The sequence below is a fragment of the Motilibacter deserti genome, assembly GCF_011250635.1.
Taxonomy (GTDB): domain Bacteria; phylum Actinomycetota; class Actinomycetes; order Motilibacterales; family Motilibacteraceae; genus Motilibacter_A; species Motilibacter_A deserti.
The window spans coordinates 590,933-704,985 of the sequence record NZ_JAANNP010000001.1; the positions used below are offsets into that span (position 1 = coordinate 590,933).

General features: G+C 73.7%; 99 protein-coding genes, 3 tRNA genes, 2 pseudogenes and 2 riboswitches. Of the genes and pseudogenes, 40 read left to right on the forward strand and 64 right to left on the reverse strand.

Annotated features, from left to right (window positions below):
• The 13 genes and pseudogenes from G9H71_RS23030 to G9H71_RS02775 form a co-directional block, all read right to left on the reverse strand.
• Positions 1-498 (reverse strand): annotated as a pseudogene (locus G9H71_RS23030) (hypothetical protein); the annotation flags it as partial.
• Between the two features lie 129 nt (positions 499-627).
• A complete protein-coding gene (locus G9H71_RS02720) occupies positions 628-1,488 on the reverse strand; it encodes a TIGR03936 family radical SAM-associated protein (RefSeq protein ID WP_166277385.1) in 861 nt (286 codons plus the stop codon).
• A gap of 1 nt (position 1,489) precedes the next feature.
• On the reverse strand, positions 1,490-3,418 hold the full coding sequence (locus G9H71_RS02725) for a TIGR03960 family B12-binding radical SAM protein (protein WP_166277388.1): 1,929 nt from the start codon (positions 3,416-3,418) through the stop codon (positions 1,490-1,492).
• Between the two features lie 40 nt (positions 3,419-3,458).
• A complete protein-coding gene (locus tag G9H71_RS02730) occupies positions 3,459-4,724 on the reverse strand; it encodes an MFS transporter (protein ID WP_166277392.1) in 1,266 nt (421 codons plus the stop codon).
• On the reverse strand, positions 4,721-5,302 hold the full coding sequence (locus tag G9H71_RS02735; RefSeq protein ID WP_166277396.1) for a winged helix-turn-helix domain-containing protein: 582 nt from the start codon (positions 5,300-5,302) through the stop codon (positions 4,721-4,723). The genes G9H71_RS02730 and G9H71_RS02735 overlap by 4 nt, the downstream gene beginning before the upstream one ends.
• 692 nt (positions 5,303-5,994) lie before the next feature.
• Positions 5,995-6,921, reverse strand: coding sequence for a hypothetical protein (locus G9H71_RS02740; protein WP_166277399.1), 927 nt, complete (start codon positions 6,919-6,921; stop codon positions 5,995-5,997).
• 424 nt (positions 6,922-7,345) lie between these two features.
• Positions 7,346-8,548, reverse strand: a complete 1,203-nt coding sequence (gene rodA / locus G9H71_RS02745; RefSeq protein WP_166277402.1) for a rod shape-determining protein RodA — start codon at positions 8,546-8,548, stop codon at positions 7,346-7,348.
• Positions 8,548-10,755, reverse strand: coding sequence for a penicillin-binding protein 2 (mrdA, locus tag G9H71_RS02750; RefSeq protein ID WP_166277405.1), 2,208 nt, complete (start codon positions 10,753-10,755; stop codon positions 8,548-8,550). The genes rodA and mrdA overlap by 1 nt, the downstream gene beginning before the upstream one ends.
• 114 nt (positions 10,756-10,869) lie before the next feature.
• On the reverse strand, positions 10,870-11,385 hold the full coding sequence (gene mreD, locus G9H71_RS02755; protein ID WP_166277408.1) for a rod shape-determining protein MreD: 516 nt from the start codon (positions 11,383-11,385) through the stop codon (positions 10,870-10,872).
• Positions 11,382-12,281 carry a rod shape-determining protein MreC gene (gene mreC, locus G9H71_RS02760; RefSeq protein ID WP_166277411.1) on the reverse strand — a complete coding sequence of 300 codons (900 nt, stop codon included), beginning with the start codon at positions 12,279-12,281 and terminating at the stop codon, positions 11,382-11,384. Before mreC ends, mreD begins: the two co-directional genes overlap by 4 nt.
• Positions 12,282-12,367: 86 nt before the next feature.
• Entirely contained in the window at positions 12,368-13,399 is a 1,032-nt protein-coding gene (locus G9H71_RS02765) for a rod shape-determining protein (RefSeq protein ID WP_166169464.1), read from the reverse strand.
• Positions 13,400-13,689: 290 nt separating this feature from the next.
• Positions 13,690-14,124 (reverse strand): nucleoside-diphosphate kinase, encoded by a 435-nt coding sequence (gene ndk, locus G9H71_RS02770; protein ID WP_166277414.1) that lies wholly within the window; start codon positions 14,122-14,124, stop codon positions 13,690-13,692.
• A gap of 11 nt (positions 14,125-14,135) precedes the next feature.
• The gene (locus G9H71_RS02775; protein WP_166277417.1) at positions 14,136-14,489 is read right to left on the reverse strand and encodes a DUF4233 domain-containing protein; all 354 of its coding nucleotides are present in this window, start codon (positions 14,487-14,489) and stop codon (positions 14,136-14,138) included.
• A gap of 198 nt (positions 14,490-14,687) precedes the next feature.
• Here G9H71_RS02775 and G9H71_RS02780 point away from each other — a divergent pair, with 198 nt between their 5' ends.
• The 5 genes from G9H71_RS02780 to G9H71_RS02800 all read left to right on the forward strand — a co-directional run bounded on the left by G9H71_RS02780 (position 14,688) and on the right by G9H71_RS02800 (position 19,923).
• On the forward strand, positions 14,688-16,358 hold the full coding sequence (locus G9H71_RS02780; protein WP_166277420.1) for an efflux RND transporter periplasmic adaptor subunit: 1,671 nt from the start codon (positions 14,688-14,690) through the stop codon (positions 16,356-16,358).
• The gene (locus G9H71_RS02785) at positions 16,355-17,098 is read left to right on the forward strand and encodes an ABC transporter ATP-binding protein (protein ID WP_166277423.1); all 744 of its coding nucleotides are present in this window, start codon (positions 16,355-16,357) and stop codon (positions 17,096-17,098) included. The genes G9H71_RS02780 and G9H71_RS02785 overlap by 4 nt, the downstream gene beginning before the upstream one ends.
• Positions 17,095-18,393 carry an ABC transporter permease gene (locus G9H71_RS02790; RefSeq protein WP_166277426.1) on the forward strand — a complete coding sequence of 433 codons (1,299 nt, stop codon included), beginning with the start codon at positions 17,095-17,097 and terminating at the stop codon, positions 18,391-18,393. Before G9H71_RS02785 ends, G9H71_RS02790 begins: the two co-directional genes overlap by 4 nt.
• A gap of 14 nt (positions 18,394-18,407) precedes the next feature.
• On the forward strand, positions 18,408-19,271 hold the full coding sequence (locus tag G9H71_RS02795) for a hypothetical protein (RefSeq protein WP_166276085.1): 864 nt from the start codon (positions 18,408-18,410) through the stop codon (positions 19,269-19,271).
• 124 nt (positions 19,272-19,395) lie between these two features.
• A complete protein-coding gene (locus tag G9H71_RS02800) occupies positions 19,396-19,923 on the forward strand; it encodes a hypothetical protein (RefSeq protein WP_166277460.1) in 528 nt (175 codons plus the stop codon).
• 119 nt (positions 19,924-20,042) lie between these two features.
• Here the strand turns inward: G9H71_RS02800 and G9H71_RS02805 are convergent, their stop codons facing one another.
• The 7 genes from G9H71_RS02805 to G9H71_RS02835 all read right to left on the reverse strand — a co-directional run bounded on the left by G9H71_RS02805 (position 20,043) and on the right by G9H71_RS02835 (position 29,118).
• Positions 20,043-21,413: a bifunctional folylpolyglutamate synthase/dihydrofolate synthase gene (locus tag G9H71_RS02805; protein WP_331272703.1), complete on the reverse strand. Its 1,371-nt coding sequence runs from the start codon at positions 21,411-21,413 to the stop codon at positions 20,043-20,045.
• A 115-nt stretch (positions 21,414-21,528) separates the two neighbouring features.
• Positions 21,529-24,150, reverse strand: a complete 2,622-nt coding sequence (locus G9H71_RS02810; RefSeq protein WP_166277481.1) for a valine--tRNA ligase — start codon at positions 24,148-24,150, stop codon at positions 21,529-21,531.
• A 77-nt stretch (positions 24,151-24,227) separates the two neighbouring features.
• Positions 24,228-25,523 carry an ATP-dependent Clp protease ATP-binding subunit ClpX gene (gene clpX, locus G9H71_RS02815; protein ID WP_166277484.1) on the reverse strand — a complete coding sequence of 432 codons (1,296 nt, stop codon included), beginning with the start codon at positions 25,521-25,523 and terminating at the stop codon, positions 24,228-24,230.
• Between the two features lie 379 nt (positions 25,524-25,902).
• On the reverse strand, positions 25,903-26,514 hold the full coding sequence (locus G9H71_RS02820; RefSeq protein WP_166277487.1) for an ATP-dependent Clp protease proteolytic subunit: 612 nt from the start codon (positions 26,512-26,514) through the stop codon (positions 25,903-25,905).
• 32 nt (positions 26,515-26,546) lie between these two features.
• On the reverse strand, positions 26,547-27,173 hold the full coding sequence (locus G9H71_RS02825; RefSeq protein ID WP_166278981.1) for an ATP-dependent Clp protease proteolytic subunit: 627 nt from the start codon (positions 27,171-27,173) through the stop codon (positions 26,547-26,549).
• 330 nt (positions 27,174-27,503) lie between these two features.
• The gene (gene tig / locus G9H71_RS02830; protein WP_166277490.1) at positions 27,504-28,937 is read right to left on the reverse strand and encodes a trigger factor; all 1,434 of its coding nucleotides are present in this window, start codon (positions 28,935-28,937) and stop codon (positions 27,504-27,506) included.
• 108 nt (positions 28,938-29,045) lie between these two features.
• A tRNA-Pro gene (locus G9H71_RS02835) sits at positions 29,046-29,118 on the reverse strand.
• A gap of 170 nt (positions 29,119-29,288) precedes the next feature.
• On the opposite strand from G9H71_RS02835, the gene G9H71_RS02840 reads away from it, so the two are divergent.
• Positions 29,289-29,362 (forward strand) — tRNA-Gly (locus tag G9H71_RS02840).
• Between the two features lie 88 nt (positions 29,363-29,450).
• Here G9H71_RS02840 and G9H71_RS02845 read toward each other — a convergent pair.
• The 4 genes from G9H71_RS02845 to G9H71_RS02860 form a co-directional block, all read right to left on the reverse strand.
• On the reverse strand, positions 29,451-29,885 hold the full coding sequence (locus G9H71_RS02845; RefSeq protein ID WP_166277492.1) for a PPOX class F420-dependent oxidoreductase: 435 nt from the start codon (positions 29,883-29,885) through the stop codon (positions 29,451-29,453).
• Positions 29,886-29,983: 98 nt separating this feature from the next.
• On the reverse strand, positions 29,984-31,012 hold the full coding sequence (locus G9H71_RS02850; protein WP_166277495.1) for a class I SAM-dependent methyltransferase: 1,029 nt from the start codon (positions 31,010-31,012) through the stop codon (positions 29,984-29,986).
• Positions 31,009-33,057 carry a glycosyltransferase gene (locus G9H71_RS02855; protein ID WP_166277498.1) on the reverse strand — a complete coding sequence of 683 codons (2,049 nt, stop codon included), beginning with the start codon at positions 33,055-33,057 and terminating at the stop codon, positions 31,009-31,011. The genes G9H71_RS02850 and G9H71_RS02855 overlap by 4 nt, the downstream gene beginning before the upstream one ends.
• Positions 33,054-34,283, reverse strand: coding sequence for an ABC transporter ATP-binding protein (locus G9H71_RS02860; RefSeq protein WP_331272704.1), 1,230 nt, complete (start codon positions 34,281-34,283; stop codon positions 33,054-33,056). The genes G9H71_RS02855 and G9H71_RS02860 overlap by 4 nt, the downstream gene beginning before the upstream one ends.
• Before the next feature lie 197 nt (positions 34,284-34,480).
• Between G9H71_RS02860 and G9H71_RS02865 the strand changes: the two genes are divergently transcribed.
• Complete coding sequence (locus tag G9H71_RS02865; RefSeq protein ID WP_166277500.1) at positions 34,481-35,005, forward strand: OsmC family protein; 525 nt, start codon at positions 34,481-34,483, stop codon at positions 35,003-35,005.
• A gap of 9 nt (positions 35,006-35,014) precedes the next feature.
• Here G9H71_RS02865 and G9H71_RS02870 read toward each other — a convergent pair whose 3' ends face one another.
• A complete protein-coding gene (locus G9H71_RS02870) occupies positions 35,015-35,710 on the reverse strand; it encodes a DUF5995 family protein (RefSeq protein WP_166277503.1) in 696 nt (231 codons plus the stop codon).
• Between the two features lie 194 nt (positions 35,711-35,904).
• On the opposite strand from G9H71_RS02870, the gene G9H71_RS02875 reads away from it, so the two are divergent.
• From G9H71_RS02875 to G9H71_RS02885, 3 genes are read left to right on the forward strand one after another with little or no spacing between them, the layout of a single operon-like run.
• Positions 35,905-36,726 carry an ABC transporter permease gene (locus tag G9H71_RS02875; protein WP_166277506.1) on the forward strand — a complete coding sequence of 274 codons (822 nt, stop codon included), beginning with the start codon at positions 35,905-35,907 and terminating at the stop codon, positions 36,724-36,726.
• Positions 36,723-37,574 carry an alpha-1,2-fucosyltransferase gene (locus G9H71_RS02880; RefSeq protein ID WP_166277509.1) on the forward strand — a complete coding sequence of 284 codons (852 nt, stop codon included), beginning with the start codon at positions 36,723-36,725 and terminating at the stop codon, positions 37,572-37,574. The genes G9H71_RS02875 and G9H71_RS02880 overlap by 4 nt, the downstream gene beginning before the upstream one ends.
• Positions 37,571-38,533 (forward strand): glycosyltransferase, encoded by a 963-nt coding sequence (locus G9H71_RS02885; RefSeq protein ID WP_166277512.1) that lies wholly within the window; start codon positions 37,571-37,573, stop codon positions 38,531-38,533. Before G9H71_RS02880 ends, G9H71_RS02885 begins: the two co-directional genes overlap by 4 nt.
• Here the strand turns inward: G9H71_RS02885 and G9H71_RS02890 are convergent.
• The 6 genes from G9H71_RS02890 to G9H71_RS02915 form a co-directional block, all read right to left on the reverse strand.
• A complete protein-coding gene (locus G9H71_RS02890) occupies positions 38,530-40,116 on the reverse strand; it encodes a glycosyltransferase (protein ID WP_331272705.1) in 1,587 nt (528 codons plus the stop codon). The genes G9H71_RS02885 and G9H71_RS02890 overlap by 4 nt on opposite strands.
• Positions 40,113-40,847, reverse strand: coding sequence for a polysaccharide deacetylase family protein (locus tag G9H71_RS02895; protein WP_166277515.1), 735 nt, complete (start codon positions 40,845-40,847; stop codon positions 40,113-40,115). The genes G9H71_RS02890 and G9H71_RS02895 overlap by 4 nt, the downstream gene beginning before the upstream one ends.
• Positions 40,844-42,493, reverse strand: a complete 1,650-nt coding sequence (locus tag G9H71_RS02900; protein ID WP_166277519.1) for a glycosyltransferase — start codon at positions 42,491-42,493, stop codon at positions 40,844-40,846. Before G9H71_RS02900 ends, G9H71_RS02895 begins: the two co-directional genes overlap by 4 nt.
• Positions 42,490-43,590, reverse strand: coding sequence for a glycosyltransferase family 2 protein (locus tag G9H71_RS02905; RefSeq protein ID WP_166277523.1), 1,101 nt, complete (start codon positions 43,588-43,590; stop codon positions 42,490-42,492). Before G9H71_RS02905 ends, G9H71_RS02900 begins: the two co-directional genes overlap by 4 nt.
• A 233-nt stretch (positions 43,591-43,823) precedes the next feature.
• A complete protein-coding gene (locus G9H71_RS02910) occupies positions 43,824-44,291 on the reverse strand; it encodes a ribose-5-phosphate isomerase (RefSeq protein WP_166277526.1) in 468 nt (155 codons plus the stop codon).
• Between the two features lie 65 nt (positions 44,292-44,356).
• Complete coding sequence (locus tag G9H71_RS02915; RefSeq protein WP_331272706.1) at positions 44,357-44,995, reverse strand: mycothiol-dependent nitroreductase Rv2466c family protein; 639 nt, start codon at positions 44,993-44,995, stop codon at positions 44,357-44,359.
• 84 nt (positions 44,996-45,079) lie between these two features.
• Between G9H71_RS02915 and pepN the strand changes: the two genes are divergently transcribed.
• Positions 45,080-47,641, forward strand: coding sequence for an aminopeptidase N (gene pepN, locus G9H71_RS02920; RefSeq protein ID WP_166277529.1), 2,562 nt, complete (start codon positions 45,080-45,082; stop codon positions 47,639-47,641).
• Positions 47,642-47,739: 98 nt separating this feature from the next.
• Here pepN and G9H71_RS02925 read toward each other — a convergent pair whose 3' ends face one another.
• Entirely contained in the window at positions 47,740-48,219 is a 480-nt protein-coding gene (locus G9H71_RS02925) for an SRPBCC family protein (RefSeq protein ID WP_166277532.1), read from the reverse strand.
• A gap of 14 nt (positions 48,220-48,233) precedes the next feature.
• Positions 48,234-48,572, reverse strand: coding sequence for an ArsR/SmtB family transcription factor (locus G9H71_RS02930; RefSeq protein WP_166277535.1), 339 nt, complete (start codon positions 48,570-48,572; stop codon positions 48,234-48,236).
• Between the two features lie 218 nt (positions 48,573-48,790).
• Between G9H71_RS02930 and G9H71_RS02935 the strand changes: the two genes are divergently transcribed.
• Complete coding sequence (locus G9H71_RS02935) at positions 48,791-50,596, forward strand: glycoside hydrolase family 3 protein (RefSeq protein ID WP_331272707.1); 1,806 nt, start codon at positions 48,791-48,793, stop codon at positions 50,594-50,596.
• 55 nt (positions 50,597-50,651) lie between these two features.
• On the opposite strand, the gene G9H71_RS02940 is transcribed toward G9H71_RS02935, so the two are convergent.
• From G9H71_RS02940 to G9H71_RS23340, 4 genes are all read right to left on the reverse strand, one after another.
• Positions 50,652-51,500 (reverse strand): DUF4394 domain-containing protein, encoded by an 849-nt coding sequence (locus G9H71_RS02940; protein ID WP_166277538.1) that lies wholly within the window; start codon positions 51,498-51,500, stop codon positions 50,652-50,654.
• A 209-nt stretch (positions 51,501-51,709) separates the two neighbouring features.
• A complete protein-coding gene (locus G9H71_RS02945) occupies positions 51,710-51,982 on the reverse strand; it encodes a hypothetical protein (protein WP_166277541.1) in 273 nt (90 codons plus the stop codon).
• A 28-nt stretch (positions 51,983-52,010) separates the two neighbouring features.
• Positions 52,011-54,155, reverse strand: coding sequence for a 4-alpha-glucanotransferase (malQ, locus tag G9H71_RS02950; RefSeq protein WP_166277544.1), 2,145 nt, complete (start codon positions 54,153-54,155; stop codon positions 52,011-52,013).
• Positions 54,156-54,253: 98 nt separating this feature from the next.
• Positions 54,254-54,760: an HNH endonuclease gene (locus G9H71_RS23340; RefSeq protein WP_166277547.1), complete on the reverse strand. Its 507-nt coding sequence runs from the start codon at positions 54,758-54,760 to the stop codon at positions 54,254-54,256.
• Between the two features lie 196 nt (positions 54,761-54,956).
• Here G9H71_RS23340 and G9H71_RS02960 point away from each other — a divergent pair, with 196 nt between their 5' ends.
• The 3 genes from G9H71_RS02960 (at position 54,957) to G9H71_RS02970 (ending at position 58,529) form a co-directional block, all read left to right on the forward strand.
• Positions 54,957-57,053 carry a prolyl oligopeptidase family serine peptidase gene (locus G9H71_RS02960; protein WP_166277549.1) on the forward strand — a complete coding sequence of 699 codons (2,097 nt, stop codon included), beginning with the start codon at positions 54,957-54,959 and terminating at the stop codon, positions 57,051-57,053.
• Between the two features lie 83 nt (positions 57,054-57,136).
• Positions 57,137-58,186 carry a mechanosensitive ion channel family protein gene (locus G9H71_RS23345; protein WP_331272708.1) on the forward strand — a complete coding sequence of 350 codons (1,050 nt, stop codon included), beginning with the start codon at positions 57,137-57,139 and terminating at the stop codon, positions 58,184-58,186.
• A 28-nt stretch (positions 58,187-58,214) separates the two neighbouring features.
• The gene (locus G9H71_RS02970; RefSeq protein WP_166277586.1) at positions 58,215-58,529 is read left to right on the forward strand and encodes a DUF2470 domain-containing protein; all 315 of its coding nucleotides are present in this window, start codon (positions 58,215-58,217) and stop codon (positions 58,527-58,529) included.
• A 22-nt stretch (positions 58,530-58,551) separates the two neighbouring features.
• Here the strand turns inward: G9H71_RS02970 and G9H71_RS02975 are convergent, their stop codons facing one another.
• Both G9H71_RS02975 and G9H71_RS02980 read right to left on the reverse strand, forming a co-directional pair.
• A complete protein-coding gene (locus G9H71_RS02975) occupies positions 58,552-59,091 on the reverse strand; it encodes a hypothetical protein (RefSeq protein ID WP_166277589.1) in 540 nt (179 codons plus the stop codon).
• Positions 59,091-60,470: a hypothetical protein gene (locus tag G9H71_RS02980; protein WP_166277592.1), complete on the reverse strand. Its 1,380-nt coding sequence runs from the start codon at positions 60,468-60,470 to the stop codon at positions 59,091-59,093. The genes G9H71_RS02975 and G9H71_RS02980 overlap by 1 nt, the downstream gene beginning before the upstream one ends.
• 193 nt (positions 60,471-60,663) lie before the next feature.
• Here G9H71_RS02980 and G9H71_RS02985 point away from each other — a divergent pair, with 193 nt between their 5' ends.
• The 7 genes from G9H71_RS02985 to G9H71_RS03015 all read left to right on the forward strand — a co-directional run bounded on the left by G9H71_RS02985 (position 60,664) and on the right by G9H71_RS03015 (position 66,626).
• The gene (locus tag G9H71_RS02985) at positions 60,664-61,353 is read left to right on the forward strand and encodes a biliverdin-producing heme oxygenase (RefSeq protein WP_166277595.1); all 690 of its coding nucleotides are present in this window, start codon (positions 60,664-60,666) and stop codon (positions 61,351-61,353) included.
• Positions 61,350-62,030 (forward strand): hypothetical protein, encoded by a 681-nt coding sequence (locus G9H71_RS02990; RefSeq protein ID WP_166277598.1) that lies wholly within the window; start codon positions 61,350-61,352, stop codon positions 62,028-62,030. Before G9H71_RS02985 ends, G9H71_RS02990 begins: the two co-directional genes overlap by 4 nt.
• Entirely contained in the window at positions 62,023-63,039 is a 1,017-nt protein-coding gene (locus G9H71_RS02995) for a heme/hemin ABC transporter substrate-binding protein (RefSeq protein ID WP_166277601.1), read from the forward strand. Before G9H71_RS02990 ends, G9H71_RS02995 begins: the two co-directional genes overlap by 8 nt.
• Positions 63,039-64,100 carry a FecCD family ABC transporter permease gene (locus tag G9H71_RS03000; protein ID WP_166278996.1) on the forward strand — a complete coding sequence of 354 codons (1,062 nt, stop codon included), beginning with the start codon at positions 63,039-63,041 and terminating at the stop codon, positions 64,098-64,100. The genes G9H71_RS02995 and G9H71_RS03000 overlap by 1 nt, the downstream gene beginning before the upstream one ends.
• The gene (locus tag G9H71_RS03005) at positions 64,097-64,927 is read left to right on the forward strand and encodes a heme ABC transporter ATP-binding protein (protein ID WP_166277604.1); all 831 of its coding nucleotides are present in this window, start codon (positions 64,097-64,099) and stop codon (positions 64,925-64,927) included. The genes G9H71_RS03000 and G9H71_RS03005 overlap by 4 nt, the downstream gene beginning before the upstream one ends.
• A gap of 60 nt (positions 64,928-64,987) precedes the next feature.
• Positions 64,988-65,506: a hypothetical protein gene (locus tag G9H71_RS03010; protein ID WP_166277607.1), complete on the forward strand. Its 519-nt coding sequence runs from the start codon at positions 64,988-64,990 to the stop codon at positions 65,504-65,506.
• 193 nt (positions 65,507-65,699) lie between these two features.
• Positions 65,700-66,626, forward strand: a complete 927-nt coding sequence (locus tag G9H71_RS03015; RefSeq protein WP_166277610.1) for a HEAT repeat domain-containing protein — start codon at positions 65,700-65,702, stop codon at positions 66,624-66,626.
• A 7-nt stretch (positions 66,627-66,633) separates the two neighbouring features.
• On the opposite strand, the gene G9H71_RS03020 is transcribed toward G9H71_RS03015, so the two are convergent.
• The gene (locus G9H71_RS03020) at positions 66,634-67,338 is read right to left on the reverse strand and encodes an SDR family oxidoreductase (protein WP_166277613.1); all 705 of its coding nucleotides are present in this window, start codon (positions 67,336-67,338) and stop codon (positions 66,634-66,636) included.
• A gap of 137 nt (positions 67,339-67,475) precedes the next feature.
• Here G9H71_RS03020 and G9H71_RS03025 point away from each other — a divergent pair, with 137 nt between their 5' ends.
• Positions 67,476-67,841: a MerR family transcriptional regulator gene (locus tag G9H71_RS03025; protein ID WP_166277616.1), complete on the forward strand. Its 366-nt coding sequence runs from the start codon at positions 67,476-67,478 to the stop codon at positions 67,839-67,841.
• 36 nt (positions 67,842-67,877) lie between these two features.
• On the opposite strand, the gene G9H71_RS03030 is transcribed toward G9H71_RS03025, so the two are convergent.
• Positions 67,878-69,575, reverse strand: coding sequence for a long-chain-fatty-acid--CoA ligase (locus G9H71_RS03030; RefSeq protein WP_166277621.1), 1,698 nt, complete (start codon positions 69,573-69,575; stop codon positions 67,878-67,880).
• A 176-nt stretch (positions 69,576-69,751) separates the two neighbouring features.
• On the opposite strand from G9H71_RS03030, the gene G9H71_RS03035 reads away from it, so the two are divergent.
• Positions 69,752-71,287, forward strand: coding sequence for an SDR family oxidoreductase (locus G9H71_RS03035; protein WP_166277624.1), 1,536 nt, complete (start codon positions 69,752-69,754; stop codon positions 71,285-71,287).
• Positions 71,288-71,514: 227 nt separating this feature from the next.
• Here G9H71_RS03035 and G9H71_RS03040 read toward each other — a convergent pair whose 3' ends face one another.
• Complete coding sequence (locus G9H71_RS03040; protein ID WP_166277627.1) at positions 71,515-71,940, reverse strand: OsmC family protein; 426 nt, start codon at positions 71,938-71,940, stop codon at positions 71,515-71,517.
• A gap of 96 nt (positions 71,941-72,036) precedes the next feature.
• Here G9H71_RS03040 and G9H71_RS03045 point away from each other — a divergent pair, with 96 nt between their 5' ends.
• The 6 genes from G9H71_RS03045 (at position 72,037) to G9H71_RS03070 (ending at position 76,907) form a co-directional block, all read left to right on the forward strand.
• On the forward strand, positions 72,037-72,471 hold the full coding sequence (locus G9H71_RS03045) for a globin (protein ID WP_166277630.1): 435 nt from the start codon (positions 72,037-72,039) through the stop codon (positions 72,469-72,471).
• Positions 72,468-74,060 (forward strand): glycoside hydrolase family 13 protein, encoded by a 1,593-nt coding sequence (locus G9H71_RS03050; protein ID WP_331272710.1) that lies wholly within the window; start codon positions 72,468-72,470, stop codon positions 74,058-74,060. The genes G9H71_RS03045 and G9H71_RS03050 overlap by 4 nt, the downstream gene beginning before the upstream one ends.
• A 29-nt stretch (positions 74,061-74,089) precedes the next feature.
• Positions 74,090-74,497, forward strand: coding sequence for an ASCH domain-containing protein (locus tag G9H71_RS03055; protein ID WP_166277633.1), 408 nt, complete (start codon positions 74,090-74,092; stop codon positions 74,495-74,497).
• A gap of 115 nt (positions 74,498-74,612) precedes the next feature.
• A complete protein-coding gene (locus tag G9H71_RS03060; protein ID WP_331272711.1) occupies positions 74,613-75,563 on the forward strand; it encodes an endonuclease/exonuclease/phosphatase family protein in 951 nt (316 codons plus the stop codon).
• A gap of 61 nt (positions 75,564-75,624) precedes the next feature.
• Positions 75,625-76,497, forward strand: a complete 873-nt coding sequence (locus tag G9H71_RS03065; RefSeq protein ID WP_166277636.1) for a DUF72 domain-containing protein — start codon at positions 75,625-75,627, stop codon at positions 76,495-76,497.
• Between the two features lie 44 nt (positions 76,498-76,541).
• Positions 76,542-76,907 carry a hypothetical protein gene (locus G9H71_RS03070; protein WP_166277639.1) on the forward strand — a complete coding sequence of 122 codons (366 nt, stop codon included), beginning with the start codon at positions 76,542-76,544 and terminating at the stop codon, positions 76,905-76,907.
• A gap of 76 nt (positions 76,908-76,983) precedes the next feature.
• Here the strand turns inward: G9H71_RS03070 and G9H71_RS03075 are convergent, their stop codons facing one another.
• The 17 genes and pseudogenes from G9H71_RS03075 to G9H71_RS03150 form a co-directional block, all read right to left on the reverse strand.
• Positions 76,984-77,400 carry an acyl-CoA thioesterase gene (locus G9H71_RS03075; protein ID WP_166277642.1) on the reverse strand — a complete coding sequence of 139 codons (417 nt, stop codon included), beginning with the start codon at positions 77,398-77,400 and terminating at the stop codon, positions 76,984-76,986.
• 83 nt (positions 77,401-77,483) lie between these two features.
• A complete protein-coding gene (ettA, locus tag G9H71_RS03080; protein ID WP_166277645.1) occupies positions 77,484-79,160 on the reverse strand; it encodes an energy-dependent translational throttle protein EttA in 1,677 nt (558 codons plus the stop codon).
• 138 nt (positions 79,161-79,298) lie between these two features.
• Positions 79,299-79,757: a single-stranded DNA-binding protein gene (locus tag G9H71_RS03085; protein WP_166277648.1), complete on the reverse strand. Its 459-nt coding sequence runs from the start codon at positions 79,755-79,757 to the stop codon at positions 79,299-79,301.
• A 215-nt stretch (positions 79,758-79,972) separates the two neighbouring features.
• The gene (locus tag G9H71_RS03090; RefSeq protein WP_166277651.1) at positions 79,973-81,283 is read right to left on the reverse strand and encodes an MFS transporter; all 1,311 of its coding nucleotides are present in this window, start codon (positions 81,281-81,283) and stop codon (positions 79,973-79,975) included.
• Between the two features lie 71 nt (positions 81,284-81,354).
• The gene (locus G9H71_RS03095) at positions 81,355-82,998 is read right to left on the reverse strand and encodes a type III PLP-dependent enzyme (protein WP_166277655.1); all 1,644 of its coding nucleotides are present in this window, start codon (positions 82,996-82,998) and stop codon (positions 81,355-81,357) included.
• 99 nt (positions 82,999-83,097) lie between these two features.
• Positions 83,098-84,765: a zinc carboxypeptidase gene (locus G9H71_RS03100; protein WP_166277659.1), complete on the reverse strand. Its 1,668-nt coding sequence runs from the start codon at positions 84,763-84,765 to the stop codon at positions 83,098-83,100.
• A gap of 186 nt (positions 84,766-84,951) precedes the next feature.
• Entirely contained in the window at positions 84,952-85,770 is an 819-nt protein-coding gene (cobA, locus tag G9H71_RS25440) for a uroporphyrinogen-III C-methyltransferase (RefSeq protein WP_407939669.1), read from the reverse strand.
• Positions 85,771-85,776: 6 nt separating this feature from the next.
• A pseudogene (gene cobC / locus G9H71_RS25445) lies at positions 85,777-86,730 on the reverse strand (Rv2231c family pyridoxal phosphate-dependent protein CobC); the annotation flags it as partial.
• Positions 86,720-87,478, reverse strand: a complete 759-nt coding sequence (locus tag G9H71_RS03110; RefSeq protein ID WP_166277665.1) for a sirohydrochlorin chelatase — start codon at positions 87,476-87,478, stop codon at positions 86,720-86,722. The pseudogene cobC and the gene G9H71_RS03110, both read right to left, overlap by 11 nt.
• Complete coding sequence (locus G9H71_RS03115) at positions 87,475-88,050, reverse strand: precorrin-8X methylmutase (protein WP_166277668.1); 576 nt, start codon at positions 88,048-88,050, stop codon at positions 87,475-87,477. The genes G9H71_RS03110 and G9H71_RS03115 overlap by 4 nt, the downstream gene beginning before the upstream one ends.
• Positions 88,047-89,717, reverse strand: coding sequence for a precorrin-3B C(17)-methyltransferase (gene cobJ, locus G9H71_RS03120; RefSeq protein ID WP_166277671.1), 1,671 nt, complete (start codon positions 89,715-89,717; stop codon positions 88,047-88,049). The genes G9H71_RS03115 and cobJ overlap by 4 nt, the downstream gene beginning before the upstream one ends.
• Positions 89,714-90,898, reverse strand: coding sequence for a precorrin-6y C5,15-methyltransferase (decarboxylating) subunit CbiE (cbiE, locus tag G9H71_RS24345; RefSeq protein ID WP_166277674.1), 1,185 nt, complete (start codon positions 90,896-90,898; stop codon positions 89,714-89,716). Before cbiE ends, cobJ begins: the two co-directional genes overlap by 4 nt.
• Positions 90,895-91,716, reverse strand: coding sequence for a precorrin-4 C(11)-methyltransferase (gene cobM / locus G9H71_RS03130; protein ID WP_166277677.1), 822 nt, complete (start codon positions 91,714-91,716; stop codon positions 90,895-90,897). Before cobM ends, cbiE begins: the two co-directional genes overlap by 4 nt.
• Positions 91,713-92,450, reverse strand: coding sequence for a precorrin-2 C(20)-methyltransferase (gene cobI, locus G9H71_RS03135; protein ID WP_166277680.1), 738 nt, complete (start codon positions 92,448-92,450; stop codon positions 91,713-91,715). The genes cobM and cobI overlap by 4 nt, the downstream gene beginning before the upstream one ends.
• Positions 92,447-93,814, reverse strand: a complete 1,368-nt coding sequence (locus G9H71_RS03140) for a cobyrinate a,c-diamide synthase (protein WP_166277683.1) — start codon at positions 93,812-93,814, stop codon at positions 92,447-92,449. Before G9H71_RS03140 ends, cobI begins: the two co-directional genes overlap by 4 nt.
• Complete coding sequence (cobO, locus tag G9H71_RS03145; protein ID WP_166277686.1) at positions 93,811-94,425, reverse strand: cob(I)yrinic acid a,c-diamide adenosyltransferase; 615 nt, start codon at positions 94,423-94,425, stop codon at positions 93,811-93,813. Before cobO ends, G9H71_RS03140 begins: the two co-directional genes overlap by 4 nt.
• Positions 94,425-96,545, reverse strand: a complete 2,121-nt coding sequence (locus tag G9H71_RS03150; protein WP_166277690.1) for a putative cobaltochelatase — start codon at positions 96,543-96,545, stop codon at positions 94,425-94,427. Before G9H71_RS03150 ends, cobO begins: the two co-directional genes overlap by 1 nt.
• A gap of 59 nt (positions 96,546-96,604) precedes the next feature.
• A riboswitch (cobalamin riboswitch) is annotated at positions 96,605-96,781 on the reverse strand.
• A gap of 124 nt (positions 96,782-96,905) precedes the next feature.
• On the opposite strand from G9H71_RS03150, the gene G9H71_RS03155 reads away from it, so the two are divergent.
• From G9H71_RS03155 to G9H71_RS03175, 5 genes are all read left to right on the forward strand, one after another.
• On the forward strand, positions 96,906-97,556 hold the full coding sequence (locus tag G9H71_RS03155; RefSeq protein ID WP_166277693.1) for a trimeric intracellular cation channel family protein: 651 nt from the start codon (positions 96,906-96,908) through the stop codon (positions 97,554-97,556).
• Positions 97,557-97,649: 93 nt separating this feature from the next.
• Positions 97,650-98,234, forward strand: a complete 585-nt coding sequence (locus tag G9H71_RS03160; protein WP_166277696.1) for a PadR family transcriptional regulator — start codon at positions 97,650-97,652, stop codon at positions 98,232-98,234.
• The gene (locus tag G9H71_RS03165) at positions 98,231-98,971 is read left to right on the forward strand and encodes an ABC transporter ATP-binding protein (RefSeq protein WP_166277699.1); all 741 of its coding nucleotides are present in this window, start codon (positions 98,231-98,233) and stop codon (positions 98,969-98,971) included. Before G9H71_RS03160 ends, G9H71_RS03165 begins: the two co-directional genes overlap by 4 nt.
• Positions 98,968-101,769 (forward strand): hypothetical protein, encoded by a 2,802-nt coding sequence (locus tag G9H71_RS03170; RefSeq protein WP_166277702.1) that lies wholly within the window; start codon positions 98,968-98,970, stop codon positions 101,767-101,769. Before G9H71_RS03165 ends, G9H71_RS03170 begins: the two co-directional genes overlap by 4 nt.
• Positions 101,766-101,921, forward strand: a complete 156-nt coding sequence (locus G9H71_RS03175; protein WP_166277705.1) for a hypothetical protein — start codon at positions 101,766-101,768, stop codon at positions 101,919-101,921. The genes G9H71_RS03170 and G9H71_RS03175 overlap by 4 nt, the downstream gene beginning before the upstream one ends.
• On the opposite strand, the gene G9H71_RS03180 is transcribed toward G9H71_RS03175, so the two are convergent.
• The gene (locus tag G9H71_RS03180; RefSeq protein WP_166277708.1) at positions 101,905-102,456 is read right to left on the reverse strand and encodes a hypothetical protein; all 552 of its coding nucleotides are present in this window, start codon (positions 102,454-102,456) and stop codon (positions 101,905-101,907) included. The two genes, G9H71_RS03175 and G9H71_RS03180, sit on opposite strands and share 17 nt — an antisense overlap.
• Before the next feature lie 178 nt (positions 102,457-102,634).
• On the opposite strand from G9H71_RS03180, the gene G9H71_RS03185 reads away from it, so the two are divergent.
• Positions 102,635-103,753 carry a PqqD family peptide modification chaperone gene (locus tag G9H71_RS03185; protein WP_166277711.1) on the forward strand — a complete coding sequence of 373 codons (1,119 nt, stop codon included), beginning with the start codon at positions 102,635-102,637 and terminating at the stop codon, positions 103,751-103,753.
• Between the two features lie 3 nt (positions 103,754-103,756).
• Here G9H71_RS03185 and G9H71_RS03190 read toward each other — a convergent pair whose 3' ends face one another.
• The 4 genes from G9H71_RS03190 to G9H71_RS03205 all read right to left on the reverse strand — a co-directional run bounded on the left by G9H71_RS03190 (position 103,757) and on the right by G9H71_RS03205 (position 110,642).
• A complete protein-coding gene (locus tag G9H71_RS03190) occupies positions 103,757-104,302 on the reverse strand; it encodes a twin-arginine translocation signal domain-containing protein (protein ID WP_166277714.1) in 546 nt (181 codons plus the stop codon).
• A 159-nt stretch (positions 104,303-104,461) separates the two neighbouring features.
• The gene (gene cobN, locus G9H71_RS03195) at positions 104,462-108,106 is read right to left on the reverse strand and encodes a cobaltochelatase subunit CobN (RefSeq protein WP_331272713.1); all 3,645 of its coding nucleotides are present in this window, start codon (positions 108,104-108,106) and stop codon (positions 104,462-104,464) included.
• A complete protein-coding gene (locus G9H71_RS03200; RefSeq protein WP_166277717.1) occupies positions 108,103-109,650 on the reverse strand; it encodes a cobyric acid synthase in 1,548 nt (515 codons plus the stop codon). Before G9H71_RS03200 ends, cobN begins: the two co-directional genes overlap by 4 nt.
• The gene (locus G9H71_RS03205) at positions 109,647-110,642 is read right to left on the reverse strand and encodes a cobalamin biosynthesis protein (protein WP_166277721.1); all 996 of its coding nucleotides are present in this window, start codon (positions 110,640-110,642) and stop codon (positions 109,647-109,649) included. Before G9H71_RS03205 ends, G9H71_RS03200 begins: the two co-directional genes overlap by 4 nt.
• A 61-nt stretch (positions 110,643-110,703) precedes the next feature.
• A riboswitch (cobalamin riboswitch) is annotated at positions 110,704-110,873 on the reverse strand.
• Between the two features lie 207 nt (positions 110,874-111,080).
• Here G9H71_RS03205 and G9H71_RS03210 point away from each other — a divergent pair.
• From G9H71_RS03210 to G9H71_RS03225, 4 genes are all read left to right on the forward strand, one after another.
• A complete protein-coding gene (locus G9H71_RS03210) occupies positions 111,081-111,959 on the forward strand; it encodes a transporter substrate-binding domain-containing protein (protein ID WP_166277726.1) in 879 nt (292 codons plus the stop codon).
• An 18-nt stretch (positions 111,960-111,977) separates the two neighbouring features.
• A complete protein-coding gene (locus tag G9H71_RS03215; protein WP_166277729.1) occupies positions 111,978-112,796 on the forward strand; it encodes an amino acid ABC transporter permease in 819 nt (272 codons plus the stop codon).
• Positions 112,797-112,807: 11 nt separating this feature from the next.
• A complete protein-coding gene (locus G9H71_RS03220; protein WP_196791669.1) occupies positions 112,808-113,689 on the forward strand; it encodes an amino acid ABC transporter ATP-binding protein in 882 nt (293 codons plus the stop codon).
• Positions 113,690-113,696: 7 nt separating this feature from the next.
• Positions 113,697-113,769 (forward strand) — tRNA-Arg (locus tag G9H71_RS03225).
• Positions 113,770-114,053 lie beyond the last annotated feature (284 nt).

The window sequence follows — 114,053 nt, forward strand, 5'->3', positions numbered from 1 at the left end:
CGCGGCGAGGTCCGCGCCTCCAGGCTCGCCCGCCGCGGCAGCGGTGGCCGCGTCGGTGGCGGGCGCAGCAGCAGCGGTCTTGCGGGCCGCCGTCTTGCGCGTGGCCGTCTTGGCCGGAGCCTTCTTCGCCGCGGTCTTGCGGGTGCGGGCACGAGGCGCCGGGGCCTCGGCAGCGGCGGGCGCGTCGGAGCTCGCCGCCCCGTCCCCGCCGGCAGCGGCGTCCGCTCCGGCAGCGCCGTCTGGGACCCCGGTCACGCCGCCGTCGGGAGCGGGAGGCGCGGCGGGAGCGCCACCGGCAGCCGCCGCGTCAGCGCCACCAGCAGCACCGGAGGCCGCCCCAACGGTGTCGGCCTCTCCCCCGGCACTGGGCGGCCCCGCGGGCCGGCTCGCGGCGCGACGTCGGCGCGGTCGCGCCGTCGCCTCAGGACCGCCGGCCGCGGCGTCGCTCGAAGGGGTGGCGCCGGCCATGCCGTCGCCCGGGTTCTCTGTGTCGACCATGAACGGCCGCTCCTGTCCACCCCCGGGCGCCGTGGGGCGCCGCACAGGGGCGCGTCGTGCCGCCGGCAAGCCGGCGGAAGCCTGTTCGGACGCACGCGCGGCGTCGGCTCCTCCGGCGACGGTCGTCGCTCAGGCGGTGCTCGGAATGCCGGACGCGCCGACGGCGTCCCGGTCGTGGGCGAGGGGATCACCCACGATGCCCGTCGCCTCGTCCAGCGGCCCCTGCGCCAGCCGCACCGCGCGGGGCGGCTCCGGCGGCACGAGGTCGGCCACGGAACGGAGTCCAGACAGGACGTCGTCGGGTCGCACAGTCGGGATTCCGTGCCGTACGACCACGTCGAGTATCGCACACGGGCCCTCGCGGCCCTCGCGCTGCGCGCCCGGCGCGTCGAGCGGGCCGCGAGCGGAGTCGTCGAGCGGACCGCGAGCGGAGTCGTCGAGCGGGCCGCGGGCCGAGCCGTCGAGGACGCCGAGCCGCGCGACCGCGCCCCGGGCGTCGAACGTACGGACCCCGTCCTTGGTCAGCCGTTCGACCTTCACCTCGGGCGCCACGAGGAACGCCTCGGCCGCCGCCTCCGCGACTCCGACGCCAACGCCCGGCAGCTCGATCCGCCAGTGCGAGGCCTCGAGCCGGTCGGCAAGCGCCCCCGGCGCCGCCTCGACGATCTCGAGGATGTCCAGGCCCGGGGCGAGCGCGGCGTCCAGCGCGGCCCGGACGGGCTCGAGCTCGACGCGCTCCTGCAGGCCGACCTCCACGTACTCCGCCTCGCTCGCGGTGCCGGTCGGCGCCGCCCCCGCGTACGAGATCTTCGGGTGCGGCGAGAACCCGGCGGAGTACGCCACGGGCACGTTCGCGCGGCGCAGCGCCCGCTCGAACGCGCGCTGGAAGTCGCGGTGGCTGGTGAAGCGGAGCCGGCCGCGCTTGGCCCAGCGGATGCGCAGGCGCTGGACGACGGGCGGCGGCGGCGGGCCCTCGGGCGTACGCGCCAACTCAGCGGCCCACGGGAGTGAGCGGGAGCAGAGTGCGGCCGGTGGGGCCGATCTGGATGTCCGTGCCCATCTGCGGGCAGACGCCGCAGTCGAAGCACGGGTTCCACCGGCAGTCGTCGACCTCGACCTCGTCGACGGCGTCCTGCCAGTCGTCCCACAGCCACTCCTTGTCCAGCCCCGAGTCCAGGTGGTCCCAGGGCAGGACCTCGGCCTTGTCCCGCTCGCGGGTGGTGTACCAGGAGACGTCGACGGGCTCGTCGGCGAGCGCGGAGTCGGCGCAGGCCATCCAGCGGTCGAAGGAGAAGTGCTCGCTCCAGCCGTCGAAGCGGCCGCCGTCCTCGTAGACCGCGCGGATGACCTTGCCGACGCGGCGGTCGCCGCGCGAGAGCAGGCCCTCGACGATGCCGGGCTTGCCGTCGTGGTAGCGGAAGCCGATGGCCTTGGCGTAGTCGCGGTCCGCGCGGATCGCGTCGCGCAGCTTGGCCAGCCGGGCGTCGGTCGTCTCGTGGTCGAGCTGGGCCGCCCACTGGAACGGCGTGTGGGGCTTGGGCACGAACCCGCCGATCGAGACCGTGCAGCGGATGTCGCGCTTGCCGCTGACCTGGCGCCCGGTCTCGATGACCCGCTTGGCCACGCGTGCGATCGCGACGACGTCCTCGTCGGTCTCGGTCGGCAGGCCGCACATGAAGTAGAGCTTCACCTGCCGCCAGCCGGCGCCGTACGCCGCGGCGACCGTGCGGATGAGGTCGTCCTCGGTGACCATCTTGTTGATCACCTTGCGCATGCGGTCCGTGCCGCCTTCCGGGGCGAACGTGAGACCGGAGCGGCGTCCGTTGCGGGTGAGCTCGTTCGCGAGGTCGATGTTGAACGCGTCGACGCGCGTGCTCGGCAGCGACAGCGAGGTGTTGGTGCCCTCGTAGCGGTCGGCCAGGCCCTTGGTGACCTCGGCGATCTCCGAGTGGTCGGCGCTCGAGAGCGAGAGCAGGCCGACCTCCTGGAAGCCGGTCGCCTTGAGCCCGGCGTCGACCATCTCGCCGATCGTCGTGATCGAGCGCTCGCGGACGGGGCGCGTGATCATGCCGGCCTGGCAGAACCGGCAGCCGCGCGTGCAGCCGCGGAAGACCTCGACGCTCATGCGCTCGTGCACGGTCTCGGCGAGCGGGACCAGCGGCTGCTTCGGGTAGGGCCACTCGTCGAGGTTCATGACGGTGTGCTTGCTGACCCGCCACGGGACGCCCGGGGTGTTCGGGACGACGCGGCGGATGCGCCCGTCCTCGAGGTATTCCACGTCGTAGTAGCGCGGGATGTAGACGCTGCCGGTCCTGGCCAGGCGCAGCAGCAGCTCGGCGCGGCCGCCGGGGCTGCCCTCGCCCTTCCACGCGCGGATGACGTCGGTGATGAGGAGAACCGCCTCCTCCCCGTCGCCGAGGACCGCGGCGTCGATGAAGTCGGCGATCGGCTCGGGGTTGAACGCGGCGTGCCCGCCCGCGAGCACGACCGGGTGGGACTCGTCGCGGTCCTTGGCCTCGAGCGGGATCCCCGCGAGGTCCAGCGCCGCGAGCATGTTGGTGTAGCCGAGCTCGGTCGCGAAGCTCAGGCCGAACACGTCGAACGCGCCGACGGGGCGGTGCGCGTCGACCGTGAACTGCGGCACGCCGTGCTCGCGCATCAGGCCCTCGAGGTCCGGCCAGACGCTGTACGTCCGCTCGGCGAGGGTCCCCTCCCGCTCGTTGAGGACCTCGTACAGGATCTGCAGGCCCTGGTTCGGCAGGCCGACCTCGTAGGCGTCGGGGTACATCAGCGCCCAGCGGACGTCACACGCGTCCCAGTCCTTGACCTGCGCGTTCAGCTCGCCACCGACGTACTGCACGGGCTTCTGCACCTGGGTCAACAGGGGCTCGAGCCGTGGGAAGACGGACTCGACAGGCATGGGTGCGTACCTCGAGAGCTCGGGGGCGAATCGTCCCAGCCTAACCCGCGGGCAGCGGTTCGAGCCGGTCCACGGCGTCCGGCTGGCGCGGCGGCTCACCCGACCGGAGGTAGAGCGGAGCGGCCGTCGCCAGCAGCAGGCCGGCGAGCAGCAGGGCCGTCGACGTGCCCCAGCGGCCCGCGACGGCCGGGAGCGCGAGGGTCGCCGGCAGTGCGCCGGCCCGGCTGACGAGGGAGTTCAGCGACAGCACGCTCGCCCGCACGGCCGAGTCCGCTCGAGCGTGCAGCAGCGTCTCGTGGCACGGGCCGCTCGTGCCGTGGACGAGGTAGAACGCGACGAACGCCGTCACGAGGCCCGCGGGGCCGGTCGCGTACGCGAACGCGACCACCGTGCCGCCCTGGAGCACTCGCCCCGCCATGGCGACCGGCACCACGCGGCCCCCCGCGCAACGGACCAGCAAGGGGACGAGCAGCGCCCCACCGGCGCCGACCACCCAGGCCGACGCGCCCATCACGCCGAAGAGCCAGGGATGCTCCTGCCCCGTCGCCGCCTGCACGTGGGGCTGCCAGAGCAGCTCGACCACCGCGAGTCCCGCGCCCCAGGACAGCTCGACGGCCAGGACCAGCCGGAGCGGGCGCAGCGTCCATCCCCGCTTCGCGGCAAGGGCGACCGTGGCGGGCGCGTTCGTGACGGCGGTGCGCAGCGCCGCCCATCCGCGAGCGGGCCGGCGCTCGCGCACGAGCATGACGACCGCGGCCAGGTGCAGCGCCTCCAACACCAGGCACGCGACCACGGCGTTCGCGCGCGGCGTCCCCGCTACTGCTGGAAGCAGGGCGAGGCCGGCTGCAGCGAGCGCGCCCGTGGCGATACTGGTGTAGAGCACGACGCTCGCCCGCGACAGGTCCCGGTGCAGCTCACGGGCGGGCTCGGCCGCAAGGGCCGCGTCGACGTACCACGCCTCCAGCGGCCCGGAGTCGAGCGCGCGGTAGGCCCCTTGCAACGCCCACGCCAGCACGAACGCCTCTGGCGAGCGCGCGACCAGCAGCACCCCGACGCTCGCGATCGCCGTCGCGGAGGCCAGCGCGAGGACGGGGCGGCGGCCCCACGCGTCCGCCAGGCCGCCCGTCGGCAGCTCGAGCAGGACGACGACCACGCCCTGCGTGGCGCTAACCAGGCCGATCTGCGCGAGCGTGAGCCCGCGGTCGAGCTGCAGCAGCACGACGGTCGGGATCAGCAGCCCCGTCGGCAGCCAGCGCAGCGCGGTCACCGTGAGGAACGCGCGGCGGGTCGCGCGCAGGTCGGTCACGGCGTCACGTCGCTGCGCGGGAAGGCCCGGAAGTACGCGACGACGCGCTCGCCGCCGGGCTCGCTCCGGCCCTCCTCCCGGTAGCGCTCGACGACGGCCTCGACCTCGTCGGCCATGGCGCGCAGCCGGTCCGGGGTGAGCCGTAGCACGTAGTCCGCCGCCTCGGACGCCTCCACCCACTCGCGTGGCCACTCGGCCTGGCCCGCGAGCCAGCGCTGGGTCTGGCGCACCTCGTTCTCGAGCTGGCTGCGCAGCAGGAAGTCGGCCGCCTCCGCAGAGCCGGGGTCGCCCAGGAAGTCGGCCGTGCTCCACCGCGTCGACTGGTGGCTCGCCCGCCACCACCGCTCGCGCGCGGTCCCCCGGCCCTCGACCTCCTCCACGAACCCGTGCCGCGCCAGCTGACGCAGGTGGTAGCTCGTCGCGCCCGTCGTCTCGTCGAGCCTGCGGGCCAGCCCCGTTGACGTGGCCGGGCCGTCCAGACGGAGCAGGGCCAGCAGGCGGACGCGCAGCGGGTGCGCGAGCGCTTTGAGGCTGCGCGGGTCGAGCTGCTTGACGCTCTCGCTGCCGTCGGCGGGCATGGTGCAAAGTTATCTTTGCAAAGAAGTGTCGGCAAGAGGGTGAGCCTGGGGCGGGTGCGGGTCGGGGCGGCTCGGTACGGCTCGGTGCGAGGCGGCGAGGCGGCAGCTCCGAGGTGCTCGGTACGGCACAGTCCGACGTGCGCGGTCCGGCGAGGTCCGAGGTGGCACGGCCCAGGCTTCGCAGTGATCACGGGCTTTGGCTGCGACATGCCGGCGTGTCTCGAGCCGAGTCCCCTGCTCGAGCGGACTCGGCGCCTGCGGCACTCCCCGGAGCGCGCGGACGAGCCGTCGTGTGGGCCGGACACGGAACGCAGGACGTGCCCGTCGTTGATCAGGGGACTTGGCTCAACGACACCGGCGCGTCGTCGGCCAAGTCCCGTGATCAACGGGCATATCGCTCGGGCCGGAGGCGGACCTGGGGGCGAACCACGCGTGCGCGCCGGAACGTGAGCGGGCCGGGACGTGAGCGCGCCGGGACGTGAGCGGGCCGGGACGTGAGCGCCCGCAACATGAGCGGCCGCGACATGACCGGCAGAGGGCGGACAGCGGGGACCTCCTGAGCCGAGTCTGAACGAGCGCCGCGTCGTTGGGGCACGCCGTCCACCCGTCGTCGAGCGGAAGCCGCCGGACACCTTCTGGACCGACGGGTCGCGAACAGAGACCGCATGGAGCGCGAGGTGCGGGAAGTGGCGTCAGGCGCTCAAGGCGCGGCGCACCGTCGAGGCGACGTACGGGGGCCGGAGGGCGTCTGCCCACGTGAACCGGACGGTGTCGATACCCAGGATCGTCATCTCGTTCGACCGGTGCCGGTCCCAGCGGACGGAGCGCGCCGAGTCGTGGACAGCGCCGTCCGCCTCGCCGAGGAGGAGCCCGCCGCCCGGCCGTCTCCAGCCCAGGTCACCGATCGCGATCAGGACCCCGTGGTCGTCGCGGACAGCGAGCTGCAGGTGGTCGGGCGGCACGTTCCCGTCCACGCACGCGAGGCGTACCCGTGACTCGATCGGGCTTTCGGCCCGGCCGTCCGCGAGGCCGAGAAGCGCACGCAGCTGCACACAACCCCGTCTGCCCTGGGCCAACTGCTCGACCTCCGGCAGGCCCGTCGGCAGGATCAGGCCCTTGTGCAACGCCGAGTCCAACAGCGACAGCGCCTCGGGGCGCGACACCGACAAGCAGGCGTCAGCGAGAGTCCGCGCGACACCCGTCACCGGCACACCGCGTACGACCTCCCACTGGCTCTGCGTCGACTGCCATTGGCGAACGCGGATGTGCAGCAGGCCCTGACGGACCGGTCGGTGCAGGGGGCGGGGCAGGACCAGCTCGATCTCGTCGTCGTCCGTCCTCAGCCCCTCGACGCCCCACCACCGGGCCGCCGACGTGCCGGCGAGGGCGGCCCCGGGGTGGGCCAGCAACGCTGCTCTCGCCTTGACCTCGAACGACAGCGACTCGTAGCGCGCGGGATCGACGAGATACAGGCCTCGCACGAGCGGCAGCCAGACACGAGCGCTCAGCCGCGCCTTCACCTGGCCCGGCGTCATCCCGAGCTCGATCGCTCGACGCCTCGAGACGAGGCCCGAGTGCAGCTCGGCCCACGCATAGACAGCGGCTTCAGCTTCCCGCACCGCTCGAGCCTTCCGGCGCCGCGGTACGCGTGGTGGCGGGGGGCCGTCAGCTGTGGACGGCCGCGACCCGGTGACCACCTGTGGACGGCCGCGACGCTCCGGCATTACGTGACGGTCTGGCCTTCGGCCGGCCCACATCACAGGCGTCGCACCGCCCTGGCCACCCCGTCCCGCGTCGACACCGCGCCGAGCACGGGTCTTGGCTCCTCGACACCGGCGTGCCCTAGGCCAAGTGCCGTGATCGACGCTGAAGAAGGTCGAGCGCCCGACCCGTCCGGCAGCCGGCCCCAGCGCCCGCCCCGTCCGGCAGCCGGGCCCGCGCCCGGCCCGTCCGGCAGCCAGACCCCAGCGCCTCCCTTGCCTGCCCCGCCCGCCCCGCCCGGCGCGCCTGGCGCGCCCGGCGCGCCTGGGACACGAGCCGCCCTCAGTCCGGCAGCAACGACCGCCTCACGTGGACGTTCTGCAGGAGCCCGATGGCGACGAGGTTCGCGAACATCGACGACCCGCCGTAGGACACGAACGGCAACGGCACGCCAGTGACGGGCATGATCCCGAGCGTCATCCCGATGTTCTCGAACGCTTGGAACGAGAACCAGCACACGACGCCGACCGCGACGAGCCGGCCGAACAGGTCGTCGGCGTGCCAGGCGATCCGGCAGGCGCGCCACAGGATGAGCCCGAGCAGCGCGATGAGCAGGATCCCGCCGCGGAACCCGAGCTCCTCCCCTGCGGTCGTGAAGATGAAGTCGGTCTGCTGCTCGGGGACGAACCCGCCCTGGGTCTGCGGGCCGTGGAAGAGCCCGTGCCCGTCGAGGCCGCCGCCACCGATGGCGATGACGCCCTGGGAGACGTTGTACGCCGCACCGCCCGGGTCGTCGCCCGGGTTGACGAAGGCGGTCAGCCGCTTGACCTGGTAGTCGTCGAGCAGCCCGGCCTGCACCACCGCGAAGGCCACGACGGCGGCCGCGAGCAGCAGCCCCACGACCCAGCGGATCCGGGCACCCGACACCGCGATCATCCCGATGACGATCGAGGAGACGACGAGGGCCGTGCCGAGGTCGGGCTGGAGCATGATGAGCGCCAGCGGCACGGCCGCGCCGACCAGCACGAGCAGCACGTCGGTGTCGCGCGGGGAGTCCTCCGCGTCGCGCTTCTCCGACAGCAGCATCGCCAGGCCGACGACGAGCGCGACCTTGGCGAACTCCGACGGCTGCAGCGAGAAGCCGCCCGGCAGCAGGATCCACGAGTGCGAGCCGCGGATCGTCGCGCCGAGCGGTGAGAGGACGACGAGCAGGCCGACGATCGAGAGCCCGTAGACGATAGGGGCGTACATCCGCAGCGTGCGGTAGTCGAACATCGCCGCACACACGCCGAGCCCGGTGCCGATGAAGATGTTGAGCACGTGCTTCTTGAGGTACGCCTGGGGGTCCCCGCCGGAGTCGATCGCGGCCTGCCGGGTGGCGGACCAGACGAGGAGCGAGCCGACGACGAGCAGCCCGACGACCGCGGCGAGCAGCACCCAGTCCAGCCGGCGCAGCGGGGCGTCCCGGTCGAGCGCGGCCCAGCCGATGCGACGTGGCGGGACGCGGGCCGAGCCTCCGTACGGCGTCTGCGGGTACGCGCTCATCACCCGGTGCCCGCGGACGCGGTCGAGCGCGGGGTGCGGGCGGGGGTCTTCGGCTTCGCCGCGGCCTTGCGCGCCGCGGACGCGGGCGGCAGCACTCGTCCGTCCTCGGTGATCCGCGGCAGCCCCTTCGGCGGGGCGGCGCCCGGCTGCAGCGCGGTCGCCGGCCGCACCGTCGAGCCCGAGACGCCCAGCAGCTTCTCGTAGATCTTGCGCACCTGCGGGCCGGAGGTCCCGGAGCCGGTGCCGCCCTGGGTCACCATCATCACGATCGCGTACTGCGGCTTGTCGGCCGGTGCGTACGAGGCGAACCACGACGTCGACTGCTTGCCGAAGACCTCGGCGGTCCCGGTCTTCGAGGCCATCGGGACCTGGTCGAGCGGCCATCCGCGGAAGACGCCGGCGCCGGTACCGGTGACGCTGACCTTGGTGAGCGCGCGCTGCAGGAAGCTCAGCGTGTCCTTGCTGACCGGGAGCTTGCCGGCGCTCTTCGGGGCGAACTGCTTGACGACGGTCCCGTCCGGGCGCATCACCGACTTGGCCACCTGCGGCACCCAGAGCGTCCCGCCGTTCGCGACGGCGGCGTAGACGCGGGCCATCTGCAGCGGCGTCACGAGCACGTCGCCCTGCCCGATGGCGAAGTTCGCCTCGTCGCCGGGGCCGTAGCGCCAGCCGTCGGTGCAGTTCTCCTTCGCCAGCTGCAGCAGGAACGCGGCCCGCGCCCGGTCCTCGACCTCCGGGTAGCCCTTCTTGGCGCGGACGCACGCGGCGGCCTTCGTGGCCTTCCAGTACGCCTGCTTCCACTCCCGGCCGGGGATGCGGCCGCCGGCCTCGGCCGGCAGGTCGATGCCCGTCGCCTCGCCGAGCCCGTAGCCCTTGGCGGCCTGGACGAACGGGTCCTTGGCGTCGCTTCGCTGCTCGTAGCCACCCAGCCGGTTCCAGACGGTGTCTGCGAAGTAGTACCAGTTGGTGTCGCAGGACACCTCGATCGCGCGCTCGAAGGAGATGACGCCGTAGGCCGCGGACTCGTAGTTCTTCTTCAGGTGGTTGCCGACGTTGTACGTGCCCGGGCAGTTGTACGACCGGTGCACCGAGAAGCCGGCGTCCACCGCCGCCGCCGTGGACACGGCCTTGAAGATCGAGCCGGGGGCGTACTCACCCTGGGTGGCGCGGTTGAGGATCTTGTAGTTGCCGGCAGCCCCGGTGATGCCCTCGTACTCGTCCTGGCTGATCCCGCCGACCCAGATGTTCGGCCGGTAGGTCGGGTAGCTCGCCATCGCGACGACGCCGCCGGTGCGTACGTCCATGACGACCGCCGACGCCGAGTCGGCCTTGAACTTCTGCCCGCCCTTGTTGGGGTCGCCCGTCGTCCGCGCGCCCTTGACCGCCGCGGCGAGCGCGTCCTCGGTCGCCTTCTGCACGGCCGCGTCGAGGTGGGTGACGACGTAGTCGCCCGGTGTGGCGTCCGTCTCGCTGATCGTGCCGGTGACCCCGCCCTGAGAGTCGACGGAGAGGCGGCGTACGCCCGGCGTCCCGCGCAGGTAGGCGTCGTACTCCTTCTCGATCCCGGCCCGCCCGACGAGGTCGCTGCTCTGCAGCGGGCGCCCGTCGGCCTGTGCCTGGGCGACCTCGTCCTCGGTGACCGGGCCGAGGTAGCCGAGCACGTGCGCGGCGTTGGCGCCGACCCCGCCCCCCGCGTAGTCGCGGACGGACTGCTGCTCGGCGGTGACGCCGGGGAAGTCCTCGCGCCGCTCGAGGATCTGCTGGACCGCGTCCATCATGTCGTCGTCGGCGCCGTCGGCGACCGGGATCGGCTGGTAGGGCGAGCCGTTCCAGCACACGTTGCGCACGGCGCCGGGCTGCCCGCACACGGTGGTGCGCGCCTTGAGGTCGGCGTAGTCCACGTCGAGGACCTCGGCCAGCCGCGTGAGCAGGCTCTTGCCCCCGTCGCTCTGGCGCAGCAGCTCGGTCCGGCTGACCGAGACGACGAGCGCGGTGCGGTTGCGGGCGAGCGGACGGCCGCTCACGTCGACGACCAGGCCCCTCGTCGCGGGCGTGACGATGTCGCGTACGCGGTTGCTGGTCGCCGCGGCCTCGTAGGCCTCACCGCTGTGGACCTGGAGGAACCAGAGGCGCCCGCCCAGCGTCGCGATGAGCGAGAGCACCAGGACCTGCAGGACGACGAGCCGCAGGCCGGACCGCTCATTCACGGGCACATTCCTTCACTGGCTCAGAAGTCTGGGCATACGCCGATCACGACGAGCTGCGGTGCCGGTCCGTTCCCGGGGTGGCGGGCACCACCGGAGGCTCTCGGGGAGGCAGCTTCAACGTCGGAAGTCTGGTTCAGGATCGATGCGTCGTGCCAGCCCCCCGACGACGGGGACGACGACCGCCGTCAGCACCACATCGTAGATGACCGAGGACGTCACGAGGCTCGGCACGCGGGCCCACTCGACCCCGTCGTCCCCCACGAGCGAGGCGAGCGCGGCGTAGCCCAGCACCGAGGCCGCGCTGGCCAGCGTGACCGCGAAGAGCGCCACGACGGGCGTGTCGTCGGCGTCCTCGAAGACGCGCCCGACAGCGAACCCGACGAGCAGGAAGACCGCCGCCCAGCGCCCCGCCCCGCCGTCCGACGGCGGAGTCAGGTCGACCACGAGGCCGGCGGCGAACCCGACGACCGCGCCGTCCAGCGGCCCCCACCGCAGCGCGAGCGCGACCACGACGAGCAGGACGACGTCGGGCGTCGCGCCCGGCAGCCCGAGCGGGGCCAGGACGGCGAGCTCGAGCACCGCCCCGCAGAGCACGAGCAGCGCGGCGAGCCCGACGCGCGGCAGGCTCACCGCGAGGCCCGGGCGGACGCCGACGGCGACGGCGTGCCGGCAGCCCGGCGGCGGGCGGGCGCGCTCGCGCTGGGCGTCGCGGCCGGCACCGGGCCGCGGGCCTCCCGCTCGCCCGGCAGGACGACGGCGACCGTGTCGAGCGCGGCGAAGTCGACGGCCGGGGTGACCGTGGCGCGCGTGGTCAGCGTGCCGGGGACGCGGCGTACGTCCGCCACCCGGCCCACGAGCACGTCGGCCACCAGCGGCGCCTCGCCGACCGAGCCGACCGTGACGAGCGCGGTCCCGGGCTCGAGGGTCACCGGCTCGTAGATCGTGAGCGCCAGCGGCTTGCCCTCGCCCTGGCCCTCGACGAAGCCGGTCGTGCCGGTCGTCCCGACGCGGACGCGCGCGACGAAGTCGGGGTCGGTCGCGAGCAGCACCGTGGAGGTCGAGCGCGCGGCGCCCTTCACCCGGCCGACCAGGCCGTCGCCGTTGATCACCGTGGTGTCGTCGCGTACGCCGTCGACGCTCCCGACGTCGATCGAGGCCGTGGTCGTGAACCCCTGCGCGCGCGAGAGCGCCGTCACGCGGGCGGCGACGTTGGCGAACCGGCGCAGGGTCGGCTGCCGGGAGAGCTCGTCGTACTCGGCCAGGCGGCGCAGGTCGTTCGCGCGCGTCGCCGCGTCCTGGCGCAGCTGCTGGTTCTCCGCCTCGAGCCGCTCGATCTGCGCGTCCTTCGACCCCAGCTCGCGCAGGTCGTCGACCAGGCCGGTCACCGGGCGGACAGCGGCGGAGACCCCCGACTGCACGGGGCCGAGCACGTCCGCGAGGACCGAACGGACCGGCGCGAGCGGGCCGTCGCCGGACGTGCGGTCGTCCAGCATGACCAGGGTCAGCGCGGTGAGCAGGAGGAGCACGAGAACGATCCGGGTCCGCCGGGTGTCACGTCCCATCCGGTGCCGCCAACGGTCCTGCCCTCACGCCCGCGCGGCCGAGCGCCCCGTCAATGACGCGGCTCGGACAGCAGGACCTGCTGGAGCTCCTCGAACTCCTCGACGCACTTGCCCGAGCCCATGGCGACCGAGTCCAGCGGCCGGTCCGTGACGTGGATCGGCATGCCGGTCTCGTGGCGGAGCCGCTCGTCGAGGCCGTGCAGCATCGCGCCGCCGCCGGCGAGCACGATGCCGCGGTCCATGATGTCGCCGGACAGCTCCGGCGGGCACTTGTCGAGGGTGGTCTTGACCGCGTCGACAATCGCGTTGACCGGCTCCTCGATCGCCTTGCGGACCTCCTCCGCGCTGACCACGATCGTCTTCGGCAGCCCGGAGACGAGGTCGCGCCCGCGGATCTCGGCGTTGGGCTCGTCGGGCAGCGGGAACGCCGACCCGATCGCCATCTTGATCTCCTCGGCGGTGCGCTCGCCGAGCATGAGGCTGTATTCCTTCTTGACGTACTGGATGATCGCGTTGTCCAGCTCGTCGCCGCCGACGCGGATCGACTGGCTGGTGACGATGCCGCCGAGCGAGATCACCGCGACCTCGGTCGTGCCGCCGCCGATGTCGACGATCATGTTGCCGGTCGGCTCGTGCACGGGCAGCCCGGCTCCGATCGCCGCAGCCATCGGCTCCTCGATGATGTAGACCTTGCGCGCGCCCGCGGCGTAGCCCGCGTCCTTGACCGCTCGCTGCTCGACCCCGGTGATCCCGCTGGGCACGCACACGACGAGCCGCGGGTGGGAGAAGCGCCGCCGCCGGTGCACCTTCTGGATGAAGTAGCGGAGCATCTTCTCGGTCGTGTCGAAGTCGGCGATGACGCCGTCCTTCAAGGGCCGGATGGCGACGATGTTGCCGGGCGTGCGCCCGATCATCTTCTTCGCCTCGGCGCCCACCGCGAGGATGCCGCCGGTGCCGGTGTTGATGGCGACCACGCTCGGCTCGTTGAGCACGATGCCGCGGCCCCGGACGTAGACGAGGGTGTTGGCCGTTCCGAGGTCGACGGCCATGTCACGGCCGATGAAGCCAAGCTTGTTCGCCATGGAGTGTGGGGCGGCCTTCCGGGTCGCTAGGGCGTTGGTGCGCGGTCCTCGCCGTCCGCGGACGGCCCGCCCATGCTAGCCCGGTCGGGGGACACCTCCAGCGCCTCGACAGGCCGGTTGTGGACGTACGCACCACCACCGCGCCGCCTGTGGGTCAACGCCGACCGAGGCCTCGATCCCGGGGAAGCGGCCGCTGTCAGGCGGCGTGTCGCGGCCGCCTTCCTCCGAGGTTCGCGAGCGTCGGCTCGGGGCCGCGGTGCGCCCGCGGGGACCGGGTGCCGCCGGCCGCGTCAGAGCGAGGGGAAGTAGATCGCGATCTCGCGCTCGGCCGACTCCGGGGAGTCCGAGCCGTGGACGATGTTCTCAATGACCTTCTTGCCCCAGTCGCGGGCCAGGTCTCCCCGGATGGACCCGGGGGCCGCGACGGTCGGGTCGGTCGCGCCGGCGATGGACCGGAAGCCCTCGATCACGCGCTGGCCCTCGACGACGGCCGCGACGATCGGGCCGGAGGTGATGAACTCGAGCAGGGGCTCGAAGAACGGCTTGCCCTCGTGCTCGGCGTAGTGCCGGCTCGCGGTCTCGCGGTCGAGCTGGCGCAGCTCGAGGGCGACGAGCCGGTAGCCCTTGGCCTCGATCCGGCGGAGCACCTCGCCGGTGAGGCCGCGGGCGACGCCGTCGGGCTTGACGAGGACGAGGGTGCGCTCGATCTGCTGGGTGTCGCTCACGCCGCCGGAGCCTAGCGAGCGCCGGCCGCCCGCTCGACCCCGGCCGCGGACCGGGCCATCCGCTCGACGCGCGCCGAGAGCACGAGGAAGACGAACCACATCGCGGCGAAGAGCGTGCCCAGCAGCCACATGGCCGGCACGACCAGCCCGCTCGCGACGACCGCGACCTGCAGCAGCGAGCCCAGGACGTACGCCCAGCGGTGGCGCAGCAGCCCCACGACGAGCAGGCAGGCGATCGCGAGCGACCCGCCCATCGCCACGACGGAACCCGTCGGCAGGTCCGAGAGGTTGGCGGCTACGAGCATCGCGAAGAAGACGACGAACGCCTCGAACGTGAGGACGATCGCGGCGAGGGAACGGCGCACCCGCTGAGCGTACGGCGCGCCCGGGCGTACGGCACGGCCACTGCCCGCCGCGGCGCCCGGCTGCTCCCAGGCTCCTCCCAGGCTGCCCACATCAGCTGCTCATCCGCCTCCCGGACAGTGCTCGCAGTCGAGCAGCCGGGGGGTTGGAGGCGTCATGCGTACGGTCCGAGCAGAGTTCCGGGATCCAAGGGTGCCGCGGTGAGCCGCCGCCTGCTCGTGATCAACTGCGTGCTCGCGCTGGCGCTCGTCGCCTCGGGGATCGGGGCGTACCTGCTCGTCAGCGGGCCGGCGGAGGCCGAGTCGGGGGACGTGCGCACCGCCCGGGTCGCCCGCGCGACGGTGACCTCGACGGTCTCCGCGAGTGGCAACGCGGCCTCGGTGGCCACCTCGGAGCTGAGCTTCAGCAGCAGCGGCGAGGTCACGGCGCTGCGCGTGAAGGTCGGCGACGTGGTCGACGAGGGCGAGGTCCTGGCGACGATCGACACCGCCGTCGCCGAGCAGGCCGTGGCGTCGGCCAAGGCCCAGCTGGAGTCCGCGCAGGCGCAGCTGGAGACCGTGCAGCAGGGCCAGAGCGACGCCGAGGCCACGAAGGACGCGCTGGCCGTGGAGTCGGCCCAGCTGGCGGTCGAGAGCGCGCAGTCGGCCCTCGCCCAGGCGAAGAAGCAGGCTGCGTTGGACGCGCAGCAGCAGGCACAGAACGTCGCGGCCGCGGAGAAGGCGGCCAAGGCCGCGTCCGCGTCGAGCGTGAGCCGCAGCGCGGCCCAGCCCTCCCCCTCGGCCGGCAGCGGGAGCGGCTCGTCCGGGTCGGGCAGCTCGTCCGGCACGGGCGGGTCCGGCAGCTCCAGCGGGTCCGGCTCCACGGGCTCCGGCACCTCCACCGGGACGTCCAGCGCGTCGTCCGCCGTCGATGCCGTCACCGCCGCGAAGCAGCAGCAGGCGCAGTCCGCGCTCGCGAACGAGCAGGCCGTCACCAAGGCCGAGGAGCAGCTGGAGTCCGCGCAGAACTCGCTCGCGCAGCAGAAGGCCTCCGCTGCGACGAATGCCGAGGGGCCGACCGCCGCCGAGGTGGCGTCCGCCGAGGCGGACGTGGAGTCCGCCCGGTCCCAGGTCGAGGAGGCGGAGGAGGCGCTCGAGGGGACGACCCTGCGCGCTCCGCATGCGGGGACGGTGACGCAGGTCAACGGCAAGGTCGGTGACGAGGTGTCGGCCGGGTCGACATCCTCGACGTCGGGCTCCGCGTCCGGCGGCAGCTCCGCAGCGGGCGGCACGGCCGGCGCCGGCAGCAGCACGACGTCCACGTCCTCGTCGGCCGCGTCGTCCTCCGGCGCGTTCCTCGTCGTCAGCGACCTCGCGGCGCTCGAGATCACCGCAGACGTCGCCGAGGCGGACGCCGCCTCGGTGAAGGTCGGGCAGACGGCGAGCGTGACGTTCTCGGCCACGAGCACCACCGTCGACGGCACCGTGACCGCCGTCGCCCTGGAGGGCACGACCAGCAACAACGTCGTGCAGTACCCGGTCACGGTCCGCGTCGACGCCGCGCCGGAGGACGTCCGGCCCGGTGCGTCCGCGAGCGTGACGATCACCACCGGGAGCGCCGACGACGTGCTGGCCGTCGCCAGCAGCGCGCTCACCACGGTGGGCAACCGCTCCACCGCGACGGTCGTCCGGGACGGCCGGCAGCAGGTCGTCAGCGTGCAGACCGGCCTCGTCGGCAACACCACCACCGAGGTCACCAGCGGCCTGGCCGAAGGGGACACCCTCGTGCTGCCGACGACCACGAGCGGCACGACGGGCACCACCGGGTTCCCCGGCGCCGGCCGCGGGCTGACCGGCGTCGGCGGCGGCTTCGGGGCCGGGGGCCGGTCGTGAGCACGCGCCCTGTGGTCGACCTGCGGGCGATCACGAAGACCTACGGCGAGGGCGAGACGTCCGTGCACGCGGTCGCGGGCGTCGACCTCCTGGTCGAGCGCGGCGACTACGTCGCGATCATGGGCGCTTCGGGCTCCGGCAAGTCCACGCTGATGAACATCATCGGCTGCCTGGACGCGCCGTCGTCCGGCCGCTACCTGCTCGACGCCGTCGACGTGCGGCGGCTGGTCGAGCGCCAGCTCTCGATCGTGCGCAACCGCAAGATCGGCTTCATCTTCCAGTCCTTCAACCTCATCCCGCGCACCAGCGCGCTCGCCAACGTCGAGCTCCCACTGGCGTACGCGGGGGTGAAGCCGGCCGAGCGGCGGCAGCGGGCGCTGGCCGCGCTCGAGCAGGTCGGGCTCGCGGACCGGACGACCCACCTGCCGTCCGAGCTGTCCGGCGGCCAGCAGCAGCGCGTCGCGGTCGCGCGGGCGATCGTCACCGCCCCAGTCCTGCTGCTCGCGGACGAGCCGACCGGGGCGCTGGACTCGCGCTCCACCGCGGACGTCCTGGCGCTCTTCGACGAGCTCAACGTCTCCGGCCGCACCCTCGTCGTCATCACGCACGAGGACGAGGTGGCCGACCGGGCCAAGCGCGTCGTCCGGATGCGCGACGGGCTGGTCCAGTCGGACGTACGCCGTGCGCCGGTCGCCGGGCCGCCGCCCGGGCCGTCCGTGCTCGCGGCGGCCGCGTCGTGAACCTGCGCGAGAGCGCCCGCTTCGCGGTGCGCGGCGTCGCGGCGAACAAGCTGCGCTCGGCCCTCACCACGCTCGGCATCCTCATCGGCGTCGCCGCCGTGATCATCCTGGTCGCCGTCGGGACGGGCTCGAGCAAGGCGGTGGCCGACTCGATCAGCGCCCTGGGCAGCAACGTCCTGACGGTCAGTGCGTCGGCCGGCGGTACGGGCGGGCGCGGCGGGGCGGGCGGCTTCGGCGGTGGAGGGTTCCCGGGAGCACCCGGCGGCGCCGCGGGCGGCACCGGCGTGGACTCGGGCACGCAGACCCGCAACGCCGCACTGACGCTCGAGGACGCGCAGGCGCTCGTGGACGACGAGCTCGCGCCCAGCGTGCTGTCGGTCGCGCCGGTCGTGTCCGCGTCGTCGGTCACCGCGACGTACGAGGGCGCGACGCACACGGTCTCCACGTTCACGGGGACGTCGCCGAGCTACCTGCGGAACGACAACGACACCGTGCAGGCGGGGTCGGCCTTCTCCGACTCGGACTACTCGCAGCGCCGCCGAGTGGCCCTGCTCGGCGTGACCGTCGCGGAGGAGCTGGTGGGCGGCACCGGGCTCGATGCGGTCGGCAAGACTGTGCAGTTCAACGGCGTGGAGTTCACGGTGCTCGGGGTGCTGGCGCAGAAGGGCAGCACCGGACCACAGGACTCCGACGACCGCGTCATCGCGCCGCTGCCGGCGGTGCAGGACACCCTCACCGGCTACGGCAGCCTGAACAGCATTTCGGTGAAGGCAACATCGGCCGACACGGTCGATGCCGCGCAGAGCGAGGTGGCGTCGATCCTCAACGGACGGCACCACGTGACCTCGGCGACCGCCGACTACACGATCCGCTCGTCGTCGTCGATCCTCTCGGCCGCGACGTCGAGCAACCAGACCTTCACGGTCCTGCTCGCGTCGGTCGCGGCCATCAGCCTGCTCGTCGGCGGGATCGGCGTCATGAACATCATGCTCGTGACCGTCACCGAGCGGACCCGGGAGATCGGCATCCGCAAGGCCATCGGCGCCGGCAAGGGCGACATCGTGAGCCAGTTCCTGCTGGAGGCGGTGCTGCTGTCGGTCCTCGGCGGCCTGGCCGGCGTCGCCGTCGGCATCGTCGGGTCGAGGTTCGAGATCGTCGGCGTGCAGCCGGTGGTGGCGCCGTACTCCGTCGCCCTCGCCTTCGGCGTCTCCGTCGCGGTCGGCCTCTTCTTCGGCCTCTACCCCGCCAACCGCGCCGCCTCGCTGCGGCCCATCGACGCCCTCCGCTACGAGTGACCCCGGGAAGAACGATGCAGGAAACCCCTCTCGACAGGCTGCTCGGCGGCGCCGAGCCCCAGCCGGCTACGACGGACCCGACCGGAGCGACGGACCCGCCGTCCGCGACGGATGCCGCCCACTTCACGGATCCGCCGGGCTTCACGGGCCCGCGGGTCGCGATGGGCCCGGCCGCCGCAACGACCCCCCAAGACGCCCAGACCGAGGTCATCGACACCCGGGAGATCGCTGCCCCGGTCGAGGACGACCTGAGCGAGCTGCTCGCCAGCACCGGCCGGCGCCGGCTCGCGCCGGTCACCGCGGCCCTGCTCGGCGGGCTGGTGCTCGTCGGCACGTTCACCGGCGGCGTCCTCGTGCAGAGGCACTACGGCGACGACGCGGCCGGGGCGGGGCCTGCCGGGTTCGCCGCGGCGGGCGCCGGTGGGCAGGGCGCGCGCGGCTTCGGCGGGTTCGGTGGAGCCCCGGGCGGCACCGGCACCGGGGACACCGGGGGCGGGAACGGCGCAGGGAGCGGCACGGAGGCGGGGGCCGCGGCGCCGGGTGCGGCCGCGGACGCAGCTCCGGGGGCCGGGTCGACCGGTACCGGCACCGGGGGCACCGGCACAGGGGGCACCGGCACAGGGGGCACCGGCACCGCGGCCGCCTCCGCCCCAGCCGTCGTCGGCCAGGTCGTCTCCGTGCAGGGCGACACGCTGACCGTCAAGAACTTCGCGGGCAAGACCGTGACGGTGAAGGTGCCGGAGGGCACCGCGGTGACCAGCAGCTCGAGCGTCGACCTGTCGCAGCTCGCGGCCGGCACCTCGGTCTCGGTGACCGGTACCACCGCCGACGACGGCAGTGTGACCGCGAGCTCCGTCACCAGCCGGCCCACCGGCTGACCGACTCACCGGCCGACCCGCCGACCCGCCGACCCGCCGACCCGCCGACCCGTTGACCCGCCGACCCGCCGGTCCGCCGGTCGAGGCATCTCCCAACCCTCCTTCAGCGAACGGAAAATCTCTGATGCGCACTTCGGCCCTGCTCGCCACCCGGGCGGTCGCCGCCGCGACCGTCCCGGTCTCCGTCCTCGCGCTCGCGGCGTGTGGCGGGGGCGGCTCCTCGTCCGGCACCGATGCCGCGGCGGCGCCGGCCGCCTCCAGCGCCGCGGACGGGGCGGCCCCTCCGGACGGTGCGGGCATGCCGGGCGGCGGGCGCGGCGGCTTCGACTCCGAGCAGTTCACCCAGATCCGGGACTGCCTCACCGCCGCCGGCATCTCCGTGCCGACGCCGACGGCCCGCCCGGACTTCACCCCCGGCACCGGCTTCACCCCGCGCCCGGACATGACGGGCCGTCCGACGGCCCGGCCGACCGACCTCCCGACCGGCGCTCCCGGGCAGGGTGGCCGCGGCTTCGGCGGGGGCATCGGCGCGGTCCTGCAGGACCCGCAGGCGCAGGCCGCGATCACCGCGTGCGGCCTCGAGGTGCCGAGCGTCGGGTCGCGGGGCGGGGCGACCGTCGCGGCGCCACAGAGCGGGTCGTCTCAGAGCTGACCCGGAATCGCCGACCCGAGCCGACGCTGACCCGAGCCGACGCTGACCCGAGCCGACGCTGACCCGAGCCGACGCGGAACCAAGCCGACGCGGAACCAAGCCGAAGCACGTCGCGCAGCTCAGCGCCCGTCGGCCCTCAGCAGCGCCCGGGCCTGGGCGACGGTCACGATGCTCCCGGTCACCAGCACGCCGGCCCCGCCGAGCTCGCCCTGGTCCTCGGCGAGCGCCACGGCGGTGTCCAGCGCGCTGTCGAGCCGGGGCGCGACCTCGACCCGGTCGGCGCCGAAGACCTCGACGGCCAACCGGGCCAGCTCGTCGACGGGCATCGCCCGCGGCGTACGGGCCTCGGTGACCACGACCTCCGCGAGCACCGGCTCGAACGCCTCGAGAATGCCGCGTACGTCCTTGTCGGCCATCGCGGCGACGACCCCGACCAGGTGGGTGAAGGAGAACGCGTCGGGGATCGCGGCCGCGGTGGCCAGCGCGCCGGCGGGGTTGTGCGCCGCGTCGACGAGGATCGTCGGAGAGCGGCGCACGACCTCGAGCCGTCCGGGGGACCGCACGCCGGCGAAGGCCGAGCGCACGACGTCGATGTCGACGGTGTCGGCTCCCCCGCCGAAGAACGCCTCGACGGCGGCCAGCGCGACCACGGCGTTCTGCGCCTGGTGCGCGCCGAACAGCGGCAGGAAGACGTCCTCGTAGTCGCCCCCGAGCCCGCGCAGGGAGATCAGCTGCCCGCCCACGGCCTGCGTGCGCGACAGCACCCCGAACTCGAGGCCCTCGCGCGCGACGGTGGCGCCGGCCTCGGTCGCGCGGCGCAGCAGCACCTCGGCGACCTCGACCTCCTGCTGGGCGAGGACGGCGACCGCCCCGGGCTTGATGATGCCGCTCTTCTCCGCGGCGATCTCGGGCGCGGTCGAGCCGAGGAAGCGCTCGTGGTCGACGGCGACCGGCGTGACGACGGAGACCTGCCCGTCCGCCACGTTCGTCGCGTCCCACTCCCCGCCCATGCCGACCTCGACGACCGCGACGTCCACCGGGGCGTCGGCGAAGGCGGCGTACGCCATGGCGACGAGCACCTCGAAGAACGACAGCGTCGGCCCGCCGGACTCCTTGCTCCGCGCGTCGACGAGGTCGAGGTAGGGCGCGATGTCCTCGTAGGTCGACACGAAGCGCTCTTCGTCGATCGGCTTGCCGTCGAACGAGATGCGCTCGCGGACGCTGTGCAGGTGGGGGCTGGTGAACCGGCCCGTCCGCATCCCGAAGCCGGCGAACAGCGCCTCGACCATCCGCGCGGTCGAGGTCTTGCCGTTGGTGCCGGTGACGTGCACGACGGGGTACGCCCGCTGCGGGTCGCCGAGCAGCTCGACCACCGCGCGGATGCGGTCCAGCGACGGGACGAGGTCGTGCTCCGGCGTCCGCGCCAGGATCGCCGCCTCGACCTCGCGCATGCGGGCGGCGAGCGCCTCCCGGGCCTCACTGCTGGTCACGGTGGACCGCCTCTCCCCTACCTCAACCGCTGATCATGCGATGTTGGCGAGTTGTCCACAGGCCGCCCGCTGTGGACAACTCGCCACATGTGCATGATCAGCGGGGGGGTGGGGGTCAGGCCGCGGGCAGCGTCGCCAGCTGGGCCTCGATGCGCTCGATGTCCGCCTCCGCCGACGCGAGCTGGGCCTTGACCTTCTCGACCACGGGCGGCGGGGCCTTGCCGAGGAACGCCTCGTTGCCCAGCTTGCCCAGCGCCTTGGACCGCTCGGTCTCGGCGGCGGCCAGGTCCTTCTCCAGCCGCGCGCGCTCCTTGGCGAAGTCGACCGAGCCGCGCAGGTCGAGCTCGACGACGACCCCGCCGATCGGCAGCGACGCGCTCGTGTCGAACTCCTCCCCCGCGGCGGCGAGCCGCGTCAGCGAGCGCACCGCCTCCTCGTGCGCCGCGAGGGCGCCCTCGGAGAGCCCGGCGAGCCGCGCCGGGACCCGCTGGCCCGGCTTGAGCCCCTGGTCGCTGCGGAAGCGCCGGACCTCGGTGACCAGCCGCTGCAGCTCGGCGACCTCCGCCTCCGCGGTGGGGTCGCTCCAGCGCGGCTCCGCCTCCGGCCAGTCGGCGACCACGATCGACTCGCCACCGGTCAGCGCGGTCCAGAGCGCCTCCGTCACGAACGGCACCACGGGGTGGAGCAGCCGGAGCAGCCGGTCGAGGACGTGGCCGAGGACCAGCCGGGTGACCTCGGCCTCGCGCCCGCCGTGGGCCAGCGGCACCTTGGCCAGCTCGACGTACCAGTCGCAGAACTCGTCCCACGCGAAGTGGTAGAGCGCGTCGACGGCCTTGGCGAACTGGTAGTCCTCGTAGTAGCCGTCGACCTCGGCGATCGTCGCGTGCAGCCGGGACAGGATCCACCGGTCGGCGGCCGACAGCTCCTCGGCCGGCGGCAGCTCCCCGACGCGCGCGCCGTTGCGCAGCGCGAACCCGCCGGTGACCTGCCAGAGCTTGGTGCAGAAGTTGCGCGAGCCCTGGACCCACTCCTCGCCGATCGGCACGTCGGTGCCGGGGTTGGCCCCGCGGGCCAGGGTGAAGCGCAGCGCGTCCGAGCCGTACGCGTCCATCCACTCGAGCGGGTCGACGGCGTTGCCGAACGACTTGCTCATCTTCTTGCCGAACTTGTCGCGCACCATCCCGTGCAGGGCCACGGTCTTGAACGGCGCCTCGCCGTCCATCGCGTAGAGCCCGAACATCATCATCCGGACGACCCAGAAGAAGAGGATGTCGTAGCCGGTGACGAGGACCGAGTTCGGATAGAACTTCTCCAGCGCCGGGGTCTTGTCCGGCCAGCCGAGGGTCGAGAACGGCCAGAGCCCGCTGGAGAACCACGTGTCGAGGACGTCCGGGTCCTGCGTCCAGCCGTCGCCGGGCCGCTCCTCGTCGGGGCCGACGCAGCGCACCTCGCCGGCCGGGCCGTACCAGACCGGGATGCGGTGCCCCCACCACAGCTGACGGCTGATGCACCAGTCGTGCATGTTGTCGACCCAGCCGAAGTAGCGGGACTCCAGCTCCTTGGGGTGGATCTGGACGCGGCCGTCGCGGACCGCGTCACCGGCCGCCTTCGCCAGCGGGGCGACGTTCACGAACCACTGCAGCGACAGCCGGGGCTCGACCGTGGTGCCACAGCGCGAGCAGTGGCCGACGGCGTGGACGTAGGGCCGCTTCTCGGCGACGATGCGCCCCTCGGCGCGCAGTGCCGCGACGACGGCCGGGCGCGCCTCGTAGCGGTCCATGCCCTCGAACGGCCCGTGGACCGTCACCCGCGCGCTCTCGTCCATCATCGTGAGGTTGGGCAGCCCGTGACGCTGGCCGATCTCGAAGTCGTTGGGGTCGTGGGCCGGCGTCACCTTGACCGCGCCGGTGCCGAAGGCCGGGTCGACGTGCTCGTCGGCCACGACGGGGATGCGCCGGTCGGTCAGCGGCAGCGTAACCGTCTTGCCGATGAGGTGCCGGTAGCGCTCGTCGTCCGGGTGCACCGCGACGGCCGTGTCGCCGAGCATCGTCTCCGCGCGCGTGGTGGCGACCACGATCGACTCGTCCCCGTCGCCGTAGCGGATCGAGACGAGCTCTCCGTCGTCGTCGGTGTGCTCGACCTCGATGTCGGAGAGCGCGGTGCGGCAGCGCGGGCACCAGTTGATGATCCGCTCGGCGCGGTAGATCAGCCCGTCGTCGTAGAGCCGCTTGAAGTGCGTCTGCACGGCCTTGGACAGGCCCTCGTCCATCGTGAAGCGCTCGCGCGACCAGTCGACCCCGTCGCCCAGGCGGCGCATCTGGCCGAGGATCTTGCCGCCGGACTCGGCCTTCCACTGCCAGACCCGCTCGACGAACGCCTCGCGGCCGAGGTCGTGGCGCGACAGCCCCTGCTTGGCCAGCTCACGCTCGACGACGTTCTGCGTGGCGATGCCGGCGTGGTCCATGCCGGGCTGCCAGAGGGCCTCGTAGCCCTGCATCCGGCGCCGGCGGACGAGCGCGTCGATGAGAGTGTGCTCGAACGCGTGCCCGAGGTGCAGGCTGCCGGTGACGTTCGGCGGCGGGATGACGATGCAGTAGGGCGGCTTCTCGCTCGACGGGTCGGCCACGAAGTAGCCGCGCTCCACCCAGCGCTCGTAGAGGACGCCCTCGACGTCGGCGGGGACGTACTGCGAGGGGAGCTCGGGCTGCTCGGCGGGCCGGGAGTCGATCGACGTCACCCCGCGAGTCTATGGAGCCGGAGCGCGTGCCCCCCAACCGGTTCTCGCGAGGAGAACAGGCCGGGGGTACGCGGGCGTCAGGCGCTCTTCTCGCGGCGCTCGCGCTTGGGGGCGGGGGCGGCGTCGCGCGGCACCAGCGTCGGGTTGACGTGCGAGAGCACCACGTCGCGGTCGATGACGACCTTGGCGACGTCCTTGCGGCTCGGCACGTCGTACATCACCGACTGCAGGACCTCTTCCATGATCGCGCGCAGCCCGCGGGCGCCGGTGCCGCGCAGGATGGCCTGGTCGGCCACCGCGCTGAGCGCGTCCTCGGTGAACTCGAGCTCGACGCCGTCGAGCTCGAAGAGCTTGCGGTACTGCTTGAGCAGCGCGTTGCGCGGCTCGGTCAGGATGCGCATCAGCGCCTCCTGGTCGAGGTTGTGCACGCTGGTCAGGACCGGCAGCCGGCCGATGAACTCGGGGATCATGCCGAACTTGAGCAGGTCCTCGGGCATGACCTCGCCGAAGGAGTCCGGCCGGTCCACCTCGGTCTTGCTACGCAGCTGGGCGCCGAAGCCGAGCCCCTTCTTGCCGGCCCGGGACTCGATGATCCGCTCCAGCCCGGCGAAGGCGCCGCCCACGATGAAAAGGACGTTCGTCGTGTCGATCTGGATGAACTCCTGGTGCGGGTGCTTGCGCCCGCCCTGCGGCGGCACCGAGGCCGTCGTCCCCTCCAGGATCTTGAGCAGGGCCTGCTGCACGCCCTCGCCGGAGACGTCGCGCGTGATCGAGGGGTTCTCGCTCTTGCGGGCGATCTTGTCGATCTCGTCGATGTAGATGATGCCCGTCTCGGCCTTCTTGACGTCGTAGTCAGCGGCCTGGATGAGCTTGAGCAGGATGTTCTCGACGTCCTCGCCGACGTAGCCGGCCTCCGTCAGCGCGGTCGCGTCCGCGATCGCGAACGGCACGTTGAGCATCCGCGCCAGCGTCTGGGCGAGCAGCGTCTTGCCGCAGCCGGTGGGCCCGAGCAGCAGGATGTTGGACTTGGCCAGCTCGACCGAGTCGTCGCGGCCGTGCTTGCCGCTGGAGTTCTCGCCGGCCTGCACTCGCTTGTAGTGGTTGTAGACGGCCACGGACAGCGCCTTCTTGGCGGTGTCCTGGCCGATGACGTACTGGTCGAGGTATTCGAAGATCTCGCGCGGCTTGGGCAGCTCGTCCCAGCTGAGCTCGGAGCTCTCGGAGAGCTCCTCCTCGATGATCTCGTTGCAGAGGTCGATGCACTCGTCGCAGATGTAGACGCCGGGGCCGGCGATGAGCTTCTTGACCTGCTTCTGGCTCTTCCCGCAGAAAGAGCACTTGAGCAGGTCGCCGCCGTCGCCGATGCGTGCCACGCGGTGCTCTCCCTCTCGTCGCCGAACCCTGCCGCTGACGCCTCCGGCGCCAGCGTTCCCGGGCTCCCCTGACCTGCTCCGGAATTCCCCGGTGTGTCCGGGAGCTTCCGGGCCGTGCATCCCGACGGTACCCCGTGCAGCCCCGCTTGTGGGCGGACCCGGGCGTAGCGGCGCGGGTCGCCCTTGGGGACAGGACCAGCACCCCTTCGGCCGGCACGCCACGAACCTGAGCCGACCGAAGCCTGCCATCTGGACAAACCGCCCACAAGCGGGTTGCCCACACCTACGGGCCGCCCGTACGCGACGCGGGGGCTGCCGGCGCGACTGCCGGCAGCCCCCACGGAGCGTCGCGTGCCGTCGGTGCGGCCCGTGGCCCGGCTCAGGCGCGGGTCGTCAGCACCTGGTCGATGAGGCCGTACTCGAGCGCCTCACCCGGGGTGAGGATCTTGTCGCGCTCGATGTCCTTGCGGATCTCCTCGATGCCACGGTTGCCGTGCTTGGCCAGCGTCTCCTCGAGCCACTCGCGCATGCGCAGGATCTCGCGCGCCTGGATCTCGATGTCCGAGCCCTGGCCACCGCCCTCGCTGTAGGGCTGGTGGATCAGGATGCGGCTGTTGGCCAGCGCATAGCGCTTGCCGGGCGCGCCGGCCGCGAGCAGCACGGCCGCGGCGCTGGCGGCCTGCCCGAGGCAGGTGGTCTGCACGTCCGGCTTGATGAAGGTCATCGTGTCGTAGATGGCCGTCAGCGCCGTGAAGGAGCCGCCCGGGGAGTTGATGTAGATCATGATGTCGCGGTCGGGGTCGGCCGACTCGAGCACCAGGAGCTGGCTCATCACGTCGTTGGCGACGGTGTCGTCGATCGCCTGCCCGAGGAAGATGATGCGCTCCTCGAACAGCTTGGTGTAGGGGTCGAGCCGCTTCCAGCCGTAGGACGTCCGCTCCTCGATCTGGGGCAGGACGTAGCGGCCGGAGGGCGCGTACAGGTCACTCATGTGAGTTCTTCCTCGGTCGCCGGGGTGGGGGCTCAGGCCGTCGGGCCGTCGTCGGTGCCCACCTGGCGGGCGTGCCGGACGACGTGGTCGACGAAGCCGTACTCCTTGGCCTCCTCCGCGGTGAACCAGCGGTCGCGGTCGGAGTCGCGCTCGATGGTCTCGACCGGCTGCCCGGTGTGGGCGGCGATCAGCTCGGCCATCTGGCGCTTGGTGTGGAGCATCTGCTCGGCCTGGATCTTGATGTCGGACGCCGTGCCGCCGAAGCCGCCGGACGGCTGGTGCATCATCACGCGGGCGTGCGGTGTCGCGTAGCGCTTGCCGGGCGCGCCGGCGCAGAGGAGGAACTGCCCCATCGAGGCGGCGAGGCCCATCGCCACGGTGGCCACGTCGTTCTCGACGTACTGCATCGTGTCGTAGATCGCCATGCCGGCGGAGACCGAGCCGCCGGGCGAGTTGATGTAGAGCGTGATGTCGCTCTTGGGGTCCTCCGCCGCGAGGAGCAGCATCTGCGCCACGATCGCGTTGGCGTTGGAGTCCTCGACCACCGAGCCGAGCACGATGATGCGCTCGCGCAGGAGCCGGTCGTAGACACGGGCGTCGAGCCCGGCCTCGGGGGCGCCGGTGCTGGCGTAGGTCGAGTAGGCGTTGCCGGCGGACATCGTGGCGGGCACCAGGCCCCCACCGATGCCGGGCACGACGAGCGGGCTGCCCTGCCCGCCCGGGGTCATAGCTGCGGTCACTGCGGCTCCCTCGCACTGAATTCGAACGGCTGATGCCGCCGACCGGGGATCTTCTCTACCGGCACCGACACTAACCGTGGGGGCGGTCGCGCTCGTCCCCGGCTGGGGCGTTGTTCGCCAGCGGCTTATGGAGCGCAGACCCCGCCCAGATATACCGGGCGAATCGCTCCTGCCGTCGCCCGGGGCCCGGCCGCGACGACAGCGCCCCCGGCCGAAGCTCGGCCGGGGGCGCTCGTCGTGCTGGCGGGGTCAGGCGTGGTTGTGCCCGTAGTGCTCGTGGTCGGGCTCACGGCCATGCTGGTCCGGGTTCTCGCCGTCGGCGCCGCCCTGCGCCATGAAGGCGGCCAGGTCCTCGGCCGACGGCACGGTCGCCGGGCGCAGGTCCTCGAGGTCGACCGCGGCACCCTCGGTGTCGGTGATCGTGGCGGCCTCGAGCAGAACGGCGAGCGCCTTGCCGCGCACGACCTCGCTGACGAGCAGCGGCACCTGGCCGTTCTGCATCAGCTGCTGGGCGAACTGCTCGGGCGCCATGCCGTACTGCTGGGCGCGGCGGAGCAGGTGCTCGCTGAGCTCCTCCTGCGAGACGCCGATCTGGTCGCGCGTCGCGATCGCGTCGAGGACGAACTGGGCCTTGACCGCCTCGCGGGCGCGCTGCTCGACCTCGGTGTCGAAGTCGGCCTCCTCGCGCTCCTCGCTCTTGAGGAACTGCTCCTTGGTCATGCCTGCGTTCTCGAGCTGGTGCGCGAGGTCGTGCATCCGGGCGTCGACCTCGGCCTTGACCACGCTGTCGGGCAGCGGGAGCTCGACCTGCTCGAGCAGCGCCTCGAGGACCTTGTCGCGCGCCTGGACGCCCTGCTCGAGCTTCTTCGAGCGCTCGAGGCGCGTGCGCAGGTCGGCGCGGAGCTCCTCGAGGGTGTCGAACTCGCTCGCCATCTGTGCGAAGTCGTCGTCGGCCGCGGGCAGGTCGCGCTCCTTGACGGAGGCGACGGTCACCGTGACGTCGGCCTCCTCGCCGACGTGCGGGCCGCCCGCGAGCTTGGTCGTGAAGGTGCGCGACTCGCCTTCGGACAGCCCGATCACGGCCTCGTCCAGGCCCTCGAGCATGCCGCTGCCGATCTCGTAGGACTGGCCCTTGGTGGCGAGCTCGGGGACGTCCTCGCCGCCGATCGCGGCGGCCAGGTCGATCGAGACGAAGTCGCCGTCCTGGGCCGGGCGGTCCACGCCCTGCAGCGAGCCGAAGCGCGCCCGCAGGCTCGTGAGCTGCTCCTCGACCTCCTCGTCGGTGACCGCGACCGAGTCGACGGTCGCCTGCACGCCGGCGAGGTCGGGCAGCTCCACCTCGGGCCGGACGTCGACCTCGGCGGTGAACTTCAGCGGCTGGCCGTCGGCGAACTCGGTGACGTCGACCTCGGGCTGGCCCAGCGCCTGGGTGCCGCTCTCCTGCACCGCCTGGCCGTAGAACTTCGGCAGCGCCTCGTTGACCGCCTCCTCCAGCACCATCGCGCGGCCGAAGCGCTGGTCGATGATGCGGGCGGGGATCTTGCCGCGGCGGAAGCCGGGGATCGTCACCTGGCCGGCGATCTTCTTGTACGCGGAGTCCAGGCTCGGCTTCAGCTCGTCGAAACCGACCTCGACGGTGAGCTTGACCCGCGTCGGGCTGAGGTTCTCGACGTCGGTCTTCACTGCTTGGCTCTCCTCGCGGGATTCGGATGACGCGGCTGGCGGTGCTCGGGCGCGGCCGAGCCGCTCCGGACGGCTCGGAGTCGATCCGAGCCGGTCGGAGCGGCGAAGTCGGGGCGGGGAGAGTCGAACTCCCGATCTCCTGCCCCCAAAGCAGGCGCGCTAGCCACTACGCTACGCCCCGCGGCGCGCATGGCAGTCTAGGGCCTCGCGCGCGCACCGATGCCGCACTCGGCGAGGGCTGCCCCCGTGGCGGCCCGCGCGATGGGGCATGCTGTGTCGTGCCGGGCCGCGGCTCCGGGCGTGTGGACGTGGGATGCGTCGTCACTCGTCCGGGGGCGGGTGCTCGTCACTGCGGGTGTAGCTCAATGGTAGAGCTCCAGCCTTCCAAGCTGGCCATGCGGGTTCGATTCCCGTCACCCGCTCCACTCTTCGGACTGCGGGCTCCGGACGAGCCCGTCGGAGCAGCGCCGAGCGCGGCGGGGCCGCCTGGCGAGGCAGCCGTCGGCGCACGCGTCAGCCGTGCTCCACATCGGTGTTCTCCGCCGCGCCCCACCCGTGCCAGCGCTCGATTCGGATGCGCGCGCTCACCCGCCCCCGGTCGCGCGTCGGGTACGCCGCTCCGGTGTAGTGCGCGCTGATGCGGTCGATGTCGGCGAGGCCGGCGTCGTCGTACGTCTCGACGACGCGGCCCTGGACGCTGACGTGGGTGTACCACCCGTCCGCGTCGAGGACGGTGAGCGAGACCCGCGGGTCGTTGCGGAGGTACTCCAGCCGCTTGCGCCCCTCGTCCATGTTGACCAGCAGCTCGGCCGCCTCCGGCCGCTCCTGCAGGACGTACCACGTCGCGACGGACACCGGCTGCCCGTCGGGGCGCAGGGTGGTGATGACCGCCGGGTTGGGCTTGCGCAGCAGCTCGAGGACGTTCGGGGGCAGCGGAGGCTTGGGCATGGCCGGACGCTACCCGGCGACGGGTCGCCGACTCGCGACGGGCACAGGGAGGGCACGGCGAGGGCAAGGGGCGGGATGCGGACGGCTCGCGGCCGCGCTCACCCGGGCCACGGGTTGGACCGGATGGGCCGGGCCTTCCCGGTCATGCGGGCCGCGGCGTAGCCCGCCATCGCCGCCGCGACCGCGCGGCGCGCCTCGCCCGGCGTGCGCGCCGGGCGCAGGACGAAGGAGTTGAAGCCCTCGTAGATCACCTGGCGGCCGGTCCGGACGAGCCCGGCCTTGGCGAAGAGGTAGTACCACTCGGACCGGCGCCGGCAGTTGATGTGCGTGGGATCGACGTGGGGGTCCTCGCTCGTCGACACCAGGACGCGCCCCTCGGGCCCGGTGACCCGCGCCAGCTCGACGAGGAACGGCTCCGTCAGCGGCGGCGGCAGATGCTCGAGCACCTCCATGCACACGGTGAGGTCGAAGGCCGCGCTCGGGTAGTCGTTGGAGGTGAAGTCCCCGACCGTGATCGCGGGCAGGTGGTAGCGGTCGACCGTGTGCGTGATCGCGAGCGGGTAGGAGATGTCCGTCCCGTAGACGTGCACCACGCCCGCGCGGCGCAGCGACTCCATGACGTAGCCGTTGAGGCAGCCGACGTCGAGGACCCGCACGGACGAGGCGTCGTGGCCGGCAGGCAGGTGGGCGAGGATGTCCCCCGCCGTCACCTCGGCGTTGGCGAGGAAGTCGTTGTCGCCCCAGCGCGCGAGGTAGTCGTCGCCGTACTCCTCGGGGCCGGGGTCCCCCCGCTTCACCCAGAGCCCGGCGGCTCCCGCCGGCTCGAAGCCGCTCGCCGTCATGGTGCCAGCCTCGAGGGAAGGGCAGTGCACGAATCCAGCCTCGTGCGTCAGCCGGTGCAGCAGAGGACCGTCCGCGCCGTCGGCGTCCGCGAGCACGACGAGGTCGAACCGGAGCAGCGGGTCCGGCGAGGCGAGCTCGCCCGGTGTGCGCGCGGACACGAGCGACTCGGCCCCGGGCAGCGGCACCGCCGGCTCCCCCACCACGCCGAGGAGGCGCAGCCGTGCGGGCAGGACGTCGGCGAGGCCCGCGACCGGGCGCTCGGACGGCACGGCGGCGGAGCTCATCGCCCGTCCCCCTTCAACGCAGTGGTGACGCGCCCGAGATGGAAGGCCAGCGCGGCCGGGACCCGACGCGGCTCGCGGGCCAGCCGCGCGAGCTTGACGACCGGCTCGGGTGCACGGGCGCGCAGCTCGTCGCGGAGCGGCAGCCGGCGCGGGTCGGCGACGGGGACCCGCTCGACCTGCAGGTAGTCCTTGTCCACCGACGGCGTCCAGCGCGAGTAGAACAGGTCCGCCCCCGCGCGGATCGTGCGCTCCCAGAACTCGTTGCGCGCATCGTCGTAGTTGGCGATCGTGAGCGAGCGGTTCTCGACGTCCCCGAGCATCGCGTAGACCTGGTAGCCGAGCGACGTCGCGCGCATCGCGATGTCCATGTCGTCCATGTAGAACGGCGCGTAGGCCTCGTCGAGGTAGCCGTGCTCCTCGAGGAAGCTCTTGCGCAGCACGAGCGGCCCGCGCATGCAGGCGTCGACCTGGAAGAACTTGCGGCCCAGCGCGGGGTCGGTCCGCGCGTCCTGCCGCCAGTAGACCTCGACGTCGGACATGACGACCTGCCCGGGGCCGTCGAGCCCGGTGGTCCCCCGCGGGTAGAGGTTCACCCCGGCGAGGCACCCCAGAACCGCGATTCGGGGGTTCTTGTCGAGGAACGTGACGGCCTCGTAGAACAGCGACCGGTCGTAGACGTAGTTGTCGTCCTGCAGGATGACGCAGTACTTGCCGGTCGACTTGCGCAGCCCGATGTTGTTGGTGCGCACCTCGAAGATGTCGGGCGTCACCTCGAAGGTGACGGGGTAGCTGCGGCGGCCGGCGTAGAACCGGCGCACCACCTGCTCGGTCTGGTCCTTGCACCCGTCGAGGACCACGTGCAGCTCGCCGGCCGGGTAGGCCTTCAGGGCCCGGTCCAGGTAGCCGAGCAGCCCGCGGATCGTCCCCTCCTTGTTGAAGACCGGCAGCGTGACGCTCACCTTCGGGTGCAGCTCGCCGTGCAGCGCGCCGCGCACCGCCTCCTCCAGCGGCCCCTCGAACTCCTCGTGGAAACCGCGGTAGTAGTCCAGCGTCTTCGCCCGCAGCCGCGCGAGCCCGGCGGGATCGAGGCCGACGGCCTGCCGGAGGGCCTCGGCGTTGGCGGCCGAGCCGAGCCTCGGCTCCAGCCAGCCCAGGGGGCTGAAGTCGATGCCTGTCTGCGGTGTGAGCAGCGGCACGGCGCCGCGGCGCATCGCGTCGAGCACGGCGCCGGCCTGGCCCTCCTCGAGCGCGGGGGACACGACGAAGGCCGCACGTCGCAGTGCCCGGTCGTACGCCGCGGACGAGGACTCGACCCAGCCCGCCGCGGTCAGGCGGTCCCCGAGCACGTCCTGCAGGTGCGCGAGCTTCTGCTCGTGGAAGGGCGTGACGGGCCGGCCGATGACGGTGAGCCGGGCGCTGGAGGAGACGAAGCCCTGGCTGGTGAACAGCTCGTGGACGATGTCGAAGCCCTTGCGCAGCCCGATCTCGGATGCGACGTGGACGAACTCGCTGGGCTCCGCTCCCCCTGCGGCGTCCGGCAGGCTCGGCCCCGTCCCGTAGTTGACGACCTTCACCTTCGCGGGAGGCACGCCGTTCGCGAGGTAGGTGTTGAGGACCGTCGTGTTGCCGACGCAGATCACCGCGTCCGCGCGGGAGATCGCCGTGGACATCGCGGCCGCGTCCGGCAGGTCCCATTCGGCGAGCGCCGTCTCGGGCAGGCCCCAGTCGGCCACGGCCGCGCGCAGCGCCGCGGTGCGGTGGCGAGGGTGGGAGTTGACCGCGAGCACGACGTTGACGCGGGCCCCGCTCGCCCGGCTGATCTCGTCGAAGCGGTCGACGATGCCGACGCAGACGTCGAACTGCTGCGCGGCAAGGGTCTCGAGCGGGACGGTGAAGGCGTCGACGTAGATGACCTCGCCCATGCGCCCGAGGATCGCGTGGAGCGTCCGGGCCAGGATGCTCGCGGAGGACGCCCAGTGCTCGTGCTCGTCCGGAGGGCGCTCGGGGTCGAAGTGGTAGGTGCTGTAGCTGAGCAGGATCCTCACGGAAGCTGTTCCCACGTCGAGCGCACGAGCAGCATGGACGGGAAGTTGGAGAAGACCGCTCCGTCCGCGAACGGCACGAGCGGGTCGATGAACACCTTGCCCAGCGGCGAGGAGTCGAGCACGTACGACTCGTTCGCCCACATGCTCAGCTCGAGGACGTACTCGCCCGGAGCGATGCGCGGCAGCTCGAGGGTGAAGCGGAACTGCGCGGGCGCGTCCACGTGCATGCGGACGGCCTCGAGGTCGCTGTGGGTGAAGGCGATCAGCGACCCTTCCTGCACCGAGCGCAGCCCCAGCCCGAAGACCACCCGCTGTTGTTCCTTCGGCTCGTACGCGAGCTCGACCCGCAGCGGCGTCCCACTGTCGAGGTGGTGCAGCAGGCCGCTGGCGCCGTTGATGCGCACCCCGTCGACGCGGCCGGAGTCGGTCACGATCGTCTCGGCGTCGTAGCTGTCCTGCATGCTGTCGTTGTAGCGGGCGATGACCTCCTCGACCGGCCCGGAGGCTACGAGCCGCCCCCGCGAGAGCAGCACTCCCCGGTCGCACAGCTGCTTCACCGACGCCATGCTGTGGCTCACGAAGAGGACGGTGCGCCCGTGCGTCGACACGTCCTTCATCTTGCCGAGGCTCTTCTTCTGGAACGCCGCGTCGCCGACCGCGAGGACCTCGTCCACGATGAGGATGTCCGGCTCGAGGTGCGCGGCGACCGCGAACGCGAGCCGGACGTACATCCCCGAGGAGTAGAACTTGACGGGGGTGTCGAGGAACTTCTCGACCTCGGAGAACGCGACGATCTCGTCGAACTTGCGCATGATCTCGCGCCGCGTCATGCCGAGCAGGGCGCCGTTGAAGAAGATGTTCTCGCGGCCGGTGAGCTCGGGGTGGAAGCCGGTGCCCACCTCGAGCAGGCTCGCGACCTTGCCCTCGAGGGTGACGCGGCCGGCCGACGGCTCGACGATCCGGGAGAGGACCTTGAGCAGCGTCGACTTGCCCGAGCCGTTGCGCCCGATGATCCCGACGACCTCGCCGGGCTCGACCGTCAGGTCGATCTCGTTGAGCGCCCAGAACTGCTCGTGCTCGGTCCGCCGGCCGGTGAACGGGTGCAGCGGCCGCCTGGCGGCGCGGGCCAGGACGTCGCGCAGGGTGTCGGCTCCGGCGGCAGCGCGCTGCTCGTGGCTGATCCGGTAGACCTTCGACAGCTTCTCGACCTCGATGGCCGGGGTCACCGGCCGCCCCAGGCCGTGCCGGAGCCGCTCGTCCGCGCGGGACGGTCCTGCCGGCCGACGACGTCGGCGGGCAGTGCGGTCGTGCGTTGGGACATGCCCCCTCCACGAGCCTCGGCTGGGCCGATGCTATCGCCACAGATCGCACCGGACCGGGTTTTAGGCGGGGACATCCCCGAGACCGCTGACAGGATGGCGGGATGAGCGGGACGCACTCCTATGCGGTCGACGTCACGTGGACGGGCAACCTGGGAAGCGGGACCTCGGCCTATCGCGCGTACTCCCGCGACTGCGTCCTGCAGGCAGAGGGGAAGCCGCCCGTCGAGGCGTCGGCGGACGTCGCCTACCGCGGTGCGGCGGACCGCTGGAACCCCGAGGAGCTGCTGGTGGCAGCGCTCTCGCAGTGCCACCTGCTGTGGTACCTGCACCTGTGCGCGGACGCCGGTGTGCACGTGACGGCGTACCGGGACGGCGCATCGGGGACGCTGGCGCTCACGCCGGACGGCTCCGGCGCCTTCCGCGAGGTGGTCCTGCGCCCGCACGTCGTGGTGGCCTCGCCCGACAGCGTCGTGACAGCGCGGGCGCTGCACGCCGAAGCAGGGCGGATGTGCTTCCTCGCGCGGTCCATGGCCTTCCCGGTCCGGCACGAGCCGACCGTCGTGGCGGCGGGGCCGGACGAGCAGGACGGGCAGGACGGGCCGGCACCGGCAGGCGCCGGCTCCTGAGCCCCGCCCTCAGTCGATCGAGGCGAGCAGCATCGAGCTCGTCATGGCCACCCCGCCGCGCAGGATCTTCAACGCCTGCTTGTTCAGCCCGGGCACCCGGCGCAGGTCCCACAGCAGGTTCGCCTGCACCCACGCCGCGTCCCGGGCCGCCTCGATCGACCAGTTGCAGACGAGGTCGAGGACGGGCGAGAGCTTGCGGTCGACCTTCAGCGCCGGGCCGTCGAGGAAGGACTGCCGGATGGGCCGCTCCTTCTCGGCCAGGAGCTCGTTGATGCGGTCGTAGTCCGCGCGCACGGCGTCGTCCTCCGGCGAGCGGCCCATCAGGCGGCACGTCTCGATGACGGCGACGGGCAGGTCGGCGTTGATGTGCGCGTTCATGCCGGCCAGCGCGAACTGGATCGGCTCGATGCCGCTCTTGTGGCGCGCCGCGAACAACGGCGCCCACGGCTTGGGCATCGACCCGACCGGCGGTCCGGCCGCGACGTGGGCCTCGAGGAACAGCCCGGCGAACACCACGTCGAGGCGCTCGGTGAACACCGGGTCCGCGAAGCTGCCGTCGCGCACCCAGTCCCGGACGGTCTTCGTCACGTCGAGGTACATCCGGCTGAAGACGTCGACCCCGTCGGTGTCGGTGAGCGTCGCGCACACGGTCTCCAGGTCGGTGACCACGTCGTCGATGGTGCGGTCGAAGGCAGCGTCGGTCATGACCCTCAGTCTCTCGTCGCTCGCACTGCGCCGCCCGGCATTTGCGCTCAAACGCCGAAGCGCGGCCGCGGAAGGCCCGCGGACGCTAGGGTCCGGAGCGAGCAAGCGCACCGCCCGTCCCGGCCGGCGCCGGCCCGGGCGCGCCGGGCGGGCGCGGTCGACGAGCAAGGAGCTGTTGTGGAGCGGGAGCTGCCGTGCGAACGGTGATCGAGCCGAAGCAGACGCTGCGCATCGACTGGCGCGAGCTGCACAGCTACCGCGAGCTCTTCTACTACTTCGCCTGGCGCGACATCAAGGTGCGCTACAAGCAGACGGTCGTCGGCGCGTCCTGGGCGGTCTTCCAGCCGTTCGTCACGATGATCGTCTTCACCGTGTTCTTCCACCACGTCGCCGGGGTCGAGTCCGGCAACGACGTCCCCTACGCGGTGTTCTCCTTCACCGGCCTGCTCTTCTGGCAGCTCTTCTCGGGAGCGCTCAGCCGCTCGAGCAACTCCCTCACGGACAACCAGGGGGTGATCACCAAGATCTACTTCCCGCGCATCATCCCGACCGTCTCGGCGACGATCGTCTCGCTGGTCGACTTTCTCATCGCCTTCGGCTTCCTCGTCGTGCTCCTGGCGTGGTACGGCATCATGCCCGGCCTCGGCGGCATCCTCTTCTTCATCCCGGCGGTCCTGATAACGGTGGTGTCCGCGACCGGCATCGGGCTGCTCTTCGCGACCCTCAACGTGAAGTACCGCGACGTCCGCCAGGCCCTGCCGTTCTTCGTCCAGATCGGGCTCTTCCTGACGCCGGTCATCTACCCGATCACCGCTGTCCCGGACCGCTACCAGTGGCTGCTCTACCTCAACCCGCTGGCGGGGGTCATCTCGGCGCTGCGGGCGTGGTCGTTCGAGGACAGCGGGGACGTGGACGCGTGGATGATCGGGCTCGGGCTGCTCACCACGCTCGTGCTGACGGTCATCGGCCTGTTCTACTTCAAGGCCAAGGAACGCGAGTTCGCGGACTACATATGATCGTCACCCGGCTCATGGGCGGCCTGGGCAACCAGATGTTCCAGTACGCCGCGGGCCTGCGCCTCGCTCACCGGCGCGGCGTGCCGCTGCGGATCGACACCAGCTGGTTCGACAGCGCGGAGGGCCGGGGGTCCGCCACTCCCCGCACGTACGCCCTCGACTGCTTCGCGGTCACCTCGCCGCGGTGGCGGCTCGCGCGGCTCCGGCACACCCGCTGGGGCCGCCGTGCCGGGCTGCTGCCACCGGTGCTGCGGGAGAAGTCCTTCGCGTTCGACCCCGGCGTCCTCGACGCACCGGACGGGGTCGTCCTCGAGGGCTACTGGCAGAGCGAGGACTACTTCGCGGACGCGGCGCAGATCGTGCGGCGCGAGCTCACGTTCTGCACTCCCCCGTCCTCCCGCACGCGCGAGCTGCTCGAGGAGGTCCGGTCCCGGGAGTCGGTCTCGCTGCACGTGCGGCGGGGTGACTACGTCACCAGCCGGGCGACGAACGACTTCCACGGCACCTGCTCCCCCGACTACTACGCGGCCGCCGTCGCCCGGGTCGCCTCGGCTGTGCCCGACCCGCACTACTACGTGTTCTCCGACGACCCCCAGTGGTGCAAGGACAACCTCGTCCTCGACGCGCCGACGACGTACGTCGACCACAACCCGCCCGAGCGCGGCGCCGAGGACCTGCGGCTGATGGCGGCGTGCCGCCACCACGTGCTCGCGAACAGCTCGTTCAGCTGGTGGGGGGCGTGGCTGGAGGACGACGCGTCGCACGTCGTGGTGGCCCCGCGCACCTGGTTCCGCGACCCCTCGATCGACACCGGCGACCTCGTCCCCGCGCGCTGGGAGCGCGTGTGACGCCGCCCGAGCCGCCGCTCGTGTCCGTCCTGCTCGCGGTCTACAACGGCGAGCGCTACGTCGCGGCCGCGGTCGAGAGCGTGCTGGCGCAGACCTACGGCAGGCTCGAGCTGATCGTGATCGACGACGGGTCCACCGATGGCACGCTCGCGATCCTCAAGGGCTTCGAGGACCCGCGGGTCCGGCTCGTCTCGCGGGAGAACCGCGGGCTCGTCACGACCCTCGCCGAGGCGGCCTCGCTGGCGCGGGGGACGTACCTCGCCCGCATGGACGCGGACGACCTGTCGCGCCGGGACCGCCTCGCGCGGCAGGTGCAGTTCCTGGAGTCGCACCCCGACGTGGTGCTCGTCGGCAGCGACTACACCCTGATCGACGAGCACGGGAGCCCGGTCCACGTGACCTCGTTCCTGGCACATCCGCATGACCTCAAGACCGCGCAGGTGGTCGGCAACCAGTTCGGCCATGGGTGCGTGCTGATGCGCGCCGACGCCTACGCGGCCGTCGGGGGCTACGACACCGGCCTCCCGCAGGCCGAGGACATGGACCTCTGGAGCCGGCTGTCGCACGTGGGCGAGGTGGCGAACCTGCCCGAGCCGTTGTACGCCTACCGCGACAACCCCGACGGCATCAGCAGCACCCAGACCGACGAGCAGCGGGCCTACGCGCTCGCCCTGCGCGACAGGGCCTTCGCGCACTTCCTCGCCCACCGGCGCAGCTACCGCGTCCTCGGCTACCACCCCGGGTCCACACGCGGCAGCCTGCGCGACTACCACGAGCGCCGCGCGATGGTCCTGCGCGACCTCGCCTGGCTGCACCTGCGGGCGGGACGCCGGGTCGCCGGCACCGGGCTCCTGCTGGCGGCCGCGGCCTTCGCTCCCTGGGCCTCGAAGACCTACCGCTGCTTCGCCGGGGTGGCGAGCCCGCGGCTACGCCGGCGTTGGGCGTACGAGCACCTCTAGGCCGGCTTGAAGGCGCGCACCGCGACGGTCACGGGGTACTGCGGGTCGACCCGGTCGAGCTCTTGGGGGCGCAGCTCCTGCGCGGACAGCCCCTCGACGAACGCGACCGCCGACAGCACGTTGCCCCACTGCCGCACCTCCACGAGGTCGGGCTCGAACGCCTCCTCGAAGAGCAGCCGCGCCGACAGCGGGGTCAGCGACCAGTACCACGTCTCGGCCCACCGGTCCGCGCTCACCGGGCTGATGCCGGGCACCGTCGCGAGCACCGTGCCGCCGGGGCGCAGGATCCGGTGCAGGGTGCGCACGGCGGCGGCCATGTCGTAGACGAGGTGCAGCGTCTGGGTCAGGACGACGCAGTCGAAGGCCTCCGACGGGAGCTCCGGCGCGTCCGCGAGGTCGGCGGCGAACGTGGTCCCCGGCATCGCAGCATCGACGTTGAGCACGTCCGCGCGGGTGACGCGGTCGCCGCCGAACCGGAGCGTGTAGGAGGAGTCCCCCACCTCGAGGACGCGGCCGCCGACGTTCTCGGCGTTCTCCGCGAGGAACCCCTCGATGTAGTAGCGGTCGACGGGCAGGCCGCGGTCGAAGCCGAAGAAGCGGCTGACCGGCTCGGTGGACGCGAGCGAGCCGAGGCGTACGAGCCCGGGCCGACGCGGGCGCGCGACCCGCCGCAGCTGCCGCTGCACCTGGGGCGGGACCCGGTGCGCGGCCGCTCTCGCGAGCGCGCCCGCCGACGCCAGCCGCCGGGGGGCCGGGGTGGCCACAGCGAGCGCCGCGTCCACCGCGTCACGCAGCACGCGGTCCTCCCGGTGCCTGCCCGCGTCGATGTAGGACGAAAGCCATTGCAGGAACTGCAGACGTGCTGTTGCCTCGATCTGCGCCGCCTGCGGGTTGGCGGTGGTGGTGTGCGAGGCCGCGTGCTGGCGGTAGCGGGACGTCCGCTGCCCGCTGATGACCGCGGGTACCTCGAGCTCGAGCTTGGACAGGAGCACCTGGTCCTCATACGCCCCGCGGAACCTGTCCTCCGAGCCCCCCACCGCTCGCAGCGCCTCGGCGCGGACGAGCAGGTTGCAGATCGGCGTGCTGACCGCCCCCCACCGCAGGACGCTGCGCAGCAGCTGCGGGGGCGGCACGACCGTGCCCGGGGCGAACGGGAGCGGGGACAGGAAGTCGTCCACGGGTGCGTCGTCCCAGCCGGACCAGTGCAAGGTGCGCCCGCACACCATGCCGGCCTCCGGGTGCGCCTGCAGGAGCGCGACGTCGCCGGCGAGGTGGCCCGGCTCCCAGACGTCGTCGGCGTCGAGGAAGGCCACCAGCTCGCCCCGCGCCTGGGAGATCCCGAGGTTGCGCGAGGCGCTCATGCCGAGGTTCGCGTGGCCGGGGTGCTCGAGCAGGCGGACCCGGTCGGGGTACTGCTCCGCGAACGCCTGGGCCGCCTTCGGGCTCTCGTCGGTGCTGCCGTCGTCGACGAGGACCAGCTCGACGCGCGGGTGGGTCTGCCCGAGCACGCTGAGCACGGCCTCCTCGAAGAACCTCCCGGGGTTCAGGAAGATCATCACGACAGAGACGAGCGGGACGTTCACGCGGACAGCCTCACCAGGGTCAGCCCCGCGGAGCGGAGCGAGCGGACGATCTCGGGCAGAGCGGCGATGGTGGCCGACCGGTCGAGCACCTCCGGCGCCTCCGGCTGCTCGACCCAGTCGTGCAGGAGCACGACGTCGCCCGACCGGGCGGAGGACGCGACCGCCGCGACGTGCGCCGAGCTCGTGCCGGGCGCCCAGTCGCGCGGATCGACCGTCCAGAGCCACGGGCTCATCCGGCGGGCGCGCAGGAGCAGCGCGCTCGCGGGCGTGAGCCGTCCGTGCGGCGGGCGGAAGACCGGCACCGGTGCTCCCAGCGCCTGCTCGACCTGCGAGCGCCCGGCGAGGTAGTCCTCGGCCAGGGCACGCGCGCCGATGTCCTGCGGGGTCGGATGCGTGCGGCTGTGCGAGCCGACGGTGTGGCCCTCCGCAGCGATCCGCCGGACGAGGCTGGGATGCGCCTGCGCGTTGGCCCCGGTGCAGAAGAACGTCGCCTGCACGCCCAGCTCGCCGAGGACGTCCAGCACGCGGTCGGTGGACCCGGGCTGCGGCCCGTCGTCGAAGGTGAGCGCCACGCAGCCGTCCGGCGCGCGCCAGCGGGCGCGGGCGTAGACCTGCTCGGCGGCGGTCAGCCCGACGAAGGCCCGGTGCTTGGCCGCGCGCGCGGCGCGGGCCGCCGCGGCAGCCCTGTCCCGGGCAGCGGCCGACGGGGCAGGGCGGGAGGTGGAGCTCACGCGGCCGGCCCCGCGGCCTTGAACGCGCGCACGCCGACGATCACGGGGTACTGCGGGTCGACGTGGTCGATCTGCTCCGGGCGCAGCTCCGACGCCGCCATCCCCTCGATCCCCGCCACCGCCGTGAGCACGTTGCCCCACGAGCGGACCTCGACGAGCCCGGGCCCGAACTCGTCCCCGAACAGCCGGCGCGCCGCGAGCGGGGTGAGCGACCAGCACCAGTCCTGCGCCCAGCGGTCCGCCGCGAGCGGGGTGATGCCCGGGACCGTCAGCAGCAGCGTGCCGCCCGGCGCGAGGACCCGGTGCAGGGTGCGTACGGCCGCGCGCATGTCGTAGATCAGGTGCAGCGTCTGGGTCAGCACGACGCAGTCGAACGCGCCGGTCGGCAGCTCCGGCGCGTCGGTCAGGTCCGCGACGAACGTCGCCTCGGGGTTGCCTGCCTCCACGTGCAGGACGTCGGCGCGCTGGACGCGCTCGCCGCCGAAGCGCCGGGTGTAGGACGAGTCGCCCACCTCGAGGACGCGGCCGCGGACGTCCAGTGCGGACTCCTCCAGGAAGCGCTCGATGTAGACCCGGTCGACCGGCTGGCCCGGTGCCCCGGCCCGCCCGCGGTCGTAGCCGAACCAGCGGCTGAGCGGCTCGGTCGAGCGCAGCGACCCCAGCCGCACCAGCCCCGGTCGGCGGGGCCGCACGACGCGGCGGGCCTGCTCGCGCACCGGCGCCGGCACCCGCTGGCGCACGACCTGCCGGGCGCGCACCGCGGGCGGCACCGGCAGAGCGGCTGCCTCGACCGGGGCCAGCGCCGCCGCGACCGCGTCGGCCAGCTCGCCGGGGCCGCACTCGTCCGCGACGCGCCGCTGCAGCCAGCGCAGGAACCGGGCGCGCGCCGTGCCCGGGCGCAGCTCGTAGTCCCCGGCGGCCGCTCCGGCCGACGTCGCGGAGGCCGCGTGCCGACGGTAGCGCGCCGTCAGCCCGCCGCTGACGACTGCGGCGTAGCGCAGCTGGAGCTTGGCCAGCAGGACCTGGTCCTCGAACATGCCGCGGAACTCCGGCTCCGAGCCTCCGACCGCACGGAAGGCCTCGGTGCGGACGAGCAGGCTGCAGATCGGCGTCCGCACCTCCGGACGGCGCAGGACGGCGGCCAGCAGCCGCGGCGGGGCGACGACGGTCCCCGGGGCGAACGGCAGCGGCGTCGGGACGTCCGCCGACGGCACCTGCCCGCGCAGCTGCGTCCCCGGTCCGGCCGAGCGCCACGAGTGCCACAGCAGCGCGCGCCCGCACACCATGTCCGCGCCGGGCGACGCGGCCAGCAGCGCCACCTCGGCCTCGAGGTGCCCGGGGTCCCAGACGTCGTCGGCGTCGAGGAAGGCCAGCAGCTCCCCGCGCGCGGCCGCCGCCCCCGCGTTGCGCGAGGCGCTCATGCCGAGGTTGGCCCGCCCGGCGTGCTCGACGAGCCGCACCCGCCCCGGGTGGCGCTCGACGTAGCTGCGCGCGGTCTGCGGGCTGGTGTCGGAGCTGCCATCGTCGACGAGCACCAGCTCCAGGTCTGCGAGGGTCTGGTCCAGCACGCTCTCGATCGCGGCAGCGAAGTACGGCCCGGGATCGTGGAAGATCATCACGACCGAGACCAGCGGGACGGTGCTCACGACCCGTCGACAGCTACCGGCGCGGGGGACGGCGCCGTGCTCCGCCGCTGCAGCGGGACCAGCCAGGTCGACGCGGCGGCCGCGTAGTCGGGGTCGGTGTGCACCTGCTCACGGCGCTCCCAGCGCCGGCGCCGGAAGCCCGGCGCCACGATCCCGAGCACCGTGCTGGGGAGCATGTGCCGCAGCGGCACGATGCCGGCGAGCAGCAGCTGCGCGTGGAGCAGCGCCGCGTCGCGCCGGCGGCCGGCGCGCACCTGCTGGCGCAGCATCCATTGCAGGAGGTGGTCCTCGTCGATGTCGACGCGCACCCCGACGGTGTCCCCGATCTCGTGCAGCTTCGGCCGGAGCACCTCGAGCTCGCTGAGCAGCCGGAGCCGGTGGTGGGACATGCCTTCGGAGTGGTCCACGTAGGTCACGAGCGGGGCATCGACGACGGCGATCGGCGCAGCCATCGCCAGCCGGCACCACATGTGCCAGTCGGCGAAGATCGACAGCTCCTCGTCGAAGCCGCCGAGGTCGAGGACGAGCTGGCGGTCGGCGAGGACGCCGCTCCCTCCTCCCGTCACGTAGTTGCGCCGCAGCAGCGTGGGGCCGAGGCCCGCCGTCGGCGGGCAGGGCTGGGTGTAGAGGATCTGGAAGGCGCTGTCGACGATCACCGCACCGCCGTTGCACCAGCGCGCGCCCGGCGTCGCCTGCACCGCGGCGAGCTGCAGGCGCAGCTTCTCCGGCGCCCAGAAGTCGTCGTCGTCGAGCCAGGCGACCCAGCGGCCGCGGGCGTAGGCGGTGCCGTCGTTGCGAGCGCGCGAGACCCCGGTGGCGTGGTCGTGACGCAGCACCCGCAGCCGGGGGTCGCCGAGGGCGGCGAGCACCTGCGGCGTATCGTCGGTGGAGCCGTCGTCCACGACGACGATCTCCAGGCTGCCCGGGTCCTCCAGCTCCTGTTCCAGGATCGTCGCGAGCGCCCTGGGCAGCATGCGGGCCCGGTTGCGGGTGGGGATCACCACGCTGACGAGCGGCACGGGGGCGGCGGAGTCGCCGCGCCGGCTGCGCGGCGCAGGTGAGCGAGTCAGCGTGCGTACGTCGTGCCCGTCGCTCATGGCGTCCCGTCTGCTCGTCCGACGACGTCCCCGCCTGGTGTCTTAGGCGGCTTTCAGGCTGTGCGTCCGAGCAGGCTAGGGCGACGGATGTTCGTTCGGTAGGCCGAATGCGGAGAACGGCGGCCAAATTTCACGTGCGGGCGCGGGCGACGGCTCCGCGCACGACCTTCAACTGCGCACAGTAAGAAAAGGGACACACTCCGTCAGGAGTGTGTCCCTTTTGGGGCTACCAGTCAGGCCGGAAGCGGCGGCAGCCCCTCGCCGCGCTCGTAGGCGCTGATCATCGCCAGGCGACGTGCGTGCCGGTCGCCCTCGAAGTCGGTCGACAGGAAGATCTCGACGAGCCGGAGCGCCTCCTGCTCGGTCGTCTTGCGACCGGCGAGGGACAGCACGTTGGCGTCGTTGTGCCGTCGCGCGAGCGCGGCCGTGTCCTCGTCCCAGGCCAGCGCGGCACGTACGCCCTGGACCTTGTTGGCGGCGATCTGCTCGCCATTGCCGCTGCCCCCGAGCACGACGGCGACGCTGCCGGGCTCGTTGACGACGCCCTCGGCGGCCCGCAGGACGAACGGCGGGTAGTCGTCCTGCGGGTCGTAGGTGAGGGGGCCGTGGTCGACGACGTCGTGTCCCTGCTCGCGCAGCCAGGCGGCGATGGCCGCCTTCCGCTCGTAGCCGGCGTGGTCGCTGCCGAGGTGGACGCGCATGGCGTTAGTCAACCAGGCGGCCGTGCGCCGGTGCCCACGGGTGCCCTCGGGCCCCCTGCAGGCGCCTAGTCGAACTGCGGGTCGCGGGTGCGGGTGCGCTTGAGCTCGAAGAACCCGTCGGTGCCCGCGACGAGCAGCACGCCGTCCCAGAGCTTGCCGGCGGCATCGCCCTTCGGCGCCGGGGAGACGACCGGGCCGAAGAAGGCGACGCCATCGACGCTGATCACCGGCGTGCCGACCTCCATGCCCACCTGGTCCATGCCGGCGTGGTGGCTGGCCTTGAGCGCCTCGTCGTAGTCCGTGGACCCGGCGGCGTCCGCGAGGTCCGCGGGCAGCCCGACCTCCTCGAGCGCCTCGGCGATGATCGCCGTCAGCGCCTCCGGGTCGTTGCCGCGGCCCTCGTTGTGGATGCGGCGGCCAAGCGCCTCGTACAACGGCAGCACGACCTCCTGGCCGGCCTTCTCGCGCGCGGCGATCACCACGCGGACCGGGCCCCATGCCCGCTTCATGAGCTCGACGTACTCCTCGGGGAGCTCGCGGCCCTCGTTGAGGTACGCCAGCGACATCACGTGCCACTCGACCTGCACGTCGCGGACCTGCTCCACCTCGCGCACCCAACGCGACGTCATCCAGGCCCAGGGGCAGAGCGGGTCGAACCAGAACCCGGCCTGCGCGGGGCTCGAGGCGTCGGCAGGAGAAGCCACGGGAGAGATCCTTTCGTCGGCTGACGCGGTCAACAGCACGCCACGGCGAACTATGCCCAGGAGGGCCGTGCGAGGATTCGGCCCATGCCGGGGATGAACCTCACGCGCGACGAGGCGGCCGCCAGGGCCCGCCTGCTCGACGTCGCGTCCTATGACATCGAGCTCGACCTGACCGTCTCGGACCGTGTCTTCCGGTCCCGCACGACCGCGCGGTTCACCTGCACCGAGCCCGGCGCCGCCACCTTCATCGACCTCGTCGCGCCCGCCGTCTCCTCGGTGACGCTCAACGGCGCCGAGCTCGACCCGGCCACGGTCTTCGACGGCACCCGCATCGCCCTCGAGGGGCTGGCGGCCGACAACGAGCTCGTCGTCGTGGCCGACTGCGCCTACATGAACACCGGCGAGGGCCTGCACCGCTTCGTCGACCCCGTCGACGGCGAGGTCTACCTCTACTCCCAGTTCGAGGTGGCGGACTCCCGGCGCGTCTTCGCGGTCTTCGAGCAGCCCGACCTCAAGGCGGCCTACGCCTTCACGGTCACCGCGCCCGCGCACTGGGAGGTCGTGTCTGTCTCCCCCACCCCCGAGCCCGAGCCCGTGGCGGAGGGCGTCGCGGCCTGGCGGTTCGCGCCCACGGCCCGGCTCTCCTCGTACGTCACCGCGATCGTCGCGGGCGCCTACTCCGCCGTCCGGGGCGAGATCGCGTCGCGCAAGGGGACGCTGCCCGCCGCGGTGTTCTGCCGCCGGTCCCTGGCCGAGCACCTCGACGCCGACGTCATCCTCGAGCTGACCCAGCAGGGGTTCACGTTCTTCGAGGAGCTCTTCGACCGCGAGTACCCCTTCGACAAGTACGACCAGCTCTTCGTGCCGGAGTTCAACGCCGGCGCGATGGAGAACGCGGGCTGCGTCACGATCCTCGAGGACTACGTCTTCCGCTCCCGCGTGCCCGAGGCCGCGGTCGAGCGCCGCGCCGTGACGGTGCTGCACGAGCTGGCCCACATGTGGTTCGGCGACCTGGTCACGATGCGCTGGTGGGACGACCTCTGGCTCAACGAGTCGTTCGCCGAGTACGTCAGCCACCTCGCCGCCGCCGAGGCCACGAAGTACACCGAGGCCTGGACCACGTTCGCCAACACCGAGAAGACCTGGGCCTACCGGCAGGACCAGCTGCCCTCCACGCACCCGATCGTGGCCGACATCAAGGACCTCGAGGACGTCGAGGTCAACTTCGACGGCATCACCTACGGCAAGGGTGCGGCGGTCCTCAAGCAGCTGGTGTCCTGGGTCGGGCACGAGGAGTTCTTCGCCGGCATCCGCACCTACTTCGCCAAGCACGCCTACGCCAACACGACCCTCGCGGACCTGCTGGTCGAGCTCGAGGCGAGCAGCGGCCGGGACCTCGCGGCCTGGTCCCAGCTCTGGCTCGAGACGGCGGGCATCAACACGCTCCGCCCGGTCCTGGAGTCCGGCGACGACGGGCGCATCACCTCTCTCGCCGTCCGGCAGGAGGCCCCGGCCGACTGGCCCACGCTGCGCACCCACCGGCTGGGCATCGGGCTCTACGACCTGGCCGGCGGGTCCCTCATCCGGCGCCGCTACGTCGAGGTCGACGTCGACGGCGAGCAGACCGCTGTGCCCGAGCTGGTCGGCGAGGCCCGCCCGGACCTGCTGCTGCTCAACGACGACGACCTCGCCTACACCAAGATCCGGCTCGACGAGCGCTCGCTCGCGACCCTCGTCGGCCAGCTCTCCGCGATCAGCGAGTCGCTTCCCCGCGCCCTCTGCTGGGCCGCGGCGTGGGACATGTGCCGGGACGCGGAGATGCGCCCGCGCGCCTACCTCGACCTGGGCCTGGCCGGCGTGCGCACCGAGAGCGACAGCTCGATGGTCCGGTCGGTGCTCCGCCAGCTGGAGACGGTCGCCCGGCTCTACGTCGACCCGGCCCACCGGGAGACGGCCGCGGCCGTGCTCGCCGAGGGCACCGAGCGGCTGCTGCGCGGCGCCGCCCCCGGCAGCGACGCCCAGCTGCAGTTCGCCCGCGCGTTCGCGACCGCCGCCCGGGCCACCCCGCAGCTCGACGTCGTGCGCGCGCTCTACGACGGCACCGAGCAGATCGACGGCCTCGTCATCGACACCGACCTGCGCTGGGAGCTGCTGCACCGGCTCGTCTCGGCGGGCGCGGTGGGCGAGGAGGCCATCGACGCGGAGCTGGCGCGCGACAACACCGCGACGGGTCAGCGGCACGCGGCCGCGGCGCGTGCGTCCCGGCCGACGGCCGAGGCCAAGGCGCGGGCGTGGGCGGCGGTCGTCGACTCCGACGACCTGCCCAACGCCCTGCAGTCGGCGACGATCGGCGGCTTCGCGACCCCCGGCCAGGAGGACCTGCTCCGCCCCTTCGTCGAGCCGTACTTCGACGCCCTGGAGCAGGTGTGGGCGACGCGGACCAACGAGACCGCGCAGAACATCGTCCTCGGGCTCTACCCGACGTTGCTCGCGGACGAGGAGCTGCTGGCCCGCACCGACGCCTGGCTGGACAAGGCCGCGTCCGCCCCGCCGGCGCTGCGCCGGCTCGTGCTGGAGTCCCGTGACGGCGTCGCGCGTGCGCTGCGGGCGCAGGCCCGCGACCGGCAGGACGACCCGACCGGCTGACCGGGCCCCCAACCACCGCCGGCCGCCCCGTGCTGCCCGACGGCATGCAGGTGGTGGCCGGGCCGGGGCTGCGACGCCCCTGAGGCCCGGCCGCCGCACTACCCCGCGAGCACCTCGTCGAGCTTCTCGTAGCCCTCGCGCACGCCGTACTCCATCCCGCTGGCGACGAACGCATCCCGGGTCTCGAACGAGTCGGCCAGCGAGGTGGACACCAGCCGGCTGCGGCCGTCGCCCAGGTCGGTGAAGACGATGCGCTCGAGGGCGACGCTGTCGGGCGCCCCGTCGAACGCGAACGTCTGCACGATCAGCTCGCCGTCGCGTACCTCGTGGAAGCTGCCCCAGAATCCGTAGTCGCCGTCGGCGTCGCTCTGCACGTAGCGGTAGGCGCCACCGGTCCGGGCGTCGAAGTGGTCGATGCGCGTCGCGATGTCGCGCGGGCCGAGCCAGCGCTTCAGCAGCTCCGGCTCGACGTGCGCCCGGAAGACCTTCGCGGCCGGGGCCGCGAACTCGCGGGTGATGTGCACGGCCGGGACCTTCTGGTCGACCTCGATGCGGGTCTCGAGCGCAGTGGTGGACATCCGTGCCTCCTGGGTCAGGTGGGGGTGGGCTCGTCGGGCATGTCGCGCAGGACCTCGTCCAGGCGCCGGTAGCGCGCCTCGGCCTGCCGGCGGTAGCGCTCGATCCACTTCGTCATCAGGTCGAACACCTCCGCCTCGAGGTGCACCGGGCGGCGCTGGGCCTGCCGGCTGCGGCTGACCAGGCCGGCGTCCTCGAGCACCTTCAGGTGCTTGGACACGGCCTGCACCGTCACGGCATAGGGCTCGGCCAGCTCGTTGACCGTCGCGTCGGCGGTCGCCAGCCGCGCCACGATGTCGCGTCGGGTCGGGTCGGCCAGGGCGGCGAAGACGCGGGAGAGCTGGTCGGGGGCCATGCGGGGACTTCTTTCCTCAACCGTGCGGTTGAAGACAATGTAGCCCGGGTGGCACGCGTGGTCAACCAGGAAGTTGAGCAAAGGCGCCAGGGCCCCGAGCCGGGCCGCCGGGTGCTGGACCACGTCCCCGTGTCCGAGAGAGAGTGAGCACCGCCAGTCCGTCCGTCTTTGCCCGCTTCCGTCGCGATCCGAGGGCAGCGGTGCAGCGAGGAGTCCCCGTGAGGCTTGCTCCACATCCGAGGCGACGCGCCGCCGGCGTGCTCACCGCCACCGCCCTGGCCGTCCCGCTCCTGGTGGCCGCACCGGGCGCCGCCGAGGCGAAAGCACCGCGTGGCGGCGACCCCGCCGCCCGGTGGGCGACCGAGACGCTGCGCTCGATGAGCATCGAGGACAAGGTGGGCCAGCTGTTCGTCCTGCACGTCTACGGCGAGCAGGCCGAGGCCGTGAGCGCGGCCGACGCCGCCGCCAACCAGGCCTACGTCGGCGTCCCCACCCCCGCCGAAGCGGTCGCGAAGTTCCGTCCCGGCGGCGTCATCTACTTCGCCTGGGCGAACAACACGAAGAACCCGCAGCAGATCGCCCGGCTCTCGAACGGGATCCAGCGGGCCGCGGCAGCGACGCCCAGCGGCGTGCCGGTCATGGTGAGCGTGGACCAGGAGCACGGCATCGTCGCGCGGATCGACAAGCCCGCCACGCAGTTCCCCGGGGCCATGGCGCTCGCCGCCGGGCGGAGCACGGTCAACGCCGTCGCGGCGGGCGCGGTCGCGGGCGCGGAGCTGCGGGCGATGGGCGTGCAGCAGGACTACGCCCCGGTCGCCGACGTCAACGTCAACCCGGCCAACCCGGTGATCGGGGTCCGCTCCTTCGGCTCGGACCCGACCCTGGCCGCCACCCTGACTGCGGCCCAGGTCGTGGGCTACCAGTCGGCGGGCGAGTCGGCGACCGCGAAGCACTTCCCCGGGCACGGCGACACGGCGACCGACAGCCACACCGGCCTGCCGGTCATCACGCACACCCGGGCCGAGCTCGACCGGATCGACCTGCCGCCCTTCCGCGCCGCGATCCGGGCGGGCGTCGACTCGATCATGACTGCGCACATCGTGGTGCCCGCTCTCGACCCGTCGGGCGACCCCGCGACGCTGTCGCGGCCGATCCTGACCGGCGTGCTGCGCGAGCGGCTGGGCTTCAAGGGCGTCGTGGTGACGGACTCGCTCGACATGGCCGGCGTCCGGCAGAAGTACGGCGACGACCGCGTCCCCGTCCTCGCCCTCAAGGCCGGCGCCGACGTGCTGCTCAACCCGCCGGTCCCGCAGGCGGCGTACGACGGGGTCCTCGCCGCCGTGCGCAGCGGGGAGGTCTCGGAGCAGCGGCTGGACCAGTCGGTGCGCCGGATCCTCGAGCTGAAGGCCCGCCGAGGCCTGGTGGCCGCGCCGTACGTCGACGAGGGGCGCGTCGCCCGCGTGGTCGGCACGCGGCTGAACGAGGCAGTGGCCCAGCGCGTCGCCGACGCGAGCGTCACGCTGCTCAAGGACGCCGCGGACGTGCTGCCCGTCCGGCCCGGCCGCTCGCTGCTGGTGACCGGCTACGACTCCGGCGGCAGCGTCGCGGGCGTGGCGGCGCGCATCACGGCCCGCGGTGTGGCAGCCGACGCGCTCGGGGCCGGGACGTCGCCCACGCAGGCCCAGGTGGACGCCGCGGCCGCCGCCGCGCGGACGCACGACGTCACCGTCGTCCTGACGAGCAACGCGTCGACGAGCCCCCGGCAGCAGGCACTCGTGACGGCCCTGCAGGCGACGGGCAAGCCGGTCGTGCAGGTGGCGCTGCGCAACCCGTACGACATCGCCGCCTTCCCGGCCGTGCCGACGGCGCTGCTGACGTACTCCTCGAAGGACGTGTCCCTCGACGCGCTCGCACGGGTGCTCACCGGCTCGCTGCAGCCCAAGGGAAGGCTGCCGGTGGCCATCCCCGCGGCCAACGGCTCTACCTTGTTCGACTACGGAAGCGGGATTCGCTCGACCCGCTGACGGTCTCCGGGCCGGGAGCTGACGGCTCCCGGCCCTGGAGGCCGCACCGCGGGAGTCAGCGCGGGGCCGCGGCGATGTCCACGACGGCCGCCGTCCCGCCGATGCGCGCGGTCGACGCGGCGTTGACCGCGCCGGTGGCCAGGTCCACGACCGAGAGCGTCGTCGACCCGCGGTAGCGCAGCGCGACGAGGGCGACGTTCGTCGTCCCGCTGGTCGAGATGTCGAAGCCGGACTGCGCCCAGAACGGCACCCCGAGCGGGCCCACCCGGTTGAGCACGCCGTCGTTCGGCGGGGCCTGCGTGTGCACCGCGTCCGTCGCCCCGTCGAGGTCGTAGAGCGTCGTCCCGGTGGCGGGGTCGGTGTCGTTGTTCGTGTACGCCGCGGCGACGACGCGCGGAGCGCCCGTGCCGGCCCCCGCGGCGTAGCTCAGCGCGGTGTCGAGGGTGGTGACGCCCGTCGTGACGTCGACACGGAGGTTCTCCCCTGCGTCGCTGACGATCCGCAGCCGGTCGGCGGCCGGGTTGAAGTCGATGTCGACGTTCCCGCCGGCCGGGATGACAGCGGCGCCGGCGGCCGTCCGGAGCGGGACGCCGGAAAGGATCCGCCCGCTGTCGGGGTCGAGGCGCACGACGCGGGCGCTCGCGGAGGATCCGAGCAGGGCGTAGAGGCCGCGGTCGGCCGGGCGGTAGTCGATGCCGAGGACGGTCTCGCCGCTCAAGCCGGCGATCTTGACGCTGTCGAGGATCGTCCCCGGGTCGCCCGCGTAGAACGTGAGCAGGCGGTTGTTGTTGGTCAGCGCGGTCACCTCGATGCCCTCGTGTGCGGCGAGCGCGGGCTGTGCGGTGACCACGAGGCCGGCGGCGAGAGCCCCGGCGGCGAGGGCGGTCCTCGTTCGGTTCGGCATGGCGCTGCTCCGTCCTGGCGCGGCCCTCGGTCTGGGCCGGATGCAGGTACTTCGCAGCGGTGACGGGCGAGGTTGGGTCACCTGAAGCAATCATCGCCGAAGCGAGCATCAGGTGATGACCTCGGGAAACCAGCGGCTGCCGACGATTAGGCGGCCGGCGTACCGAGGGTGCGTACGGGGGTGGCCGGCCACCCCCGTACGCGGAAGGCTCAGCGGTGCTTGGCCCGCGAGCGCGCCGGCTTGCGCGTAGTGCTCGGCGCGAAGGTCAGCAGCCACACGACGACGTAGATCGCCAGCGGGATGCCGATGAAGACGCCGATCACCTCGATCGTCTCCATGCGCGGGCCGGGGTCGTCGCCGTCGCTGCGCTCGAGCGCGAACGCCGGCGCGGCCGGGACGAGGAGCAGGGTGAGCAACAGCGACGCGAGCGCCGCCAGCGCCGGGGTCCGGCGCCGCCGCGAGCGAGGGTTCGAGCTGGTCACACGGCGTACGCTACCGGCCCGCCGCCGGTCACCCATCGCCCGCCACCCCCTCGGAGACGATCCGGGCGAGCGACTCGGCGCGGGCGTTGCCCGGGACGTCGTCGAGCAGGACCGGGCGCCCCTCCCCGTCGCACATCGGCAGCTTCCAGTTCGGGTACTCGCGGTAGGTCCCGGGCTGGTTGATCGCCCGCCGGTCCCCGACCGCGTCCGGCAGCGCCACCCCGACCAGCCGGGCCGGCGTGCTGACGACGAACCTGTGCAGCGCCTCGACGACCGCCTGCTCGTCGCCGCGCGCGGACTCGGCGAGCAGCCCGCGGCGGACCAGGTCGTCGAGCCAGCTGCGCTGCTCGGCCTCGTCGGACCGGCGCTCCTCCTCGACGCTGCGGGTCAGCAGCCCGAGCTCGGAGCGGATGCGGATGTGCTCGCCGGCCAGGTAGCCGGCGGTCGGCGGCAGGTCGTGCGTGGTGACCGAGGCGAGGGAGAGCTCGCGCCACTGCTCCGGCCGCAACGGCACCCCGGCGTCCCAGTCGCGCTCGAACCACAGGATGGAGGTGCCGAGCACGCCCCGCTCCTTGAGGAAGTCGCGCACGCCGGGCTCGACGGTGCCGAGGTCCTCGCCGACGACGACGGCACCGGAGCGGGAGGCCTCGAGGGCGAGGATGCCGACCAGCGCCTCTGGGTCGTAGCGGACGTACGCGCCCTCCGTCGGGGGCCGGCCCTGCGGGACCCACCACAGCCGGAACAGGCCCAGGATGTGGTCGACGCGGATGCCGCCCGCGTGCCGCAGCACCGTGCGGAGCATGGCCCGGTAGGGCGCGTAGCCGGTCTCGGCCAGCACGTCGGGGCGCCACGGCGGCTGCGACCAGTCCTGGCCCTGCTGGTTGTAGGCGTCCGGCGGCGCGCCGACCGTCACGCCGAGCGCGAGCGCGGACTGCAGGGCCCACGCGTCCGCGCTCGACGGGTGCACGCCGACGGCGAGGTCGTGCATGATCCCCAGCGCCATCCCCGCCGAGCGGGCCGCCTCCTGCGCGACCGAGAGCTGCTCGTCTAGCAGCCACTGCAGCCAGCAGAAGTAGTCGACCCGGGTGGCGAGCTTCTCGCGCAGCTCGGCCACGGCCGGGGAGCGCGGGTCGCGCAGCTCCTCGGGCCAGTCCTGCCACGCCGCGCGCTGCTCCTCGGAGATGGCGCACCAGGTGGCGAAGTCGACGAGGCCCTCGCCCTCCTGCTCCCGGAAGGCGGCGTACGCCGCGTCCCGCTCGGCGCTGCGCGCCACCTCGTGCAGGGCCGTGAGGGCCTCGCTCTTCGCGGCCCAGACGGCGTCCCGGTCGATGGGCTCCGGGGAGGTGTTCGCCTGCTGCTGCTCGCCGGCCAGCCGCCGCACGAGGTCCTGCACGCGCTGCGGGGCGGACGCGAGCTCGGGGACGTCCTCGACGCGCAGGTAGACCGGGTTGAAGAACCGCCGGGTGGCCGGCAGGTAGGGCGAGGGCTCCATGGGGGCGACGGGCTCGGCGGCGTGCAGCGGGTTGACCAGCACGAAGCCGGCCCCCTGCCGCCCGCTCCACGTGGCCAGCTCGCGCAGGTCGCCGAGGTCCCCCAGGCCCCAGGACGCCCGGGAGCGGGTGGCGTAGAGCTGGGACGTGAAGCCCCACGCGCGGCGGGAGCCGAGCGTGGGCGGCTCCCCCACGTACGCCGGGACGACGATGAGCGGTGCCGTGCCGTCAGCGGCACCGGCCGCGCGCAGCTCGTGGTAGCCCAGCGGGAGGTCTCCCGGGACCTCGAACGTCGCCTCCCCGACGAGCCGGCCGTCGACCTCGCGCGGGTCGACCCACACGTCGAGCTGGCGCAGCTCCTGCTCGCCACCGTCCTCGAGCACGGCCGAGACCGTCACGGGCTCGCCGTGCGGCACGTGCACCGGCACTCGGGCCGGCCGGCCGGACCGGACGACCACGCACGGCGGCAGCGCACGGCGCCAGGGGCGCAGCCGCAGCTCCTCGAGCGCGGCGCGCGCGGACTCGGGCGTGGAGGCGTCGATGCCGAGCGCGGCGAGCACGGAGCGCAGGGTGTCGGCGGACGCGGGCTGCGGGTTGCCTTGCCAGTCGTGGAACTCGACCGAGACCGAGCAGGCCTCGGCGAGCTCCCGGAGCGCGGGGTCGAGCTGTTGGGTCTGGGTCACCGGGGTCCTTCAGGCACGGGTGCGGACGTCTCGGACAGGTGCTCCCCCGCCGCGGCTCCGGCAATCCCTCCGCGCGCCGCGCGCTCGGCCGTCGGGCGTCAGCCCGCGTGCGCCGGCAGCAGGAGGTAGGGCTCCCACGCCGGGTCGCGCCGCGCCCAGCCGACCAGCAGCGCCACGGTCGGCGGCGGCTCCGCTGGCTTGAACGGCAGCGCCCACCCGAGCTCGCCGAGCAGGTGGCTCCCCTTCTTGTGGTTGCACCGGCAGCACGCGGCCACCACGTTGGCCCACACGTGCTGGCCGCCCCGGGACCTCGGCACCACGTGGTCCACGGTGTCCGCGCGGCGCGAGCAGTAGGCGCAGCGGTGGGCGTCCCGCTCGAGGACGGCCCGGCGCGTCAGGGGGACGCCCTTGCGGTAGGGCACCCGCACGTAGTGGCTCAGCCGGACCACCGAGGGGATGTCGACCGCCTGCCGCTCCGAGTGCAGCATCCCGTCCGAGCGCTCCACCACGACGGCCTTCTCGGCGAGGACCAGGACGACCGCGCGCCGCATCGGGACGACGCAGAGCGGCTCGTAGGTCGCGTTCAGGACCAGGGCATGGGCCACGGCAGCCTCCACCGTTGCACGACGCGTGGCTCGCGCCGGCCTGGACCCAGTGTGGACGCAACCACCCCGGACGGCCAGCAGATAGGGCGGCTGACACGTCACGTTCACCGGACGATCACCGGGCGTGCCCTTCCCGCTGCAGCCTGCAGGCGGAGGGCCGTGCCCCGGGCCCGGCCGGGCTGCGTAGTGTGCGGGCATGGATCGCCCCGGCTACCCCCCGGCCCGCCGTCTCGATCTCGTGGAGCAGCTTCCTGCAGAGCAGCCCACCTACCCGGTCGCGGACCCCTACCGCTGGCTCGAGCAGGCGGCCGAGCCCGAGGTGGAAGCCTGGTCGAGCGCGCAGGACGCCCTGTGCCGCGACCACCTGGACGGGCTGCCCGGCCGCGACGCCATCCGCGAGCGGCTGCTGACGCTGCTCGGCTCGGGCTCGATCGGCACACCGACGCTGCGCCGCGAGCGCCGCTTCTTCATGCGCCGCAATCCCGAGCAGGAGCACGCCGTGCTCCTCGTGATCGAGCCCGACGGCACCGAGCGCGTCCTGCTGGACCCGATGGAGGTCGACCCCTCGGGCACCACGACGCTGGACTCCTGGCAGCCGAGCAAGGACGGCGCGCTGCTGGCCTACCAGCTGAGCGAGGGCGGCACCGAGGAGTCGGTGCTGCGCGTCATCGACGTCGCGACCGGCGAGCTGGTCGACGGCCCGATCGACCGTGCCCGCTACTCCCCCGTCGCCTGGCTGCCGGGCAACGAGGCCTACTACTACGTCCGCCGGGTCGACCCCGAGCTGCTGCCCGAGGACGAGCGGCAGTACCACCGGCGGGTCTGGCTGCACCGGGTCGGCACGGACCCCGCGCAGGACGTGGAGATCTTCGGCGCCGGCCGCGAGATCACGAACTACTACGGCGTCCAGGTCTCGATGGACGGCCGCTGGCTCGTCGTCAGCTCCGCGGCCGGGACCGCCCCGCGCAACGACCTGTGGATCGCCGACATCTCGGCCTCGGCCCCGGAGGCGCCCGAGCTGCGCGTCGTGCAGGAGGGCGTGGACGCCCAGGCCTGGGTGCAGGTCGGGCGCGACGGGCGGGCCTACATCTCGACCGACCGGGACGCCCCGCGCGGCCGGCTGTGCGTCGCCGACCCCGAGGACCTCGCCTACGAGTCCTGGCGCGACCTGGTGCCGGAGGACCCGGAGGCCGTGCTCGACGCGCACGCCCTGCTCGACGGCCCCGAGCTCGGCGACAGCCCCGTGCTGCTCTGCTCCTGGACGCGGCACGCGGTCTCCGAGGTCACCGTCCACGACCTGCGCAGCGGCGAGCGCACCGGCCAGATGCAGCTGCCGGGGCTGGGGTCGATCGGGGGGTTCTCCGTCCGGCACGAGGGCGGGCACGAAGCGTGGTTCGGCTATACCGACCACGTCACCCCGCACTCGATCTTCCACTACGACGCGCGGACCGGGAAGGTCTCGCTGTACGCCTCCCCGCCCGGCTCGGTCACGGTGCCCGAGGTGTCGGTGCAGCACGTCGCGTACGAGTCCAAGGACGGCACCACCGTCCGGATGTTCGTCATCGCCCCGACCGCGACGCCGGACGGGCCCCGCCCGTGCGTGCTGAGCGGCTACGGCGGCTTCGGCATCGCCCTCACCCCGGGCTACTCGGCGAGCTACCTGCAGTGGGTCGAGGCGGGCGGCGTCTACGCGGTGGCGTGCCTGCGCGGCGGGTCCGAGGAGGGCGAGGAGTGGCACCGGGCGGGCATGCTCGGGACCAAGCAGAACGTCTTCGACGACTTCCACGCCGCGGCCGAGAAGCTGGTCGCCGACGGCTGGACCACTCCGGCACAGCTCGGCATCAGCGGCGGGTCGAACGGCGGCCTGCTCGTCGGCGCGGCGCTCACGCAGCGCCCGGAGCTGTTCAACGCCGTGGTCTGCTCCGCGCCGCTGCTGGACATGGTGCGCTACGAGCAGTTCGGCCTCGGGGCGACGTGGAACGAGGAGTACGGCCGCGCCGACGACCCCGAGGAGCTCGGGTGGCTGCTGTCCTACTCGCCCTACCACCACGTCCGGGAGGGCGTGGACTACCCCGCGACGCTCTTCACCATCTTCGACGGCGACACCCGGGTCGACACCATGCACGCCCGCAAGATGGCGGCCGCCCTGCAGCACTCGACCACGGGTTCACGGCCGGTGCTCGTGCGACGGGAGAAGGGCGTCGGCCACGGCGCGCGGGCGCTGTCGAAGTCGGTCGAGCTCGGGGTGGACACGACCGCCTTCCTGGCGCACTGGACGGGCCTGGCGCTGTGAGGACACCCACCTCGCGGTAGTCGGCACGGCGAAGATCGGCGGGTACGGTCGGGAGGACCCCGATCGGACTGCCGAGGAGGACTGTGCTTCCGCTCGTCACCACGCCCGCCCCGACCCCGTCGCCCTCGTCGACTCCGACGCAGGACATCGCGGAGACCTTGCAGCGCTGCGAGGAAGGCACGGTGTGCGACAAGGTCCGGGACTGGACCGGCGAGCGGTGGCTCGGCCTGTTCGCCGACTGGCTGCTCGCGAAGCCGCTGGCGATCGCGACCATCGTGGTCGTCGCGATCCTGATCCGGATCGTGCTGCACCGGCTCATCACGAAGCTGGCGAACCAGGCCGCCGAGGGCACCGTGCCCGGCGTCATCGCCCGCGCCCGCAAGGCCTCGCCGTTCTTCGAGGGCAACCCGCTGCTGTCCGAGCGGCGCAAGCAGCGCGCTCAGACGATGGGCTCGGTGCTGCGCAGCGTCACCACCGGCCTCGTCGCCGGCGTGGCGTTCCTCATGATCCTGTCCGAGATCGGGCTCAACATCGCGCCGCTCCTCGCCAGCGCGGGAATCGTCGGCGTGGCGCTGGGCTTCGGTGCGCAGACGCTCGTCAAGGACTTCCTGTCCGGCATCTTCCTCATCCTCGAGGACCAGTACGGCGTCGGCGACGTCGTCGACCTCGGCTCGGCCAACGGCGTCGTGGAGGCCGTCGGCCTGCGCGTGACCCGCGTGCGCGACGTCAACGGCGCGGTCTGGTACGTCCGCAACGGCGAGATCCTGCGCGTCGGCAACATGAGCCAGGGCTGGGCCCGGGCGGTGCTGGACGTGCCGGTCGCCTACGACAGCGACATCGAGCGGGTGAAGACGCTGCTGGGCGAGGTGGCCTTCGGGCTGCGCACGGACCCCGCCTTCGAGGACCTCGTCATGGAGGACCCCGAGGTGTGGGGCGTCGAGCAGCTGACCGCGGACGCGCTCGTCGTGCGCGTGGTCATCAAGACCCAGCCGCTCAAGCAGTGGGACGTCGCGCGCGAGCTGCGCCAGCGCATCAAGGCGGCGTTCGACAGCGAGGGCATCCTGCCTCCCGCGGCCCGCCAGATGTGGGTCGGCGCCGCCCCCGCAGGGCAGCCGCCGCAGGAGGTCAAGTGACGCGCGCGGGTCGGCTAACGTACGACACATGAGCCAGGCTTCACCGAACCCGTTCTCCCACGACGTCGTCGCTGCGGTCACGCGTCACATGAACGAGGACCACACCGAGGACTCGTTGCTCATCGTCCGCCACCTCGGCGGGCAGCCCGACGCCAGCGCCGCGACGATGACGGGGCTCGACGCCGACCAGGCGGTCTTCACCGCGCGCGTCGGCGGCCAGGAGGTCGGGGTGGCGATCCCGTGGAGCCGGCAGCTGACCGAGCGCCGCCAGGTCCGCGAGGAGGTCGTGCGGATGTACGAGCAGGCGTGCGCCGCCGCGGGCATCGAGCCCCGCCCGCACTGATCCTGCACGCGGCCGTGCGCGGCTACTTCTTCGCGAACGCCACCCGGACCCGCACGTCCTGCGACCGGTCGGCGCTTCGCGTGTGGTCCGCGCGCGTGACGACGGCGCACGTGCGCTTGCGGCAGTCGATGCTGCCGTCCACCGCCTTGAGGCGCAGCCGCACCCGGAACGTGCCGCCCTTGCTGTAGGGCTTGGCGATGCCCTTGCCGTAGGCGGGCGGGTTGGACGAGACCCAGACCGAGCTGCCGCTCTTGCCCGACATGTCGACGCCCCCGATGCACGGGCTCGGGGCCTTGCGCGGGCCGTTGTCGACGCAGAGCGCGACGTAGACCCCCTTCTTCACGTCGTAGCCACGGCCGGAGACGGTGACGGTCTCGCCGGCGGGCTTGAGGTTGCGCGTCTTGGACACCGTGAGCCGGGGCGCGGCGTCGGCAGGGGACGGGTACGCGGTGACGAGCCCCGCCGCGAGGACGGCGAGGGCGGCGCCGACGGAGGCCGCCGCCCGGCCGCGGGCGGCACCGGGGCCGCTACGACTCCTGCCGAGGCGACGATCTCCCGCCATCAGCCGGCGTCCCCCGCGCGGCCCAGCCGGTGCCGCCCACCGGCCGGCCGCCGCAGCGCGACCAGGACGAGCGCCGCGCCGGCCGCGAGCAGCGCGACGGCGAAGCCCGCGATAGTGCCGGAGTCCCCGGCACCGGTGGCGGCGAGGACGTCGTCACCACCCGCGGCCGCGCCGCTCTGGGCCGCCTCGTCGCTCGTCGGCGTCGGGCTCTCGTCCGGGGCCGCGGACTCCTCGACGCCGGCGCCGGCGAACGTCACCGGGATGCGGACGTCCTGCGACCGGTCGGCGGTGGCGGTGTGGTCGGCGCGCGTCACGATCGCGCACTTCACCGCTGTGCAGTCGAGCGTGCCGTCGGTCGCCTTCACGGCGAGCTCGACCGAGAAGCTGCCGCCGGGGCCGTACGGCGTGACGAGGTCCTCGGCGTAGTCCGGCGGGTTGGACGAGACCCAGATCGTGCCCTGCCCGCTGCCGGCCGTGTCGGCGCCGCCGATGCACGGCGTCGGCTGCTTGCCGTTGCCGTTGTCCTGGCAGAGCGAGACGTAGATGCCCTTCGTCTCGTCGTAGCCCGAGCCGGTGACGGTCACCGTCTCACCAGCGGCCTTCAGGCCGGCCGCCTTGGAGGCGGTGAGCTTCTTCGAGCCGACGGTCACCGTGACGCCCGCGGGCGTGGAGGGAGCGGTGGTGGGCGTCGGGGTCGGGGACTGCGCGACCGCGCTGCTGCTCGGGGTGGGCGTGGGGGTCGGCGTCGGAGTGGGGGTGGCGCTGGCCGTCGCCGTGGCCGTCGGCGTTGCGGACGCGGTCGGGGTGGGCGTCGGGGTCGGGGTCGCGGTCTCCGACGGCGTGGGCGATGGGGTGGGGGTCGGCGTCGGGGTGGGGGTGGGTGTCGGCGCCGTGAACGTGACGTTGATGCGCTTGTCGAAGCTGCGGTTCTCGAGGTCGCCGTGAGCGGAGAACGTGTAGACGGCGCACTGGGTCTGCAGGCAGTCGGTCGCGTTCGCGCCGGAGCCGAAGACCGCCTTGAGGCTCAGTGTGGTGGTGAAGGCGCCGTTGCCGTCGATGAAGGCGCTCGCGCCGCGCGTGCCGGCGGGAGCGACCCACTTCTGCGCCGAGAACACCCCGGTGGCGCGCCAGAACTCGCCGGTGAGGTCCGCCCGGGCGAAACCGAGGTAGATCCCCGTACCGGTGGTCGGGAGGCCCTCGCCGTGCACGGTGACCGTGGCGCCGTCAGGGCTGAGCCCCGTGCTCGGGGTCACGTCGATGGAGAAGGCGGCGCTCGCCGGAGCGGCGCTCAGCACGACGGCGGCCGGCACCACCCCGACCGGCAGCGCGAGCGCCAGCGTGGCGACGGCGAGGTTGCGTACCCGGGGAAAACGGCTCATCCACGTCTCTTCCTGCGAAAGCGGCGCACGACGCCGCGACACCCTCGGCGGCGTCAGTCGGCAAGTTAGGGCAGCCAAACCTTCCCGGCAAGTACCGGGCCGTGGTTAGGCTGCTGCCACCACCCGACGCGGTGCTGCGCTGAGCTGTCCGGGCTCGGCCGGGGCCGCCTGCGACGAGCACGACGAGGACCCCATGACGGCCACCCGCCCCGAAGCTGCGTCGGCGGCTGCGCCCGACACCCCCTTCTCCACCCGGCTGCGTGAGCGCACCCGGCAGGGCCACGCCGGTGCCGAGCACTCGGGCTACATGAGCGCACTGACCTCGGGGGAGCTTCCGTTGGAGGGCTACGCCGCCCTCGCCGCCCAGCAGCACGCGGTCTACGCGGTGCTCGAGGAGGCGGGCGACGCGATGCGGGCCGACCCCGTCGCCGGGCTGTTCGTCGCCGATGAGCTGCGCCGGCTGGGCGCGCTCGAGGCCGACCTGGCGTTCCTGCTCGGCCCGGGCTGGCGGGCCCTCTCGGCGCCGACCGCAGCGACCCGCGCCTACTGCGCCCGGCTGCGCGAGGTCTGCTTCGACTGGCCCGCGGGCTTCGTCGCCCACCACTACACCCGCTACCTCGGGGACCTGTCCGGCGGGCAGATTCTCGGCACGCTCGTCGCCCGCACCTACGGCCTGGACGAGGACGGCGTCCGGTTCTACCGCTTCGAGCAGATCCCCAAGCCGAAGTCGTTCAAGGACCGCTACCGCGCCCTGCTCGACGCCGCCCCGTGGGACGGGCAGGAGCAGGAGCGCGTGATCGAGGAGGTCCTCGTCGCGTACGACCACAACACCCGGATGCTCGCCTCCCTGGACGACGTCGCCCGGGCGCTCCTGCGCCGATGACCGCGTCGCGCCGGGCCGCCGTGCTGGCGCTGGCGGGCGCCTGGCTCGCCGTCGCCGCTCCCGCGACAGCTGCCACCCCCGTCACGCAGCGCGGCGAGGAGGGGCAGACGTTGACCGTCTCGCAGGCCGACGGGCTCGACCCGGCCGGCCAGCAGGTGACCGTGACGGGCAACGGCTACGACGAGGAGAAGGGGGTCTACGTCGCCTTCTGCGTCGTGCCCGAGCCGGGGCTCCCGCCGTCGCCCTGCGGCGGAGGCGTCGACACCACGGGCGCCAGCGGGGCGTCGCAGTGGGTGTCGTCGGACCCCCCGGACTACGGCAAGACGCTGGCCAGGCCCTTCTCCCCCGGCGGCGCGTTCTCGGTGACGCTGACCGTGAGCAGGCAGATCAGCGAGGACGTCGACTGCACGGTCACGCGCTGCGCGGTCGTGACCCGGGCGGACCACACCCGCAGCAGCGACCGGACCCAGGACGTCGTGGTGCCCGTCAGCTTCACCGGCAGCAGCGCCGCCCCGCCGGCCCCGACCGGCACGCCCGCTGCGGCCGAGGACGAGCCGTCCTCCGGCCCGGGCGTGAGCGTTGGGCTCGCCGCCGGCGGCGGGGTAGCCGCGGCGGCCGCAGTCGGTGCTGTGCTCGTCATGTCCCGCCGCGCCCGACGGGACGCCTCCGATGCGTGAACCTCGCTTCCCCGCTGCCAGCTTCGCCCTTCTGCTCGCGTTCGGGCTGCTGGCCGGCTGCGGCGGAGGCTCGACCGGTGCGACCCCGCGCGAGGCAACGGAGTCGAGCGCCGCGGGCACGGTTCGGGGCGTCGACAGCCGGACGCTGCACCCGCTCGGCACCGTCCCCACCCCGGAGCTGCCGGTCACCGTCGACTCCGCCGACGGCCGGAAGGTCACGGTGGAGGACGCGAGCCGCATCATCCCGCTCACCGGCTCCATCGCCGAGATCGTCTTCTCCCTCGGCCTCGGCGACAACGTCGTGGGGCGCGACGTGGCCACGACGTTCCACGAGGCCGAAGGCCTTCCCGTGGTGACCCACGCCCATGACGTGTCCGCGGAGGGCGTGCTGGCGCTCCGGCCGACGGTGGTGCTGGCGGACACCGACACCGGGCCGAAGGAGTCGCTCGAGCAGCTGCGCAAGGCAGGCGTGCCCATCGTCGTCCTCGACACGGCGACGAGCCTCGAGGACGTCCTCCCGCGCATCACGACGATCGCGAGCGCGCTGGGCGTCGCCAGGGCCGGGAAGCAGCTGGCCGAGCGGACGACCGCCGAGATCCGCGCCGCCCAGGCTCAGGTCCCGTCCGGTGGCACCAAGCCCCGGGTCGCCTTCCTCTACCTGCGCGGCACGGCCGGGGTCTACCTGCTCGGCGGCAAGGGCTCGGGAGCAGACTCCCTCATCGCAGCCGCGGGCGCGCAGGACGCCGGAACGGCCCTGGGGCTCGACGCCTTCACGCCGATCACGACCGAGGCCCTCGTCGCGGCGCGGCCCGACGTCATCCTCGTGATGAGCAAGGGGCTGGAGTCGGTCGGCGGCGTCGACGGCATGGTCAAGATCGCCGGCATCGCCCAGACCCCCGCCGGCCGCGACCGCCGCATCGTCTCGGTCGAGGACGGGGTTCTGCTCAACTTCGGCCCGCGCACGGCGCAGGTGCTCGCCGACCTGGTCGGCCGGCTGCACGGCTCGTGATGCGGCCGCTCGCTCCCGCCACCGCACGCGGCCGCACGCGCGGGCCCGTGCTGCTCGCCGGCCTCGCGCTCGCCCTCGTCGCGGTGGTCCTGCTGGCCTGCGCGACCGGGGCGTACTCCGTTCCTCCCCTGCAGGTCCTCTCCTCGGTCCTGCACCGGGTGGGCGTCGACGTCGGGACGATGCCCGACCCGACCGGTGAAACTGTCTTGTGGGAAATCCGCTTCCCCCGTGTCGTCCTCGGTGCGCTGGTGGGGGCGTCGCTCGCGTGCGCCGGGGCCTTGATGCAGGGCGTCTTCGGCAACCCGCTCGCAGAGCCAGGGGTCATCGGCGTCTCGTCGGGCGCGGCGCTCGGCGCGGTCGCGGCCATCGCGCTGGGCGTCTCGGGGTTCGGCGGCTGGACGGTCACGGGAGCCGCGTTCCTCGGCGGGCTCGTGACGACGCTGGGGGTCTACGCGTTCTCCCGGTCCTCGGGCCGGGCCGAGGTCGTGACCCTGGTGCTGACCGGCATCGCCGTCAACGCCGTGACGGGCGCAGCCATCGGGCTGCTGACGTTCTTCGCCGACGACGCGGAACTGCGCAGCATCACCTTCTGGAACCTCGGCAGCATCGGCTCGGCGACGTGGCCGGCGGTGTGGGCGGTCGCGCCGGTCGCGGCGCTGGGGCTCCTCGCCGCTCCGCGCTTCGCCCGGCGGCTCGACCTGCTCGCGCTCGGCGACCACCCGGCGCGCCACCTCGGGGTGGACGTCGAGCGGCTGCGCCTGGTGCTGATCGTCGTCGTGGCCCTGCTCACCTCCGCCGCGGTCGCCGTCGCGGGCATCATCAGCTTCGTCGGGCTCGTCGTGCCCCACGCCGTCCGGATGGTCGCCGGGCCGGGCCACCGGCTGCTGGTGCCCGCGAGCGCGCTCGCCGGCGCGGCCGTCCTCATCGCCGGGGACCTCGCCGCGCGGACGATCGCCGCGCCGGCCGAGGTGCCGCTCGGCTCGCTCACCGCCCTCGTCGGCGGCCCCTTCTTCTTCTGGCTCCTGCACCGCACGCGCGCGCGGCAGGGAGGCTGGGCGTGAGGGGGCTGCTCGGGCGGCTCTCGCCCCAGCCCGACGAGCCGCAGCGCCCGGCGGCCGGGCAGGTGGCAGCCGCAGCACGCGGGGTCGGCGTGCGCCTCGGCGCGCGCGCCGTCCTCGCGGACGTGACGCTGGACGTACGCAGCGGCGAGGTGCTCGCCCTCGTCGGCCCCAACGGCGCGGGCAAGTCCACGCTGCTGGGCGTGCTGTCCGGGGACCGGGAGCCCGACGTCGGGGACGTCGAGCTGCTCGGACGGCCCGTGGCCGACTGGTCGGTAGCGCAGCTGAGCCGCCGGCGCGCAGTCCTGCCGCAGCAGGTCGCCCTCGCGTTCCCCTTCACCGTCTCCGAGGTGGTCCGGATGGGCCGCCGGCCGTGGGCCGGCACGGACGCCGAGGACGACGACGAGCGCGTGCTGGCCGAGGCGATGGCGCAGACCGACGTGGAGCAGCTGGCCGGGCGCGGCTTCCTGTCGTTGTCCGGCGGCGAGCGCGGGCGGGTGGCGCTTGCTCGCGTCCTCGCCCAGCAGACCCCGCTCCTGCTGCTGGACGAGCCCACGGCGGCGCTCGACCTGCACCACGTCGAGCTCGTGCTGCAGGTCGCCCGCGAGCGCGCGAGCCGGGGCGACGCGGTCGTCATCGTGCTCCACGACCTCGTGACCGCCGCAGCGCACGCCGACCGGGTGGCGGTGCTGGCCGACGGGCGGGTCGCCGCCTGCGGGCCACCGGCGCAGGTGTTCACGGCCGAGCTGCTCACCCGGGTCTACTCCCACCCCGTCGAGGTCCTCCCCCATCCCCGCACGGGCGCGCCGCTGGTGCTGCCGGTGCGCTGAGGCTGTCGGCGACGCCCATTCGTCTGTCATCGTTGGCGGGCCGCCGACGAAGGGACCGCCGTGGCCAGGGAACTGCTCGCCCGCCGCACAGTGCTCGGCGCCCTCGTCCTCGGAGCGGTCGGGCAGCCCGGTGGCGCGCTGGCCGCCGGCCGGCCGACGCTGCCCGCCCGCGAGGTCCTCCGTGGCACCGACTGGGCGAACCGCACGTACTCCAGCAGCGACTTCGGCCCAGTACGCATGCAGCGCGGGCGGGCGGCGCTGGACGACGTCACCGACGTGCATCTGCGGCCGGTGCGCTACGGATCGGTGGCGGGCACGCCGTCCGCGCTGGTGCCCTACCTCGTGATCGACGTCCCGTCGTTGCAGGGCGCCGACGACAAGCCCATCTACCTCGGCCTGCACCTGTTCCAGGCCGTCGGCGGCAAGGTGGTGCAGGTGGCGGCGGGCGAGGTGCACCCCGTGCCGCTGAAGGGGTGGCAGCTCGCCTTCCGCGGTGGCCGGGCCTATTGCCGCCCCGGGCCGGGCCGCCCGGTCCGCGAGCTCCTCGTGGCGAGGCGCCGCATCCGGCTGGCCCGGTGACTCCCGCGTAGGCACGGTCGACGCGGTGCGTCCCTCACCCGCGCGACGGCGATGAAGGCCGGGCTTCGTGCCCTCTCGTCAATCCACGAATCCCAGATCACGAACCACACCGCGCTGGTGAGCGGGCTGTCACTGCCGCCGTGGAAGGGCTGCGGCGACGTGACACGCGACCGCCAGTGGGCAGGATGCGCACATGCCGTCGAACCTGCAGGAGGAAGCCCGCCGCCTCGGGAGCTCCCTGGAGGGCTCTCCGCAGATGGTGCCCACGGCAGTGCCGAGGCTCGCGCAGATCCTCCAGCTGGCCGCGGCGGACGAGATGGTCGTCGAGGAGGCGGTCGACGCGTTGGGCAAGGCGTGGGACGCCTCGGCCGCGCAGGCGCTGCTCGACGCCGTACGCCTCGACCACCCGAGCGCGGCGGTGCGGCTGGCGCTGGCCCGGGCGCTCCCCGGCGGCGTCGTGACCGCCGGGCCGCTGCGCGACCGCGTCGTCGCCGCGCTCACGCAGCTCAGCACCGACGAGCACGCCCGGGTACGCGACTGGGCCGCCTTCGGGCTCGGCCAGGTCGAGGCCGACTCCCCGGCGGCCCGCGACGCGCTCGCCGCCCGGCTGCACGACCCGGACCCGCAGGCACGCTGCGAGGCCCTGCTCGCCCTGGCCCGGACCGGGGACCACCGGGCCGTCGACGCCCTGCTCCAGCGCCTCGACGGCGCCGACGACGACCTTTGGCGCCAGGAGCTCGAGGCCGCCGCGGTCCTGGCCGACCCGGCGCTGCACGAGGCGCTGGAGCGGCTGGGACAGGAGTGGGCGGGCGACCAGGACGAGTTCACGGACGTGCTCGCCCTGGCCCGCGCCCGGTGCCGCCCCGACGCGGCGGGGCAGGCCGCCGCCGCCGAGGCCCGCACGCTGCGCGCGGTCCGCGCCGCCCTTCCGGCCGGCGTCACGGCCCAGCTGCGGCACGCCTACCCGCGCACGGTCGTCGCCATCGCGCACGCGAGCCTCGGCGAGATCGAGCTCGCGCTCTGGGGAGAGCTGGAGAACCCGTGGGCCTACGACGCCACAGCCGTCCTCAACGCCGTGGCAGGCACGTTCGGCGGGCTGCCGGCCGACCGCCGCCGCTGACCGGCCCTCAGCCCGCCAGCCGGCCGTAGAACGCCGCGGGGTCCCCGGCGAGGCTGGCCTTGACGCCGCGGCTCCAGTCGTCGACGAGGACCTCCCATTGCCCGGCCTGCACGCCGTCGAGCACGGCGCGAGCGACGTCGGCCGGGTCGATCTTGTCCAGGTCGTAGCCCCGCATCATGTCGGTGTCGGCGGCGCCGAGGTGCACGCCGGTGACGAGCGTCCCCTGCCCTGCGAGCTCGAGCCGGACCCCGTTGGTCAGGCTCCAGGCCGCCGCCTTGGCCGCCGCGTACGCGGTGGCGCCGTCGGCGGAGAACCACGACAGCGCCGACAGCACGTTGACCACCGCGCCGCCGCCGTTGGCCGCGAGGACGGGCGCGAACGCGCGCACCATCGACAGCGGGCCGAAGAAGTTGGTCTCGAGCTCGAGCCGGACCCGGTCCAGGTCGCCGGTGACGAGGTTCGTGCCGGTCGAGATGCCGGCGTTGTTGACCAGCAGGTCCACGTCGGGCGCGGCCGCGGCCGCAGCGGCCACGGAGGCAGGGTCCGTGACGTCGAGTGCGAGCACCTCGACCCCGGGGACGTCGACCGCGCGCGGGTCGCGCGCCGTCGCGTACACCTTTGCCGCGCCGCGCTCGAGCAGCTCGAGCACGAAGTGCCGGCCGATGCCGCGGTTCGCGCCGGTGACGAGTGCCGTGGCTCCGGAGATGTCCATGAGTTCGCCGTCCTTGTCGTACGCCGGGCCTGGCGCCCGGGCGATGCGCGGCTACGCTAAGACTTGACGTTGGCGTCAAGGGCAAGTCCGCGGACGCATCGAACGGGTGACGTGACGAGCGAGCGGGAGGGCGGGCAATGCGGATCGGCGAGGTCGCCACGGCTGCGGGCGTGAGCACGCGGGCGCTGCGCTACTACGAGGAGCAGGGGCTGCTGACCTCCGTCCGCAGTGCGAGCGGGCAGCGCCACTACGGCGAGGACGCGGTCGAGCGGGTGCGCTGGGTCCAGGCGCTCTATGCCGCGGGCCTGAGCAGCAGGGCGATCCTCGGGCTGCTGCCGTGCGTGCACACCGGGGTCGCGACCCCGGAGATGATCGAGCAGCTCATCGCCGAGCGCGAGCGCATCGACGCGCAGGTCCGCGAGCTGACCGCGACCCGCGACCGGCTCGACGCCGTCATCGCCGCCGCGCGCGGCCGGAGCCGCGAGTGCTCCTACGCCTCCTGACGGGCCGGGCCTGCCGTCCGGAACGGTGCCGGCGGGTCAGCCCTCGCGGGTGAGCCGCTCGCGCACCTGCCGGCGCAGCACCTTGCCCACCTGGCTGCGCGGCAGGTCCGCCACGGCCACGATCCGGCGCGGCGTCTTGTAGCCCGCCAGCCGCTCCCGGCACCAGGAGCGCAGCGCGTCGAGGTCGAGCTCGTGGCCCTCGGCCGGCTGCACGGCGGCAGCGACGAGCTCATTGCCGGACGCGTCGCGCAGGCCGACCACGGCCGCGTCGTGCACCCCCTCGTGCCGGCGCAGCACGTCCTCGACCTCCGACGGGTAGACGTTGAACCCGCCCGTGATGATGAGCTCCTTGATCCGGTCGACGATGCGCACGAAGCCGTCTTCGTCCATCACGGCGATGTCACCGGTGCGGATCCAGCCTCCGGGCAGCAGGGCCTGCGCGGTCTCCGCCGGCCGCTGCCAGTAGCCGGCGAACACCTGCGGCCCCTGCACCAGCAGCTCCCCCGCCTCGCCGCGCGGGCGCTCGACCGACGGGTCCTCGGGGTCGACGATCCGCACCCGGGTCGACGGGAAGGGCACGCCCACCGTGCCCGGGCGGCGCTGCGCCGAGATGGGGTTGCCGATCGTGATGGGCGACGTCTCGGTCATCCCGTAGCCCTCGACGAGCAGGCCGCCGGTCAGCTTCTCCCAGCGCTCGACGGTCGCTGGTGGCAGCGACATCGCCCCCGAGATGGCGAACCGGATCGAGGAGAGGTCCGCGCCGCGTTCCTCCACCGCGTCCGCGAGCCGGTCGTAGATCCCGGGAACCCCGGGCAGGAACGTCGGCGGACGGCGCTTGGCGGCGGCGAGGAACGTGTCGACGTCGAACCGCGGCAGCAGCACCACGCACGCGGCCAGCCGGACGGCGGCGGTCAGGCAGAGGGTGAGCCCGTACGCGTGGAAGATCGGCAGCACGCCGAAGAACGTCTCCTGCCCGACCCGCAGGCCCGGGACCCACGCGGCCGACTGCTCGGCGTTCGCAGCGAGGTTGCGATGGGTCAGGACCGCGCCTCTGGGCGTGCCCGTCGTGCCGCCCGTGTACTGCAGCAACGCGGGGTCGTCGGCGGCCGGCAGCGGCGTCGCGGGGTCGAGCTCGGCGGCCGCGGCGACCAGCCGCTCCCAGCTGCGCGACCCGGCGGGGACGGGGGCGCGCAGCTGCTCCCTCGTGCGCCGGGCCTTTGCGACCGGGAGCCGCAGCGCGAGCCGCTTGCCCAGCGGCAGGGCGGCCGACAGGTCGACGGTGAGCACCGTCTCGACCGCGGTCCGGGCGCGCACCGAGTCCACGGCCGCCGCCGTCTTCTCCCAGACCACCGCGACCCGGGCACCGGAGTCGGCGAGCTGGGCCGCGAGCTCGTCAGCGGTGTAGAGCGGGTTGTGCTCCACGACGACCCCGCCGAGCCGGAGCACCGCGTAGAACGCGACGACGTGCTGCGGGCAGTTCGGCAGCACGATCGCGACCCGGTCGCCGGGGCGTACGCCGAGCCGGCGCAGCGCCTCGGCGGCCCGCGCGACCTGCCGGGCGAGCTGCGCGTACGTCGTCGTGGACCCCATGAAGTCCAGCGCCGTCGAGGGCCCGTGCTCGGCGACGGCCCGGTCGAGCAGCGCCGTGAGCGGCCGGTCGGGGACGTCGACGTCGGCCGGCACGCCGGGGGCGTACGAAGCGAGCCACGGGCGGTCGATCAAGGGGTCGGCCATCGGCCCAGTGTCGTACAACGCCCTGTGGACGGCCTGCGCGAGGCTCCCGGTCGGGCGCCCTGCCCGGCCCCCGTCCGGTCTCTGCCAACCCGGGGCGAGCTCGGCCGCATCGAGACGTCCGTGCGGGTCGGGCGTCCGGAGATGCACGGCGCGGGCGCAGCGGCGACGATCGTGGGGTGAGCGAGAAGCTGTGCCTGGTCACCGGGGCGACCGGCTACATCGGCGGCCGCCTGGTGCCCGAGCTGCTGGCGGCGGGCCACCGGGTCCGCGTCCTGGCCCGGCGGCCGGAGAAGCTGCGCGACCACCCCTGGGGCGGGGACGTCGAGGTGGTCGTCGGCGACGTGTCCGTGGAGGACGACGTGCGCCGGGCCCTCGACGGGGTCGACGTCGCGTACTACCTGATCCACAGCCTCGCGGCCGGCCCGCGCTTCGAGGCGACCGACCGCGCCATCGCCCGCTGCTTCGCGAAGGCGGCGCGGGAGCTGCGCGTGGGCCGGATCGTCTACCTCGGCGGGCTGCTGCCCGAGCACGAGGAGCTGTCGCCGCACCTGCGCTCGCGCGCCGAGGTCGGCCTCATCCTGCTCGCGTCGGGCGTCCCCACCGCGGTCCTGCAGGCCGCGGTCATCCTCGGCTCGGGGTCGGCGTCGTTCGAGATGCTGCGCCACCTCACCGAGCGCCTCCCCGTGATGGTGACGCCCAAGTGGCTGGACAGCCGCATCCAGCCGATCGCCGTGCGTGACGTCCTGCGCTACCTCGTCGGCGCCGCGGGCCTGCCGGCCGACGTGAACCGGGCCTTCGACATCGGCGGGCCGGACGTGCTGACGTACGAGCAGATGATGAGGAGGTACGCCCGGGTCGCCGGCCTGCCGCGCCGGCGCATCCTCAAGACCCCCGTGCTCAGCCCGTCGCTGTCCAGCCACTGGGTCGGCGTGGTGACGCCGGTGCCGCGCAGCATCGCGCGGCCTCTCGTCGAGTCGCTGCGCAACACCGTGGTCTGCCGGGAGCACGACATCGCCGAGTACGTCCCCGACCCCCCGGGCGGGCTCGTCGGCTTCGACCGGGCGGTCGAGCTCGCCCTGACCCGGATCCGCGAGCTGCAGGTGCCCACCGCGTGGACCACGGCGTCGACGCCCGGTGCCCCGAGCGACCCGCTGCCGACCGACCCGGACTGGGCCGGCGGCGACCTCTACGTCGACGAGCGCGAGCGCTTCGTCGCGGCCTCCCCCCAGGCGCTGTGGCGGGTGATCGAGGGCATCGGCGGCGAGCGCGGGTGGTACTCCTTCCCGCTGGCCTGGCGGGCGCGCGGCGTGCTCGACCGGCTCAGCGGGGGCCCGGGCCTGCGGCGCGGCCGGCGCGACCCCGACGACCTGCACGTCGGCGAGGCGCTGGACTTCTGGCGGGTGGAGGAGGTCGAGGAGGGCGTCCTGCTCCGGCTGCGCGCCGAGATGCGGCTGCCCGGACTGGCCTGGCTCGAGCTCGAGGTCAAGCGCTCGCGCGAGGGGCGGACGGTGTTCCGGCAGAAGGCGACCTTCCACCCGCACGGCCTGGCCGGCCGGGCGTACTGGTGGAGCGTCTGGCCCTTCCACGGCGTCGTCTTCGGTGAGATGCAGCGCAACGTCGCCCGCGCCGCGGAGGAGCTCGAGCGCCGCCACCCCGACCCCGGCCACGCCTCCGCGCAGGACCTGCGCGCGGTCAGCAACCCGCTGCGCTGACCGACCTCGCCTCGCAGCCGGTCGCCGTGGCGGCCAGGGCCCGCGGTCTCGGTTGGCACGATGCCGCATTCTGGCCGCGGCCCGGTTGGCAGAATGCCGCATTGTCGCGGGGCCTCGTTGGCAGAATGCCGCATTCACCCGGAGCCCCCGTTGGCAGAATGCCGCATTCTCGCGAACCTATCGCGAGAATGCGGCATTCTGCCAAACGGGGCGGGCGCGGGTACGCGTCAGGCGAGCGCCGCGTCCAGCGTGATCGTCGTGCCGGCGAGGGCCTGGCTGACCGGGCAGTTCTGCTTGGCCTGCTCGGCCTGGGCCTTGAAGCCGTCCTCGTCCAGGCCGGGCACGGTGGCGCGCACGGTCAGACGGATCTCGGTGATGCCCTTGCCGGGCTGGAAGTCGACCTCGGCCTTGGTGTCGACCTTCTCCGGCGGGGTGCCGGCACCGGCGAGGGCGTGCGAGAGCGCCATCGAGAAGCAGGTCGAGTGGGCGGCCGCGATGAGCTCCTCGGGGCTCGTCTTGCCATTGGGCTCGGCGGAGCGGGCGGCCCAGGTCACGTCGTAGGTGCCGAGGCCGGAGGAGTCCAGGGACACGGTGCCCTGGCCCTCCATGAGCGAGCCCTCCCAGTGGGCGTTGGCGATGCGCGTGGTGGGCATGGCGTTGTCCTTCCGTCGAAGTCGGCCGAAGTGGGCGCGGGGTGGCCGGCCCGAGCCGGCGCGAGTCTGCGATCCCCCGGTGCGACGATAGAACGCGTGAGCAGCAGCGACGACAGCAGCGCCTCGTTCTACGAGTCGGTCGGAGGCAGCGAGACGTTCCGGCGGCTCGTCGCCCGGTTCTACGCCGGCGTCGCCGACGACCCCGTCCTGCGCCCGCTCTACCCCGAGGAGGACCTGACGGCGGCCGAGGGCCGGCTGCGGATGTTCCTCGAGCAGTACTGGGGCGGCCCGCGCACCTACAGCGAGACCCGCGGCCACCCCCGGCTGCGGATGCGGCACGGCGGCTGGCGCATCGGCGAGCGCGAGCGCGAGGCCTGGCTGACGCACATGCGGGCCGCGCTCGACGAGATCGCGCTGCCGGCCGACCAGGACAAGCAGCTCTGGGACTACCTCGTCATGGCGGCGTACAGCCTGGTCAACGAGGCGCCCGAAGGCGCGCCCCTGCCCGTCGTGCCAGGATCGCCGTCGTGACCCCGGTCGAAGGTCGTGCCCCGTGGTGGCGTGACGCCGTCATCTACCAGGTCTACGTCCGCAGCTTCGCCGACGCGGACGGCGACGGCATGGGCGACCTGGCCGGCATCCGGTCGCGCCTCCCCTACATCCGCGACCTGGGCGTCGACGCGATCTGGATCAACCCGTTCTACCCCTCGCCGATGGCGGACGCCGGCTACGACGTGGCCGACTACCGCGACGTCGAGCCGATGTTCGGCACCCTCGACGACGCGGACGCACTGCTGCGCGAGGCGCACGAGCTCGGGCTGCGCGTGATCGTCGACCTGGTGCCCAACCACACCTCGGACCAGCACGCGTGGTTCCAGGCCGCGCTCGCCGCCGCGCCGGGCAGCCCGGAGCGCGCCCGCTACGTCTTCCGCGACGGCAAAGGCCCCGACGGCGCGCAGCCGCCGAACGACTGGCGCTCGGTCTTCGGCGGGCCGGCGTGGCAGCAGGTGCCGGACGGCCAGTGGTACCTCCACCTGTTCGCGCCCGAGCAGCCCGACCTGGACTGGACGAACCCCGAGGTCGTCGCGGAGTTCCACTCGATCCTGCGGTTCTGGCTCGACCGGGGCGTCGACGGCTTCCGCATCGACGTCGCGCACGGGCTGGCCAAGGACCCCGGGATGCCCGACATCGCGGGCCGCTTCGCCACGAGCGGGCAGGCCGTCGAGGGCCACCCGCACTGGGACCAGGACGAGGTCCACGAGGTCTATCGCGGCTGGCGGCGCGTCATCGACGAATACCCCGGCGACCGCACGTTCGTCGCCGAGGCGTGGGTGCACAGCCCGGAGCGCCTCGCGCTCTACGTGCGCCCCGACGAGCTGCACACCGCGTTCAACTTCAGCTTCCTGCTCGCGCCGTGGGACGCCAAGGCGGCCCGGGCGGCGGTCGACGACAGCATCGACGCGCTCTCCGGCGTCGGCGCGCCGCCCACCTGGGTGCTGTCGAACCACGACGTGGTGCGGCACGTGACCCGCTACGGCGGGGGCGGGACCGGGGCCCGGCGCGCCCGGGCCGCGGCGCTGCTCATGCTCGCGCTGCCCGGCGGCGCATACGTCTACCAGGGCGAGGAGCTCGGCCTGCCCGAGGTCGAGGACCTGCCCGACGAGGCGCTGCAGGACCCGACGTTCCTGCGGACCGGCGGGCAGGAGCGCGGGCGCGACGGCTGCCGGGTGCCGATCCCGTGGTCTGGCGAGGAGCCGCCGTACGGCTTCGGCCCGTCCGGCACGCCCTGGCTCCCGCAGCCGCCGGCGTGGGCGCAGCTCAGCGTGGAGAAGCAGGAGGGCGACCCGGAGTCGATGCTGTCGCTCTACCGCCACGCGCTCCGGCTGCGCCGGGAGCTGCCGGCCCTCGGCGACGGCACGCTCGGCTGGGCGCCGTCGGCCGACGGGGTGCTCGCGTTCCGGCGCGAGCCCGGCTTCGTCTGCGTCGTGAACTTCGGCCCCGACCCGGCGCCGATCCCGGACGAGCTGCTCGCCGACGGCGAGGTGCTGCTGGCGAGCGCGCCGCTCGACGGTGACGGCACGATCCCCGGCGACACCGCGGTCTGGTACGCCGCCAGCTGACCGCTTCTTCTCCCCGGGAGGACCCTGCCGTGTTCCCACGCGTCGGTGACCTGCGCACCCTCGAGCTCGGCGACGCCGGTGGCATCCGGTCGCGGCTGAACGGCCTCGTGCTGGCCGGGCAGAAGACGGCCACGCTCGGGCTGCTCGACGAGTACGCCGAGGAGGGCGAGGAGGTCGAGCACGTCGGCGAGCAGATGGTCCTCGTCGACGACGAGGGGCTCCCCATCGGCACCGTGGAGATCACCGACGTGCGGCACTCGACCTTCGGCGAGGTCGGCTGGGACTTCGTGCAGGCCGAGAACGAGGGCGACGAGTCGGTGGAGGAGTGGCGCGCCGGGCACATCGCCTACTGGGCGAGGATCGGGCGCCAGGTCGACCTCGGGACGAAGGTTGTCCAGCTGCGGCTGCGGCTAGTCCCCACGACGGCCGAAGACTAGTTCGGCGATCTCCGACTCGTCACTTGCGCGTTCCTTCCCATGAGCCTCGTGCTCGCGGGAGGGACATGAGCGGTTCCTAGCGTCGGGACCACCTGTCCTCGACCTGGGAGCGTCAGTGACCCCCTCCACCATCCCGGCACGGCGCCTGGTGGCTCTCGCCGCCGCCGCGCTCGCTGTCGTGCTCACCGTCGGCCTCGCCGTCTTCCCGCGCTCCTCCGCGGACGCCGCGCAGCGGTCCACGCCCGCCCTCGGCACGATCGCCGCCGACGAGCTGCACGTCATGACGTTCAACCTGCGCTACGCGAGCACGAGCCGGCCGAACTCCTGGGCCGAGCGCCGCCCGGTGATGCGCGACCTGCTCCGCAAGGAGCGCCCGGACATCCTCGGCACCCAGGAGGGCCTCTACTCGCAACTGCAGGACATCGAGAAGGACCTGCCCGGCAACGACTACCGCATGATCGGCGTCGGCCGGGAGGGTGGCAGCCGCGGCGAGTTCATGGCCGTCTTCTACAACACCGACCGGCTGCAGCCGCTCGAGTTCGACCACTTCTGGCTGTCGGACACGCCGAACGTCATCGGCTCCAACACCTGGGGCGGCGGCTCGATCCGCATGGTCACGTGGGTGCGGTTCCTGGACAAGGTCACGAACCAGCAGTTCTTCGCGTTGAACACGCACCTCGACAACTCCAGCGAGAACGCCCGCCGCCGGGCCGCCAGCCTGATCGACCAGCGTGTCCGCGCACTCAACCCGGCCCTGCCGAAGATCGTGACCGGCGACTTCAACACCGCCGCGGGCGCGGGCAGCGTGCCCTACTCCACGCTCGTCACCAACGGGGTGCTGCAGGACACCTGGGTGAACGCCGCGGAGCGCAGCCCGGTCTACGGCACGTTCCACAACTACCGGCCGCTCACGCCCAACGGCGCCCGCATCGACTGGATCCTCGCCAGCGCCGGCGTGACGACGCGCGCGGTGGCCATCAACACGTTCTCGAAGGGTGGCCAGTTCCCGAGCGACCACCTGCCCGTCGAGGCGGTCGTGAAGCTGCCGGCCCCCGCCGCCTCCTGACCACGCGCGAGGCGAGCGGCGTCGGGTTCCGCCCGGGCCGTGCACGGGGCATGCTGGCCCCGTGGGCAAGATCCTGGTCGGCACCGCGTCCTGGACGGACAAGACGCTGCTCGCCTCGGGCTGGTACCCGCCCGACGCGAAGACGGCTGAAACGCGCTTGGCGTACTACGCCTCGCAGTTCCCGCTCGTCGAGGTGGACTCGACCTACTACACGCCGCCGAGCGAGCGGAACAGCGTCGCGTGGGCGGAGCGTACGCCGCCGGGCTTCACGTTCAACATCAAGGCTTTCTCGCTGCTCACCCAGCACCCCACGAAGGTGAGCGCGCTCTACAAGGAGCTGCGGCCCGAGACGACGAAGCGCAACGTCTACCTCAAGGACCTGGACCCCGCCGTGGTCGACGAGGTCTGGGAGCGCTTCCTCTCGGCACTGGCACCGCTCGCCGACGCCGGCAAGCTCGGCGCGATCCTGCTGCAGTTCCCGCAGTGGTTCCCCATCGGCACGCGCAACCGCGAATACCTCCTGCAGTGCAAGGAGCGTTGCGACCCCTACCGCGTCTGCATCGAGTTCCGCAACAGGACGTGGATGTCGGAGGAGAACCGCGAGCACACACTGGACTTCCTCCGCTCGTACGCCCTCCCCTACGTCAGCGTCGACATGCCCCAGGGCTTCCCCTCCTCCATCCCGCCGGTGGTCGCCGCCACCAGCGACCTCGCGGTCGTGCGGTTCCACGGCCACAGCGAGAAGTGGGAGAGCAAGGACATTTACGAGCGGTTCGGCTACGAGTACGCCGAGGACGAGCTGCGCGAGTGGGCGCCGCGCATCGAGGGCCTGGGCGAGCAGGCAAAGGAGGTCCACGTGCTGCTGAACAACTGCTACCGCAACTACGCCCAGGTCAACGCCCGGCAGCTGGTGGACCTGCTGCCCGCGGCCTGACTCCGCGCGCATGACCGGCACCGTGACCGGGCAGGGTCGAGGTCATGAGTGACGAGCGAGAAGACCTTCCCCAGCGCGACCGCGAGGGGCTGCACGGGGACGTGCACGACATGGGCGGCAACATCGGCCCCGCCTCGATCCGCCCGTCCAGCGAGCGGCAGGGCAGCGGCAGCGACGCGGACTCGACGGCGCCGCAGGAGGGCTACGCCGAGCCGTACGGCGTGACCGCCGGCCCGGACGACGAGTTCCAGGAGCGCACCGGCGCGGTGTTCGGCGGCGACAGCGCCCCGCCGCCGGTCGCGGACGCCCCCAGCGAGTACGTCTCGATCGACGACGCGGACAACCTCGGCCGCGGGGGCGACGGCGACACCGAGGCACGGCTGCAGCAGAAGGAGTCCGGGGAGTTCTAGCTCTCGGACGTCGGACGGCCTGCATCCGGTGTCGCTGACACAGCACTGGACACAGGTCGTCCCACGCTGCAGCGGGTCAGCGCGGCGCGTCCTCCGCGAACCGCTCGAGGAACGCGCGCTCCTCCGTGGTGAGCCGCCGGGCGCGCCCCGCGCCGAGGTCGAAGGCCACCATCGTGGACCGCGCCCGGGCGTAGACCCGCTCGTCGTCCTGAACGACGTAGGCCAGCTCGAACGACGCGCCCCCGACCCGCTCGACCCACACGTCGATGTCGATGCCACGCGGGTGCCACACCAGTGGTGCGACGTAGTCGATCTCGTGCCGGGCGACGACGACCCCGTCGCGCAGCGCCGCGACGCCGGACTCCTCGCCGAGGACGAAGAGCATGTCGACGCGCGCCTCCTCCAGATACCCGAGATAGGCGACGTTGTTGACGTGCTGAAAGGCGTCCATGTCGCCCCAGCGCATGGGGACGCGTACGCGGTGGCGCGGCATGCGCGGAACCGTACCGGCGCCGGGGACGCGACGAGGCGGTGGCCCCGGAAGGGCCACCGCCTCGTACGGACCGATCGGACGGGTCAGTCGCGGGTCAGCTTGCGGTAGGTCACGCGGTGCGGGCGGGCGGCGTCGGAGCCGAGCCGCTCGACCTTGTTCTTCTCGTAGGACTCGAAGTTGCCCTCGAACCAGAACCAGTTCGACGGGTTCTCCTCGGTGCCCTCGAAGGCGAGGATGTGCGTCGCGACGCGGTCGAGGAACCACCGGTCGTGGGACACGACCACGGCGCAGCCGGGGAACTCGAGCAGCGCGTTCTCCAGCGACCCCAGGGTCTCGACGTCGAGGTCGTTGGTCGGCTCGTCGAGCAGGAGCAGGTTGCCGCCCTGCTTCAGCGTGAGCGCGAGGTTGAGCCGGTTGCGCTCACCGCCCGAGAGCACGCCGGCCGGCTTCTGCTGGTCCGGGCCCTTGAAGCCGAAGGCGCTGACGTAGGCGCGGGACGGCATCTCGACGTGGCCGACGTTGATGTAGTCCAGGCCGTCGGAGACGACCTCCCACAGCGTCTTCTTCGGGTCGATGCCGCTGCGGGTCTGCTCCACGTAGCTGACCTTCACGGTCTCGCCGACCTTGATCGAGCCGTTGTCGGGCTTCTCGTCGCCGATGAGCATCTTGAACAGCGTCGTCTTGCCGACGCCGTTCGGGCCGACAACGCCGACGATGCCGTTCGGCGGGAGCGAGAACGACAGGTCCTTGATGAGGACACGGTCGTCGAAGCTCTTCGTCAGCTTGTCGACCTCGATGACGATCGACCCCAGGCGCGGACCCGGCGGGATCTGGATCTCCTCGAAGTCGAGCTTGCGCATGCGGTCGGCCTCGGCCGCCATCTCCTCGTAGCGGGCGAGGCGGGCCTTCTGCTTGGCCTGGCGGCCCTTCGCGTTGGACCGGACCCAGTCCAGCTCCTCCTTGAGCCGCTTGGCGCGCTTGGCGTCCTTCTGGCCCTCGATCTTCAGGCGGGTCGCCTTGGTTTCGAGGTAGGTGGAGTAGTTGCCCTCGTAGGGGTAGGCGCGGCCGCGGTCGAGCTCGAGGATCCACTGCGCGACGTTGTCGAGGAAGTAGCGGTCGTGGGTGACCGCGACGACGGTGCCGGCGTACTGCGCGAGGTGCTGCTCGAGCCAGAGCACGCTCTCGGCGTCGAGGTGGTTGGTCGGCTCGTCGAGCAGCAGCAGGTCCGGCGCCGACAGCAGCAGCTTGCAGAGCGCGACGCGGCGACGCTCGCCACCGGACAGGACGGTGACGTCCGCGTCGGGCGGCGGGCAGCGCAGCGCGTCCATCGCCTGCTCGAGCTGGGCGTCGAGGTCCCAGGCGTTGCGGTGGTCGAGCTGCTCCTGCAGCTTGCCCATCTCCTCGAGCAGCTCGTCGCTGTAGTCGGTCGCCATGAGCTCGGCGATCTCGTTGAAGCGGTCGAGCATGCCCTTGGTCTCGGCGACGCCCTCCTGGACGTTGCCCAGGACGTCCTTCTCCTCGTTGAGCGGGGGCTCCTGGAGAAGGATGCCGACGGAGTAGCCGGGCGAGAGGAACGCGTCGCCGTTCGAGGGCTGGTCCAGCCCGGCCATGATCTTGAGGACGCTCGACTTGCCGGCGCCGTTCGGCCCGACGACGCCGATCTTGGCGCCGGGCAGGAACGAGAGCGTCACGTCGTCGAGGATGACCTTGTCGCCGTGCGCCTTGCGCGCCTTGCGCATCGTGTAGATGAACTCCGCCATACCCCCAAGCCTACGGGGAAGCGGCAGTGCGGCCCGCCACTCGAGCGCCCATGCCCGTCCTTGGACCGCCCGGCCCCACCTCGGCACCGCTGCAGACGGTCCGAGGTGGGGCTGAGCGGTCCGAGGCGGCGCCGCGCCTCAGCCGCCGGTCGCGCCGGCGAGCTCGCGCTGGACGGCCTCGCCCTCCTGCTGCTCGTCGCCGCCTGCGGCCGACGGGGACGCGTCCGGCTCGCGCACCGCCCGCGAGACGCGGGTGAAGCTGCTCGTCCCGCGGACGAGGTCGTGCCCGACCGACGTGGCGTCGACCTCCACCGCCGTCCCGCTGCGCTCCCCGCTGGTCCACTGCCGCACCCGCAACGTGCCGATGACGACCACCGGGTCGCCCTTCGCCAGCGACGCGGCCGCGTTCTGCGCCAGCGCCCGGAAGCACCGGACCGTGTAGTAGCTCGTCTCCCCGTCGACCCACGTGCCGTCCGGGCCCTGGCGCCGCTCGTTCGCCGCCAGCCGGAAGTCGGTCGCGGGTGTGCCCTTGTCCGTCGTGCCGGCGCGGGGGTCGGTGGCGACGTTGCCGCGCAAGGCCACCGTCGTGTCGTTCATCGCTGTCTCCTCCTCGTCGCGGTCACCGCCGCTGTCGCCGCGACGGCCCGGTGTCGACCCTGGCGGCCGGCGGCAGTCGGCGGGGCGGGCGCGGACGCATCTGGGGACGGCGGAGGGGCTGTGGATATCGGAGATCGCGGCGCGGGGCCGGCGTCAGGGCGGAACAGGCGTCAGGGCGGAACCGTCGTCGGGGCGGAACAGGCGTCGGGGCGGGCCTACGGCACCGGCTCGGCTGCCGGCAGCGCGGCGTGGCCCGCCCGCCGGACGGCGACGGCGTACCAGGCCGCGGCCGTCACGAGGAGGACCGGGAACACCGTCGCGACCAGCAGCCCCACGCGCAGGCCGGACGAGTCACCTGCCGGCAGCGCGTCGGCGACCGTGCCGAGCAGGCCGCTACCGCCGGCCGAGGCGTCGGCGACGGCCCCGGCGAGCCACGGCCCGGCCGCCCCGCCCGCGTCGCCGAAGACGGCGAGCACGCCGAACATCGCCGCGCCCCCGAGCGGGAAGCGGGCCGCCGCGAGGCTGAACGTCCCCGGCCAGAGCAGGCTCACGGCCAGCCCGCACACCGCGCACCCTGCGAGGCTGAGCGCGGGCACGGGAGAGAGCACGGCGACGAGGTAGCACGCCGTCGCGAGCAGGCCGCAGCCCACGAGCGCCGGGGCGAGCGGCACGCGCTCGCCCCACAGGCCGTACGCGATCCGTCCGATGCCCATGAGCACCGCGAACAGGCACGGCCCGGCGAGGTCGCCCCAGACCTTGGACACCCCGAGCCCGTCCTCGGCGAAGAGCGAGGACCACTGCGCCATCGTCAGCTCGGCCGCGCCCGCGCACAGCATGAGCAGCATCGCGGTCACGAACGCGGGGGCGCCGAAGAGGGCGCGCAGCGAGGTGCGGTGCTCGTCCGGGACCGTCGCGGGCATCGGCACCCGGACGAACGCGACGAGGTTGGCGAGCGGCACGAGCGCCCAGACGAGCGGCAGGACGTGCCACGCGGCGTCGCCCACCAACGCCAGCAGCAGCGTCGAGCCGGCCACGACCGAGACCTGCCCCCAGCAGTAGAACGAGTGCAGCAGGCTCATCTGCGCCGCCTTGCCCTCGGCCGGGCTGGGCAGGGCGTCGACCACGGGGCTGACGAGCACCTCGAGCAGGCCGCCACCGACGGCGTACACGACGACCGCGGCGGTGAGCCCGGCGTACGCCGATGGGCTGACCGCCGGTGCGACCGCCAGCAGCACCAGCCCTACGACGCTGAGCACGTGGGCGAGGACGAGCGGCCGGCGGTAGCCGACGCGGTCGACGAAGCGCACCGCGACGACGTCGGTCAGCAGCTGCACGCCGAAGTTGAGCAGCACGAGACGACCGAGCATCTCCAGCGGGACGTCGTAGCGCGTCTGGAAGACGATGAAGAGCAGCGGCGCGAGGTTGTTGACGATGGCCTGGGTGACGTAGCCGGTGTAGCAGGCCCGTCGGGTCGCCGCGAAGGCCGCGACGGGGACGGGCGGCTGCGCCGAGGTGAGCGACGTCACGCGCGGACCCTACCGGTGAAGTCGCGCGGGCCGCCCCGGCTCGTGGTCGGGCGGGTGTGCCCGGACGCAGGTCAGGCCGGCCGGGGCGCCTGGACCGAGCCGGCGTCCGAGCGTGCCGCCGGGATGCCGGGAGCGCGCCGCGCGACGTGCCGCACCGTCGGGATGTCGAAGCCGTTGAACCGGGAGGCGCAGCAGGCGGTGTACGCCCCTGCCGACCCGAGGAAGACCCGGTCCCCCTCGCGCAATCCCGCGCTCAGCGGGGCCTCCCGCAGCACGGTGTCCTGGCTGTCGCACGTGGGCCCGGTGACGCAGTAGCGCTGCTGCGGGCCGCCCCGGCTGTCCGCGGTCGGGTACCTCAGGCGCATGCCCGTCTCCAGCGCCTCGATGAAGCCGTTGAGCGCGCCGACGTCCAGGTGCACCCACGTCGCCCCCGGCCGACGAGCGACGCCGACCACGGTCGCGACCATCGTCCCGGCGGTGGCGACGAGCGCGCGTCCCGGCTCGGCGACGACCAGCACCGGGTAGGGCAGGTGCCGCCGGCACGCCGCGCGGATCACGCGGCCGAACGCGGCGGGCGGCGGGACCGGGGTGTCGTACGCCGCGGGGAAGCCGCCTCCGACGTCGAGCATCTCCAGGCGTACGCCCCGGCCGGCCAGCTCGCGCATCACCTCGCCCGCGCGCGCAATGGCCTGCTCCCACGCCCGCGGCTGCAGGGTCTGGGACCCGACGTGGAAGGCGAGCCCGTACGCACGAAGGCCGATGCTTGAAGCTGAGCTCAGGAGTTCGACTGCATCCGCCGGGTCGACCCCGAACTTGCCCTCGCTGGCCACGGCCCCGGAGCTGCCCACCGCACGCATCCGGACGTAGACGGAGGCGCCCGGGGCGAGCCGGGCCACCTTCTCCAGCTCGGCCCGGCTGTCGACCGCGAACCGCCACACGCCCGCCTCGGCGCAGCGGGACACGTGCGCGGCGGGCTTGACCGGGTTGCTGTAGAGCACGTCCGCGGGGTCGACGCCGAGCCCGACGAGCAGGCGGAGCTCCTCCCACGAGGCGATCTCGAACCGGCAGCCGAGCCCGTGCAGGACGTCGAGCACCTGCTGGTCCGGGTTGCACTTGACCGCGTAGTGCAGGGCGACCCCCTCCAGGCCGTCCCGCAGCTGCGCGCACGCCGTGGCCACCTCGTCGAGGTCCATCAGCAGGAACGGAGTAGGTGTGTCGTCGTGCCCGGGCTCCCACCGGGCCGTGGTCGCCGCGGAAGCGGGTGGCCGGCTCCCCCGCCCGCGCACGACGACGTGGGCGCCACCGGCCAGGACGTAGAACGCGACGTCCGCCGCGACCTTCCCGAGCAGCAGCCCGGGCAGGGCCCACGGAAGCAGGTGCGCACCGGCCCACATCAGAGCCGGCCGCGTGAGCAGGTCGACGCCCTCGGCGGGGCCGAACTCCAGCACGACCGCGGGCACGCCGCGCACCACCGCGCGGCAGCGTCCGACGAGCCCCACCCCCGGCCGGCGTGTCCCTTCGGCCACGGCGGCGGCCGCGTAGAAGCCGGCGATCTCGGCCCAGGACGCGGCGACGCTGGCGGCGAGCACCGATCCCGTACGCCCCAGGACGACCGCGCCGACCAGCAGGGCGCACGCGGTCCCGGCCAGCTCGAGCGGGAGGTAGCGGTGAACCCAGTAGCGCCAGCCACCGTGCGAGCGCCTCCGCGCGCTCACGAGCGCCGCTCCCCTGTCGCCGCCTCCGGGTCTGGCATGCGAGCAAGACACGGCACGGCCCTCCGGGGATACCTCCGGAGGGCCGCGACCGTGCAGACGTCAGGAGCCGCGCAGCTCCTCGTCCTCGAGCGCCTGCTGCACCTGCACCAGCTCCTCGGCGGCGGCGACGATCGCGTCGCGCGCCGCGGCGTCGTGCCGGATCTGGTTCTTGGCGCGGGCGATCAGCTGGCCGGTGTAGCCGATGGCCGGCTCCTCACGGCCGACGCTCGCCATGGACGAAGCCTTCTGCAGGCGTTCGAGCAGGCTCGCCTCGGTCGAAGCGCCGAAGCTGCCCGCCGCCGCGGACGACCGGATCAGCTCGCCGAGCTTCGCGTAGGACGGGAACTCCGAGCGGCACTCGGCGAGGTCCACGTCGGCCTGCTGCCCGAGGTCGACGAGCACGGACGCCGTCTGCAGCACCTCGCCGTCCGGCGTCGAGCAGGTGAGGGTCCAGCTCTCCTGCAGGAACTGGCCGGGGCCGGTCGCGACGACGCCGGTCTCGGTGTAGGCGGGGCGCGGCCGGACCGAGGGGTTGACGTTCCACGAGAACGACCCGTCCACCGCGAACAGCGAGGACTCCAGGTGCGTGGGCACCGGAAGCGGAGTTCCGGCGTTGGCCTCGGGCGCGGTCCACAGGTTGAAGTCCTTGGTGATCGTGAGCTTCGCCCCACGGGGCGCGTCGCCCTCGATGACCGAGTGCAGGCTCGTTCGCGCGGTCTGCTCGAGCAGCTTCAGGAACGCCGCCCGGTTGGACTTGCCCGCGTACTGGCCGATGCCAAGGTAGTCGTCGACGACGCGCTGGAACACGGGCGCCGACCCGCCGGTGACGATCTCGAAGGTGTAGGCGAAGCCCCGGGTCGCGAAGTACGACCAGTCGATCGTCTCGCCCGTGGTCTGGTAGTCGTAGGCGGAGACGCCGGGGACGTAGCCGTTGAGGTCGGTCATCTCCTTGCTCAGCGCGGCGTACAGCTCCTCGTCCGGGGCGTAGCCGGCGCGCGTCTCGAGCGGCGGGCGCAGCAGGATGTGCCCGGAGGTGTGGTTCGTGGCGAACGACGTGACCTGGCGGTTGCTGATGAGCCACATGACGTTCTTGTTCTCGGGCTCGGAGCCCGCGGACGGCCCGGCGGCCGCGGGCTGGCCGCCCCAGCCGAACGGGTAGTTGCGGTTGAGGTCGTAGCCGTTGCGCGCGGTGCACTCGGCCGGCAGTGCCGGACAGCTCTGCCGCTTGTTCAACGCGTAGCCGTCGACGTTGACGATCGGCACGAAGATGACCCGGACCTCGTCCAGCAGCCCGGTGATCGTCGGGTCGACCCCGTCGTTCTGCACCAGGTCGAGCGCGAACTCGAAGGTGTGCTCGGCCGCAGGCTTTTCGTTGCCGTGGATCGCACCCATCATGAACAGCACGGGCTTGCCGTCGGAGGTGCTGTGCACCTGGTGCGTGACCTCGATGCCGTGGACGGGGCGGCCCTGGTTGGAGAGGTACGGCAGCGTGAACTGCTTGACCGTCCGGGGCGCGGACGCCGCCAGCGCCGCCATGCCCGTGTTGAACTCGTCGAGCGTGCGATAGGCCGTCCGCCCGCTCGGCAGCGAGGTGGGCGCCGCTGCCTCGGCCGTGCGGTCACCCGCGAGGGGTGTCAGCAGCGCGAGGACGAGCGCGGCGGCCAAAGCCAGCGGCAGGTGGCGCAGCCTGCGTGGCGCTGCCGGTGCGTACGGGTTGCTCGAGGACAATGCGGTCTCCCTGCGGGTCGGCACAAAGGAAAGCCCGGCCCCCGGGGGAAAGCGCGAATTCCGCGGACCAGGAACCGGACGAAGCAGGCGTATCCTGTTATCGCGCGGAACCGCTGTCAACGCCGCGGAGCCGCGCTTCGCCTCACTGCCGAAGAGTTTTCACGCCCGACACAAGAACCCGCTCGGTCAGGCGAGGCCGGGGAGCCCGGCCACGCCGCCCACGACGACGACCGCAGGGGGCCGGACGCCCGCCCGCGCGCAGTCCTCGGCGGCGGCGGACAGCGTCGTGCGCACCGTGCGCTGCCCAACGAGCGTGCCCTCCTGCACCACCGCCACGGGGGTGTCCTCGGCCCGGCCGCCCGCGATGAGAGCCGCGCTGATCGCCCGGAGCCGGTCGACGGCCATCAGCAGGACGAGGGTGCCGTTCAGCCGGGCCAGGGCCTCCCAGTCCACCGTGGACCGCGGGTCGCCCGGCGGCACGTGGCCCGAGACCACGACGAACTCCTGCGCGAGCTCGCGATGGGTCACCGGGACGTCGGCGGCCGCGGGCGCGGCGAGCGCGCTCGTCACGCCGGGGACGACCTCGACCGGCACCCCCGCCGCCCGGCAGGCGGCCAGCTCCTCCCACCCGCGGGCGAAGACGTACGGGTCGCCGCCCTTGAGCCGCACGACCCGCTTGCCCTGCAACGCCAGCTCGACCAGCCGCGCGTTCGTCTCCTCCTGCGGGACCGAACGGCCGCCCGGCGTCTTCGAGGCGTCGACGACCTCCACCCCGGGCGCGAGCTCGTCGAGCAGCGCCGTGGGCCCGAGCCGGTCGGCGACGACGACGTCGGCTGCCGCCAGCAGCTGCAGGCCGCGTACGGTCAGCAGCCCCGGGTCGCCCGGGCCTCCCCCCACGAGTGCGACGGAGCCGACCGGCCGAGCCACCCCCGTCGCGGGCACGTCGTCCGCGAGCAGGGTGTGCAGGGCCGCCACGAAGGCGTCCGAGGTGGCGGGGTCCCGCACCGCGACCCGCAGCCACTCCGGTCCGAGCCCCGGGAAGGTGTCACCCCGGCGTACGGCGAAGCCGGAATCGCGCAGCTCGCTTCGTACGTCGCGAGGCGTGCGCAGCAGCAGGAACGGGCCGCGCGCTCCGGGCACCACGTCCACGCCCGGCACGGATGCGAGCACGGAGAGCAGATGCTCGCGGCGGCGTACGAGCTCCTCGGCGTAGGCCCCCGCCTCGGCGACCGCCTCCGCGGAGCTGCACGCCTGCGCCGCGGTGAGCGCGGGCGCCGAGAGCGGCCAGAGCGGCTGCGCCTGCTGGAGCCGCGTGACGAGGCCCGGGTCCGCGAGCAGGTAGCCCACGCGCAGCCCGGCGAGGCCCCACGTCTTGGTCAGGCTGCGGACCACGACCAGGCCGGGAAGGTCAGCGCGGCCGGCGAGGGACTCGGCCTCGCCGGGGACGGCGTCGGCGAACGCCTCGTCGAGCACGACGACCCGGCCGGGCCGGCAGAGCGCAGCGAGGCCTGCAGCCGGGTGCAGCACCGAGGTCGGGTTCGTCGGGTTGCCCACGACGACGAGGTCGGCGCTGTCGGGCACCAGGGCCGGGTCCAGCGTGAACGGGGGCGCGAGCACCACCCGCTCGACGGCATGGCCCGCCGCCACGAGCGCCGCCTCCGGCTCGGTGAACTGCGGATGCACCACGACGGCGTGCCGCGGCCTGAGGGTGCGCGCCAGCAGGACGAACGCCTCTGCCGCTCCGGAGGTCAGCAGCACCGAGTCCGCGCTCCGGCCGTGGCGCGCGGCGACGGCCGCCCGGGCGGCTGCCTGGTCCGGGTACGCCGCCAGCCGTCCCAGCGCCCCCGTCAGCCGGGCGAGCAGCCAGGCCGGAGGAGCGTCGGGCCGGACGTTGACCGCAAGGTCGACCAGGCCCGGCCCGACGTCGCTGTCGCCGTGGTGGTGCAGGTCGACGTCAGTGGCCATGCGAGTGGGAGCTGAACTTGGGACGGTAGAAGCAGGTATCGCAGTTCGTGCGTAGGTCGCCGTCGAGCACCTCGGCGTAGCGCTCGAGGACGACGTCGGCGAGGCCCTCGCAGTCCCCTACCGGGGACCCGGCGCGGACGTCGAGCGTCGCGGGCGGCTCGAGCGGCGGGAGCTCGGCGAAGAGCGCGTAGGGCAGGACCACCGTCCGCTGCGCCCCGAGCCGACGGCAGCGCTCGACCGCCTCGTCGACCGTGGGACGCGAGGAGAGGTACGCCGGCTCGACCTGCGCGAAGCCGCGGCCCTCCCACAACAGCCGCGCGACCTTCGCCGTCTCGGCGTTGGCCTGCGGCTCGTCCGGGCCGCGGCCGACGAGCACGATCGCGCTCCCGTCGCGCGGGGCGCCGGCGAGGGCCGTGTCCGCCCGCTCCTCGAGCAGGCGCAGGACCGCGGGGTGCGGGCCGAAGGGCCGCGCGATCGACAGCTCGGCGGCCGGGCCGCGCCGGATCAGCGGGGTCTGCCGCCCGGCGTCCCAGCCCGCCGCGAGCAGCACGAGCGGGACGGCGACGGCACGCTCGTGGCCTGCCGCCGACAGGGCGAGGGAGGCCTCGTGCTCGCCGCCCACGGGAGCGGAGAGCACCTCCACGCCGTCGGGGGCGAGCCGCTTGCTCAGCCGCTCCGTGAGGAGAGCGGCGTCCGATCCGGAGTCCGCAGGGTCGGTCAGCAGGAGCAGCGGAGGCCGGGCCGTCATCGCGCCTCCTCGACGTAGAGCAGCGCGTTGACCGCAGCCGCGGCAACAGCCGAACCGCCCTTCTCCGAACGGTTGCTCACCGCGGGCAGCCCCGACTCGCGCAGCGCGGCCTTGGACTCGGCCGCTCCGACGAACCCGACCGGAAGGCCGACGACGAGGGCGGGGCGCGCGTCCAGCTCGAGCAGCGTGAAGAGGGCCGTCGGAGCGTTCCCGACGACCCAGACCGCCCCGTGCCCGACCTGCTCGAGGGCCTCCCGGAAGCCGGCCGACGAACGGGTCTCACCGGGGCCGGGCACGGCGTCGCGGACCCGGCACAGCACCGGCCGCGACGTGATGCCGGCGGCGACCATCTCGGCGTCGGCGACGACGGGCACGCCGCTGCGCAGCGCCGCCAGCCCGCGCTCGAGGTCGTCCTCGGCGCACACGAGGTCCTGCACGTAGTCCAGGTCCGCGCTCGCGTGGACGACGCGCTCGACGACGGCCCGGGTGAGCGGGGGCAGGTGCGAGGTGTCGACCCGCGAACGCAGGATCGCGTACGACTCCTGCTCGATCGGGTGCACGACGCGCGTCATGCCATCCACCGGTAGCCCCGGGGCGTGACCATCCGGCCGGCGACGACCCGCGAGTTGCTGCTTCCCACGACCACGACGGAGTACATGTCGACGTCCTCCGGGCGCAGCGCCTCGACGCTCGTCAGCAGCACGCGCTGCCCCTCTCGCGTCGCGTTGCGCACCACGCCGACGGGGGTGTGGCCCGGCCGGTGCGCGGCGAGGATCCCGACCGCCTTGGGCAGCTGCCAGTCCCTCGTCCTGCTACGCGGGTTGTAGAACACGGTGACGAAGTCCGCTTCGGCTGCCGCGCGGACGCGGGCCTCGATCGCGTCCCAGGGCGTGTGCAGGTCCGACAGGCTGATGTACGCGGCGTCGTGGCCGAGCGGGGCCCCGAGCAGCGCGGCGGCGGCGAGGGCGGCCGTCACGCCGGGCACGCCGACCACGTCGATGTCGTCGCCCGCCACGTCGAGCGCGGGGCTGGCCATGGCGTAGACCCCGGCGTCCCCCGAGCCGATGAGGGCGACCGCGTGGCCGTGCCGGGCCTGCTCGACCGCGAGCCGGGCACGGGCCTCCTCGTCGCCGAGGCCGGACGCGAGCACCCGGGTGCCAGGGCGGAGCAGGTCACGGACCTGGTCGAGGTACTGGTCCAGCCCGACGACGACAGACGCCCGCGCGAGCTCGGCGACGGCGCGCGGTGTGACGAGGTCCCGGGCACCTGGCCCGAGCCCCACCAGGGCCAGCCGGCCACGCGGGCGGTGCCGTGCGACCGCCACCGTCGCCATCACCGACTTGCGCTTCGGCACGAGGAGCTCGGCCGTCCCGCCCGCGAGCGCGGCCGCCTCGGCCACGCTCGGCGTGCCCACCTCCGCCAGCACCACCGCGCTGGGGTTGGGCACGTCGACGCGCGCGAGGTCGCTCGCCGGATGCGTCACGAGCTCCCAGCCGCGGAGCCGGGCCGCCTCGACGATCCCGGCCTCCTCGGCCTTGAGGTCGACGGTCGCCAGGTGGCGCACGGACAGCGGCGAGACCCCGGCGTCGGCGAGAGCGGCGTCGACGAGGGCGAGCACCTCGTCGGTGGGCGCGCCGCGGCTCGCCCCGACGCCGACCACGAGCGACGGGGGCCGCAGCACCGCGGTCCGGTCCTCGGGCGCGACCAGCCGGTCGGTGACGAGCAGCGTCGCCGTCCCCTGCGCGCCGGCGTTCGGCGGGAGCGCGGGCAGCGGCCACACGGCGTCGGCCTGCACCCGGACCGGCTCGCCGTCGAGCAGCGCGCGGCTCACGGCCGCGACCGCCCCCTCGACCGGCCAGCCGAGGGTGTCGAGGCCGGGGATCCCCACCGCGTCGGTCGCCGTCGTCACCACGGAGGATGCGCCGAGCACGGCGGACACCCGCTCGGCCAGCGCGTTGGCGCCGCCGCCGTGACCGCCCACGAGCGCGACGGCGTGCCGCCGGCCCTCGTCGACGCACACGACGCCGGGGTCGGACGCCTTGTCGGCGAGCAGCGGCGCGACGAGCCGCACCGTCGCGCCCACGGCGAGGAACGCGACGATGCCGTCGCACTCGTCCCAGGCCTGCGCGAGGGCCGCCCCCACCGGCCCCTCGTAGGCCCGGGCCTCGCCGGGCCAGGCGCTCGCCAGCTGTGCGGCTGCGGACCGGCCCGCGGCGGTCACCGCGACGAGGCCGATCACAGCTGCTCCCCCCAGACGAGGAGGACCGGGTTCTCGGCCGCCAGCCGGGACGACCCGTCAGGCAACGGGCGCAGTCGGGACGACTGAAGCAAGGTTCCGTCGACCGCGTAGCCGCCGGCCGTCAGCGCGTCGCGGACCGGGGCGAGCCGGTCGACCCCCGCCAGCGCGACGACGAGGCGCGCCGGCTTGCGCCGCGCGCAGGCGGCGACGACCTCGGGCCCGCCGCCGCCCACGAACACGGCGTCCGGGTCGGGGAGCGCGTCGAGGGCGGCCGGGGCCGCGCCCGCCACCACGTCGACGGCGACGCGGTGCCGACGGGCGTTGTCCGTCACGCGCTCGCACTGCGCCGGGTCGCGCTCCACCGCAACGGCGGCAGCGCCGAACCGCGCGCACTCGACGGCGACCGAGCCACTGCCGGCGCCCACGTCCCACACGAGCACTCCCGGCCTCGGGGCCAGCCGCGCCAGGGCGAGCGCGCGGACCTCCGACTTGGTCACCATGCCGTCGCGATGGGCGAAGTCGTCTTCGGGTAGCGCCCACGACCCGGGGACGGCGCCACGCGGCCACGCCCAGCCCCGCCCGGACTCCAGGCGGGCGTCGTCGAGGACGAGGGCCACGTTGGGCTCGGCCCACTCGGCCCTGGCGGCCTCGGCCGGGGAGCACTCGGCCACCCGCTCCTCGGCGGTGCCGAGCCGCTCGCAGACCACGAGGCGCCGCGCTGCGCCGTCGAGCGCCGCGCCGAGCTCGGCCGGCCCGGCCCCGGGCCCGGTCAGGACCGCGACCTTCGGGTGGGCGCGGCAGGCGTACACCGCGGCCGCGAGCTCCCGCCCGTGCGCGGAGACGACGAGCGCGTCGTCCCAGGGCAGCCCGGCACGGGCGAAGGCCTGCGCGACGGAGGACACCGCGGGCAGGACCCGCGGCCGCAGCCCCGCCTCGCGCAGCGCACGGACGACCCCGAAGAACCCGGGGTCCCCGCTGGCGACGACCACGGCCGCGCCCTCGTGCGCGGCGATCACGTCGAGGGCCGGCGCCAGCGCTCCCATCACGATCGTGCGCGCACCGCGCGGGACCGGGACCGCGTCCAGGTGGCGGCGGCCGCCGGCCACGAGCGTCGCGGCGGCGAGCGCGGCCGACGCCTCCACGCCGAGCGGGGCGCCGTCGTACCCGATGACCGTGATCACGGCGCGCTCTCCCCCGCACGCCGCGATGCACGAAGCGCCTTGCGCGCTTCGGGGTCCGCCCTGCGGAAGCCGTGGAAGTGGCCGGGGTGGTAGAGGTGCGACCGCGTGCCGCCCGCGGTCAGGGCAGGCCCGACGAGGAAGAGCGTGTGCTTCCAGAGCTTGTGCTCCTTGACGGTCTCCTCGAGCGTGCCGATCGTGCACTGCACGACCAGCTCGTCCGGCCACGTGGCCTGGTAGGCGACGACGACCGGGGTGTCCTCGGCATAGCCGCCCTCCAGCAGCTCCTCCTGCAGCTGACCCGACCGCGCCGCCGACAGGAAGAGCGCCATGGTCGTGCCGTGGCGGGCGAAGTCCCGCGTCTCCTCCCCCGGGGGCATCGGCGTCTTGCCGCCACCGAGCCGGGTGAGGATGACCGACTGCGCCACCTCGGGGATCGTCAGCTCGCGCTGCACGATCGCGGCGACGGCGCTGAACGCGCTCACACCGGGGACGATCTCGGTCTCGAGCCCGAGCTCCCGGCAGCGGTCCAGCTGCTCCTGCACGGCCCCCCACAGCGCCGGGTCGCCGGAGTGGATCCGCGCGACGCGCAGCCCCTCGGCGAGCGCGCGCTCGTAGAGCGGGAGCACGCCCTCCATGGGCAGCTGGGCGGAGTCGACGACCTCTGCCCCGGGGCGTACGTGCTGGAGCACGTCCTCGTGCACCAGGCTCGCGGCCCAGACCACGATGTCGGCCTCGCCGATCGCGCGCGCGGCGCGGAAGGTCAGCAGGTCGGCCGCGCCGGGCCCTGCACCGACGAAGGTCACCTTGGCCCGGCTCACAGCTTGCCTCCACGTCCTGTGCGGCGGGCCGGTGCCACCACGGTCGACAGGTAGGGCGCCTCGGCGCCGGGCTCGACGTCGGCGAGCGGTCGCACGTCCTCGTCCGGCAGGCCGAGCGCGGCCCCGAAGACGGCCTGGTCCAGGCGCCCGGCGGTGCGCAGCGCCTCGACGACGGCCGGCAGGTGCCGACCGCCCTTGTAGGCGACGACGGTGTCGAAGTTCGCCAATGCCTCTTCGTACGCCGGCAGCCCCGCCGTCAGCGGCAGCAGCGCGAGCGACTCGGTCCCCTCGCAGAGGACCGTGCCGCTGCGGGCGGCGAGGTCCTGCATCGCGGTGATCCCGGGCACCGTCTCGACGACGACGTCAGGCACCAGCTCGCGCACGGTGGCGGCGAGGTAGGCGAAGGTCGAGTAGACGTTCGGGTCCCCGATGGTCGCGAACGACACGGTGGCGGCTCCCGCGGCGAACTCCTCCGCGACCGCGCGCCCGGCGGCGTCCCACGCGTCGGCCCGGCGGTCGGTCACGCCTCCGCGGTCGTTCAGCGCGAACACCGCGCGGCGCACCTTCGCCCCGTCCACGTGACGCCGCACGACCTCCTCGGCCCTGCCCGCGACGTCCTCACCCATGACCGGCACGAGCACGACGTCGGATTCCTGCATCACGCGTACGGCTTTGACGGTGACCAGCTCGGGGTCGCCGGGGCCGACGCCGAGGCCGACCAGCCGCGGGCTCACGCGGCCTCCCGGAGCCGGGCGGCGAACTGCGTGAAGCGCCGCGCGAGCTGCGGCGCCCCCGCCCAGTGCACGTGCAGGTAGGACGCGTGCACGCCGCCCTGCACAAACCCCTCTGCGGCTTCCGCCCGCCACTGCCAGGCCGGTTGCGGCCCGGCCGGCGGGCTGCACGCCGTCCGGTGGAACTCGTGCCCGCGCACGCGCTGGCCCTCCACCGCGAGCGCGTTGTCGCTGACGGCCACGGCGTCGCGGTAGCCGAGCGACAGGTTGCCCGTCATCCGCGCGTCGACGTCGATCACGCCGCACATCGCCTGCCCGTCGAGCGACTTGGCGAGGTAGAGCAGCCCGGCGCACTCGGCGGCGACGGGCGCGCCGGAGGCGGCGAGCTGCGAGACGGCGGCGCGCAGCGGCTCGTTCGCGGAGAGCTCGGAGGCGTACATCTCGGGGAAGCCGCCCCCGACGACCAGCCCAGCAGTCCCCTCCGGCAGCGCCTCGTCCCGCAGCGGGTCCACGTGGACGACCTCGGCGCCCGCCGCGGTGAGCAGCTCGGAGGTCTCGGCGTAGGAGAAGGTGAACGCGGCGCCGGCGGCCACGGCGATGCGCGGGCGCCCCGCGACCGGGTCGCCGATCGCCACGCGCGGGTCCCAGGCCGCGTCGCTCAGCCCCCCGGCCGTGCGGGCCACCTCGAGGACGCCCTCGAGGTCGACGCACGCGGACACCAGCTCGCCCAGCGCGCGCACGGTCGCGACCGAGGCCGCGCTGCGCTCGGCGACCGGGACCAGGCCGAGATGGCGCGACGGGGCCGAGATCGCGTCCGAGGGCGGCAGGCAGCCCAGGACGGGGACGCCGATCTCGTCGAGCGCCTCGCGCACGATCTCCTCGTGCCGCTCGGACCCGACGCGGTTGAGGATCACCCCGCCGATGCGTACGTCGGGGTCGAAGGTGGCGAACCCGTGCACCAGCGCGGCGGCCGAGCGCCCCTGTGCCTTCGGGTCGACGACGAGGATCACGGGCGCCCGCAGGAGCTTCGCCACATGCGCGGTCGAGGCCAGCTCGCCGTGGCCGGTCGCCCCGTCGTAGAGCCCCATCACGCCCTCGACGATCGCGAGGTCGGCGCCCGCGGCGCCGTGCAGGAAGAGCGGCACGATGCGCTCGGGCCCGCAGAGGTAGGCGTCGAGGTTGCGCCCGACCCGGCCGGCGGCGAGGCCGTGGTAGCCGGGGTCGATGTAGTCCGGGCCGACCTTGTGCGGCGACACCGCGAGCCCACGGCCCGCGAAGGCCGCGAGGAGGCCGGTGGCGACGGTCGTCTTGCCGTGCCCGCTCGACGGCGCGGCGACGACGAACCGCGGGACGGATCCGCTGCTCACCACTCGATCCCCCGCTGGCCCTTCTGCCCCGCGTCCATCGGGTGCTTGACCTTCGTCATCTCCACGACCAGGTCGGCCGCCTCGACGAGCCGCGGGTCGGCGTCACGCCCGGTGATGACGACGTGCTGGGTGCCGGGCCGGTCGCGCAGGGCCGCGACCACGTCCTCGACGTCGACCCAGCCCCACTTCATCGGATAGGTGAACTCGTCGAGGACGTAGAGCTTGTAGGTCTCGGCGGCGAGGTCGCGCTTGACCTGCTCCCAGCCCTCACGGGCGTCGGCGGCGTGGTCCTGGTCGCTGCCGGCGCGCTGGATCCACGACCAGCCCTCGCCCATCTTGTGCCAGGCGACGGGAGCGCCCTCGCCGGTCTCCTCGTGCACGCGGCCGAGCGCCCGGAACGCGGCTTCCTCACCGACCTTCCACTTCGCCGATTTGACGAACTGGAACACACCAATCGGCCATCCCTGGTTCCAGGCGCGCAGGGCGAGGCCGAAAGCCGCAGTCGACTTCCCCTTCATCTCGCCCGTGTGGACGACGAGGAGCGCGCGGTTGCGCCGCTGACGGGTCGTGAGCCCGTCGTCGGGGACGGTCGTGGGCTGGCCCTGTGGCATCAGGCGGCCTTCCGTACGTCGCGGACCAGCCCGGCGAGCGCGTCGGCCGCGAGCTCCTCGAGGCGCAGCGCCGGCCCGCCCAGCCGGGCGGCGAGCTCGGCGGCCAGCCCGAGGCGTACCGGGCCGGACTCGCAGTCCACGACCACGCTCGCGACGCCCCGGGCGGCGAGCAGGCCGGCGGCCCGGGCCGGGTCGCCCGTGGCCGTCTGCCGGCCGTCCGTCACCACCACGAGCAGGGGCCGCCGCCGGGGGTCGCGGACCCGCTCGACGCGCAGCACGTCGTACGCCTTGAGCAGGCCGGCGGCCAGCGGCGTGCGGCCGCCGGTGGGCAGCGCCTGCAGCCGGGCGGCCGCAGCCTCGACCGACCAGGTCGGCGGCAGCACGGTCTCGGCGTCGCGCCCCCGGAACGTCACGAGACCGACCTTGTCACGCCGCTGGTAGGCGTCAAGGAGCAGCGAGAGGACGGCGCCCTTGACCGCGCCCATCCGCTGTCGAGCCGCCATGGAGCCGGAGGCGTCGACGCAGAAGAGCACGAGGTTGGACTCCCGCCCCTCGCGGACGGCGGCGCGCAGGTCGTCGCGCTTCACCACGAGGCCACGGCCGGCCCGCCCGCGGGCCTGCTGCTGCGGCGCGGCGGCCTGCAGCGTCGCGGGCAGGTGCAGCGCGGTGACCTTGCCCGTCGGGCGCTGGGCGCGGACGGTCCGGCCGCCCGTGCCGCGCGTGGCCGAGCGCCGCCCGGCGACGCCCTCGCCCACCCCGGGGACGGACAGCGTCCGGACGCGGTACGGGGCGGTGGCGGTCGCCACGGACTCGGGCGCGGGCGCAGATGGCCCCTGGTCGCCCCTCGGCTCGCGCTCGCTCCGGTGCCCCGCGCTCGACCCGCCGTCGTCCACGGACGGGGCGCCGGAGTCGGAGCGGGGCTCGGACGGCTCCTGGGACTGCGCCGGGCCGGCGTCGGCAGCCGGCGGCGCGGCGTCTGGGCCGGCCCCGTCGTCCGGCGCGCTCGCCCCCGGCGCGTCGACGCCCCCGCCGGGGCCGTCGTCGTCCGGGCCCCTGTCTTCCGGGTCTTGGTCGGGCCGGTCCTGCTGGGCGGCGTCGAGCGCGTCGTCCAGCGCGTCCTCGTCCAGCCCGGGGGCGTCGAACGGGTTGCGACGGCGGCGGTGCGGCAGCGCGAGCAGAGCGGCCTGGCGCACGTCCTCGGGCAGCACCTCGTCGCGTCCGTGCCACGCCGCGAGTGCGACGGCCGTCCGGGCCGTCACGAGGTCGGCGCGCAGGCCGTCGACGTCGAACGCCGCGCACACGGTCGTGACCTGGCGCAGGGCGGCGTCGGACAGCACGACCTGCGGCAGTCGCTCGCGGGCCGCCACGATCCGCGCGGCCAGGGCGGCGTCGGCCTCGTGCCAGCGGGCCGCGAACGAGGAAGAGTCGGCCTCGTAGGCCAGCCGGCGGCGTACGACCTCGGCGCGCTCTGCCGGGTCACGCGTGGCGCGGACCTCGACGGTCAGGCCGAACCGGTCGAGCAGCTGTGGCCGCAGCTCGCCCTCCTCGGGGTTCATGGTCCCGACGAGCAGGAAGCGGGCCGCGTGCGAGACCGACACGCCCTCGCGCTCGACGTGCGCGCGGCCCATGGCCGCCGCGTCGAGCAGCAGGTCGACCAGGTGGTCGGAGAGCAGGTTGACCTCGTCGACGTAGAGCAGGCCGCGGTGCGCGGCGGCGAGCAGCCCCGGCTCGTACGCCTTGACGCCCTCGGCGAGCGCCCGCTCGAGGTCCAGCGACCCCACGACGCGGTCCTCGCTCGCGCCGACGGGCAGCTCGACGAGCGCGGCCGGCCGGTGCGCCGCGGGCACGCCGGGCTCGTGCGGCCCGTCCGGGCAGTCAGGGTCCGGGGCGGCCGGGTCGCAGGAGAACCGGCACCCGGGCACGACCGCGACCGTCGGCAGCAGCGCGGCCAGGGCGCGCACGATGGTCGACTTCGCGGTGCCCTTCTCGCCGCGTACGAGCACGCCGCCCACGGCGGGTGAGACCGCGTTGAGCAGCAGCGCGAGCCGCAGGTCGTCGAGGCCGACGACCGCGGAGAAGGGGTACTGGGCCCCCGAGGAGCCAGGTGTGCGGGCGGTCATCGCCGCCCGCGGAGCGTGAAGCGCATGCCGCGGTTCCTTCCCTCGGGTTTCCACGCCCGAAGTTCCGGTCGGCGACGGCTGGAGTAATCCTGGCTTCCGGATCGACGCTCGGCCCCGGCCTTCCAACCGCCGGAGCGGCCGTGGCCGTGCGCTGGGGCCTTGCTCCCCGGTGACAGTGGCGGGACCGCGCCGGAGTCTCACCGGCTTCCTCCACTGCCGTCGCAGTGCCCGAGCATCCTATGTGGCCGTCCGCTGGAGCCGCCCGGCGCGCACCCGCGCCCCCAGCCGCGGCCCGCGCCCGGAGCGACGCCCGTCCGGCACGGGCGGAGGCGATGGCGGCGGCTGCGGCAGGCTTCCTCCATGACGACCCTGGACGCGGGCGACGCGCAGCACGCCCTCGAGCTCGCCGGCATCGTCGCGTTCGCGCTCTCCGGGGCGACGCTCGCCATCCGCAAGGGGTTCGACGCCGTCGGGATCGTGCTGCTGGCGCTGCTGACCGCGCTCGGCGGCGGGGTCATCCGCGACCTGCTCATCGGTGCCACGCCGCCGGCGGCGTTCCGAGAGCTCGAGCTGCTCGTGCTGCCCGTCGTGGCGGCGTTGGTGGCGATGGTGGCGCACCCGGTGATCAACCGGCTCTTCCGCGTCGTGCTGCTGCTGGACGCCGCCGGCCTCGCGCTCTTCAGCGTCACCGGGACACTGATCGCGGCCGAGGCCGGTATCGACCCGGTGCAGGCGGCCGTCCTCGGGATCGTCACGTGCGTCGGTGGCGGCGTGCTGCGCGACGTCGTCGCCCGCGAGACACCGGTCCTCGTCCGGGCCGACAGCGATCTGTACGCCGTCCCGGCCGCGCTCGGCGCCGGGCTGGTCTCGGCCCTGGAGCAGGCCGGCGCCTACACGCCGACGGCCGGCCTGCTGGCCGCGTCCGCCGTGTTCCTGCTGCGGGTCGCGGCCATGGCGTTCGACTGGCGGGCCCCCGTCGCCCGACGCCCCCGCCGTGCTGCGGAGCGCTGAGCCCGCCACCGGGTGACACGCAGCCGGTTGCTGGACGCCCGCGTTGCATACGCGGTATACCTGAGCGCATACCGAGTATGCAGAGGAGCGCCGATGTCCGTCCGGCAGAGCCTGCTCGCCCTCCTCGAGGAGGGACCGAGCTACGGCTACCAACTGCGGGCCGCGTTCGAGGAGCGGACCGGGTCCACCTGGCCGCTGAACGTCGGGCAGGTCTACACGACGCTCGCGCGGCTGGAGCGGGACGGGCTCGTCGAGCCAGACTCCGCCGACGCCGAGGGGCACGTGTTCTACCGGATCACCGACACCGGTCGGGCCGAGGTGGCGTCGTGGTTCGCCAGCCCGGTCGAGCGCACCGCGCCGCCGCGCGACGAGCTGGCCATCAAGCTGGCGCTGGCGGTCACCGTCCCCGGGGTGGACGTGCGCGCCGTCATCCAGCGCCAGCGCACCGCGACGCTGCGCGCGCTGCAGGACTACACCCGGCTCAAGGTGCGCGGGGCCGACGGCGACCTCGCCTGGTCCCTCGTCCTGGACTCCCTCGTCTTCTCGACCGAGGCCGAGGTCCGCTGGCTGGACGCGTGCGAGGCGCGGCTCGCCCGCGCCGCCGCCGAGGCCCGCGAGGCGCCGCCGGCACCGCCGCAGCCCCGGCCGCAGACCGCCCCGAAGGAGGCCCGCCGATGAGCACGTCCATCGAACCCCAGCGCCCGGTCCTGGAGCTGCGCGACGTCCGCCGGATGCACGGGACCGGCGAGAACGTCGTGCACGCGCTGCGCGGCGTCTCGCTGACCGTGCTCCCCGGCGAGCTCGTCGCGGTGATGGGCCCGTCCGGCTCGGGCAAGTCCACGCTGCTGACGATCGCAGGTGGCCTGGACACCCCCTCGTCGGGTGAGGTGCTGGTCGAGGGCACGGCGCTGTCGACGCTGAGCCGCAAGGGGCTCGCGGCACTGCGCCGGCGCTCGCTCGGCTACGTCTTCCAGGACTTCAACCTCATCCCGGCGCTGACTGCCGCGGAGAACGTCGCGCTGCCGCGCGAGCTCGACGGGGCGCGGGCGCGCGTGGCCCGGGCGGACGCGCTGGCCGCGCTCGAGGAGGTCGAGATCGCCGAACTGGCGGACCGCTTCCCCGACGACATGTCGGGTGGGCAGCAGCAGCGGGTGGCCATCGCGCGGGCCCTCGTCGGGGACCGGCGGCTCATCCTCGCCGACGAGCCCACCGGAGCGTTGGACTCCGAGACGGGCGAAGCCGTTCTCCGGCTTCTGCGTTCGCGTGTCGACGCGGGGGCGGCCGGCGTGCTCGTCACCCACGAGGCCCGGCATGCTGCGTGGGCGGACCGGGTCGTCTTCCTGCGCGACGGCGTCGTCGTGGACGAGACCGGCAGCTCCCCCGGTGCCGACGTGCTGCTGGAGGCGGGGCGGTGACGGCGTACGCACCACCGCCCACCACCCCGTCGACGGAGGCGGGCAGGCGGGGGGCTCGGGTCGGCCTCGCCGCGGCACTGCGCATCGCGCGCCGCGACGCGCTGCGGGCCAGGGGGCGCAGCGCCCTCATCGTCGCCATGGTGGCGCTCCCGGTGATGGCGCTCGCCTTCGCGGCGGTGACGTGGAGGACCGTCCAACTTGATCCCGACGAGAAGCTCGACCGCCAGCTCGGCCAGGCGTCGTACCTCTTCCTGTCCTGGACCGCCGACGGCTCGCCGGTGACACAGACGCCGGAGGGCCAGGTCGGCAGCTACACGGCCACCCGCGACGGCGAGCCCGCGGACATCGGGGCGCTCGTCCCGGCCGGCGCCCGCACCATCACCGAGACCACGGACTCCGTGACCGTGCGGACGAGGACGGGCATCGGCTCGGTGGGCTGGACGGAGACCCCGGCGACCGACCCCGCGATGGCGGGGCGGTGGACGCTCGACTCCGGCCGCGGGCCGCGAGCAACCGATGAGGTGCTGCTCACCCCGAAGCTGGCCGAGCGCGTGGGCGCACAGGCCGGTGACACCCTGACCGTCACGAGTCCCGAAGAAGAGTTCACGGTTGTCGGGATCGCCCATCGGCTTGCCGCCGCGAACGCGCAGGAGGTCGTCGCGCTTCCCGGGGCGCTGGCCGCGGTCACCGGCAACGAGAGCTTCGAGCGTCCGCTGCAGAGCCTGTGGGTCGTCGACGCCCCCATCACCTGGGAGCGCATCCTCGAGCTCAACCAGCTCGGCGTCGCGGTGCTCTCGCGCGAGGTGGCCGAGAACCCCCCGCCGCGCTCGCAGGTCCCGTTCTACGCCGACCCAAACAACGCCTGGTTCGACGACAACGCCGATCTCGCCTTCACCATCCTCGCCGTCACCGTCGTCGTCGTGCTGGCGTGCCTCGAGGTGGTCCTGCTCGCCGGCGCCGCGTTCGCCGTCGGGGCGCGGCGGCAGGCCCGCACGCTCGCGCTCGTGGTCGCCGTGGGAGGTGACCGACGTGACGCCCGCCGCGTGGTCCTGGCCGGAGGCCTCGTGCTCGGGCTCGTCGCCGGCGCAGCCGGCGTCGTCGTCGGCGGCCTGCTCGCCCTCGGCGCCGTCCCGGTGCTGCACCGCTTCGGCGCGGACGTCGGCCGCTACGACCTGCGTCCGCTCGAGGTGCTCCCCATCGTGCTCATCGGGGTGGCCACCGGCGTGCTCGCCGCCGTCGTGCCGGCCCGCGCCGCCGCTCGTCAGGACGTCGTGGCCACGCTCGCGGGGCGGCGCAACGAGGTGCAGGCCAGGCGGCGGGTGCCCGTCATCGGCGTCCTGCTCGGCGTGCTCGGCGTGGTCTCGTCCGGCATCGGCTCGGCGGTCGCGCTCGCCGCGGCCGACGGGATGGGCAACCGGACGGCGTACCTCGTCGCGGCGCTCATCGCCGGTGGCGCGGTGCTGGCCATCCTCGGCCTCGTCGTCCTGTCCCCCACGGTCGTGGGGCTCGCGGGCCGGCTCGCCACAGCCCTCCCGCTCTCGCCCCGCCTGGCCGTCCGCGACGCGGCCCGGCACCGCGCCCGCACGGCGCCGGCCGTGGCGGCCGTGCTGGTCGCCGTGAGCGGCAGCGTTGCGCTCAGCTTCGTCGTGCAGTCGTTCGACGACCACGACCGCCGCCAGTACGTCCCGAGCCTGCCCGACCGCTTCGCGTCCGTGGGGCTTCTGACCACGAGCTACGGCCAGGACGGCAAGGCCACGAGCCGGCTCGTCCCGGCCGCCGACGTCGAGCGGGTCGTCACCGCCCAACTGCCCGTGGCCGACGTCATCCCGGTGACGGTGAGCAACAGCTGCCTGGCCGACTCGTGCCCGCAGGCGAACCTGACGACCCCGACGGCCAACTCCTGCCCGACGGGGCAGACGACGCGGGACGCCGAGGACTGGCGCTGTCGGGACAGCTACGGCAGCACCCGATACAGCTCCACCATCGACGCGGTGGGCGACGCGAGGCTCGCCGAGCGGTTCGGGACCACGCTGACCGAGGAGCAGCGCGAGGTCCTGGCCGGCGGCGGCGTGCTCGTCGGATGGCGGGCGCCAGTGCTCGACGGGCGGGCGACGTACGAGGTCTTCGGCCCCGACGCCTGGGACGCCGGCCCGCCGCCGGGCCAGGAGGCGACGTGGAGCGGGCCGCAGCCCGACGAGCGGGTGACCGTCCCCGCCGCCTGGGTGCCGGACCTGCCGTTCACGACGCTGATGTCGCCCACGACCGCCGAGCGGCTCGGCCTCGACCCCATCGTGCGTCAGCTCGGGCTGCGGCTGGACCGGCTGCCGACGCAGGCCGAGGAGGACGCCGCCGCCGCCGCACTGGAGCAGTTCGGGCTGGAGGCGTACGACCTCGCCGTCGAGCGCGGCTACCAGAGCACGTACGGCCCGGGCCTGCTCGCACTCGTGATCGCGTCAGCGGTCATCACGCTGGGCGCGGCCGGGGTGGCGACCGGGCTCGCCCTCGCGGACGCCCGGCCGGACCACGCGACGCTGGCGGCGGTGGGCGCGGCTCCCCGGGTACGCCGCCGGCTCGCCGGGGCGCAGGCGCTGACGATCACCCTGCTGGGCACGGTGCTCGGGGTGCTGGCCGGGCTGGTGCCGGGGATCGCGTTCGTCCGGTCGCTGCCCGAGTACGACCTGGTCGCGCCGTGGCTGTCCCTGCTGGCGATCGTCGTGGTCGTCCCGCTGCTCGCGGGCGCCGTCGCCCTGCTGCTCACCCGCGGGAGGCTGCCGATGACGCGGCGGGAGGCGGTGTGAACGCCGACCTCGACCGGCTCGCGCGGCGGCTCGAGCGCCGGCGCCGGCTCGTGCTGGTGCTCGAGCGCCGAGCGCAGCGGCTGCAGCCGGCCCGGGCGGGGCGGTCGACGCCGCCCCGCCCGGAAGGCGCGCCGGTCAGGCGTACCGGGTGAAGATGACCTTGCCGCCGGAGCAGTGCGCCTCCTCGTGGCCCGAGCCCCCGCTGGGCGTGCACAGGTTGATGTCCGAGACCCACGCCTTGACGAAGCTGGCGAGTGTCGGCAGCAGCAGGTAGAGCCCGGTCTTGCCGCTGAGGAAGCCGCCGGACACGGACATGCCGAGGTCGCTGGGCTTGGACCAGGTGGCGTAGCCCAGCGACCGGAGGAAGTCGGCGTCCCGGTCGCCCTTGGCGGTTGGGATGCAGTCGATGACCCCGTGCTCATCGATCTTGACCCCGAGGAGGCACGGCCGGCCCCACTTCCACACCGTGCACAGCAGGAGGCCGGTGGCCGGGATGCAGGGCTTGGGCGGGTCGGCCGGAACGGTCGGCACCGGCGGCGTCGGCCCCGCGGAAGCCGCGTCGGCGGTGCCCACGGAGATGGCCTGCATCGCGGGGACGGCCCACACTGCCGCGCCTCCCACGAGCGCGCCCTTCTTCAGCGCCTCGCGGCGGCTGATCCCCGTCGTGCTCTCGGCCCGTGTCGTCATGCTGCTCCTCGAAGCTCTCGAAAATGCCGTCTCCAGCGTAGGAACGGCAGACCCCATGACAGGCCACCTCCAGTTCGCCAAACTGGGCTTCACCCGTTCGGCCCCTCGGTTGCCTGCCGACCGGGTGACGCCGCGCTCGACGCAGCGTTGCGGCGTGGTCACGCACTAGGCTGTCCGGGTGCCGGAGCCACGTGTCGGGCCGCCGCTGCCCGGGGTCGTCAGCGTCGACCTGGACGGCCTCGTGAGCGCCTACTCGCCACTCAAGGACGAAGTCGTCTTCCTGAACGAGACAGCGAGCGACGTCTGGCGCCTCGCCGACGGCGAGCACACGCCGGACGAGCTGGCCGCACTGCTGGCGACGGGCTACGGCACCGATGCGGCGACGCTGCGCGGCGACGTGGAGCGGCTGCTGGACGGCCTCGCCGCCGCTGGCCTGCTGCCGGGCGCACGGCCGGCTCCGCCGCCGGTCGCCCTGCGCGTGCTCGACGTGCCGGTGGGCCTCCTGGTGGAGGACGCGGCGCTGCACGGGCTGCTGGGCGGGCTCTGGGCTGACTGCGCCGAGCCGTCGGACGCCGAAGCGCCGGACGACAGGGCGCCGGACGACGAAGCGAGGCGGCCGGTCGTCGTGCGCGTCACCGGGCACGGCCCGTGGCAGGTCTCCTCGCCCGCGCACCGCGTCGAGGCCGCCTCCCTGCCCGCGGCGGTCGGTGAGGCCTGTGCCGCCGTGAACCTCTCGGCCGTCGCGGCCACTCCCCTGCTCGCCTTCCACGCGGCCGTCCTGCGCCACGGCGCGACGACGGTCGCCGTCCCCGGGGCGTCGGGCGTCGGCAAGTCGACGCTCACGGCCGCCCTGCTCCTCGAGGGCTGGGAGCTCGTCAGCGACGAGGCGCTCGCCCTGCCGTGGCGCGCGGGGCCTCCCGCGGCGTACCCCCGGCCGCTCGCGCTCTCGGACTGGTCGCGCGCGACGCTGGCCGCCCCCGACGGCGTGGAGGCCGTCGGCGAGCACTTCCTGCGGGCCGCCGACCTCGGCTCGCGGCCGGCGGCGTCCGTCGGCCCGGTGTCGGACGTCGTGCTGCTGCGCCGTTCGGACGACCCGCCGGAGCTCGTGTCGGTCGGGCGTACCGAGGCGCTGCAGGCCCTGCTGCCCCGGGGCTTCACCTCGGTGCAGGACCCGGCCGCCGCCCTCGGCGTGCTCGGCGACGTGCTCACCGGGGCGCGCACGTGGGCGCTCGTGCTGGGCGACCCGCGACGGGCCGCCCGGCTCCTCACCGAGCGGCTCGTCCCAGCGGCCGGCTGAGGGTCAGCAGGCCTTGCTGAACGTCACCCGCCCGCTCACGGGCGTGACCGCGGCGTAGTCCAGACCGGCCGGGCTGCCCGGGCCGCCGGACAGGTTGCCGTCCGCCGTCCAGGCGCCGACGAACGTCGTGCCGGTCGGGACGACGAGGTAGAGCGCCGTGCCACCGGCGGCCTTCCCTCCGGACACCGTGATGCCGGCGGCCGACGGCTTGACCCACCCGGAGTAGCCGCGGGGCGCGGCGCCGAGGAACTCCGCGTCGCCGTTCTTGGCCGGGATGCCGTCGATCGACCCGTCCTCGTCGACCTTGATGCCGACGAGGACGCCGCCCGCCGTGCGCACCAGCAGCAGGCCGTGCGAGGGGATGCACGCCGCGGGCTGCGGGCCGGGCGGCGGCACGGTGCCCGAGGCTGCGTCGGCGGTGCCCACGCTCATCGACTGCATCGCCGGGACGGCCCAGACAAGGGCGCCGCCGACGACCGCGCCGCGCTTGAGAGCGTCCCGACGGGTGAGCTGTCCCGTCACGGGCGACGCGTCCGCATTCTGCTGCATGTGACCTCCAGATAGAGCCTCGACCTTCGGATGCTAGGAGCTTCCGAAGAAAAGGCAATACCCGAATCGGTGGAACCGGAGGAATTCGAGCGGAAGAATCCGCTTCTTCCCCTGAGGTCGACAAGCAGTGGGATGCAGACGCTCCGCCCGGAAAGACCCCTATTCCTCCCCGCCCTCGAGCTCGCCCTCCAGCTGCAGGTACGCCTCCCGCAGCCGCTGCAGCGTCTCCGCCTCCGGCTCCGCCCACAGCTGGCGGTCGGCCGCCTCGAGGAGCCGCTCGGTGATGCCGCGCAGCGCCCAGGGGTTCGACTTCTCCATGAAGGCACGGTTCGTCTCGTCGAACACGTAGGACGCGGCGAGCTGCTCGTACATCCAGTCCTCGACCACGCCGGCGGTCGCGTCGTAGCCGAACAGGTAGTCGACGGTCGCCGCGAGCTCGAACGCTCCCTTGTAGCCGTGGCGCTGCATCGCCGAGACCCACTTGGGGTTCACCACCCGCGCACGGAAGACCCGGTGCGTCTCCTCCTGGAGGGTGCGGGTGCGCACGCTGTCCGGGACGGCCGAGTCGCCGACGTAGGCCGCGGGCGAGGCGCCGGTGAGCGACCGCACCATGGCGACCATCCCGCCGTGGTACTGGAAGTAGTCGTCGGAGTCGACGATGTCGTGCTCGCGGGTGTCCTGGTTCTTCGCCGCGACGCTGATGCGGCGGAACGCCTGCTCCATGTCCGCGCGCGCCTCGCGGCCGTCGAGCCCGCGCCCGTAGGCGTAGCCGCCCCACACCGCGTAGACCTCGGCGAGGTCGGCGTCCGTGCGCCAGTTGCGCGCGTCGATGAGCGGGAGCAGGCCGGCGCCGTACGCCCCCGGCTTGGACCCGAAGATGCGCGACGTCGCGCGACGGCGGTCGCCGTGCCCGGCGAGGTCCTCCTCGACGTGCGCACGGATGAAGTTGGCTTCGGGCTTTTCGTCGAGGTCGGCGACGGTGCGGACCGCGTCGTCGATCAGGGCGACGACGTGGGGGAAGGCGTCGCGGAAGAACCCGGAGATGCGGACGGTCACGTCCACCCGCGGGCGGCCGAGCTCCTCGAGCGGCACGACCTCGAAGCCGGTCACCCGGCGCGAGGCCTCGTCCCACGTCGGCCGGCAGCCCAGCAGCGCGAGCACCTCGGCGATGTCGTCGCCCTGCGTCCGCATCGCGCTGGTGCCCCAGACCGTGAGGCCGACCGAGCGCGGCCACTCCCCGGTGTCGGCCTTGTGCCGGGCGAGCAGCGAGTCCGCGAGCGCGACGCCCACGTCCCATGCGTTGCGCGACGGGATCGCCTTGGGGTCGACGGAGTAGAAGTTGCGGCCGGTCGGCAGCACGTTGACCAGCCCGCGGGTCGGGGACCCCGAGGGGCCCGGCTCCACGAAGCGCCCGTCCAGCGCACGGAGCACGTTGTCCAGCTCGTCGGTCGTGCGCGCAAGGCGAGGCAGGAGCTCGGCTTCGGCGAAGCGGAGCACGTCCACCAGCGCCGGGTCGGGCGTACCGACCACGGCCGTGACGGCGTCGGCGGGCGTGGACCCGCGCAGCGCCTGCACCAGCCGGAGCGCCAGCGCGTCGAGCGCGTCCACGACCGCGGAGGCGCGGACGCGCCGCGCCTCGAGCAGGGCGGCCGGGACGTCGACGACTGCGCCGGGGTCGGCGAGCAGCGCCTTCTCGTCCAGGCCGAAGAACGCTGCAAGTGCGGACCGGATCCCGGGAAGGGCGCCGGTGCGGCCACCCCAGACCTGCGCCGCGCGCAGCACGGACACCGCGAGGTTGTCGAGCGCCTCGTCCTGCGGCGCCTGGCCGAGGACGTGCAGCCCGTCGCGGATCAGGACGTCCTTGACCTCGCAGAGGTAGCCGTCGATGTGCAGCACGAAGTCGTCGAAGTCGTCCTCGCCCGGCTGCGCCTCGACGTGCAGGTCGTGGTGGAGCTGCGCCGACTGGACCAGCTCCCAGATCTGCGCGCGCAGCACGGGGACCTTGGCCGGGTCGAGGGCCTGCACGGTCGCGTACTCGTCGAGCAGCTGCTCGAGCTTGGCCATCTCGCCGTAGGCCTCGGCTCGCGCCATCGGCGGCACGAGGTGGTCCACGACCGTCGCGTGCCCGCGGCGCTTGGCCTGCGTGCCCTCGCCCGGGTCGTTGACGATGAACGGATAGATGAACGGCAGGTCACCCAACGCGGCGTCGGGGGCGTCCTCGGCCGAGAGCCCGAGCCCCTTGCCCGGCAGCCACTCCAGCGTGCCGTGCTTGCCGAGGTGGATCACGGCGTCCGCACCGAACCCGCCGGCGGCGGTCGCGGACTCCAGCCAGCGGTAGGCGGCGAGGTAGTGGTGCGAGGGCGGCAGCGCGGGGTCGTGGTAGATCGCGACCGGGTTCTCCCCGAACCCGCGCGGCGGCTGGATCATCAGCACGACGTTGCCGAACTGCAGCGACGCAAGCACGATGTCGTTGCCGTCGACGTAGAGCGAGCCGGGCGCCTCGCCCCACTGCTCCACCACGGCGTCCTGCAGCGGCTTCGCCAGAGAGCCGAACCACGATTCGTACGTCGCCAACGGCACGCGCGCCGGCGCGGCCGCGAGCTGCTCCTCGGTCAGCCACTCGACGTCGTGCCCGCCGGCGGCGATGAGCGCGTGGATGAGGGCGTCGCCGTCCTCCGGGAACTCGCCGACGGCGTAGCCCGCGTCGCGCAGCGCGGTCAGCAGGTGCACCGCCGAGGCCGGGGTGTCGAGGCCCACGGCGTTGCCGACGCGCGCGTGCTTGGTCGGGTAGGACGAGAGCACGACCGCCAGCCGCTTCTCGGCCGCCGGGATGGAGCGCAGCCGCGCGTGGCGTACGGCGATGCCGGCGACCCGGCCAGCCCGCTCGAGGTCGGCGACGTAGACCGGGGGGCCGTCGTCGTCGGGCGTCTGCTTGAAGGAGAACGGGACCGTGATGAGGCGGCCGTCGAACTCGGGGATCGCGACCTGCATCGCGGCGTCCATCGGCGAGAGCGCCGCGTCGGAGGCCTCCCACTGCGCGCGCGAAGTCGTCAGGCACAGCCCCTGCACGACGGGCACGTCGAGCTCGGCCAGCGCGCCGACGTCCCACGCCTCCTCGTCCCCGCCGGCGGAGGCATCCGCGGCGCGCGTGCCACCGGCCGCGAGCACCGTCGTCACGACGGCGTCGCACCGGCGCAGCAGCGCCATCAGCTCCTCGTCGACGGCCCGCAGCGATGCGCAGAACAGCGGCAGCGCGTTGGCGCCCTGCGCCTCGATCGCGTCGCAGAGCGTCTCGACGAACTCGGTGTTGCCCGAGAGCGCGTGCGCCCGGTAGAACACGACGCCCACCGTCGGCCGGCCCTCGAGGGCGGCCCGCGACCCGAGCACACCGGACTGCGGCATCGCCGCCGGCGGCTCGAACCCCTCGCCGGTCAGCAGCACGGTGTCCGACAGGAACCGTGCCAGCTCGCGCAGGTTGTCCACGCCGCCCTCGCGCAGATAGGCCAGCGCCTCGGTCACCACTCCGGCCGGCACCGTGGACAGGGCCTGCAGCTCCGCGTCGGGAGCCGCCTCGCCTCCGAGCACGACCGTCGGCAGGCCGGCTGCGAGCACCGCGTCGAGCCCCGCCTCCCAGGCCCGACGGCCGCCGAGCAGCCGGACGACGGCGACGTCCGCGCCCGCGAGCAGCGCCGGGACGTCGGCCGCCTCGAGCCGGGCCGGGTTGGCCGTGCGCCAGCCGGCGGCGGACGACCGTGCCGCGAGCAGCTCGGTGTCGGCGGTGGACAGCAGGACGGGGTTGATCACGCGTGCACCTCTGCGACGTTCACTTCGGGGGCTCCGGGCGGGACGAAGGGCAGGCCGGGCGGCGGGCCCTGCTCGAGGAGGCGGAGCACGGCGGCGGTGTCGAGATGCTCCTCGACCAGGTCGCCGAGGACGTCGAGGCGCGCCTCGCGGGCGGCGGCGAACGACGTGCCGGGCGCAGGGACGAAGCGGCGGCCCGCGTCACGGGCGACGGCCGCCAGGAAGGACCGGCGGAAGGCGTCGTTCTCCAGCACGCCGTGCCAGGTCGTCCCCCAGACCGCCCCCACCCGGCACCCCTCGGTGCCGCCGTCGTCGGTGGCGAAGAGAGCGTCGCCCGACGTGGGCGTGACGAGGCCGTGGTGGATCTCGTACGCCGTGACGCGCTCGCCGCCGGAGATCGCCGTGCCGGACGGCCGGCCGAGCGTCTTGTGCGGCGCGAAACGGGTCGTCAGCGGCAGCAGGCCGAGCCCGTCCACCGTGCCGGCGCCGCTCTCGACGTCGTCGTCGATGCGCGTCCCCAGCATCTGGTAGCCGCCGCAGATGCCGAGGACGGGGCGCCCCTGCGCGGCGCGGGCCGACAGCGCGGCGTCCAGCCCGCGCGTACGCAGCCACTGCAAGTCGTTGACCGTGGCCCGCGAGCCCGGCAGCACCGCGAGGTCGGCGGCGAGCACGTCCTCGGCCCGGTCGGTGAACGACACCTCGACGCCCGGCTCGAGCGCGAGCGCGTCGACGTCCGTGGCGTTGCTCACCCTCGGCAGCCGCACGACCGCGACCCGGAGCGTCTCCTCCCCGACTGGCCCGCCGACCGAGTCCGGCGCCAGGTCCATGCCGAGGGAGTCCTCGAGATCCAGGCGCAGGCCGCCTACCCAGGGAAGGACGCCGAGCACCGGGCGGCCGGTCAGCCCGGTCAGCATCTCCAGCCCGGGCGCGAGCAGCGCCGGGTCGCCGCGGAACTTGTTGACCACGAACCCGGCGACGAGGGCCTGGTCCTGCGCTGACAGCAGGGCAAGCGTCCCGTGCATGGCCGCGAAGACCCCGCCCCGGTCGATGTCGCCCACCACGACGACGGGCAGGCCGGCCGCCCGTGCCAGGCCCATGTTGGCGATGTCGCGGTCGCGCAGGTTGATCTCGGCCGGGCTCCCGGCGCCCTCGCAGATCACGACGTCGAAGCGTTGCCGCAGCCCGTCGAGCGCCTCCAGGGCGGTCGTCAGCAGCCGCGGCTTGAGGTCGCGGTAGCTCATGGCGTCGACCTCGGCGACCGGGTGCCCCAGCAGGACGACCTGGCTGTGCCGGTCGCTGCCGGGCTTGAGCAGCACGGGGTTCATGGCGGCCTCGGCCTCGGCCCGGGCGGCGGCCGCCTGCACGGCCTGGGCGCGGCCGATCTCGGCGCCGTCGGCCGTGACCCAGGAGTTGAGGGACATGTTCTGTGCCTTGAAGGGGGCGACCTTCACGCCGCGGCGGGCCAGCCAGCGGCAGATGCCCGCGGTGAGGACGCTCTTGCCGGCGTCGGACGTGGTGCCCGCGACGAGCAGGCCGGCGGCGGTCACGCGCGGGCCCGGAGGCGGGCGTAGGGCCGGGCGGCGGCGAGGAGGAGGGCGACGGCGAGCGCGGACCGCTCCACGGCCAGCGAGAGCCGGGCAGCACGCGCCACGTCGGTGACTTCCGGGGCGCGCCCGTCGCCCAGCTCGGGGCGGTCCTCGACCCGGCCGGCGTAGACGTTGCGGCCGCCGAGGCGCACCCCGAGGGCGCCGGCGAAGGCGGCCTCGCACCGGCCTGCGTTGGGGCTGGGATGGGCCGCGCCGTCGCGGCGCAGCGCGCGCCAGGCCGCGCGCGGGGAGCCGCCGACCACGGGGGCGGCGCAGACCGCGAGCAGGCCCGTCAGCCGCGCGGGGGCGAGGTTGGCGACGTCGTCGAGCCGGGCGCTCGCCCAGCCGAAGCGCTCGTGCCGGAGCGTCCGGTGCCCAACCATGGCGTCGAGGGTGTTGGCCGCGCGGTAGGCGAGCAGCCCGGGGACGCCCGCGACGGCGCCCCAGACCAGCGGCGCGACGACCGCGTCGGAGGTGTTCTCCGCCACCGACTCCACGGTGGCCCGGGCCAGCCCGTCGGCGTCGAGCACGGACGGGTCGCGGCCGCAGAGGTGCGGCAGCCGCGCGCGGGCCGCGGCCAGGTCTCCCGCGCGGAGGGCGTCGCTCATCGCCGCCGCCTCGCGACGCAGCGTGGTGCCACCGAGCACCGCCCACGTCGCGGCGGCCGTCAGCGCGAGCCGCAGCGGGGCCGAGGCGGGCATCCGGCCCAGCACCCGGTCGAGAGCGCGGGCGCCGGCGTAGGTGCTCCCGACGCAGGCCAGGGCGTAGGCGGCGCCGCGCGCTCGCGAAGGGGCCCAGGCGCGGCGCTCCAGCGCTCCGGCGGCGCTGCCGAAGAGGGCCACCGGATGGCCGCGGCGGGGGTCGGCGAGGACGCGGTCCACGACGGTGCCGAGCAGCAGCCCTGCGGGCAGCACGAGGGCAGCGCTCACCCCGGGTCGTGCGCGTGCGAGCACGCAGAGCCTCCTCGCCCCGAGGTGTCCACGCCTCGATCGGCCGGTCCGTACCGAGGGTCGGAGTCTCCTGGCTCCCGGATCACCGCTCGCCCCCGGCCTTCCCGCCGTCGCCGGCAGTGGCTGGTGCGCCCGGCCACGCGACGGGCGCACGAGCGCCGTCACGAGGCCTTGCGTGGAGGTTCGCTCTCCGGTCACAGTGGCGGGACCGCACCGGACTCGCACCGGCTTCCTCCACCACCCTCGCCCGCTACTCCATCACGCGGGAGCGAGCCCGTCAAAGCACGCCCTCCTCCAGCGTGACGGAGCCCCGCCGCACCGTAGCGACCCCATCTCGTAACAATGGCGAAACTGTCTCGCCGCAGCGGCCGTGTTCCATCTGCCTCCTGCCCGGCGGGCCGATAACCTCGCCGCGCCGCAAACTTCTGGAGGACACGGACGATGATTCGCACTCGGCGCACGACACGGCGCACGACGACTGCCGGCGCCCTGCTCGCCGCCGCGGGGCTCTTCCTCGCCGCCTGCGGCAGCGACGACGAGGACGGCGGCGACACCCCGGCCGCGCCGGCTCCCACCGGCGCCGTCAGCAACGCCCCGACGACCCCTGACGTCGAGCTGATCAGCGACGGGAAGCTCACCGTCTGCACCTCGCTGCCCTACGCCCCGTTCGAGGCGAACCAGGACGGCAAGGTCCAGGGCTTCGACATCGACATCATGGACCTGGTCTCGGCCCAGCTCGGCGTCACGACGGACGTCAAGGACACCGGCTTCGACGGCATCCAGTCCGGCGCGGCGCTCAACGCCGGCCAGTGCGACATCGCCGCCGCCGGCATGACCATCACCCCCGAGCGGCAGCAGAGCATCGACTTCAGCGCCCCCTACTTCGACGCGAACCAGGCGCTCGTGTCCAAGAAGGGCAGCGGGATCACCTCGCTCGAGGCGGCCAAGGGCAAGAAGCTCACCTCGCAGGAGGCGACGACGGGCGAGAAGTACGCCCGCGACGCCGGCCTCGACCCGGTCTCCGTCGGCACCCCTGACCTGCAGTTCAACGCGCTCAAGGCCGGCCAGGCCGACGTCGCGATCCAGGACCTGCCCGTCGTCAGCGAGTGGCTCAAGGACGCGGCCAACGCCGACTTCGAGATCTCCGCGACGATCGAGACCGGCGAGCAGTACGGCTTCGGCGTCAAGAAGGGCAACAGCGCCCTGCTCGAGGTCGTCAACTCCGTGCTCGAGGGCGCCCGCTCGGACGGCACGTACGACGAGATCTACACCAAGTGGATCGGCGAGGTGCCGAGCGCGGCGGCCACGCCGGCCAGCTGACAGGAGCTAGTACCACCGATGTCCACGACGAGCGCGCCCGCGCGCCGTTTGACGCGCAAGCAACGGCGCCGGGTGTCGCTCGGCCTCCAGTACGCCCTGCTGGTCGTGCTGGTGCTCGCCTTCGCGTTCCTCGCCGACTGGGGGACGCTGAAGGAGAACTTCGGCAACACCGACCTGGCCCGGGAGATGTTCCCGGACGTCATCACGACGGCCATGGTCAACACGGTCAAGTACACCGTCTTCGGCTTCCTGCTCGGCCTGCTGCTCGGGCTCGTGCTGGCGCTGATGCGGCTCTCGCAGATCCGGGCGTACCGGGCGCTGGCCGGCCTCTACATCGAGGTCTTCCGCGGGCTGCCAGCGCTGATCATCTTCATCTTCATCGGGTACGGCGTCCCCTTCGCCTTCCCCGGCTGGCAGATCCCGGGCGGGCTGACCGGGCAGGTCACGCTCGCCCTCGGGCTGGTGTCCGGCGCCTACATGGCCGAGACCGTGCGGGCGGGCCTGCAGGCGGTGCCGAAGGGGCAGACCGAGGCGGCCCGCTCGCTCGGCATGTCCTCCACGCGCGCGATGGTCTCGATCGTCATCCCGCAGGCGTTCCGCATCATCATCCCCCCGCTGACCAACGAGCTCGTCCTGCTGCTGAAGGATTCCTCGCTGGTCTACGTGCTCGGCATGACGCTGGAGCAGCAGGACCTCACGAAGTACGGCCGCGAGATCACCCAGGCCAACTTCAACAGCACCCCGCTGCTGGTCGCCGGGCTCTGCTACCTGGTCCTGACCGTCCCGCTGAGCTACCTGGCACGTCGGCTCGAGGCAAGGCAGGCGAAGGCACGATGACCGCGACGTCCATGGCCAAGGCGACCGCGACCGGCGGCCGCCCGCCCGTGATCGCCATCTGCGACGTGCACAAGTCCTTCGGGGAGAACCAGGTCCTCAAGGGCATCGACCTCGAGGTCCAGGCCGGCGAGGTGGTGTGCGTGATCGGGCCGTCCGGCTCGGGCAAGTCCACCTTGCTGCGCTGCGTCAACCTGCTCGAGCAGCCGACGTCCGGCACCGTCCACGTCGAGGGCATCGAGGTCACGGACCCCGACGTCGACATCGACGCCGTGCGGCGCCGGATCGGCATGGTCTTCCAGCAGTTCAACCTGTTCCCGCACCTGACCGTGATGGACAACCTCACAATCGCCCAGCGCCGGGTGCTGGGGCGCAAGAAGGACGAGGCCGAGCGCATCGCACGGCGCAACCTCGAGCGGGTCGGGCTCGCCGACCGCGGCGACGCGTACCCGGCGAAGCTGTCCGGCGGGCAGCAGCAGCGGGTCGCGATCGCGCGCTCGCTCTCGATGGACCCCGACCTCATGCTCTTCGACGAGCCCACCTCCGCACTCGACCCCGAGCTCGTGGGCGACGTGCTCGCCGTCATGCGGGGGCTCGCGGCGGAGGGCATGACCATGCTCGTCGTGACCCACGAGATGAGCTTCGCCCGGGAGGTGGCGTCCCGCGTCGTCTTCATGGACGGCGGCGTCGTCGTCGAGGACGGGCACCCGGACCAGGTCATCGGCAACCCGCAGCACGCCCGGACGCGCACCTTCCTGTCGCGGGTGCTCGACCCCGCGGCGGCGTCGCTCGGCGAGGTGCCGGGGGCGCCGGCGGGCTCGGCAGGCTCGGCCGGCTCGATGCAGGGGGAGGTCGCGCCGCAGGTCGGCTTCGAGAGAGGCCCCGGCCTACCCTGACGCCCAGGCGCCCGTAGCTCAGCGGATAGAGCAGCGGACTTCTAATCCGACGGTCGCAGGTTCGACCCCTGCCGGGCGCGCTCCGTCTCCTCCCTCTCCGCCGTCGGCGGCGGTGGCGGGCGGCCTCGCCGTACCCGTAGCAAGCCAGATCGAGCGAAGCGCTTTACGCGATTTTTACTTCCTGTCCCGGTTCTCCGCGTGGTTCCGGCTTTCTCTTGACATGGGGCGAGAAGCGCCACTAGGAATTCGGGCACGACGCGGGACGGCACCGCCGGTGCGGCCCGTCCCGGCCCGGCTGGTCCGTGCACCGTCGCTGCTCGTCCCGGGCCGGTGCATCCGCGCGGCCCCAGTGCGACACCTCAGG

What these genes read in the sequence shown, in the direction of transcription:
- G9H71_RS02725 (WP_166277388.1), bottom strand. Translation starts at nt 3,418, where the DNA reads ATGCCTGTCGAGTCCGTCTTCCCACGGCTCGAGCCCCTGTTGACCCAG.
- G9H71_RS02735 (WP_166277396.1), bottom strand. Translation starts at nt 5,302, where the DNA reads ATGCCCGCCGACGGCAGCGAGAGCGTCAAGCAGCTCGACCCGCGCAGC.
- rodA (WP_166277402.1), bottom strand. Translation starts at nt 8,548, where the DNA reads ATGAGCGCGTACCCGCAGACGCCGTACGGAGGCTCGGCCCGCGTCCCG.
- G9H71_RS02765 (WP_166169464.1), bottom strand. Translation starts at nt 13,399, where the DNA reads ATGGCGAACAAGCTTGGCTTCATCGGCCGTGACATGGCCGTCGACCTC.
- G9H71_RS02795 (WP_166276085.1), top strand. Translation starts at nt 18,408, where the DNA reads ATGCAGGAAACCCCTCTCGACAGGCTGCTCGGCGGCGCCGAGCCCCAG.
- G9H71_RS02800 (WP_166277460.1), top strand. Translation starts at nt 19,396, where the DNA reads ATGCGCACTTCGGCCCTGCTCGCCACCCGGGCGGTCGCCGCCGCGACC.
- G9H71_RS02820 (WP_166277487.1), bottom strand. Translation starts at nt 26,514, where the DNA reads ATGAGTGACCTGTACGCGCCCTCCGGCCGCTACGTCCTGCCCCAGATC.
- G9H71_RS02825 (WP_166278981.1), bottom strand. Translation starts at nt 27,173, where the DNA reads ATGTCCGCCGGCAACGCCTACTCGACCTACGCCAGCACCGGCGCCCCC.
- G9H71_RS02845 (WP_166277492.1), bottom strand. Translation starts at nt 29,885, where the DNA reads ATGCCCAAGCCTCCGCTGCCCCCGAACGTCCTCGAGCTGCTGCGCAAG.
- G9H71_RS02850 (WP_166277495.1), bottom strand. Translation starts at nt 31,012, where the DNA reads ATGAGCTCCGCCGCCGTGCCGTCCGAGCGCCCGGTCGCGGGCCTCGCC.
- G9H71_RS02865 (WP_166277500.1), top strand. Translation starts at nt 34,481, where the DNA reads ATGAGCGGGACGCACTCCTATGCGGTCGACGTCACGTGGACGGGCAAC.
- G9H71_RS02870 (WP_166277503.1), bottom strand. Translation starts at nt 35,710, where the DNA reads ATGACCGACGCTGCCTTCGACCGCACCATCGACGACGTGGTCACCGAC.
- G9H71_RS02880 (WP_166277509.1), top strand. Translation starts at nt 36,723, where the DNA reads ATGATCGTCACCCGGCTCATGGGCGGCCTGGGCAACCAGATGTTCCAG.
- G9H71_RS02905 (WP_166277523.1), bottom strand. Translation starts at nt 43,590, where the DNA reads ATGAGCGACGGGCACGACGTACGCACGCTGACTCGCTCACCTGCGCCG.
- G9H71_RS02910 (WP_166277526.1), bottom strand. Translation starts at nt 44,291, where the DNA reads ATGCGCGTCCACCTCGGCAGCGACCACGCCGGCTACGAGCGGAAGGCG.
- pepN (WP_166277529.1), top strand. Translation starts at nt 45,080, where the DNA reads ATGCCGGGGATGAACCTCACGCGCGACGAGGCGGCCGCCAGGGCCCGC.
- G9H71_RS02925 (WP_166277532.1), bottom strand. Translation starts at nt 48,219, where the DNA reads ATGTCCACCACTGCGCTCGAGACCCGCATCGAGGTCGACCAGAAGGTC.
- G9H71_RS02930 (WP_166277535.1), bottom strand. Translation starts at nt 48,572, where the DNA reads ATGGCCCCCGACCAGCTCTCCCGCGTCTTCGCCGCCCTGGCCGACCCG.
- G9H71_RS02940 (WP_166277538.1), bottom strand. Translation starts at nt 51,500, where the DNA reads ATGCCGAACCGAACGAGGACCGCCCTCGCCGCCGGGGCTCTCGCCGCC.
- G9H71_RS02960 (WP_166277549.1), top strand. Translation starts at nt 54,957, where the DNA reads ATGGATCGCCCCGGCTACCCCCCGGCCCGCCGTCTCGATCTCGTGGAG.
- G9H71_RS02970 (WP_166277586.1), top strand. Translation starts at nt 58,215, where the DNA reads ATGAGCCAGGCTTCACCGAACCCGTTCTCCCACGACGTCGTCGCTGCG.
- G9H71_RS02975 (WP_166277589.1), bottom strand. Translation starts at nt 59,091, where the DNA reads ATGGCGGGAGATCGTCGCCTCGGCAGGAGTCGTAGCGGCCCCGGTGCC.
- G9H71_RS02980 (WP_166277592.1), bottom strand. Translation starts at nt 60,470, where the DNA reads ATGAGCCGTTTTCCCCGGGTACGCAACCTCGCCGTCGCCACGCTGGCG.
- G9H71_RS02985 (WP_166277595.1), top strand. Translation starts at nt 60,664, where the DNA reads ATGACGGCCACCCGCCCCGAAGCTGCGTCGGCGGCTGCGCCCGACACC.
- G9H71_RS02990 (WP_166277598.1), top strand. Translation starts at nt 61,350, where the DNA reads ATGACCGCGTCGCGCCGGGCCGCCGTGCTGGCGCTGGCGGGCGCCTGG.
- G9H71_RS02995 (WP_166277601.1), top strand. Translation starts at nt 62,023, where the DNA reads ATGCGTGAACCTCGCTTCCCCGCTGCCAGCTTCGCCCTTCTGCTCGCG.
- G9H71_RS03000 (WP_166278996.1), top strand. Translation starts at nt 63,039, where the DNA reads ATGCGGCCGCTCGCTCCCGCCACCGCACGCGGCCGCACGCGCGGGCCC.
- G9H71_RS03015 (WP_166277610.1), top strand. Translation starts at nt 65,700, where the DNA reads ATGCCGTCGAACCTGCAGGAGGAAGCCCGCCGCCTCGGGAGCTCCCTG.
- G9H71_RS03020 (WP_166277613.1), bottom strand. Translation starts at nt 67,338, where the DNA reads ATGGACATCTCCGGAGCCACGGCACTCGTCACCGGCGCGAACCGCGGC.
- G9H71_RS03025 (WP_166277616.1), top strand. Translation starts at nt 67,476, where the DNA reads ATGCGGATCGGCGAGGTCGCCACGGCTGCGGGCGTGAGCACGCGGGCG.
- G9H71_RS03030 (WP_166277621.1), bottom strand. Translation starts at nt 69,575, where the DNA reads ATGGCCGACCCCTTGATCGACCGCCCGTGGCTCGCTTCGTACGCCCCC.
- G9H71_RS03040 (WP_166277627.1), bottom strand. Translation starts at nt 71,940, where the DNA reads ATGCCCACCACGCGCATCGCCAACGCCCACTGGGAGGGCTCGCTCATG.
- G9H71_RS03070 (WP_166277639.1), top strand. Translation starts at nt 76,542, where the DNA reads ATGAGTGACGAGCGAGAAGACCTTCCCCAGCGCGACCGCGAGGGGCTG.
- G9H71_RS03075 (WP_166277642.1), bottom strand. Translation starts at nt 77,400, where the DNA reads ATGCCGCGCCACCGCGTACGCGTCCCCATGCGCTGGGGCGACATGGAC.
- ettA (WP_166277645.1), bottom strand. Translation starts at nt 79,160, where the DNA reads ATGGCGGAGTTCATCTACACGATGCGCAAGGCGCGCAAGGCGCACGGC.
- G9H71_RS03085 (WP_166277648.1), bottom strand. Translation starts at nt 79,757, where the DNA reads ATGAACGACACGACGGTGGCCTTGCGCGGCAACGTCGCCACCGACCCC.
- G9H71_RS03110 (WP_166277665.1), bottom strand. Translation starts at nt 87,478, where the DNA reads ATGACGGCCCGGCCTCCGCTGCTCCTGCTGACCGACCCTGCGGACTCC.
- G9H71_RS03115 (WP_166277668.1), bottom strand. Translation starts at nt 88,050, where the DNA reads ATGACGCGCGTCGTGCACCCGATCGAGCAGGAGTCGTACGCGATCCTG.
- cobO (WP_166277686.1), bottom strand. Translation starts at nt 94,425, where the DNA reads ATGCCACAGGGCCAGCCCACGACCGTCCCCGACGACGGGCTCACGACC.
- G9H71_RS03150 (WP_166277690.1), bottom strand. Translation starts at nt 96,545, where the DNA reads ATGACCGCCCGCACACCTGGCTCCTCGGGGGCCCAGTACCCCTTCTCC.
- G9H71_RS03155 (WP_166277693.1), top strand. Translation starts at nt 96,906, where the DNA reads ATGACGACCCTGGACGCGGGCGACGCGCAGCACGCCCTCGAGCTCGCC.
- G9H71_RS03160 (WP_166277696.1), top strand. Translation starts at nt 97,650, where the DNA reads ATGTCCGTCCGGCAGAGCCTGCTCGCCCTCCTCGAGGAGGGACCGAGC.
- G9H71_RS03165 (WP_166277699.1), top strand. Translation starts at nt 98,231, where the DNA reads ATGAGCACGTCCATCGAACCCCAGCGCCCGGTCCTGGAGCTGCGCGAC.
- G9H71_RS03180 (WP_166277708.1), bottom strand. Translation starts at nt 102,456, where the DNA reads ATGACGACACGGGCCGAGAGCACGACGGGGATCAGCCGCCGCGAGGCG.
- G9H71_RS03190 (WP_166277714.1), bottom strand. Translation starts at nt 104,302, where the DNA reads ATGCAGCAGAATGCGGACGCGTCGCCCGTGACGGGACAGCTCACCCGT.
- G9H71_RS03210 (WP_166277726.1), top strand. Translation starts at nt 111,081, where the DNA reads ATGATTCGCACTCGGCGCACGACACGGCGCACGACGACTGCCGGCGCC.
- G9H71_RS03215 (WP_166277729.1), top strand. Translation starts at nt 111,978, where the DNA reads ATGTCCACGACGAGCGCGCCCGCGCGCCGTTTGACGCGCAAGCAACGG.
- G9H71_RS03220 (WP_196791669.1), top strand. Translation starts at nt 112,808, where the DNA reads ATGGCCAAGGCGACCGCGACCGGCGGCCGCCCGCCCGTGATCGCCATC.